Below are 115,343 nucleotides of genomic sequence, written 5' to 3'. Positions count from 1 at the left end.
ATCACAAGCTTCACTGGTTCCCGTCAACCATCCTTTCCTCGACGAGAGCATCCATCACACGACTTAAATTTTAGACGCTGGAAATTGAAAGCTGTTGATTAGAACTTAGTTCTTATGACACTTTCGATTTCCAGCTGCTAGCTTCTAACTTCTTTACAAATGACTGCTCTTGGTATTCTACTGGTCTTGGTGTTACTGCTGGTCGTATTCGGCCTGTTGTTTCGCCTCCAGATTCTGACATCCATTTTCTCGGGTAGCTCTAACCGCGAAATCGGTACAAGCAACCGCGTTAATGCGATTTTATTCTTGGTTTTCCTTATTGTAGGTGGTGCCGCTTTCGCGTGGTCTTTCGCGGATAGCTTCGACGCCATGAACCCACCTATCGCTTCTGTGCATGGCCATGCATTGGAGAAGATGTTCTGGACTACAATGGTTATTCTGGGTATCGCCTTTGTGCTAACTCAGGTACTGTTGTTTGGGTACTCCTACAAATATCAGCATCGTGAAGGCCGTCGTGCTTTCTTCTTTGCGCACAACAATAAGATTGAGATTATCTGGACGCTGATTCCAGCTGTTGTAATGGCTGCATTGGTGTTTGCTGGCTGGAAAGAATGGACGCGTATCACAGGCCCTGCTCCTAAAGATTCAGTAGTTATCGAAGTGATGGGCAAGCAGTTTGGCTGGTTGGCTCGCTATCCTGGTCGTGACCAGAAGCTTGGGGTTGTGAATTATCGCTTGATTGATGCCTCTAATGACTTTGGCCTCGACCTAAGTGACCAAAGCTCACTGGATGATATCACATTCTCCTCAGGTGCTTTGCATATTCCCAAAGGCCACCCTATCATGTTCAAGATTCGTTCGCGCGACGTTCTGCATGCTGTGTATATGCCTCACTTCCGGGTGCAGATGTATGCCGTTCCTGGTATGCCTACTAAGTTTTGGTTCACGCCTACTCTGACAACGGAAGAGATGCGAGCTCAAACGGGTAATCCAAATTTTAAGTATGAGATGGCATGTAATCAGATATGTGGTCGGGGGCATTTTGCTATGAAAATGGAAGTGATTGTAGAGGAACCAGAAGACTACATTGCTTGGTTGTCGCAGCAGAAATCCTTCTCGTCACAGAATCCTGAAATTCTGGCTAACTTGAAGAAAAAAGCACAAGATCAAAAAACAATTGGAGTAACTGCTCCAGTAGGTCCGGCTGCTACAGCCGCTGTACAATCGGCTACTCCAGCTTCGTTGTAATTACATTTTAACGCACGCTTCTCTATGGCTGCTAATATTCCTACTAACGCACAGGCGCAAGGCGGTATTGGTGTGTCGGTTCCGCATACCGAACACGAAGATCATTTGCATAATGATGAGCACCACGAGCAAAGCTTTATTTCGAAGTACGTCTTTAGTACAGACCATAAAGTAATTGCCAAGCAGTTTCTCATCACAGGTATTTTTTGGGCCATTCTGGGCGGCACACTTTCTAGCTTGTTCCGCTTGCAACTTGGATGGCCTGAAGCAACTCTGGAATGGCTGACGCCGGTACTAGGTAAATGGGTGGAAGCTGGTAAACTGAATCCTGAGTTTTATCTGGCGCTGGTGACGATGCACGGTACTATCATGGTATTCTTCGTGCTGACAGCTGGTTTGAGCGGTACTTTCTCAAACTTCCTGATTCCGTTGCAAATAGGCGCTCGTGACATGGCTTCGGGCTTTATGAACATGCTATCGTACTGGTTCTTCTTTATATCCAGTGTGATTATGTTTTCGTCGCTATTTATAGAAACGGGTCCCGCTGCTGCTGGATGGACAATTTATCCTCCTTTGAGCGCCTTACCACAAGCTATTCCAGGATCGGGTGCTGGTATGACGCTATGGCTGGTGTCAATGGCTTTGTTCATTGTATCACAATTGTTAGGTGGTGTTAACTACATCACAACCATCATCAACCTGCGTACCCGCGGTATGTCGATGTCGAAGCTGCCACTCACTATCTGGTCGTTTTTCCTGACGGCTGTGTTGGGTCTGCTGGCATTCCCCGTGCTCTTCTCGGCTGCTTTGCTGTTGATCTTCGACCGTTCGTTTGGTACGAGCTTCTTCCTGTCAGATATCTACATTGCTGGCCAAGCATTGCCAAACACAGGTGGTAGCCCTATTTTGTTCCAGCATTTGTTTTGGTTCCTGGGTCACCCCGAGGTATACATCGTGATTATGCCGGCCATGGGTATGGTATCGGAGATCATGGCTACTAACGCTCGTAAGCCTATTTTCGGCTACCGTGCTATGATTGGTTCGCTTCTCGGTATCTCACTGCTTTCCTTCGTCGTGTGGGCCCACCACATGTTCGTGACAGGCATGAACCCCTTTTTGGGCTCAGTCTTCATGTTCTTGACGCTCATTATCGCGGTGCCTTCAGCTGTGAAAACGTTTAACTGGCTGGCTACTTTGTGGCGGGGTAACATTCGCTTCACGACAGCTATGTTGTTCTCGATTGGCTTCGTGTCGCTGTTCGTATCTGGTGGTCTGACGGGTATTGTATTGGGTAACGCTGCTCTGGATATTCAGATGCACAATACTTACTTCGTGGTGGCTCACTTTCACTTAGTGATGGGTAGCTCTGCTTTCTTCGGCCTATTTGCTGGTGTATACCACTGGTTCCCGAAGATGTTTGGTCGCATGATGGACGAGAAGCTTGGCTACATCCACTTCTGGTTGACTTTCCTCGGTGTGTATTTGGTATTCCTACCCATGCACTATGTAGGTATTGCTGGTTTTCCCCGTCGTTACTACTCTTGGACCGGTTTTGATACATTCAGCCAGTTTGCTGACCTGAATAAATTCATTTCGGTAGCTGCCATCTTGGCCTTCTTCGCGCAGTTTATCTTCATCTTCAACTTCTTCTACAGCATCTTCCGCGGTCGTCGGGCTACAGAGAATCCCTGGCAGTCGAATACGTTGGAGTGGACTACGCCGGTTGTTCCCGGTCACGGTAACTGGCCTGGTGCTATCCCCGCTGTGTATCGTTGGCCATACGACTATAGCAAGCCTGGTGCTGAGACGGACTTCATTCCGCAGAACGTACCTTTCTCGCAAACGCAGTCGTCGAACATGCCTTACGAGCGAGAAATGGCTGACTAAGTTTCGCCTGAGTGTATTTCAAACGGGCCGCTGTATTTACGGCGGCCCGTTTTTATTTAATCAACCGAAAGATATAGCTAGCTCAGATAAATTCGGCATTTAATCAATTTTCTGGAGCAACACGCCAGTGAACTTTGTTTCACTAGTAAGAAGATTTATAACCTATGCACACTCCTGCTTTTGTTCGCCGGTTTCGGTTTTTCGGTGTACTCACTGTTGTATCGGTTTACTTGTTGATCTTGGTAGGAGGCATTGTGCGTAGTACAGGCTCCGGTATGGGTTGCCCCGATTGGCCGAAATGCTTCGGAATGTGGGTGCCACCTACCGACATTAATCAGCTCCCAGCTGATTACAAAGAAGTGTATACAGCTCAACGAGTGGCCAAAAACAAACGACTCGCAGTTACTCTACAGCGTTTCGGCTTTCAGCAGGTAGCAAGCAATATTTTTGCACACCCTACGCAGTACATAGAAACAGATTTCAACCCGGTGAAAACTTGGATTGAATATGTAAACCGCTTAGTAGGCGCCTTAATTGGTGTGTTTGTGTTTCTAACGGCTGTCTTGGCGTGGCCCTACTGGCGCCGCGACCAAATAGTGTTCTGGTTGGCATTTTCAGCTTTTATTCTGACAGGAGTACAGGGCTGGCTGGGTTCATTGGTTGTTTCTACCAATTTGCTACCCATTATGATAACTATTCATATGGGGTTGGCGCTACTTATTGTGGCTATGCTGATTTATGCGGTAGAGCGCTCACAGCGGGAGGCTATAGAGGTAGAAAGGAGCAGTGAAGCATCTGTCGCAACTGGAATGTCGGGCTGGCTATGGTTGATTGTTGTGTTGACGTTTGCACAGATAGTGCTAGGAACCCAGGTACGAGAACAGGTTGACTTAGTATCTACTGCAAATGGCTATATGCAACGACAAACCTGGATTGATCAATTAGGAAGCGTTTTTGCAGTACACCGCACGTTTTCAGCAGTGTTGCTGCTATTGAATGCTTACGTAGTCTATCAGCTGTACCGGCAGCCTAATCGGCGCCTACAACGCTTAGCTACTGTGGTCATTGGCGTAATTGTAGTAGAGATTCTGGCTGGGGTTACACTGGCTTATTTTAGCCTGCCAGCAGCAGTTCAACCAGTGCATCTTTTGTTGGGTACTCTATTGTTCGGGGCGCAGTTTGTCTTGTTGTTGGCCTACCGGTACGCTCGGAAAACAGTAGGGCAGGCCGCGTTTCCAAGGGTTGTTGCGTAACTTTGCGCCCCGCGTTTGGTCGAGTATAACGGCCAATTATCAGTCTAATCTCTCGGATGTCTAAAGCCAGAGCGTTTTTTCAGCTACTCAAGTTTCGTCTGGCCCTCACGGTAGCCTTTTCTAGCGCCATTGGTTACCTACTGGGGGCTCATGAGCTTGATCTGGGTAAAGCACTGTTGGTATTGGTAGGCGGCTTGCTGGTTACAGGCTCGGCCAATACCATTAATCAAATTTTTGAGAAGGACCTCGATAAGCTTATGAAGCGCACCGCCAAGCGCCCTATTCCCACGGGAGTAATAAGCATCGCGGAAGGCTGGGTGTTTGTCCTTGTAACCGGCTTATTAGGATTAGGAATCTTAGCCTACTTCTTCAACCCTCTGACCGCGGCGTTGTCATTGCTTTCGTTGATTCTGTACGGGTTCATCTACACGCCGCTCAAAACAATCTCACCGATATGTGTGGCCGTTGGTGCTATTCCGGGCGGAATGCCGCCTATGATTGGCTGGGTAGCCGCTACCGGCATATTAGGGGTAGAGGCCTGGATTTTATTCGGAATTCAGTTTATGTGGCAATTCCCGCACTTCTGGGCCATTGCCTGGGTATTGGACGATGATTACAAGAAAGCTGGTTTCAAAATGCTGCCTACCCCAGGTGGTAAAGACCTGCGCACGGCCATCCAGATTATGACCTACACGCTGGTGCTGATTCCGCTGAGCCTGTTGCCAACGGTCTTTCACATGACGGGCACTACCTACGGAATAATTGCTGTGGTATGTGGAGTTTTATTCCTAGGGCAAACGTTCTATCTCATGCGTACCTGTTCCAAGAAAGCGGCGATGAGCATCATGTTCGGCTCGTTTCTATACCTGCCTATTGTACAGATTGCGTTGGTATTCGATAAACTGTAACCTACTCAAGTATGCATACCTCTGAAGTTTTAACCGCTAAAGAACCCGGTACTGGTCAGCACCCGTACCGCTTGCAACTGATTCTGCTGATGATCAGCAGCTCTATGATTTTTGCTGCCTACACCAGTGCTTATATTGTGCGGCGCGATGAAGGCAATTGGCTGGAATTTGCCCTACCCATGGCGCTGGCCATCAACAGCGCTATTATCTTAGCAAGTTCTGGTACAATGCAGTGGGCTTTTATGGCAGCCCGGCGCAACAGCATCAAACAAGTTCGGATTGCACTGATTCTGACCTTTATATTAGGTCTAGCCTTCTTGGTAGGACAGTGGAATGTGTGGGGAGAATTAGTAGCCAGCCGAATTTTCTTCGGCGGTACCGACGCCAATCCTTCTGGTTCGTTCGTATACGTGCTCATGGGCGTACACGCCTTCCACCTCGTTACAGGCCTTATTTTTCTGTGGGTTGTGCTCCGCAAAAGCTTGCGCTATGAAGTACATTCCAAGCAGATGCTCTCGATAGGCAATGCGACTATCTACTGGCACTTCCTCGGTGGGCTTTGGTTGTACCTGTATTTGTTCCTACTTTTGAACCACTAGTATTGTCTTACCCCGCATAGTATGTCCACTTCTTCCTCAACGCTGGCCCCCACGACGAATTCGGTCGAACTCGAACAGCCACGTTCCGGCACTTGGGATGGCGGTAACGAACCCTTCAAGGCGAGCTACGGCAAGCTGATGATGTGGTTCTTTCTGCTGTCGGATGCCTTCACGTTCGCCGCGTTCCTGACCACCTACGGCATGATCCGCCACCGCAATCCGGTGTATGTGGGTGATGTCGAAAATTTTGAATTCTCGACTGCCTACTGGCCCATTCCCGAGAAGGTATTTAATGCCTTCCCTGGCTTCCACGGTGTAGATCTACCGTTGGCCTTCGTGGCGTTGATGACCATGATTCTCATCTTCAGCTCTGTGACGATGGTACTGGCTGTGGAAGCTGGCCACCGCATGGACAAGAATGATGTGCAGAAGTGGCTGCTATGGACTATTCTGTTCGGCGCTACGTTCTTAGGTTCTCAAGCCTGGGAGTGGAGCCACTTCATCAGCGGCCACGAAGAAGGTACGCTGATGAGCGACGGAACCATGTTCCATGGTGCTAATTTGACCATGAACCAGTATGGACCGGTACTCTTTGGTGACTTATTCTTCTTTATCACGGGTTTCCACGGTACGCACGTATTCTCGGGTGTCTGCTTGTTGGTATGGGCTTTTATTGCTACTACCAATGGCACCTTTGAGAAGCGTGGCCATTATGAAATGGTAGAGAAAATCGGTCTCTACTGGCACTTTGTAGACTTGGTTTGGGTGTTTGTTTTCACCTTCTTCTACCTCGTTTAATCGTAAACTTAAATGGCTGGTCGTCCAACAGCGCGTTGGGACGACCAGCCATTTACCCATTCAGTAATTCAACCATTTAGTTATAATGGCACATCACGTCGAAGTTCAGCACAACGAGATACGGGAGATTCCGAAGCCCAATACCGGCTGGATCTGGAAAACCTTCTGGGTACTAGTAGGCATCACGGCCGTTGAGTTCGTTATTGCCTTTACGATGCCATCCAGCACCTTACGCAATAGCATCTATATCGTGCTAACTATTTTCAAGGCTTTCTTCATCGTAGCTGAGTTTATGCACTTAAAGCACGAGACGAAAGGCCTTATCTGGAGCATTTTGATTCCAGTTGCGTTACTTATCTGGTTGTTGGTTGCTCTGGTAACGGAAGGTTCTTACGCTGGCGAGTTGCTTCAGCATACATTCAGTAGCTAATCTATGCGGCCCCGGCAAACCCTGTTGTTGGGCCTCATGCTGCTTGTGCCCGTCCTAGCTTTTCTGTTTCTGAAAAGCTTCGGCACCAATCATTACGCGCTGCCAACTTTCTTCCCCGAACGTGTTGATTCAACACAAGTTGGCGGAAAGTGGCAGCGCGATACTGTTTATCACCACCTGAACAGCTTCGGTCTAACCTCGCAATCTGGGCATCCAGAAGCTATAGCGGAAATAGCGGGTCGTGGCCTATATGTAGCAGGATTCTTGTGTGCTAATTGTCCTGGCGCCTCGCCCGAGCCCATTGCGCAGCTGGCCCGCGTGCAGGAGCTGTATCGGCAAGATTCTCAGGTGAAGTTAGTCACGTACTTAACCGCCGGTATCACGCCCGAGAAGGCTGCTGAACAGTATGGTGCTATTGCCGGCAAATGGTGGTTTCTGGCGGGTGACAGCGCAACAATGCGTCGCGTGGCTGATGATTACCATTTACCAACCGCTACAAACAGCACGATTCAGACGTCGAATCTGTTTCTAATAGACCGCGACCAACAGATACGCGGCATTTACGACGGTACCAAGCACAAGGAGATTGAACGGTTGCTGACCGAAATAGGCGTTCTATTGTACATCTATGAGCACGACGACGCAGACCGCTAATCCTAGCGGTACTACCAAATACAAGATTTTAGCTGGCGTACTGGGTGCAGTGATACCGTTGGCCGTTGCCGTACTATACTTCTTTCCGGGTATTCTGAAGGTAGAAGGCGCTAACGTGAAGATGCTGCCGGCTGTGAATGCCGGATTGAACTCTCTGACAGCTGTTTTTTCTAATACTCGGATACTACTTCATCCGGCTAAAGGATGTAGCGCGTCACCGCGCTATGATGAGCATAGCCTTCCTACTTGGGTCGTTGTTCTTGGTGTCGTACGTAGCGTATCACTCGCAGGGCATCGTCACGAAGTTTGGCGGGGTAGGGGCTATTCGAGGGGTATATTACTTCCTGTTGCTAACGCACATTGTGCTGGCAGCCGTAACGGTAGCCCTGGTGCTTTTCACGCTATATTATGCGCTGACGCAGCAATTTGCTAAGCACCGCCGGATAGCCCGCTGGACTTTCCCTATTTGGCTGTATGTGTCCGTTACGGGGGTTATCGTGTACTTCATGATTGCACCCTATTACACGTAATAGCCGTTAGCGTAAAACAATTGTCGGAGTTGAAACTTAACGCCTACTTAGGTGTTCAAATCATATGAAAAAGGCCATCAAATCCAGTGTATTTCTGTTGCTGCTGAGCACGTTGCTTAGTTTACTTCCGTTGGCAACACAGGCCCAGTGCGTGCTGTGTAAGTCACAGGTAGAGTCGTCGCGTACGGAAAAAGACGGCTACGACGTAACAGGTCTAAACAAAGGCATCGTCTACCTCATGACGGTTCCTTACCTGTTAATGGGTACAGTAGGGTATTTCTGGTATCGCAACGTGCAAAAGAAGAAAGCTGCGCAGCAGTAGAAGCTAGATTGCATTCTACGCGCAACTATTGTATTAAGCAGTGAATGCCGCCAAATGGCGGCATTTTTGTTAGCTTCCGGGTAGGTTTGCGCTGTAGTGCTTGGTGTTAGTTAGCCTTCTGCCTTGTTAAAATCGACTCGTTTTTCTCCGTTGTTTCTGCTGCTGGCGGCCGTTCTGTGTTTCGCTGGGGCCTATGTCAGTAATCAGTACGCACAGCGTTCCGGGTCTTTGTTCCGGGCCGATGCACTGCGGCTACAGAACCTGCTGACGGAAGCCGAATTAACGGCGCGCTATGAGGCGGAGGAAGTGGTAGACAACTTGCGTAAATACAAGCCAACTTTTGGGGAGCTGGTAAGCCATACGACCTACCCTTGCTTTGTGTATGAGGGTGAGCAACTGGTAAGCTGGTCCGATCATACCATCGAGCCAGATCAGGCGCTGGTAGATGAGGAGTTTCGGGAGAAGATGGTGGAAATGCGCTTCGGGCACTACTTGGTGCTTCGCCAAGTGCTGGGGCCATACACCATTATCACCTACGTGCCGCTGGAGCAGCACTATGGTATCAGCAACCGCTACCTGCGCAACGGCGCCGGGCAGGCACTATTCCGGGGGATGAATATCCGGCTGGTGCCAAATAGCACCAATCAGCGCCTACCCCGCTTGTATACCGATGCAGGAGAATACCTCTTCTCAGTCGAAAGTCTTCAGCCTAACCCCATCACGGGTAAATACCTACCGTGCTTTTTACTGTTGTTGGGCCTGAGTTGCTACCTATTGTGCTGGTGGCAAATGGCGCGGCGACGCTTTCGGGCAGACAAAGCTCTCAGCGGTGCCATTGTAGTAATTCTGGCGCTAGTGGTGTTGCGGGCGGCATTGCTCTTTGCGGGCCTACCTTTTTCGCTGATTGAGCTACCTCTATTCGACCCGCGAGTGTATGCGGCTTCCTGGCTTTCGCCTTCACTGGGCGATTTGCTAATCAATGCGCTTTTGTTGTTAGTGGGGTCTTACTACGCACTCTTGCTGTTCCGGCGCTACCGGATAGTGCGGCGGGTGCGGCAGGTGCGCAACCAACTAGTGCGGCTGTTGCTGGGCATAATAGCGGTGCTGGGCTATTTTGGGCTGATGGTGCTGCTGTATCAGTTCTTTTCCAATAGCTTCAACAACTCCCAACTAGTGCTCGATATCACGCAGAGCATTCAGGTGAGCGGTTTCAAAGTGCTGTTGTGTTTGGCGCTGGTGCTACACGGGGGAGCCTATATGGTAGGCTTTTTCCTGTTGTCGCAGCTGTTTACGGCGGCGGTGCGACCTACCTCCAAGGTATCGGATGTGGTGCTGCTGAGCTTTTTCATGCTGCTTTTCCTACCAACCGGGCTCATCCTTAATCAGCCCTACCTCACGCTGTTGGGGCTGGCGCTGTTGTTCTTCGCGGTGCTGCGCCTCACTGGGCTGAAGCAACTGGTGAATGTAGTACCGTATCAGATTTACCTATTTATTTTCCTGATGCTGGCCGTGATATCGGCTGTGGGGGCGCTGGCTTTGTACGAGTATGCTGATCAGCAACTGATTCTATCCAAGCAAAAGATAGCAGGCAATTTGCTAATTGATAACGATTTGCAAGGAGAATACCTGTTGGCCGAACGCACGCGCCAAATGGCTGCTGATCCGCGCATCCAAAAGGTATTGGCTAATCCGTTTGCCAACCAGGAGGTAGTCCGGCAGAAAATCGACAAGTACTACTTGCGCGACTATTTCGATAAATACGAGGTGGTGGTCACGCTGTTTGGCCCCTCGGGCACAACCGCTGATAGCAGCGTAGCCCTACCCGCTCTGCGCCGCCGTCTGCTTGCCAATGCCACGCTCACAGACCAAGAAGGCATCTACCTAATTCGGGGTAGCAACTCGTTCAGCACGCGGCGCTACGTGGCCCTGGTGCCTGTGCCGGCCGACAGCAGCCGGGAGAGCACCATTGTACTAGAACTGTCTCTCAAGAAGTTGACCGCCTACAGCGTAGTGCCCGAACTGCTGATCGACCAGAAGTTTTTTCAGCCTGGACTAGGGCCGGAGCTAAGTTACGCTGGCTACGAAAATAATCAGTTAGTATACAGCGAGGGCGATTTTGACTACGTAAACCAGCTGACCAATAGTGTATTGAATGATAGTAGGCTCTACACAACGGGTCTGGCTATCAATGGATTTCACCACCTGGGCGTGCGGGGGCCGCAGCAACGCTTGGTTATCGTGACCACGACCACGTACTCGTTTGCCAATTGGCTGGCCAACTTCTCTTTCCTATTTCTGCTGCACACGTTCTTCTGGCTGGTGTGCATTGGCATTTATACCTTGGCACAAGGCCAATCGCTTGAGGTGTTCCGAACCAATTTCAGCACCAAGATTCAACTGTTTCTGAACTTCGGGATTCTGGTGCCGCTGTTAATTGTGAGCGTGGCGACGGCCAGCCAGGTGACCAGTTCTTATAAGCGCGACCTGCTGCGCGCCTACGAGCGCCGCGGCAAGGCCGTGCAGGAAAGCTTGCTCCGCAACCGCTCCGCCCTCACCGATTCTGCCAACCACAGCGCCATTATCGACCTGGCCGACAACGTAGCCAGCATTACCGATACTGACCTGAACCTATACGATGCCCACGGCATGTTGCAGGTAAGCAGTCAGCCGCTCATTTTTGAGGCGGGTTTGTTGAGCCCCTTGATGAACCCACAGGCCATGGCTGCGTTGGCCGAGCACGGGCAGCCGCGCAAGCTGTTGACCGAGCACGCTGGTACGTTGTCGTTCAACGCGCTCTACCTACCCCTGCGCGCCGGGACGGTGCGCGCTGGCAAACCGGCACCCGTTATCGGCTATGTGGGTATCCCGTTCTTCGACTCCGAGAAAGACCTAGACGGCAAGCTGATCGAGCTGATATCAACCAGTCTGAACATCTTCACGGTGATGTTTATCCTGTTCCTGATTCTGACGTTTGTAGCCTCGCGCATTCTCACGGCCCCTCTCAAGCTCATCACGGCCAAGCTGAAACAAACTACCCTGACGGACCGCAACGAGCTGCTGGAATATAACTCGGCTGATGAGATTGGGCTACTGGTGCGCGAGTACAACGGCATGCTGATGAAACTGGAAGCCAGTAAGCTGGAACTGGCCGCGCAGGAAAAAGAAGCTGCCTGGCGCGAAATGGCCCGACAAGTGGCCCACGAGATCAAGAATCCGCTCACGCCGATGAAGCTTTCGTTGCAGTATTTGCAGAAAGCCATTGCCGAGCATCGGCCCAACGTGCAGGAGCTGATTGGCAAGATTTCGCAGACGCTCATCACGCAGATTGACGTGCTCTCGGATATTGCTACCTCGTTCAGCACCTTCACTAACCTGCCCGCCATGCGTCCCGAGCGCCTGGATATCATCCCGATTCTGCGGCGGTGCGTGAGTCTGCATCAGAGCAATGCCATCGGCGGCCACCTCTACCTGCTGCTGCCGGATGATGCTGATAGCGGCAACTACGAAGTGTTTGCCGACGAAAATCTGCTGGTTCGTACATTCAATAACTTATTGATCAATGCGTTACAGGCGGTGCCGCTGGGGCAGCACCCCGATGTGGGCTTATGGCTGGAATATCAGCCCGATGGGCAGCACCTGTTGATTTGCGTGCAAGACAACGGCGCCGGCATTCCGTTGGAAGTACAGGACAAGATTTTTAAGCCGAATTTCACCACCAAAGAGCAAGGTTCGGGCATCGGCCTAGCCGTGGCCCGACGCGGTATCGAAAGCGCGGGTGGGCGCATCTGGTTTGAAACGGAAGAGGAGGTAGGCACCACGTTCTTCGTAGAGCTGCCCCTGGCCCCCGAGAAATAGTGAAGTTGTGAACTGGTCATTTTGATATTCTGACAGCAGCACTTGCATAAAGTGCGCCTCTCTAATGTCAAATTCACCAGTTCACAACTTCACTATTTCACCACTCGGCACGAATCGTGGGTAGATGTGCGTTAGGTAGCAACTAAGTAAGGGCCGAAACTGAATGGCATGAGGAAAAGCTTTACGCGTCAATTCTTGCGCTGGGGCTGCCTGTTGTTGCTATTCTTGGCGGCGCGGGGGCCGCTGCTGGCCCAAGAGGCCGGGCCGCCCAGTACCCGTCGCTGCCGCTGGGTACAGCTGGCGCCCGCCCGCGATACGGCCACGTTTCGCCTACCCGATTCGCTGACGGTGGTGCCTACCTCCGTAACGGTGTCGGGGCATACGGTGGCCTACGATGTTCGCACCGACACCTACCAGTTCCTGCGCCAGCGCACGCGCTACCCCTCGCCCGAGCCGGGGCAGCCTGATCTAATCCTACCCCGCCAGGAGGCCGACTCGGTGCTGGTGTGCTACCGGGTGCTGCCGCTGGCGCTGACCGCGCCGCGCTACCGACGCCCGCGCAGCTTGTTGGATAGCGTGGCGTTTCGGGAGAAGCCCGTAGGGTACGAGGATTTTGCGGTGAAGGAGCAGATTTTGAGCACGCCGGGCATCAACAAAACCGGAAATTTGTCACGGGGCGTATCGTTTGGCAACACGCAGAACGTGTTCGTGAACTCAGCGCTGAACTTGCAATTGGAAGGCAAGCTGACGGATAAAATCAACCTGACGGCCGCCATTTCTGATCAGAATGTGCCGTTTCAGCCGGAGGGCAACACACAGCAGTTGCAGGAGTTCGACCGGATTTACGTAACGCTCACGCACCCCAATTGGAGCCTGACGGCCGGCGACGTGGTGCTGCGCAACAAGCCCGATTACTTCCTGCGCTACTACAAGAATATTCAGGGCGCGGCAATTGAAGCCAACTTTAAGCAGGGGCCGCGGACGCGTAGCAGCACACTGGTGGCGGCTGGCGTGGCCAAGGGCAAGTTTGCCTCTATCGACGTGCTACCCATCGACAACGTGCAGGGACCCTACCGGATGCGCGGCCCCAATGGCGAGCAGTTCATCATCCTGCTCGCCAACTCCGAGCGCGTGTACCTGGATGGCCGCCTGCTGACGCGGGGTTTCGACTTCGACTACATTGTGGACTACAACCAGGCGGAAATTACGTTTACGCCCAACCATCTCATTACCAGTAATTCGCGCATCAAGGTAGAGTTTGAGTATTCCGATTTCAACTACTCCCGCTCGCTCACTACTCTCAGCCACTACCAGCAGCTGGGCAAGTTGCAGGTGCGGGCCAACTACTACCGCGAGGCCGACAACCCCGACAATTCGCCCAACCTAACGCTGAGCGAAGCCGACCGCGCCCGCCTGCGCAGTATCGGCAACGACGTGAGTCTTGCGACTACCTCCGGCGTTGACTCCGTGACGTATAACCGCAACCAGGTGCAGTACAACCGTAATGTGGTGACTGACGACAACGGCAACCGGCGTGTGGTGTACCAGTTTGCCACGGGGGCCGACACTTTACGCGGCGTGTATAATGTGCGCTTCACCAACCTGGGGCCTAACCGAGGGGATTACATCGTGAGCACGGCTAATGCCAGCGCCAACGGGCAGGTGTACCGCTATATAGAGCCCCTGAACGGCGTGCCGCAGGGCAGCTACGCGCCGGTGCGCCTGCTGCCTACCCCACTGCTCAAGCAAATGGCCACGGCCGGGGCCACGTATCAAGTCGATTCGACGGCCAGCGTTTTTGTGGACGTGGCGTCGTCGCAGCTGGATGTGAACCGATTCTCGCCGGAGGTGGCGCAGGGACAGGCCATGCGCGTGGGCTATGCCGTGCAGAATCGCCGCATCAACCTGCCGGGCCTGCGCGACTACCGCTTGCAGAGTGACCTTACGTTTGAGTATACTAGTCACCGATTTTCGCCCATCGACCGCTACCGCGACATCGAGTTTGACCGCAACTGGAGCAACAACATTAGCGGGACGGTGGCCGCTCAGACCAACACCAATAGCCTGACGCCGCGGGAAGACAACATCCTGAATTTTTCGGTGGGCGCGGTGAAGGATATCAATAACAGCATCAGCTACCGCCTGAGTCGGCGTTACCGCGCCACGGAGGTAGACGGCACCCAACACTGGCTGGAGGCGGCTCACCAGCTAGGCGACGTGCAACTGCGCGGCAACTTGTTTTTGCTGAACGCGCAGGTAGGGCGTCGGGAGTCGCAGTGGGCGCGAGGCGAGGCCACGGCGCGCTACGTAGCCGGCCCCGTGGTACCCGGCTACGCCTACCGCTTCGATAAAAACCGCGTGGCCCTACCCAACGGCGACTCACTATTCACGGCCAACTACTACGACGAGCACCAGGTGTTTGTGCAGAGCCGCGACTCAGCTCGCACCCGCTTCCGCCTCGACTACACCTACCGCCGCGACCAGACGCCCCTCAACAACGAGCTGCAAACCCGCGGCCGCGGCCAAACCTGGCAGGGCTCGTTGGCTAGTCGCATCGGCCGCAACCAGGATATTGCGCTGGTGGCCACCTACCGCGACCTGATAGCCCGCGACAGCGCCCGCCAGCGCACGGTGCTGGGCAAGGTAGACTGGAACGCGACGTTCCTCGATAACGTGTTTCGCTCGGAGCTGAATTACAGCGTGGCTACCGGCCGCGAGTTGCGGCGGGACTACTCCTTCCTACCCGTCACCAATGGGCAGGGCACGCATTACTACGGCGGCGACGCCAACGGCAACGGCCGCCAGGACAAAGACGAGTTCTTCGAGGCGCCTACCTCGGATGCGCAGTACCGCACCTATATCAAAGTGTATCTACCCACCGATCAGTACATCACGGCATACACCAACCGTCTGAGCTACCGCCTGAGTACCACCGCACCCCGCGGCTGGCGCGATGCAGGTAAGCTGCTGAGCTTCGTGGCGCGGTTTTCGGCCATTACCACCGTCACGCTCGACAGCCGTACCACCGATAACAGCCTGGGGGCGCGCCTGAATCCATTTTCTTACCAAGTAGAAGACAACCAACTGCTAGGGATGAACAAGCTGTTGCGCAACACGCTGTACTTCAATCGCTCCAACCCAATTTTTGGGGCAGAATTGACGGCCCAGCAAACGCAACAGAAAGTACTACTTACGCAGGGCTTCGATATTCGGAACCTGGCTTCGCAGAGCTTGTTGTTGCGCCGTACGCTGGCCCAGCAGTTTACGGGGCGCTTCACGGTGTCGCGGAGCGTGCGTGGCAACGAGTCGAGCTACCTGGACACGCGCAACTACCGGCTGCGGCTCTACGAGGTAGCCCCCGAAATCAGCTACCAACCTAGCAGCACCCTGCGCTTCACGGGTACCTACCTGCGCACCGTGAAGCAGAATACCTTCAAGGATGGTACCGATGCCGACGCCCGCGGTGCCTTCGATCAGCTAGGTATTGAAACCCGTGTGAGCCAGGTAAGCAAGCGCACCATCACGGCCGCCACGCGCTACGTGCGGGTAGGGTTCGACGGCGATGTGGCCTCGGTGGTGGGCCTGGAAATCCTGCAAGCCCTGCGCCCCGGCAACAACATCACCTGGAACCTGAACCTGGAACAGCGCCTCAGCAATGGCCTCAACATCACGGTAGCCTACGACGGCCGCAAACCCAACGGCCTGCAAGCCGTGCACACGGGTAGGATGCAGGTATCGGTGTTGTTTTAATTTACGGGGCTTCAGAGTACTGTTTTGTCATCCTGAGCGCAGCGAAGGACCTTATCACGCTGGAACGATAGACGTGCTAACGACTCGTGCTCACGTGAGAAGGTCCTTCGCTCCACTCAGGAGGACAGAAAGGAAGATCTATGGCAATCCGTTCAGCAACCGTTGCAGCGCGGGCAGCACCGCCAACTCTGCCTGCCCAGCCGGCGCTTTAGCAGCTTCTAACTGTTGCTGCGCGCTGGCTTTCCAGGCAGTGGTAGGGGCCTTGCCTTGTTCCAACAATTGCAACCGTTCCAAGGCCAGCGCCGAGAGCGCGCTGAGGCGGGCCGAAAGCGGGCCGTACTCACGCAAACTGGCCGACGTGTTGAAGAGCGGCTGCAATTTCACATCGTTGGCCTGCCACTGAATGAGCGGCGCCCGCACCGCCGCCAGCGCGGGTAGCGCTTCGGCAGGTAGGGGAGAGGCAGACGTGGCGCCTACCTGCGCCAATAGGGCATCTACCGCTACCCCAAACTCTCGCGCCGCGTCCGACTCAGCGGGGGCAGTGTCTACCAGGCGGTTGAGCAGGGTTTGGGTCGTGTATTTCATTCCCTGAAAGTGGCGCTTATACTCCTTCACCGGCTCCAGCACGCTGGCAAACGTACGGAGCGGGGCCACGTTTTGCCCAGCCGCCAGCTCGCGCAGCAATTGCTCTGGAACGCGCCGATGGCGTATACCCAGCCGTTCTAATTGTGTCGATACAATGGCAAGGCGGCGATACATATCCGGCACGTCGGTAACTGTAGCCGGCGACCAGAACCGCTCGGCAATGGCCGCGGTGCGGGGCCAGATGCGGCTATCCACAACAACGCTATCTGCGAATTCAGCCCACATGGTAGCCTCACCACCCAGAACCAGCTTTTTCTGGGCCTCGGTGAGGGGCGCATTGGCAGGCAGCGGGTCCACGGCGTAGTGACTGGCGGCCGAGTAATTTAGGTCGATGTAGTAGCCGTTGGAGAGGATGGCCGGATGGTTGGTCTTTACCGCATCATACAAGCCCTTTTTACCGCGCCAGCTTTGGATGACAGCCGATTCGGGTAGGCCCGGCCCTAGAATTTCGTCCCAGCCTATCATCTTCTTGTTGTACTTGGTGAGCATAGTCAGGATGCGGCGGTTGAAGTAGGTTTGCAGAGCGTGTTTGTCGGGCTGCCCGTTGCTTTTCACCAGCTTCTGGTCCTTCATAAACTGCACAATGCGCGGGTTGCGCAGCCACTGCCGGCCATCGTTTTCATCGCCGCCAATGTGGAAGTAGGGGTCGGAAAACAGTTGCGTCATCTCGCCCAATAATGTGTCTATCAGCGCATAGGTGGTTTCGCGGGTAGGGTCCATGGCGATGTTGAGCACGCCCCAGCGGGTGGCTACGCCGTAGGTGGAGTCGTTGGAAGCCAGCTCGGGGTAGGCAGCCAGCCAAGCCGTGGCGTGGCCCGGCATGTCGAACTCCGGCACCACCCGAATGCCCCGCGCCGCCGCGTAGCGCTGCACCTCCCGCACCTGGGCCTGCGTGTAAAATTGCCCTTCGCCGCCTACCTGCGCCAGGCGAGGCAACCGCTGGCTTTCCACTCGAAAGCCCTGATCATCCGACAAATGCCAGTGCAGCACGTTCAGCTTCACAGCCGCCATGGCATCCAGATTGCGCTTAATGACGGACACGGGCATGAAGTGGCGGGCCGCGTCAATCAGCAGCCCCCGCCACCCAAACCGCGGCTGGTCCTGAATATCGACTTCGGGGAAATACAGCGCGTTTTTCTCCTTCGTCACGAGCTGTTCCAGCGTGGCCAGGCCGCGCAGGGCGCCCAGGCTGGTAGGGGCAGTGAGGGCAATGCCCATCGGTGTTACACGCAGAGCGTAACGCTCCTCATCACCCTTTTCCATACGCCCCGGCTTGCCATAGCGGATGCTGAGGGTAGGGGCCGTTTTGCTGGCTGCTGTTTTGGCGGTTGGTCGCGCCGTGCCGAGCTGTCGGAGCAAGCGGGTTTGTACGCGCCGTGCGGCAGCCGCTACGGTGCTATCCGGTTGGGTTTCGGCGGTGATGCGGTAGGTGAAGGTAGCGCGTAACGGCAGCCGCGCCGCGCCCCAGGTGGCCTGCGCTGCCACTGGCATCAGGTTGTGCGTGGAGGAGGAAGTAGGCACTTGTTGAGCCTGACCGACCACCGCAAGCAGCAGTGAAACGAGCAGTAACAGCCCGCAACGAAGAGAAAAAAGCATACGCAGACAGAGATGGGAGAACTGCAAGGTAGTTCTCCCGATGCAAAATGCCTGCTGGCGTAGTTCCCGGTATTTCTTGCAGACATGCGTTAGAACACTCCGAACCTCTGCGAGGAATCCTTAAATCAGCCCTCGCGCCTTGAATTCCAGGTAGCGGTTGAGCGTATTCACCGTGAGTTGCTCGGGCGCCGTGAGCAGCGCGTGCATCCCGTGGCGCTGCAATTCCAGTACAATTTGTCGTTTCTCCTGGGCGAATTTTTCAGCAATAGTTTGGTTGTAGACTTCCTCCGTCGTTTGGGCAGGCGCGTCTAAGAACTGGTGCAACTCCGTATTCTCGAAGAACACCACCAGCAGCAAATGGTCCTTAGCCAGGCGTCGCAGGTAGGGTAGCTGGCGCTGCATCCCGCTCAGCGTCTCGAAGTTGGTGAATAGAATCAGCAAACTACGCTGCCGAATGTTGGTTTTGACAGCCGTATACAGCGTCTCGAAGCTGGTTTCGAGGTACTTGGTGCGCTGGCGGTACAGCACCTCCAGCAGCTTGCGCAGGTGGCCGCTGCGGCGTTCGGCGGGTACCAAGGCGCTCAACTTGTTGGCAAACGTGACGAGTCCGGCCTTGTCGTGCTTGAGCAGGGCAATGTTGCTGACCACCAGGGTAGCATTGATGGCATAGTCGAGCAGGCTGAGGCCGTGGAACGGCATCCGCATCACCCGGCCTTTGTCAATCAGGCAATACACTTGCTGGGCGCGCTCGTCCTGAAAGTGGTTGACCACCAGGGAGTCGATGCCGGTGCCGGCGCGGCGGGCCGAGGCTTTCCAATTGATGTTGCGCGGGTCGTCGCCGGCCACGTAGGGGCGAATCTGCTCAAACTCCATGCTTTGGCCTACCCGCCGGATGCGCTTCACGCCTACCTCCGTGAGGCGGTTGCTGATGGCCAGCAGCTCGTACTGCCGCATCTGCAAAAACGACGGATACACCGGCACCATCTGCTCTTGCCCGTAGCGGAAGCGTCGCCGCACCAGCCCTAGTGGCGACGCCACAAATACATTCACAGCCCCAAACGAATACTCGCCGCGCTTGGTAGGCCGCAGTTGGTAGTGAATCACCCGCGTTTCGCCCGCCTTCAGGGCCGCCCGAAACAGCACGTCGCGCCGCTGAAACTGGTGCGGAATCTCGTCAATGGTTTTGGTATGAACGGCGAAGCGGTAGCGGTTTTCGAGGTAGATGGCAATGTCGTTGTCGGAACCATTTGCAAGCTTCTCGCCCAGCACCCGCCGCCCAAACACCTGCCCGCCGCCATTAGCGCCGGGAGCGTACAGCAGCAGCAGATCCAGTGCCGCCAGCACCATCAGCAACCCCAGCACTACCTGCATCGGTCCTAACAACGAGGGTAGGAAAAAGGCCACCACGAAGCCGGTTATCAGCGCCGCAAGCAGGATGAAAAAGCGGGTGGTGAGGAAGAGGGATTTCATCGGGTTTCAGAGGCGAGATGTGAGCTGCGTGCGAAAAGCGTCTGTCATCCTGAGCTTGCGAAGGACCTTTTCACGCGAGAACGAGTCGTTGATACGATAGTCGTTCTCGCGTGAAAAGGTCCTTCGCAAGCTCAGGATGACAGATATTTTCTACTCATTGATTCTACCGTGGCACTTCAATCTGCTGCACAATCTGTTTCACAATCTCATCGGCCGTGAGGCCTTCCATCTCGCGCTCGGGCGTGAGCAGGATGCGGTGGCGCAGCACGGCGGGGGCCAGAAACTGCACGTCGTCGGGCGTCACGAAGTCGCGGCCGCGGAGGGCGGCCAGGGCTTTGGCGCCGTTGAGTAGGGCCAGCGAAGCCCGCGGCGAGGCGCCCAGGTAGAGGCCTTTGTGGGCGCGCGTCTGGCCTACCAGGCGGGCAATGTATTCCAGCAGCTTTGGCTCCACGCGCTGCTGGCGCACCTGCCGGCGCAGGGCCGCAATATCTTCCGCCGACAGCACCTGTTGCACCACCTCCAGCGGCGTGCCGCCGAAGCCCGCGTGGTGGCCTTGCAAGATGGCTATTTCATCCTCCAGGGTAGGGTAGCCCACGTGCAGCTTGAACAGGAAACGGTCGAGTTGGGCCTCGGGTAGACGGTAGGTGCCTTCCTGCTCCACTGGGTTTTGGGTCGCCAGCACCACAAAGGGCTCCTGCATGGGGTAGGTGGTGCCGTCTTGCGTGATATGACGTTCCTCCATCACCTCAAAGAGCGCCGACTGCGTTTTAGCAGGCGCGCGGTTGATTTCGTCAATCAGCACCACGCTGGCGAAAATGGGGCCGGGCCGAAACTCGAAATCGGCGGTGTTAGGCCGGAAAACCGAGGTGCCCAGCACGTCGGAGGGCATCAGATCGGGCGTGAACTGGAGGCGACTGAAGGGCACGTCCAGCGTGCGGGCGAGTAGTTTGGCGGTGAGCGTTTTGGCTACCCCCGGCACGCCTTCTAACAGCACGTGCCCATCGGCCAGAATGGCGGTGAGCAGCATTTCCAGCAAATCATGCTGACCCACGATTACCTTCCCCATCTCCTGGCGGATGGCTGCTACTGCCGTCGTCAGGCGGCTGAAGTCGGTGCGGGCTGCGGTGAAGGATTCGGCTACCGGCGGGGTAGGTTGGGTAGGCTCAGATGAGAATTCAGGAGTAGAATTAGATTCCATGAGATAAAGTAGAAGCAGAGAGTTAGAATGGAATAATTAAATTATGCATAAGCTATATTTTTGTTTATTATATGTAATAATGCTTTAGAGGTGTTTATTAAAATAATGCAAAATGAATAAAATTATATTTTAGTGTTTAATACAATTCTATCGAGACGACCTTTTGAACTGCTGCAATTCCTTGCTCAAGCGCAGCAGCTCCTGATCTGATACAGCCGGAGCCGTGCGAATAAAGTTAATTCGGCGCAACAATGCATCCACCTGCGGGCGGGGTACGCCGGCTTTCTGCGCTACTCGCTCCCGGAAAGCTTCGTCGTTGAGGTCAGAAGTAGGCTCCTGAAAGCGGGTGCGCACGTAGTCCAGAAACAGATCGATTTTCTTTTCGGCAATAAGGGCGTGGTTGCTGCCCTGGCGGTAGAGCGACGCCACCGTGCGCGTGAACAGCAGCGTAGTATTGGGCAGCGGCCGCAACACAGGAATAATGCGCTGGCGCCGCCTAGCCTCAAACACCATAAAAAGCAGTACACCCACGCAAAATAAGTAGTAGGCTACCCGCAGCGAATCATGCGCTAGGAGCACGCGCAACAGGCTTTGCTGGCCCTCACGACCTTGCTTCTGATATTCGTCCCACAGGGTAGTGCGGCCGGCCGGCAGGTAGGAAAGAGCAGCGTAGGCGAAGTCGCTGGTTTGCGGGCGCAGTACGAAGTAGTTGGTAAACGCCATTGGCACCGAGCTAAGGTAGAAGTAGCCGTGCCCGTAGGCGCAACGTGCCAGCACAGGGCGGTTGCGGGCGTCCACGGCCAAGGGTTGCAACTGCCCGAGGCTGTCGTTGAGCAGGCGCGTGGAGGCGTTTAGGAGCGGGTAGCGAAACTGCGGGCCCGCCGCCCGCCGCAGGGTAGGGGCCAGCAGGCGCAGCGTGACAGAGTCGGAGGGTAGGGCATTGCCGAGCGTATCCTGGGCCAGAAATGTGCGCGTGCTGAAATGCAGCGTATCGCGCAGGACCCGCGAAAACTCGTTGGCGGCAATGAAGACCGTGTTGCCCCGCGCCACGTAGCGCAACAGCGTGTGCAAGTCGGGGCGGCTAACGTTGAATTCGGAGTGGATGAAGACGTACTGGCTGCGCTCGGCGAGCGGCAGCGCCGTGAGAGGCGCGGCAACTATTGGCGCCGGCAGCGCAGCCGTATCGGCTTTCGGCTCCTCCATTTCCAGCTCCTCCGCTTCCAACTCGTCCGTTTCCAGCTCGTTGGCTTCTGCGGGGTCGGCGTAATCATCTGCCAGCTGGTTGTAGATGGGGAGGCGCACGGGCTGCACGCGCGCGCCCAGCACCTCGGGTAGCGTTTGGTAGAGCACGTAGGTGCCGTACGGGATTTTATCCTGGTTGCGGAAGGTAGGCGTCCAGTCGATGGGCTTGGGGCGGTAATATTCCAGCGCCACGTAGCCCACAAACAGCGCCACAAGTCCCAGCAAATACCAGCGAAATGTTGTCATGAGGAACAGTAGCGTTAAGCGGCGCGTCGGTCGCTGAGTTGGGCTAGCAGGGCTTGCCGGCTGCCGCGGGTGTGGGCGTAGTGCTCGGGCGTAAGGGTCAGCTCGCCGTACCACACGTACTCAAACTGCCGCGACACTTCCGCGAAAGCCGTGCGGAGGGGGCCGGCTGGCAGTTCGTGCTCGTAGGTGAGGTTGGTTTTATCGGGCTGCCATTCCAGGTGGCCGGCATCGGTGAGCTGCTTGAGGGCTTGCAGGTAGCCCAGGCGCACGGCCAAGCGGTAGTTGCCAGCCGTTTCGGCCTCGGCCAGCAGGGTAGGAAAGTCGAGGGCGTGAATGTCTTCTGCCTCGGTGTCGTAGGCCAGCGCGGCGCGGCGTGGGTTGCGGCCGAAAGCGCCCGTGATGTCTACCTGCAATAGCTTTAAAATCACGAAAACCAAGGCGCCCAGAAACAAGGCGTAAAATACGTAGCGCCAGAAACCGTGGTAGCTGCGGCTGCTCAGCCACTCGCCCACGCGCTCCCACACCCGCGCCCAGAACAGGTCCCACGGACTCATTTCGCTACGCACCTCCACGTATTGAAACTCGCGCTGGGCGCGGAAGTCCCGTAGTTGCTCGGGGTCGGGGCGGCGCAGGCGTATGGGGGGTAGAGAGGCTGCTTGCGCTGTCTGAGCAGGCGAAGGGGTAGGGGCCGCGCTAGCCGGCGCGCCGCTCACGAGCAAAAGCATCAGCAGCACCCTACCCCACCGAATCCAGAAAGAAGCCAAAGCAGACGATAATTTATTTTGAAGATTAATTGAGTTGCCAGTTGCGGGTTCTGTGTGCGGCTGCGTAGCGGTGCAAGGGGAGCTTTGCTGATTCTTACACCGCTACGCGGCGCGTGTTTTAAGGTAGCGCTCCTCTACAAACCTTTGGCCGCTACGCGGCCGCCGAACAACTAGCAACCAACGCTCGCAACTCAATACTCGCCTTCCTCATCGGGACGGTAGGCGGCGGAGGAAACCGGTGTAGTGGGCTGCTGCCCGATGCTATCAACCAAGTGGCGCATTCCTACACCATCTTTGATTTCAATCAGATTGAAATATTGAAAGAGAAGAGCCAGCATGGTAGGCGCGTAGAGCAGCACTTGCCCTATCGTAGCAAACGTACGGGTAGCGATGGTCAATATTCCCTCGCCGGGGATGGGAATACTCGCCATTTTCAAGCCCATGAGTAGGTACGTCGGTATCTGAAACACAAGACCTACGAAGCTTTGAATGATCCACATCACGAAGAGCAGCCCAAACGTAGCCCACCAATAGCCGCTTACCAGCTCGAAGCAGCGGCTGAAGTTCTTGCTGAACCCGTTGCGCTCCATAATCATCACGGCGAAAAACGGGGATAGCGCCACGGCCAGGTACACACCGGGGAAGAATAGAAAAACGAAGCCTACGCTGGTCAGCACGGCCAATACAATGCCCGACAGTAGTATCCACCACGCCGAGGTGCGTACGTGGGGCCATACGAGAGCGGGCGTCACTTCTTCTTCGGCAGGCAAGGCCATGCGCAGGCGCACGTACTCGTAAAGGGTAGCCGTGAGCAGCAGATACGTAAGCAGCGCCCCGGCCACACCAATGGCAAAGGCTAAGCCGTTGCTTACAGAGCCAAAAGGCCCGGCGGTCATACTGCGGCTACCTTGCCCTAGCATACTGAAAATACCAGCCTGCCCAATACCCATACCGATGCCGCTGAGCAGTGCCACGGGCAATACTATGTAAAGTAGCACACGACCCAGCGGCCGGCCCTGGGCCTGAAGAAAGGCGAACGTCGCGTTGATTTTCTGTCCGAAATCCCGCTCCTGGCGGTAGTCTAACTCGTGTGTAAACGTATTGCGCATAGAATAAGAAAAACAGTTGTATTACAAAGCGTTAACGCGGCGCTGCATCAGCCGCGGGTAAATCACAAAGTACCCGATAATGAACGCCGCCGACGTGCCGATAATCAGCAAACTCAGCGCTATCGGCATTTCGGTGTGGCGGGTTACGAAGCCCTCCAGAAAGCCAGCTACTATGAAAATAGGTACCAGGCCGATGGCAATCTTCAATCCATCGCGGGCCGACTGGCGGAAGGCGGCGGCGCGGGAAAAGGTACCCGGAAACAGGAAGCCTCGCGCCATGACCAAGCCCGCGCCGCCAGCCAGCACAATGGCCGATATTTCCAGCGTGCCGTGTATCCAGATGGTGAGCACCGAGGGTAGGAGCACGCCTTTTTGGTAGAAAAAATACTGGAAGGAGCCTAGCATCACACCATTTTGAAACAGCAGAAATACGGTGCCCAGGCCCGCCGCAATGCCGGCGGCAAACGTCATGAGCGCAACCCGAATGTTGTTGACCGTGATGAATAGGAACATTGGGGTTTGATCCTGGCTTTTGTAGATGGCCATGGGGTCGCCCTTGGCAATATTGGCTAGGGTTTGGTTCACGTAGCCGTCGCCGAGCACCACACGCACAAAGGTGTCGTCGTAGGCGGCAGAAAGGGCGCCAAGCGATGTGAACAGCAGAAACAGCAGCAGCGTGGCCAGCAGGGTGCCGTGGTGGCGGGCTACCACCAAGGGCAGCTCCTGCGCCCAGAACTGCCGGAACCGCCCCGTGCGCTCGGTTTTGTTCTTATACAGCGCTTGGTGCAGCTTGCTAGTAAGGGCGTTGAGATACTGAGTGGTAGGGGAGTCGGGGTAGAAGGTTTGGGCGAAGGCCAGGTCGTCGGTGAGGGCTACAAAGCGGGCCGCCAGCTCATCGGGACCGGAAGGGGGCTGGCGCTCATACTGCCGCCAGCGTTCCTCGTTTTGTCGCAAAAAAATAGCTTCCCGCATTATATTTCGACTAGTTAACCTTGCGAAACAGTCTCCAGTACAGCGAAACGTGGCAGCAGCCAATTGCATCTGCGTTTCGGCCTATTCAGAGGACCTTTTCCGTTCTAAGGTCCAACCAAAATCTGCGGTACGCAACCCAGCTTCTATAAAAATTTGTCGATCCGACGTTCGACGCAGCTATTCTTCTTCCTGTATATGAGTACCATTCGCATTCATACTACCCAAAACGTAACGCTGGAGTACGAAATAGCCAGCGTGGGCGACCGAATACTGGCGGCTTTCCTGGATTATCTGCTGTATGGAGTATGGGCGTTGCTGTGGGCAGTGCTGGCAGCGCAACTGAATTTCAACCCCGGCCCCATTGGCATTTTTCTGCTCGTACTCCCCACGTTGGTCTATTTTCCGGCCTGTGAGGTATTTTTCAACGGCCAGAGCTTGGGCAAGAAAGCGCGTCACATTCGGGTAGTACGGCTGGATGGTACGCCCGCCGGACTAGGCGACTACCTGCTGCGGTGGCTGTTGCGGCCCATCGAGATTTTGGCTTTCTCGGGGGCGCTGGCGGTGCTTACCATCCTCATCAACGGCCGCGGCCAGCGCCTCGGCGACTTGGCAGCTGGTACTACCGTGGTCAGCCTGCGCCCGCGCGCGCAGCACGCTACCCCAGCCGCCTACCTACCCGATGCCAACTACCAAGTAGTATTCCCGCAAGCCGCCCAGCTCTCCGACCACGACGTGGCCCTGATTCGGCGGTTGCTGCAACAGGGCATGCAGCGCAGTAACTACCTATTGCTACACGAGGTAGCCAACAAAGTGAAAGCCCTGACCACCATCCGCACCGACCTCCCCGACGAAACCTTCCTGCAAACTATCCTGCGCGACCACACGCATTTGGTGAGTGCGGGAGGGTAGGGGGTGGTTAGGGTAGGAGGGTATGGGGGTAGGAGGGTGTGAGGGCGCAAGTGAAAATGTCTGTCATCCTGAGCGGAGCGAAGGACCTTATGCCCGTTGAACGAGTCGTTGGTACTCTTGTCGTGCTGCCGTGATAAGGTCCTTCGCTCCGCTCAGGATGACATTTTTACTTGCGCCCTCACACCTCACCCATAAAGAAAACAGCCGCTCGGAAAGTCCAAGCGGCTGTTTAGCATAGTGCACACAAGTAGAGATACGGAATAATCCGCTAAAACGGTTTTGCTGAGGCTATAAGTAGGCGATGCCTACTCAGCCGTGGTTTTGCGGCGACTGGTTTTAGGCGCACGCTCGGCGCCCATTTCCAGCAGTTCGTCGGCGCGCTCGTTTTTGCCTACCCAGCTCACCGAGTAGAGGTCCCGGCGTCGGTCGCGGAGGTTGCGCACGGCGCCGCTGGTGTTGAGGTCCTTCAGTAGGTCCAGGTCCAGGTCGGCAATCAGGGTCATCTCGGTATTGGGCGTGGCCTCGGCCACAATGGCATCGTGGGGGAAGGCGAAGTCGGAGGGGCTGAACACGGCGCTCTGCGAATACTGAATGTCCATGTTCTCGACGCGCGGCAGGTTGCCCACCGAGCCGGTAATGGCCACGTAGCACTCGTTTTCGATGGCGCGGGCCTGGGCGCAGAGGCGCACGCGCTGGTAGGCGTTCTTAGTATCCGTCCAGAAAGGCACGAACAGAATTTTCATGCCTTCGTCGCTCAGCATACGAGCCAGTTCCGGGAACTCCGCGTCGTAGCAAATCAGGATGCCAATTTTACCAAAGTCGGTATCAAAGCACTTCAGCTTGTCGCCGCCGCGCATGCCCCAGTAGCTGGCTTCGTCGGGCGTTACGTGCAGCTTGTACTGCTCATCCACGGTGCCGTCGCGCCGGCATAAGTAACTGACGTTGTAAAGCTTACCATCTTCGTACAGCGGCATAGAGCCGGCAATGACGTTGATGTTGTAGCTCACAGCCAGCTCCATCATCTTGGTTTTGATGGGCTCGGTGTAGGCCGACATCGAGCGGATAGCCACCGACGGCGACTCCTCGTTGGTGAGGGCCATCATAGGGGCGTTGAAGAACTCTGGGAACAGCACGCAGTCGGCCTTATAGCCCGACACGGTGTCCACGAAGAACTCCATCTGCTGGAAAAAATCTTCCAGGTTTTGCGTGGCCCGCATCTGCCACTGCACAATGCCAATGCGCACGTTCGACTTCTGGTTACCGATCAGTTTATCGGTTTCCTCGTCATAGTACACGTTAATCCACTCCAGCAGGGTAGCGTATGCTTTCGACTCGGAGTCGTAGGGTAAGTAGCCCCGGATGAGCTTGCGCACATAGAAATCGTTGGCCAGCTGGAAGGTGAGGATGGGGTCGGTCAGCTCCTTGTTGCGCACCATCTCCACGTACTTGGCCGGGGTCATTTCGTTGGCGTAGGCTGCGTAGCCGGGAATCCGGCCGCCGGCTACCATGGCGCGCAGGTTCAGGTTTTCGCACAGCTCCTTGCGGGCATCGTAGAGACGACGGCCCAGACGGAGCGAGCGGTACTCGGGGTCCACGAATACGTCCACGCCGTAGAGCGTGTCGCCGTTGGCGTCGTGGGTGTCAAACTTGCCGTTGCCAGTAATTTTGGCGTAGGTATGTTTGTCACCAAACTTGCTGTATTCCACAATGATAGCCAGCGCCGCGGCTACCACCTTGCCATTATCCTCAATGCAGATCTGGCCTTCGGGAAATTTCTTCAGCAGATTGTTGTACTCATCCTGGGCCCAGGCGCCTTCCATATTGGAGTACACCTTGTCCATGATTTCCTTCACAGTCTTAAAGTCGCCGCGCTTTAGGGTGCGCAGTACCAGCCTGTGCGCTGGGGTAGTGTCGGGCGCTAGCAGTTCAGTTGTGGACGGCATGCCGGGTAGGGTTTGTTTTTTGGCGTGGCCGCCGCTGGTTTTGGTATTAGAACTCGTTGCGGGCATATATAGAATGTTGATTTGCAGAAATATAGTGCAGCGTGCATACTGCCTGTTTGGGTACGCCTACGTAGAAACGGGCGCAGTTGATACTAAACTACGGACGTTGTTGGTCAGAAACCAACCGCGCACGGGCTGTCGGCGCGCAGTATTCTATAACCTCCTACCTCCCAGATTCGTTTCGACAAGCATACTCCTTATATCCCTAATCCCTACTTCCAATGTCGACTCCCCGCCTTGCCTTTTTTCTGCTGCTGGCCGCCGCCGCCAGCCTAAGCGCCTGCAACTCCACGCCCTCCGATTCGGCTGCTACCTCCGATGCGACCGTGGTAGTGCGCCAAGATTCCACTCAACGCGATTCCGTGCCAACCATGCCCGCGGCCGTACCCTCCACCGAGTACACGTCGCCCAATACCGTCGTAACCGAATCGGCTGATAGTCTGCACAAAGAGTAAGTAGGCCGACGCGCACGAAAAAGCCGGGGGCGGTTTCTTCAATTGAAGAAACCGCCCCCGGCTTTTTCGTGCGCGTCGGGTAGCGAATGTAACAAGCTGCGTTGCCAGCGAAAATGCGCACCTCAGATAGTTGTCGCCTAGGGCGCTAAGGACTAGGCATCTGCTAATTGTCAGCGTAATTCCCGCTACTCATCCGTCGGTTCTGTAACTTACTGCCTCATCGATATAGAAGGAGTCTATACCTAGCTTCATGGAATTAGAATTACGGAATCTGACCAAATCATTTGGGCCCAAAACAGTGCTGCGCGACTTGAGTTTGCGTGCCGAAACCGGGTATTGTGTGGGCGTTGTGGGGCGCAATGGGGCCGGCAAGAGTACATTGTTCAATTTACTGGTGAACGTGCTGCTACCCTCGTCGGGCAGTATTGTGCTGGACGGAGAGCCGCTAGGCGAGACGTTTTCGGTGGCCGTGAAACGGCGCATGGGCGCGCTCATCAACCAAGGTCATCTGGTGGAGCAGCTCACAGCCGTGGAGTATCTGCGCTTCGTGGCCCGGGTATACGAACTGCCCGACGCCACTAGCCGCATCGAGAGCCTGCTGGGGCACTTGCTGGAAGAGTTTGAGCAGGTGCGCACCAAGCGGCTCAGCTCGTTTTCGACGGGCATGAAGCAGAAGGTGGCCGTGGCCGCCTGCCTGCTGCACCGCCCCGAGCTATTGATTCTGGACGAACCCCTCAACGGCCTCGACGTGTTTTCGGCCGAGCGGGTGCTGGCGTTGCTGGGCAGCTACCGGAGTCAGGCCCTCACGTTCATCTCGTCGCATAACCTGGCGCACATCGAAAAAGTAGCAACTCACCTACTCATCATCGACGAGGCCGAGGTGAAGTTCTGGGGCACGATGCAGGAGTTCACGCAAGACCGCGATGCCTACCTCTCCGATGCGCTGCTGCAACTGCTCCAGCCCACTGTTTCCACCCACGACCTCACATGGCTCACCAACCAGGCCGTTTAGGTCACTTCCTACCCTACCTGCTGGGCCGGCAACTGCTGGCGGTGTTCTGGCCCGCTGGCGAGCGTCGGGTAGCCACACTCTTAATTGGCATCACAGTAGGTTTGTATAGCTTGGGACTGGGCTATTTGCTCAATCACGCTGATACAATACCAGGCGTCTCGCTCCCTAAGCTGCTGGCTGCCATCAACACCACGCTTTTTGCTACGGTATTGATGGCCGATTTCTTACCCACGTACCGCACCGTAGAGCGGCCGCTGCCCGAGCCGCTACCTGTGTCGGCCCGCTTGAATGCGGTGACGGCCTTTGTGCTCGATCTGGTGTCGGTGCGGCGGGCAATGAGCCTACTGTTCTTGCTGGTGGTAGTGGCTGTGGCTCCAACTTTTTGGCAGCCGTTGGGCCTGAGCTTGCTGGTGTGGCTGAGCGCGGCCGCCCTAAGCTTTAATATGCGGCTGCTACTGTCGGTGGGGCGCTGGTGGCACCCTTTGTTTTGGCTGAATTTGCTGTGTCTGCTGGCGGCGGTGTTCTGGCTGGGCGACGGCTTGGGGTGGCAGTTGCCTATCTCTACGAACTGGCTACGGTTGCTGGCGGTGGCTGGGCCATTGCTGCTGTGGGTAGTGGCACTCAGGCTGGTAGGGCCCCGTTTCAGTGCCCGTTATATGGTAGAGCGCATGACCGAGCCTACTGAGAGTCAGTGGCAAAATCGGCTCTCGCCGGAGTGGAAATTGTATTTGCGCAAAACCTGGCCGGCGTTGCTAATGGGTGTCAGCTTCAAGCTTATCATGCTGGTGGCGACAGGAATCCTGCTCCGCAAGGGCGATGCAGGCTTCATGAAATCTTTGTTCTATTTCTCGTTTCTGCCGGTCATCAGCTTCACCTATGTCAATAATAACCTGCTGGGTTACTGCTGGGTAGCTACCACCAACGAGCTGGAGCGCCTGGGCCTGACGCCGCGTTTGCTGACCAGCTACCTGCGGCTGGTGCTGCCAGTGGTGTTTGTTGATTGCTTGCTGTCGGCTGGGGTGCTGCTGGCCTTGTTTCCGCGGGACCAGTGGAAACAGCTACCGCTGCTGCCGTTGGCCTCGCTGCCGCTGCTGGCCTTGGGCTTGTGGGGAAGTCTTTACAAAGCGAAGCCAATCCGCAAAAACATCGATTTCAGCACCATGCGCAACAACGCCTCTACCCTCATGAATCTGCTGAGCATTGGGCTGGCCGCCGTGCTGTACTTAATGCCGTGGTGGTGGGCACGGGTAGCGCTGGCGCTGGTGGTAACGCTCACGGCCGTGGTACCAGTGCGTCGTATCCTCACCAACCACGGCCCCACCCGCCGCCAGCTCTGGCACAAGCTTATGCAGGCGCAGTAAGCCGTCCGAATTGAATATGAACGGTGTAGAGACGCATATTTGCGTCTCGTCGTTGCTGAGGTTGGTTGTTCAACGACGAGACGCAAGTATGGGTCTCTACACCATTTAATTAGCACTTGTGACTGGCTGCTGATAGCCTACCTTCCTCACAACCTCATTTCCGACACCTCGCCCTGCGGCACTACCAAGCGGCCGGCGGTGGCGGCTTGTATTTGCTCTACCGATACGCCCGGCGCCCGCTCGCGCAGCACGAAGCCGTCGGGCGTTATGTCGAGCACAGCCAGCTCCGTCACGATTTTCTTGACGCAGCGCACGCCCGTGAGGGGTAGGGTGCAGGCAGGTAGGAGCTTGCTGCTGCCGTCGCGGGCGGTGTGCTGCATGGCCACGATGATGTTGCGGGCCGAAGCCACCAGATCCATGGCGCCGCCCATGCCCTTCACCATCTTGCCGGGTATCTTCCAGTTGGCAATGTCCCCGGTTTCGGATACCTCCATAGCGCCCAGAATCGTCAGGTCCACGTGCTCGCCGCGTATCATGGCAAACGAATCGGCCGAGCTGAATAAGCTGGAGCCGGGTAGGGTTGTCACGGTTTGTTTGCCGGCGTTGATGAGGTCGGGGTCTACCTCGGCTTCCGTCGGAAACGGCCCCATGCCTAGCAGCCCGTTTTCGGACTGCAACTCTACGTTGATGCCTGCCGGGATATAGTTAGCCACTAGGGTAGGGATGCCAATGCCCAGGTTGACGTAGTACCCGTCGCGCAGCTCCTGGGCAATGCGTTGGGCTATTTGATTCTTGTTCAACATGTTGTTTGGTTGCTGAGGTATGCACAGAGGTCCGTAGTGAACGACCTCCGCGAACCTCAGCGCAGGTCTCCGCGAACCTCTGCGCGAAAAATTAATGCCGCACCGTGCGCTGCTCAATCCGCTTCTCGTAGTTCCTACCTTCAAAAATGCGCTGCACGAAGATGCCAGGCGTATGGATGTGGTTGGGGTCTAGCTCGCCGGCAGGCACCAGTTCCTCAACCTCGGCCACCGTTATTTTGCCTGCCGTAGCCATCATGGGGTTGAAGTTGCGGGCCGTGCCTTTGTAGATGAGGTTACCGGCCATGTCGCCGCGCCAAGCTTTCACCAAAGCAAAATCGGCGTGCAGGGCGGTTTCCAGCAGGTACATCTTGCCGTTGAACTCACGGCTTTCCTTGCCTTCGCCTACCTCCGTGCCGTAGCCAGCCGGCGTATAGAAGGCCGGAATGCCCGCGCCGCCCGCCCGTACGCGTTCGGCCAGCGTGCCCTGCGGTAGCAATTCCACCTCCAACTCACCGCTCAACAATTGACGCTCAAACTCAGCGTTTTCGCCTACATAGCTGGAAATCATCTTGCGCACCTGCTTGGTTTGCAACAGCAGCCCAATGCCAAAGTCATCGACACCGGCGTTGTTGCTGATGCACGTGAGTTCCCGCACACCCAGGCGCAGAATTTCCTGAATGGCGTTTTCGGGAATGCCACACAGGCCGAAGCCGCCTAGCATCAGGGTCATGCCATCGGTGAGGCCAGCCAACGCCGCCTGGGCGTCGGGTACTACTTTATCAATCATACGGGTGGATAGGTGGGTACGCCAGAAAGTTAACGTTTCATACGCAACTCCAGCGCCGGGGGCTGGTAGTCCTGCGGCAGCAACTCGCCTACCCGCTCGAAGCCCCAGTAGCCTTCCGTGACTACCGCGCCAATAGTGCGTACGACGCCCGCGGCGGCCACCTCCGCTTCCGGCGTACGCAGCCGCACAACGGAGCGCTGCGTCTTGCTGTCGGTCTTGGGGCCGGGGAAAAGCCGCTGGTACATCGCGTCTTTTTCTTCGCCTTCATACGTTACGGCCATCAGACCCTGGAACCGCAGCCACGTTTGTGTGGGTGCTCGTCGCCGTAAGCTGTCGATGGGCAACTCCTCGGGGCTGAGGGCAGATGTGATGGGCGGCTCGCGTAGGGCGTGCACCACGGCCATCGGCAAGCCACGGTTTCGGACGCCTAATATGCTGTGCGTCAGCATAAACGTGTCGGACCAAGCGCGCCGTTGATTCACCTCGCGCCGCAAGCGCTGCACCCGAAAGCCAGCCGCGTCCACTTCATCGTGATATACGCTGCGCAGGAAGTGCATAAAAGAGCCGTGGTAGGCGCGCTGCCGATTTTCGGCCCACCGCCGGCGTTGCCGCTCGTTGCGGGGCGTCAGGTCCTGGAAGCTTACCTGACTGTCGGTGTAGGTGGTTTGCTGCCCATAATTCACCTGAAAATCCAAGTCGTAAAACGTTACGCGGTAGCCCAAGGCCTCATTATCGACTTGGAGCTGGTAGGGTGTGTACGCCGTAAGCACATCTTTTTGGGCGTCGTACTCTACCACTACGCCATCCGGGTTGCGGATTTTACACTGCTTCGAGAAAGACGAACTGCCCAGGAAACGTTGCGCAAACCGGGCATAGTCGGCGGGGCGGTTGCGGTGGGGGCGCACCACCACTTCGCTCAACTGATTGATGGTAGGCGCCAGCTGAATGATAAAGGTTTGCGGGGCGTCGGCTACTGTTATGGTCTGCTTGTAGAGCTGGTAGCCCAGGTAGGAAACCACTAGCGTGTAAGAGCCCGGTTTCAGGGTCGGAAACGTAAAGTTTCCCTGTGCATCGGTGGGAGTGCCCACGGTGGTATTGGCAAAAAAGACGTTGGCCATTTCCAAGGGCTTTCTCGTCTGCGCATCAAGCACTTGGCCACTCAGCGTGCTTTGTGCCGATGCCCATTGGGCTAGCAATAGAAGGGATAAAAGTAATCCTGCAAAACGTGTGTAGCGCATCCGTGATAAGGTATAAATAGAGTAATGTAAGCGACTTCGGAGTCTGAATACGAAGCTACAGCAATAGAAAAGCTACGGTCTCGGCGGAATATAGTCATAGGGTAGCATTTCGCCCATTTTCTCGAAGCCCCAGTAGCCATCGTTGTAGATGGCCAACGGATGTGCCAGGCGGCCGTTCGGGAAAATCTGCACGGCGGGCATTTGCAGATACAGCGTCGAAACTTCCTCGGTGGGGGTGGGACCGGGTTGCAGTTGGCCGGGCACTTCCGGTCGGTAGCGTGGGTCGGCCTTTTCGGGGAGGTAGGTGATTTGCAGCAGGTCGTGGAAGCGCAACTGGCAGGTATCAGCCACGAGCTGGCGCAGGCTATCGATAGGTAGAGGGCGGGTATAGAGGTAGCCGTAGCTGCGCGGCTCCTGACGCTGGCGCTGCAACGAGTCGGGCAGTACCAAAGATTGGCCGGGTGTCAAGGTAGCCAGCAGATGCTGCATGAGGCTATCGGCGCGGGCCCGGCGCGGGTTGTCCACAATGCGCAGTTTCTGCACCCGAAAGCCCTGGTCTTCCACCTTATTCTCATACACGCTGCGCAGGAAATGAATCTGCGAGCCGTGGTAGGCGTGCTGGCGGTTCTCGGCCCAGCGCCGCTGCTGGCGGGTGTTGCGGGCGCGCATTTCCTCGAATATCGGCGAGCCGTAGAATTGCACAAACTGCCGCTTGAAATCAACCGAGAAGTGCAGGCCGTAGTACTTCACGCGGTAACCCAGCGCCCGGTTTTCCACCAACACAAATTCGCGACTGGTGGCGGTCAGTTCGTTGGCCTGCGGGTCGTAGTCTACCAGCACGTCGTCGGGGTTGCGGATGCGGCACTGCTGCGAGAAAGTGGTAGAACCCAGGAACAGCTCCTCGAACTTGCGGTAGTCGTCGGGATTATTTTTGTGAGGGCGCACCACTACTTCGGCTAGCTGCTGGGAGGTAGGTAGCAGCCGCAGATTGACGTTCAGATTCTTGTCTTGCACTAAGATAGCCCGGCGGTAGAGCTGGTAGCCTAGGTAGGAAACCAGCAGCTCATACGGCCCCGATGCCACCCCGCGCAGCTCAAACCTACCCTGCGCATCAGTAGTAGCGCCATAGGTAGTGTTGGCCAGAAACACGCTGGCAAATCCCAGCGGCTCATTTGTCAATGAATCGCGGGCTACGCCGCGCACGGTTATCTGGGCGCTGGCTGCTGTGGCCAGGCAGAAGAAAAGCAGGAACAAGAAACCAATGCGTCGCATAGCCAGATAGTATGGTAGGCTATACTACGAAAGTTTCGTAGAAGTTTCGATACGGGATGACAGACGATAAACGAAAAGTACTTTCTACCCCAACTGCTGCCGGGCAGCTTCGGCGTCCAGCGCCAGCTGTGCTTTCAAAGCATCCAACCCATTGAATTTCTGCTCATCGCGCAGGCGGGCTACAAACTCCACGGTGAGTGGCTGGTCATACAGGTCACCGTCGAAATCGAGCAGGTGAGCTTCTACCGTTTCAGCCAGGTCCCCGCCCACGGTGGGGCGCACGCCAATGTTGAGCATGGCGGGGTAAGTGGTGCCGGCGGCCGTGGTGGCGCGTACGGCGTACACGCCACGAGCAGGTACCAATTTCAAAGGCTCCGCGCACCGAATGTTGGCGGTAGGGTAGCCAATGGTGCGGCCCAATTGCTGGCCCTTCACTACAGTGCCGGTGAAGGGGTAAGCGTAGCCCAGGTACCGGTTGGCAGTAGCCACATCGCCGCTTTCCAGGGCGCGGCGGATGCGGGTGCTGCTCACGCCCACGGCGTCTACGTCCTCGCGCGGAATCTCCTCCACGCGCATCCCGTAGCGGTCGGCGTGCTGGTGCAGGTAGTCGAAGCCGCCCTCGCGGTTCTTGCCGAAGCGGTGGTCGTAGCCAATCACGAGCCGCTGCGTGCCTACTGTATCGAGCAGGATTTTCTGGATGAATTCCTCTGATGTCCAGCTCGCAAACTCTTTCGTGAATGGGACAATCAGGAGATAGTCAATGCCAAAATCGCGCAGCTTGGCTTCGCGCTCGGCCAGCGTATTCAGCAGGCGCAGTTCCAGCAGTTCGGGGTGGGAGGGAGGCGGCCCCAGCACCAGGCGCGGGTGCGGCCAGAAGGTAATCACCACTGTAGGGCCGCCGTGCTGCCGGCCCACCGTCAGCAGCCGTTGCAGAATTTTCTGGTGACCCAGGTGTACTCCATCGAACGTACCGCTAGTCACTACGGCATTGCCGAGGTAGGGAAACTGCGCCGGGTCCCGAACGACGTGCATTTTCAATTAAAAATTAAGAAGTAAAAAGTAGGAATGGGTGGTGGGAGAGCCAACAACTATCGAAAGGTTTGTACGCATTTGGAAAGTCTTTCGTCCATCTATCATCCTTAAGCGGAACTTAGGATGATAGATGATTTTCTTTCTGCTACTCTGACTTACTCCCTGCGTTATTTTCGAAAAACTCAATGCCGGCGCGGCGTTCGGGGCGGGGTTTGCGGGGGCGCTCGGGGCGCGGGGTGCTACCCTCGGGCCGGGGCGGACGCAGGGCCTGAATGGCTTCTATCGTAAAGGCATCTTCCAAGCGGTACTCGCCAATGCGCGTGCGCACCAACTTGGTGAGGTGGGCACCGCAGCCCAGGGCCACGCCAAAATCGCGGGCGAGGCTGCGGATGTAGGTGCCCTTGGTGCATACCACCCGGAAGTCTACCTCGGGTAGCTCCACGCGCGTCAACTCAAAGGCTTTGATGGTGATTTCCTTGCTCTTGATTTCGGCCTCGCCACCCCGCCGGGCTACCTCGTAGGCCCGCTCGCCGTTCACCTTAACCGCCGAAAACAGCGGCGGCGTTTGCTGAATGGTGCCCACAAACTGTTGGGCAGCAGCCAGCAGGTCGGCTTCGGTGAGGTGCTGGTAGGGCGCCTCGTGGTCCACGGGAGTTTCCAGGTCGAAGCTGGGGGTGGTCTGGCCCAGGCGGAAAGTGCCGGTGTACTCTTTTTCCTGCGCCTGAATCTGGTCGATTTGCTTGGTGAGCTTGCCCGTGCACAGAATCAACAGGCCAGTAGCCAGCGGGTCCAGTGTGCCGGCGTGCCCGATTTTGCGCGGGCGCAGGGTGCTTTTCACCTTTCGCACCACGTCAAAGGAACTCCAGGTCAGCGGCTTATCTACGAGCAGAACTTCGCCCGCTTCAAAATCAAACTCAGCTAAGGTTCTGGCTGCCATATTTATACGATTTGCAGGTTGATTTTCAGGCCAATTAGCAAGAGCAGAATACCGCCTACAATAATGCGGTAGACACCAAAGGCGCGGAAGCCGTACTTGGCCACAAAATTCACGAACAGCCGGATAGCGAGCAGCGCCACCACAAAGGCTACCACGTTGCCCACCAACAGCTGCATTACTTCATCGTGAGAAAACAAATCGTTCAATTGAACACCCTGCTTAGTCGCCTCCTGGTAGTAATCGAGAAGGTCTTTGGCGGCAGCGGCGGCCATAGTGGGCATGGCCAGGAAGAAGGCAAATTCGGCGGCGGCGCGGCGAGTTAGCTTCTGGGTCAGACCACCGATAATGGTAGCAGCCGACCGGCTCACGCCCGGCACCACGGCAATGCATTGAAACAAGCCAATGATAAAGGCCTCGCGGTAGTTGGGCGTCGTGACGGGGTGGCCGCCTTTTTCCTGCTGCTCTTGCGGAAACCACTTATCCACAAATAGTAGCACCACGCCGCCTACCACGAGCATCAGCGCCACCACCGTTACCGATTCCAGCAGCGCGTCAATGTGCTCTTTCAGCAGCAAACCGACAAATACAATGGGCAAAAAGGCTACAAATAGCTTCAAATAGAAATCAACGCTCTGAAAAAAGCGGCGCCAATACACCACCAGCACCGATAAAATGGCGCCTAGCTGAATGACGACCAGGTAGAGCTTGGTGAACGGGGTAGCCGTGATGCCCAGCAGGGCAGAAGCAATAATCATGTGCCCGGTGCTGGACACGGGCAAAAACTCGGTGAGGCCCTCCACAATTGCGAGGAGGATGGCTTGCCAATACGTCATTGTGCGTAAGCTGATAGCCGATAGCGGTTAGCTACTAGCTTTGGTTCTGACTAGCAGAGGGTTATAAATATGCCGATGCTTTTATGAGCGCGGCTTGTTGTAGGTAGGGCGCGGCGCGGGAGCAGGCGGAGCCACAGGCGTGGTGGGCGGCGTAGCCAGGGGGGTAGGCATGGTGTCTTGAGTAGACTTGGGGATTTCTACCGGCCCGCCGGGTTTGGCCATAATGGCCCAAAACTCAATCAGAAACCCAATGACCAGCAGAATCGGCCCGAGCGTGATGCCCAGGAATCCTTCGCCGTAATCGGTTGAGTCGAGGGTCATGGTGATGAAACCGGCCGCCAGCACTGCCAGCCCGACAAACATCAGGCGGTAGTTGCGAGGACCAAAAGCAAAGCGTTGGTTCATGAGGGTAGAGGTCTTGGGGGCTTAGAGTCTCAGAGATACGGTTGTTCTGATGTATAATCGATGAACAAAAACCAGGATCCTAAATCCTATTTAATACAGATCATCCAGCGACAGGCGCAGGTATTTTTTAACGGCGCGGTAGGAGCTGAAAAAGCCAATACCGGCTCCCAGCGCTACCATCACCACAAACAAAACAAGGAGTAGGCGTTGATCTAAAAACAGTTGAATTTCGGGCACGTTGAGGGCCGCATATTGCAGCAGGCCCCACAGCAGCAGCCCGCTCAGTACGCCGCTGGCCACGCCCTGCCAGGTAGCGCGCCTTAGAAACGGCCACTGAATAAAAGCTGGGGTAGCTCCTACCAGCTGCATACTCCGAATAAGAAAGCGCTGCGAAAACAGCGCCAGCTTAATGGTGTTATTGATGAGAATAACCACTACCACCGTGAGCACCACCGCGAAGCCTAACAGCACCAACGTGAAGCGGCGCAGGTTTTGGTTGATGGAATCGATGAGGCTCTGCACGTATTGCACCTCAAACACGCCATCCTGCTTCTTCAGCTCCTGCACAATGCGGCCTAGCTGCACCGAGTCGGCATACTCGGCGTTGATGCGGAGAATGTAGGCATCGCGCAAGGGGTTGTCGCCCAAGAATTGCTGAAAATCTTCGCCGGTCTGGTCAATTAACTCCTTGGCGCCTTCTTCCTTGGAAAGAAACCGCACCTGCGGCTGGCTGCCTTTGTAAGCAATGTAGGGCTTACTGGCAAAGTCCTGCTGCAAGCGCAGAAGCTGGGTTTCGGGTAGGCCGCGCTCCAAGTACACCTGCATCTCGATGCTCTCCTTCACGAGGTTGGAGATTTTGTAGCCCGAAATCAGCAAGGTGCCAAACAGCCCTACCACCAGCAGCGCCAGCGTGATGCTGAACACCACCATGGTATGCGGATAACTACCGAGAGTCTTTTTGCGAATGGAGCGCGCCTGGGCCATACCGGCAAAAGTAACGTGAAGTTTTTGAAGTGTTGCTTTTTGGGGTGTTAGTTAGGGTCTTGAGTAGGATAGGGCAAGGCAGGGCTGTCATGTTGAGCGGAGCCGAAATATGATGGCCGTATTTCACTCACCACCTCACCGCAGGTAGGGCACTAGCAATTGATAAGCACGCTCGGCTCTCTGGGCGTCGCCTACCCGTTGCGCGGCCAGGTAGAGCTGCTGCGCCGTGCCCATGTGCTGGTTCAACTCTCGTTCCATCAACGGGTTGGCGTGGCTGGTGTAGTAAGCCAGCGCCCGTTGCGTGTGGTCTAGGAGCACATCCATTAGTTGCTGGGCGCGCTTGACTTCGCCTCCGGCCACCAACGCGGGCACCAGTGCCGGCGAGTAGTAATCGTAGGGAATGGCCGCATCGGGTAGCACCGACAGGCACTTGTCGGCTACCTGCTTGGCGGTGGCCGTATCGCCGGCGGCGAGGTAGGCGTTGGCGAGGCGTACGAATTTATCGCGGTAGCTGGCCGGAAACATTAGGTTGGTTTCATCATAATAAATGCTGGGGTTGTTGAGGCCACGATAGGCGAAGCGTTGCATCAGATTGTGGTACAGAATCTCTTTTGCCACGTAGCCATCGTCGTTACCGCGTGGGTTGTAGTCGGGATTGCGCAGCGGAAGCACGCGCCATGCCAACCCTTCCAGCTGGAAATACGGCTCCAGCCCTAGGTGGTCCTGCGACAGCGCCACGCTGGTAGCAAAGTAGATGGGCCGCTTCCAATTGTTGGTGGCAAGAATGTCCAGAATAGCCAGGCTCTTTTTCTCCAACGCCCGTTTGCTCACGTTGAACGTCATTTTACTGACCAAGTGGCCGCGTCGCTCCTTTGGGACAATGCCACTTTGCAGCACGGCTGCCGTGTCTACGGGTAGGTAGAAAGTAGGCGAGGGGAAGGACAGTAGGGTAGGCCCGCCCTCGCCGTAGCTAACCTTCAGCAAGTCGCTGTCTTCCTGCACCAAGCGCAGAAAGTCCTTCAAGTTGACTTCCCCTACGCTTGGGTTCTCGGCGTACGGCAGGTAGTCGTTGGTGCCCTGCGCGTAGCGCGAACTCTCCAGTGAAAAGGCTACTGGCGCCGATTGATAGCTACGCTGCCTCATCTGGTCAATGTGCCAATCGGTGTTCATATAGGGTAGCACCGCTATGCGCACATCGGTACGGACGCCCTCTACCTCCTGGGCGTACCACAGCGGGAAGGTGTCGTTGTCGCCGTTGGTGAACAAAATGGCGTTCGGCGCGCAGCTGTTGAGCAGGTTCCGGGCCGAGTCCACGGAGTTGTAGCGGCCCGAGCGGTCGTGGTCGTCCCAGCCCTGGGCCAGCAAGAGGCCCGGCGCCAGCAGCCCCAGCAGCGTCACCACGCCGGCGCGGGCCGTGTCGGCCTTGATGACTTTGCCCAGCAGGTCGGCCAGCGCGAGCACGCCCAGCCCGATCCAGATGGCAAAGGCATAAGTGGCGCCCGTGAAGGTGTAGTCCCGCTCTCTAGGCTCAATGGGCGGCTGGTTCAGGTACACGACGATGGCCAGGCCCGTGAAGACGAACAGCAGGCCCACGATCAAGGCGTTCTTCGAGTCGCGGCGGGCCTGGTAGAACAGGCCCAGCAACCCTAAGATGAGCGGAATGGCGAAGAACTGGTTGCGCGCTTTGCTCTCGGCCACGCGCTCGGGCAGGCCCTGGCGGGTTTCGGTGGGCCAGAGCGTGCCGGCCTGCTGCACGTCGGATTCACGGCCGGCGTAGTTCCACAGAAAGTAGCGCCAGAACATGTGCCCCATCTGGTAGCGGAACAGAAACGACAAGTTTTGGCCCATCGTCGGCTTCACGCCTTCGCGGATGTCCACCCAATTTTGATAATAAGGCACGCGCTGGGCAGTGCTGGCATCAGCATAAATGCGGGGTAGGAGCATCTTGTCCTCGGCGCGGTACACCAACTCCTGCTTCTGCTCGGCCACCACGTACTTATCGCCCTGACGCACATAGCGCGGTCCAGCATCTATTTGGTCAATCGGCTGCGCAAAGACGTGGGGGCCATAGAACAGCGGCCGAGAGCCGTATTGCTCGCGCTTGAGGTAGCTTACGAAGGAGAGCACATCCTCGGGGTCGTTTTCGTTGATGGTGGGGTGGTAGGAGCTGCGGATCGGCACGATCAGGTAGGAGCTGTAGCCAATCAGAATGAACACGAAGCAGAGCATGAACGTGTTCAGCAGCTGACTGCGGCGCACGAAGCTCTGGCGGAAACCTAGCCAAATCAGCCCGACCAGCAGCAGCATAAACAGCACGATGCCTGAGTTGAAGGGTAGCCCCAGGGTGTTGATGAAGAATACTTCGAAGTTGCCCGCCAGCGTGGGCAGGCCCGGAATGATGCCCACCAGAATGGCGCCCACCAGCACAAAGCTGATAACCAAGGTAGCGATGCCCCCAGCCCAGTTGGGGGTTGGCTGGCGGCGGAAGTAGTAGAGAAAGCCTAGGGCGGGGATGGCCAGCAGGTTCAGCAGGTGCACCCCGATGCTCAGGCCGATGACATAGGCCAGCAGCACCAGCCACTTGTCACTATCGGCCTCGTCGGCGCGGTTTTCCCACTTGAGCATCAGCCACACCACCGTGGCCGTGCCCAGCGCCGACATGGCGTAGACCTCAGCTTCCTCGGCGTTGAACCAGAACGAGTCGGAGAAGGCAAACGAGAGGGCGCCCACGGCCCCGGCGCCCAGGATGAGCAGCGTCTGGCCCAGGGTAGGCTCCAGGCCGCGGTCGTCGTGCAGGCCGGGGCGGCGCAGCACGAGCTTTTTGGCCAGCAGCGTGATGGACCAGAACAGAAACAGGATGGTGAAGGCGCTGCTCAGGGCCGAGAGGCCGTTGACGAGCACGGCCACTTTCGTGACGTCGCCGAAGCTGAGCAGCGAGACGAGGCGGCCCAGCAGCAGGAAGGTAGGGGCGCCGGGGGGGTGGGGCACGAGCAGCTTGTAGGAGCAGGCGATGAACTCGCCGCAGTCCCAGAACGAGGCCGTGGGCTCCAAGGTGAGCAGGTACACCAGCAGCGAGAGGCCAAACACCACCCAGCCGGCTACATTATTCAATCGGGAGTACAAACGCATATATACAGTGGTCGGTAACTAGTAGTCAAACACCACCTGTCATCCTGAGCTTGCGAAGGACCTTCTCACGCTAGAACGACAGGCGTCACAACGACTCGTTCTGACGTGAGAAGGTCCTTCGCTCTGCTCAGGATGACAGGTGGTGTAAAGGACCTGCAAGCGGACGTAAACGACTGTTATTTTGTGTTAAAGAATGTTAACGGCTTGATTCCCTACCCCCTCCGGCCGTACTTGCAGGTACTCGCCCTTCAGCCGTGCCGCCCATGAAAAGTCGCCTACGTGTTATCTTCTGGCTGATCAGCCTGTGTATGCTGGGTATCAATGGGTTCCAGGCATACTGGCTCTACACCACATACCAACTAAACACGGCGCAGTTTGCCCGCACGGCCCACGAGGCGCTGTTGGCGGTGGTACAGCGTCAGCAGCTGGCGGCCGTGCAAACGTTGCTGCAACCGGCCGCTACTAGCAGCCGCTACGGTCACGTAGCCCTACCCATCCGGCAGCTCGACGCAGCCGACCGTAGCCAGCTGCAACAGCTCTGGCAAACGGGCAGCCAACGGCCAGCGGGCGCCCTGGCCGCCCGCCGGCAAGACGACAGCGTGGCCCAGGCGTTTCTGCAATTGCTGCTGCGCCATGCTGGCACGCCTACCCTCAACCTGACCCAGTTAGCCGATGCCTACCAAACCGAGCTGCGCCAGCGCCAGGCCGAAACCGCGTTTCTGTTCGATACCCTGGCTACGGCTACCACCCAGCGCACCCGGCTGACAACTGCGCTGGTGGGCTACCCCGTGCAGACGCCTGCCGTGGCCCTACCCAATCTGCCGGGCGTGGCCGTGCGGGCTTCGTTCCGGCCGCCGGTGCCCTACTTGCTGCGGCAAATGGGAGGCTTGCTGGCGGGTTCGGTAGGCTTGTTGGTGCTCACCACAGCTTGCTTTGGCCTTATGCTGAGCACCATTCTGAGGCAGAAAAAACTGTCGGAGATTCGGGAAGACTTCATCAACAATATGACCCACGAGCTGAAAACGCCCATTGCCACGGTATCAGCGGCGTTGGAGGCGTTGCAGCACTTTGGGGCCTTGCAGAACCCGCAGCGGGCCGAAGCCTACCTTGCCATTTCGCAGCAGGAGCTGGCGCGGCTGTCGGGGTTGGTAGAGCACGTGTTACACATGGCCGTGGCCGAGCGCGAACCGCTCCGGCTGACGCCCGAAACCGTACAACCCGCCGAGCTGGTGGCCGAGCTGGTGCAGCAACACCAGCTCACCAGCGCTAAGCCCGTGCATTTCGATGTTGATGTGGATGCCACCGCCGTGCACTGCGACCGGCTGCACCTGCGCAACGTCATCAGCAACCTCATCGACAACGCCATCAAGTACTCCCGTGAGCAGGTCACCATCCGCATTCAAGGCCAACCTGAGCCCAGCGGCTGGCGCCTCACCGTGGCCGACGACGGCATTGGTATTCCGGCCAGCTACCAGCCCGCCGTGTTCGACCGATTCTTTCGGGTGCCTACTGGCAACTTGCATCCAGTCAAGGGGTTTGGGTTGGGGTTGTATTACGTGCGGCAGGTGGTAGAGCGGCACGGCGGCCACCTGCACCTGCAAAGCGAGCAGGGTAGGGGCAGCACGTTTTCGTTGTGGCTGCCTTCTTTTTAAGCTGTTAGCTGATGGCCATTAGCTGTTCGCTTTTGAGATGAATTACAACCTGTTAACCGTTGGCGAATGAATTCTGAACCAGCTACCAGCCATCAGCTAACAGCCAAAAAATTCTTCTCATCGAAGACGAAGCCTCACTAGCCTTGATTGTCAAGGACAGCTTGGAGGTGCGCGGGTTTGCGGTAGAACACGCCGCCGATGGAGAGGAAGGCTTGCGTCTGTTTCGCCAAACCACACCCGATATCGTAGTGGCTGATGTGATGCTGCCACGCCTGGATGGCTTCTCGCTGGCTGAGCAGCTGCGGCGCGAAAACACAACGGTGCCCATCATTTTCCTTACCGCCCGCTCCCAGCCAGCCGACGTGGTACGCGGCTTCGAGCTGGGCGGCAACGACTACCTACGCAAGCCCTTCAGCATGGACGAGCTGGTGGTACGCATCCGGGCGCTGTTGCAGCGGGCGGTGCCTACCCCGAGTACCACGCCCCAGGAGCCCTTGCAAATAGGCCGCTACATATTCGCGCCTACTCAGCAAAAGCTGCGGCTGGCCGATACCGAAATCGAGCTAACGCACCGCGAATCGGAGCTGCTCCGGCGCCTCTACGACCACCGCAACCACGTACTGGAGCGCTCCACGGTGCTACTTGACCTCTGGGGGCAGGACCATTTTTTTAACGGCCGCAGCCTCGACGTGTTCATCACCCGCCTGCGCCGCTACCTCCGCGCCGATCCGCAGGTACAAATCCTAAACGTGCGCGGCATTGGCTATAAGCTTATATTTTAAGCTGTTAGCTGATGGCTGTTCGCTTATAGCTTTCGTTCATGTAGCTAACAGCTATTTAATCGTGGTGCGTGGGTCGTCGTCGATGTTCAACTCCCTGCGGGCGGCGTCGCGGCGGCGGACGCGCTTGCGGGCAAATAGCTCCCGGAAAGAGTTGAACTGCTCGGTGTGCAGCAAGCTCAGGCCGGCGCGCTGCTGATTTTGCAGGTTGGCATTAGAGGAGCCAGCAGCAAGGGCGGAGAAGTCGCGCGGGGTGGTTTCGTAGCGCAAGCGGGCCCGGAACTTGCCATCGGGGCGCAAGTAGTACTCCAAGCTCAGGTCGCCGAGAAAGGAGGTTTGTACTGGTACCGTGCTGCCAGGCGCAGTGTTGGCCGCGTTGTAGTTGTTTGTGAAGCCCCCCTCGCGTGTGATGCGCAAACGGCCGTTCAGAAAGGAGTAGCTCAGGCGCACCTGCAACGCCTGCAACTGCTCAGCGCTCAGGCCGTTCAGGTTGAAGCTGATTTCCAGGTTGGGGTCGATCTGCGACGTGAGTACGCTGAGCTGGGTGCTCAGCACCTGCCCCACGCTGTTGCCAAACGCATTATCCGACCCCCGAAACGACACCGACGACAGCGTACCCGGCGACGTGAGCTGGCGGAACACAATCAAACTGAACACCTGCCGGTTTAGCTCCTGCTCGTCGTTGCGCAGCGCCGATAGGAACGGCGCCAAATCGCCTTCCAACGACGACGGAATGTCATTGAACTCCAGGTTCAGGTTGATCTGGGGTAGGAGCAGGGGGCCGCTCAGGTTCATCACCGCCGTTACGGGCACCACCGAAGTGTTGCTACCCAGTAGCGGCGCCACCGAGGTGCGTTGGGTGTACGCGGCCGTCAGGTTCATCTGGCCTTGCAGGGGGTCGCCGTTCCAGGCAATGGTGCCGCCCGGCCGTATAACAAACTCTTTGTTTACAAGGCCTTGCAGGGTGAAGTTGTAGGCGCCGCGCACAATCTCAATCTGCCCATACATATTGAAGTCGCCACGGGTGTCGATGTTCAGGCGCAACTGTCCGCTGGCCGTGCCGCGGATGATATCGCCGGTGCTTTCATCCAGCAAAATCTCCACATAGGCGTCGGGCGTCACGTCCAGGTTCATGTTCAGGCGCAGCCCCGAAAGGTCTAGCTTGGCTGTGTCGGTGGCTATCTGGACAGTAGTGGTATCCCGAATATTGTGGTTGACAAATCGAATGTAATTGGCCTGCTGGGCCTTGGCTGCATTATCGAAGGGTAAGGAAAGCCGGGTGCCCGCCTCGCTCCGAGCCGATACATTCACCAGCAAATCATCGGTAGGGCCCGATACGCGGGCTGTACCGGTGGCGTAGGCCGTGCCAAAGTATAGGTCGTTGTCGCGGCGCGTGGTGTTCAGGGCTTGCAGCTTGCGGAAATTGGCCCGCAAATCCAGCCGCATATCCTGGAAGCCGTTGTGGTAGATGTTGCCGTCTATGGTGCCCGAATTGCCAAGCGGGTCCGAAAGCCGAATGTTATTCAGCGCAATCCGGTCGTCGGTGAAGGTGATGCGGTCAGAGAACGTGTAGGTAGTGCCCAGGTAAATGAATGTGAGCTTACCGTTGGCCACATCCAGCGACCCTACCAGGTGGGGCGCGGCCAGCTTCCCCGTGACCTGAAGCCGACCCACCGCCGTGCCGCCCAAATCCTTGAATAACGTATTCAAAATCGGCTCGGCCAGCTTTACGGGAGCCTCATCGAGCACACCTACCAGGTTGAGCTGGTTAGGTACGTCCTGCGGCGTGAAGGTGCCGGTCACGTTCACCACGCGGCGGTTTTCGCGCTCCACGTCTAGGTTCACGGCCATGCGGGCGTTGGGGGCATCCCAGGTGCCCTTGCCTTCTACATTGCCCAGCAGCACGTCGTCGAGGCGCAAAGAATCCACCTTCAAATCGGTGTTGAGGGCCAACTGACCAAACACGTTGCTCACCGTGCCCTGGGCATTCACGCGGCCTTTCAGGCGGTTATCGGTGAAGTCGCCCAGCGTTTGTAGCTCAAAGTTCTGTACGTTCAGGGCCAGCTCCTTGGCAGGGTCGCGCGAAATGGCACCCTGGGCGCTGATGCTCTGCGCGCCGTTGGAAATGATGAAATTCTGGATGTCGATTTCTTTGCCGCCGTTGGAAATCACCACCGAGTTATTGGCCGCAATGGTCCACTGCTTGTCCAGCAGGTTCACGCCCGACTGCCGAAACGTAAGCTGTACGGCATCGGGTAGGAAACCCAACGACCCGTTGATCTGGGCGCGGTTGGTGGTATTGGTTTGCGCCAGGGCCGTCGAGAAGTTGATTTTCTCCTGATCCCACACGCCTTCCACGTAAAAGTTCTCCGTAGCGCCCAGCCCCGGCAAAAAACTGCCGCGCCGAGGTGATGCTGGCCTGGGCTAGCACCTCGGGCTGGTTGGGCAGCTTGGAAGTGGTCAGGCTGAAATCGGTGTCCTGCACCCGCACCGAGTCGTAGCGAATCTCGTCAAAATGCCCGCCCAGCGTGAAAATCGACGTGTTGCCGTTGCGGAACGACCCATCTACCCGCGAGTAGTCCGACACGGTGAGTTGAGGCACGAACAATTGCAGCACGGGGTTGGCCTGCTTGATGTACAGGTCCAAATCAATCTGATACTCGGGGGTAGGGCGCAGGCGCTTGCGGCGGTAGTAATTGGCAATAGCCGCGTCGTTGCTTTCGAAGTTGAGGCGATATTCTTCTATTAGGCGCTGCACGTCATCAATCACGCGGGTGTACTCGAAGTTGCCCTTGGCGCGTAGGTCCAGCACCTCCGAGCGCAGCGTAGTGAGACGCTGGCCGTCCTGACGGGTGCTCACAATATCGAAGGTGTCGATGGGCACGGTGTTGCCTTGGTAGCCGAGGCGGGAGTTGCGCAGTAACACCCTACCCTCCAGCTCGTCGAGGCGCAGGCCCTGGAACTGCACGTCGGCCGTGGTGGCCAGGGTCACGTTTTGGTTGGTGAGGCCGAGGGCGCGCAGGTTGGCGCGGTCCACGTCGGCGCGCAGGTCGAAGGCCTCGGCGCCGGTGCGCAGGTTTACGGTGCCGTTGGCCGCCAGCTTCACGTTGGGGTCATTCACCGACACCTTGCCCTGGAACGCCTGCTGGCGGAAGTTGCCGTTGATGGCAATGTTGTGGTAGCGGTAGCCATTCAGCCAGATGCGTTGCACGGTGGCATTGGCTTGCACCCGCGCTGCCTCCTTGGTGAAGCCCACGCCCTGCACGCGCCCATTCATGGTCACGTCGCGAATTACGCTTTGGTCGCCCAGCAGGCGGCCCAGCTGAAAGTCGGTGGTCTTGATCTGACCTTCGTAGCTGGAGTAGCGCGGGTCGGTCTTGAATTTCAAGTTCACGTCGGACACCACCTTGCCCAACTGGGTGTCAAACGAGCCATTGGCCACAAAGTCGTTGTAGTAGCCCAGGAAGTGCCCGTTCAGCTTCACCGCGCCCAGGCGGTCTACGTAGCCGCGCCCGCTGGGCGGAATGTAGCGCCGCAGGTCGCGCCCGTCTACCACCGAGTTGCGCAAGCGAGCCTCAATGAAGCTCTCCGTAAAGTTGGGTAGGCCATCCACGCTGATGTCGCCGACCACGTGCGTGTTGCGGCCGTACCGAACATCGAGGTTCTTGGTGTTGAAACGCCGCACGTAGCCCTTGGCCTGGCCCGAGATAAGCACGGTTTCGTTCAAGTCTTCTATCTGCGGGGCAAACTTGGCAATGTCGTCGGAGTACAGGCGCGAGGGTTGCAGGCGCGCCGTTACCTGCACCGAGTCGTTGAAATCGGCAAAGTTCAGGAACCGATTGTAGTCGAAGCGCAGGTAGTTGCTGATGCGGCTGTTCTCCACGCGCAGCATCAAATCGGCAAATTCCCAGAACTTGGGCGCATACACCATAGCCGCAGACAGCTCCCGCACGCGGGTATTGGAGTTACTTTCAATGGTGCGCAGCCCCTGAATGCGCGCCGCCACGGTGTCGCCTACCAGCCGAATGTTGCTGAAATCGGCGTAGATGCTGTCGGCGCGCATGTGTGCGTAGTCCACCGCCTGGCCGTAGGTAGGGGCGCGGGGCTCGTCGCGACGGTCCAGGATAAAGCGGCCGTTGCGCAGGCCGATGCTTTCTATCTGAAAGTCGAACGGCTTGCTGACTTTGGTGGTGTCGCTGGGACCAACCAGCCGTTGCACCGCACTCAAAAACTGCGACAGGTTGGTGGAGTCGGGCTCGTTGGCGTAGGTAATCAGGGCGAAGCGCGGCTCCTCCAGCGTGAGCTTGCCCACGTGCAAGTGGCTCGGGTCGAACACCGAAAACAGGCTGATGTCGGCATCGGCCCGGCCAATATTAAACAGCTCATTACCGCGCCGGTCAAGCACCTGCACGCCTTCCAGCAGCACCCTTGAAAACGGCCGGATGTCTACCCGGTCGATGCGAACGGGTTGGCCTAGTTTTTCCGTCAGCACCGTAGCAGCGCGCTGCACCAGCCGCGTTTGCACCGTCGGAATGCGCAGCGCAATCAGCAACCCAATCACCAACAACAGCACCAGCCCAACCAGGCCGAGCAGTGCTTTGAGGATGACGGAGAGAAAACGAGGCACAGAGTAAAGTGAAAAACGCGGAATGAAGAAACGAAGATGCGGATTTTAACGCGGAGGAGTAAAAGATCAGCAGCCTACCCAAGCGGGCACCCAAGCCCTACACGAATTGTTCAGGTAAAAGTTTGACTAGTGCCGCACGTGGGGGTTTAACGTTTTCCGCGACCTTTGCAGTCTGCGACGAGCACCGCGCGTGAAAAGAATACGTCAGTAGCGCAGATTTTTGGGTTTTATTATGATGCATTCTCCTCTTATTCTGGCCATTGAGTCGTCGTGCGATGATACCTCGGCGGCCGTCATGGCCAACGGCGAAATCCTGTCCAACGTGGTGGCTACCCAGCAAGTGCACGAGCAGTACGGCGGGGTAGTGCCCGAGCTAGCCTCGCGTGCCCACCAACAACACCTGATTCCGGTGGTGCAGGAGGCGCTGCGCCGCGCAAAGGTAGCGAAAACCGACCTCGACGCGGTGGCGTTTACGCAGGGGCCGGGCCTGCTGGGCTCGTTGCTGGTAGGCAGTATGTTTGCCAAAACGTTTGCCCTGGCTCTGGACAAACCGCTGCTGGCCGTCAACCACATGCGGGCGCACATTCTGGCGCATTTCATCCGGGATCCGAAGCCTGAGTTTCCGTTTTTGTGCCTCACCGTGAGCGGCGGCCACACCCAGCTGGTGGTAGTGCGCAGCCCCATGGAAATGGAAATCATCGGCCAGACCATCGACGACGCGGCTGGCGAGGCCTTCGACAAAACCGCCAAGCTGCTGGGCTTGCCCTACCCCGGCGGCCCCCACCTCGACAAGCTGGCCCGCCAGGGCAACCCTACCCGCTTCCCGTTTCCAGTGGGCGCCATGCCAGGCTACGATTTTTCGTTCAGTGGCCTGAAAACCTCTGTGCTGTATTTCCTGCGCCAGCAAACCCAGCAGAACGAAAACTTCGTGCAGGAGAACCTGGTGGATCTGTGCGCCAGCATTCAGCACACCATTATTCAAACCTTGCTGCGCCAATTGCGCCGCGCCGCCCACGACCAACAGCTTCGGCAGGTAGCCCTGGCCGGCGGGGTGGCCGCCAACTCTGGTCTGCGCACGGCCTTGCAAGAGCTGGCCGTGGCGGAAGGTTGGGAAGTATTTATTCCTGATTTCGAGTTCTGTACCGACAACGCTGCCATGGTGGCCATGACCGGCCACTTCCAGTACCAGGCCGGCCAGTTCAGCAACCAGCTCATCAGCCCCGACCCACGCTTGAAACTGTGAGCAGAGTAGGAACGACGTGCTGAGAAATGGCGCTTTTGCTGCGTAGTCTGTTTGACGCAACGCCGCCGCCGCTCTGCCGTTGTAGGTAGTCCCCCTATCCCTACCCTACCCACCCCGCGAAGGCCCCAGCGGCCCGCCGCGAAATCCTGAGAATCTGCAAAATCTGCGATGAAGAAAGAAGAGAAACCCAAGCGCATCAATATCCTGAACCGCCGCGCCAGTCACGAATACGCATTCCTGGTGAAGTACGACGCGGGTATGATGCTGCAAGGCACCGAAATAAAAAGCATCCGCGAGGGCAACGTGAACTTGCAGGATGGCTTTTGCACCTTCCACGGCGACGGCAGCCTGTGGGTGCACAACCTGCGCATTGCCCAGTATACCGAAGGCACCTACAACAACCACGAGCCCACCCGCGAGCGGAAGCTGCTACTCAACAAGAAAGAGCTGCGCCAGCTAGCCGGCAAAGCGCAGGAGCAGGGCCTCACCATCATTCCCATCCGAATGTTTGTGAACGACCGAGGCTTTGCCAAGCTGGAAATAGCCCTGGCCAAGGGCAAAAAGCTCTACGACAAGCGCGAAGACCTGAAAGCCAAAGACCAGAAGCGCGAAATGGCGCGGGCAAGGGAATATTAATAGTGAAATAGTGAAAGGTGAAGTTGTGAAAATCGTTTTCATCAGCGCACCTTTCTAGCTTCACAACTTCATCTTTCACAATTTCACCCTTTTGGAACACGGAATCTGTGCGCTGAGCACTATGCCGGTGCGAGCCGAGCCCAGCGACAAAGCGGAGCTGGTAACGGAACTGGTTTTTGGCGAGTGCTACTCCGTCGTGCTGGTGCAGGGCGCCTGGCAGCAAATCCGTAGCGCCGCCGACGACTACGTGGGCTGGATGGACGGCAAGCAGCACACGCCCGTTTCGGCTGACTACCTGGCTGCCTGGAAAGCCCAAGACCACCCCCGCAGCCTGGATCTGGTGCAGATGGTAAGCGACGCTACCACCCGCGTGCCGGTGATTATTGGCTCGCGCCTACCCTTTTTCGATGGCATGACCCTGCGTCTGGGCGAGCAGCAGCTCTTCTATAACGGCGCCGCCACCAACCCCCAAAACGGCCACGGCCCCCACGGCGACTTAGACAAGCGCCTTGCCCTGCTCCTGAAGGTAGGGCAACTGCACCTAAAAGCGCCATACGTGTGGGGCGGCAAAAGCCTGTTTGGTATCGACTGCTCGGGACTGATGCAGCAGCTCTACGGGCTGGTGGGCGTGCAGCTCCCGCGCGATGCGCGCCAGCAGGTAGAGTTGGGCCACACGGTGCATTTCGTAACCCAGGCCCGCCCCGGCGACCTAGCCTTTTTCGATAACGCCGAGGGGCGCATCATTCACGTGGGTATGGTGCTGGAAGACCAGCGCATCCTGCACGCCAGCGGCGAGGTCCGCATCGACCCCCTGGACCACAACGGCATCTTCCGCCGCGACCGGCAAAAATACTCCCACACCCTGCGCCTCATCCGGCGGGTATTGTAGGTGAGTGGTGAGGTTAAGAAGTCGGGAATGAAAAACTGTCTGTCATCCTCTATCTGGCGTGTGCTTGCGAAGGGCCTTATGCCAGTTGAACGAGTCGTTGGTACGTCCATCATTCTACCATAAAAAGACCTTCCGTTGCGCCCAGAAGGATAGGGGCTTTTTCGTGAACCATTTCAGCACTTCGCTGCTTGTTTATACGCTGAGAATCACCTAGCTTTCGTTGGTTAGATTCCTATTATAGCGTATGGATCAGAAAGTGCTTGTCTTGAACGGCGACTACACCGCCATTACCCTGTGTAGCGTGCAAAAAGCATTCGTGCTACTCTACCTCGACAAGGCCGAGATGGTAGCCAACTCCGAGCACGGCGCCCTGCGCACCATCAGCCAGTCCTACCCAAAGCCGAGCATCATCCGGTTGCAGCGCTACGTGCGGGTGCCCTACAAGGGCATCACTCTTAGCCGCCACAACATCATGAAGCGCGACAACTTTGAGTGTCAGTACTGCGGCTCTACCAAAAACCTAACCCTCGACCACGTGATGCCCCGCTCACGCGGCGGCACCTCCAACTGGGACAACCTGCTCACGGCCTGCTCGCGCTGCAACCACAGTAAGGGCCATCGCACCCCACAGGAGGCCGGTCTGGTCATCAGGCAACAGCCCAAAAAGCCTACCCTCTCAGGTTTCCTAAAGCTCAGTGCCGGCACCATAGACCAGAACTGGCATGCGTATCTCAACTAAAGCCGGTAGCGTTGCTACCGGCTTTTTTGTGCTCTTTTTGAAGGGGGAGGTTGAAAAGGCCTGTCATCCTGAGCGCAACGAAGGACCTTCTCACGCGTGAACGATTGACGTAAGAACGACTCGTTCATGCGTGAGAAGGTCCTTCGTCGCCGCTTGATGCGCGGAATGCTCAGGATGACAGTGGCTTTAAAGCCACTTTAACTTAATACTGATCTTGCTCAGCATCGGCGCGGTCGAAGTTGTCGGAGCCACTGACGAAAGTTAGCAGGTCTTGGCTCAGCTTTTCTTTGTCAGTAACGAGCAGGCCGTGGGGCGCACCGTCGTATACGATTTGGGTGGCGTGCGAGAGGTACTGGTCCAGGCGCTTGGCGCTGTTCTTATATGGTACCGTTTTGTCGTCCTCGCCGTGGATGGACAGCACGGGCACTTTGATGGTCTGCAAATCCTGGCGGAAGTCGGTTTCGCTGAAAGCGCGGGCGCACTGCTCGGTGGCGTAGGGTGCGCCTTGCAGGGCCAATGATTGCGACCAATCGAGGGTAGGCTGGCTGACGGGGTTGCTCAGCAGGCCGTCGCCGTAGAACTGTTTGCCGAAGGTGGTCAGGAAATCGGGGCGGTCTTTCTTGAGGCCGTCCACCATGTCGTCGAACGTGGATTTGTCTACGCCGTCGGGGTTGTCATCGGTTTTCAGCAGGTAGGGCGTTACGGACGATACAAAGGCCACGCGGGACACGCGCGCGCCCTGATGGCGGCTCATGTACCGGGCCACTTCGCCACCGCCCATCGAGAAGCCTACCAGCGTTACGTCTTGCAGGTCCAGGCCTTCGAGCACGGCTTTCAGGTCGTCGGCCAGTGTGTCATAGTCGTAGCCGTTCCAGGGTTTATCGGAGTGGCCGAAGCCGCGGCGGGTGTAGGCTACTACGCGCACGCCGTTTTTGGGCAATTCATTCAGCTGATATTCCCAAGACTCGTAGCTTAGCGGCCAGCCGTGGATAAGCACGATGGTCGGGCCTTGGCCCAAATCAACATAGTGTAAATTAACATCCTGGCCTTTGCTATCTTGACCAACTTTGATAAAGCTCATGGTAGGGGGGAGTTTGGTTGTGGAAAACTGAAATTGTAGTGACCTATACGGTTCTGCTTTGCATAGAGAAAACAGATGTCAAGATTTTATACAAGTTTATTTTCTTCGCCATTTCCTATGTTTCCAGCAAAAAACAGTGGCTATTACGCGCTCCTGATCAGTCTGTGTTTAGCAAGCTGTCAGTCTGATACGCCAGCGCAGAACACTGCTGCCAGTACAGCCACCACTACCCCTCCAAAAACTGCTGCTCCTGCAACATCTACTGCGTGGTACCGGCAGTATCGCACCCGCCTACCCGGCGCTACCGACAGCGTAACAGTGCATCTGCAAAACCTGGGTACCGGCAGTGATGCGTCTTCTATTGGGCGAGTGGTTGGCTTCTACGCTGGTCCTAAAGGGCAGCCTTTTGAGCTGGCCAGCAACCCCACCAGCGCCCCCGATAGCCTGCTACTGCGCGAAGCCAGCCATAGCCGCCTAAATGCCGGTGGCTACGGCGCGGTTTGGCGCCTGCGCCGGATGGGCGAAGCATGGGTAGGCACACTAGCAGGACAAACCGTGCGCCTCCAGCCATTACCCGTGAGTCAAGGCGTTGCCTTCGACACGCAGGTGTTCCGCGACTCCGTGCGTGCCCGTCCCCAGCACCCGCAGGATAGCGTATGGGGCCGCATTAGCCTGCACGCACTCCTACCCACCAGCAATCGGCAACCTCTTGCTGGCAACATGCTGCACCTGCTGCACGGCGACACGGTATTCGCGGGCAGTGCGCCTACCCTACCTGCCATTTGGGAGGACATGCGTCGGCCTTTCTTTAATGATTATCAAGAAGATATGAAGGCCATCTTTCAGCAGATGGAGGCGGATACCAGCCGCTCGGGCCACCGCCCGATGGCCATGCTGAACTATACTGATGAGCGCGACACGTACGTGCTCTGGAATGCGGATAATCTGCTCAGCCTCGGCCTTTTCACTTATTCTTACGCTGGCGGCGCGCACGGCAACTACGGTACCCACGTGCTCAGCTTCGATACTCGCAGTGGCCGCCCGCTACCGTACGACGCCATCTTCCGGCCCGATGCCAAGCCGCGGCTGGAGGCCCTGTTGGCGCGCTATGCCCGCCCTAGCTTGGGCTTAAAGCCGAATGAGCCGCTACGCAATGCCCTGTTCGAAGAGACGCTACCCGTAACGCGCAACGTGTACCTGACCAGCGGCGGGGCGGTGTTCGTCTATCAGCCCTACGAAGTGGCAGCCTATGCCTATGGGGAAGTTCGGGTGTTTGTGCCGTTGCGGGAGCTGCGGCCGTTGTTGCAGCCGGGGTTGCCGTTGCAAGAGGGTAGGAGTGTAGCCCAAAAGTAGAGAGCTGCGGGTTGTCTGGTTACCAACAACTCTCCATTACTAACTGATAAGCAATGCGTTTCTTCTCCATCAATTCGCCGCTGCTGAAGCAGTTTGACCGCTGGGCAACGCCTGCGCTGGTGGTAGTGGCCGTGGCCGTGTTTGTGGGCGAAACCGTGTGGCCGTTGCGGCAGCGCACTCGCCCGCGCACCGAGCGGTGGCCGCGCAATGTGGGCGTGTCGGTGCCCTCGCTGGTGGGGTTGCGTCTGGGGCTGTTGCCGGCTATGGTAGGCCTCACGCAGGTGGCCGCACGCCGCCGCTGGGGGCTGCACCGCCTGGGCTGGCCAGAGCCGGTGCGCGTGCTGGCCGAGTTGCTGATTCTGGATTATGTGGCCTACTCCTGGCACCGCCTGCTGCACGCGCCGCTGCTGTGGCGGTTTCACCGGGTGCACCACAACGACCTGGATATGGACCTGAGTACGGGTTGGCGCTTCCACGCGGGCGAAATGCTGGCTAGTATTCCCTACCGGGGCGGCGTGCCCATGCTGCTGGGGGTGCGCCCCGGCGTGTTGCTCGCCTACGAAGCGGTGTTCGAGGCCTGCACGGCGTTTCATCACTCTAACACCCGCCTACCCTTGGCCATAGAGCGCCCCCTGGCTGCCTGGATGATTACGCCGCGGGCGCACGGCATCCACCACTCGGTAGTGCACCGCGAAACGCAGAGCAACTTCGGGGTAGTGCTAAGCCTGTGGGACCGGCTCCACCGCACCTTACGGCTCAACGTGCCGCAGCAAGAAGTGGAAATTGGTGTGCCCGCCTACCCCGATGCCGCCGTGCAAACCGTGCGCCACCTCTTCACTATGCCCATCGAGCCGCTCCAACCTTGGACCCGCTTTGACGGCACCGTGCCTGCGCGCGCCCTACCCCCCGCACCCCTTGATGAGCTGGCAGGGTAGAGAGTACAATCTAAAAGTTTACCTGCGCCTGTAAACGCAGCAGGCCGCCGCGCTGGCGGTTGTCGGGCCGCTGAAAATCCTCGAAACGGCGCGACGAAAGCGTATACATGGTCACTAGCTCGAAGGCGGGGAAGGGCTGCCACTCCACGCCCAGTTCGGCTTCGCGCACGGTATAGCTGCGCGCATCCCGCTCGTGCTTTTTGCCGCCATCGTAGTATTGCGCCCGCAGGAAGGGGTAGAACTGCTGCTGACCGTAGTGTAGGCGGTAGTTGAACATAACGTAGCCCCCGTGCAAGCGACGGGTTTCGATGCTGTCGGTGCGCGGGTTGAACTCGGGGCCGCGGCCTAGGTTGTATTCAGCCTGCACGCCAAACGGCTGGGGGTAGAGCACAAAGGTGGCGGCCACGCGCTGGTCGGGGTAGCGCAGGTTGGGGCGGTGCTTCACGCCGCTGGAAAGCTGGTCTCGGTTGACTACATACTCCCCGGTGTAGGCTTGCAAACCGGGCTCGATGATGTGCTGGCCTACCTCTACTGGGTACGTAACGCGAGCAACCACGTGGCGCTGGTTGTTCAGCTCGGGCCGGTTGGCGGTCTGCCCGTTGAAGGCGCCCACGCCTACCATACCATAGTCGCCGGAGCCCTTCAACCCCTCTTTCACCAGCTTGCTAAACAGTTTGCGTACGCCAATGGGCGCCCAATACACGAAAGCACCCAGGTCTCGCTCGTTGGAAAAGGCGCTGTTTAGGGCATCATTGCGGTCCAGGGGTAGGCGGTTTTGGCTGGACTGCATGTTTTCGAAGCCGAACGGAATCTTGCTTTGTCCCAGCCGAACCCGAAACCGGTTGGCTTTGTCTAAGCCTACATCCAGGTACGCATCGCGCAGCAAGCCGGCATTCAGGGTAGAGCTGCCGCTGAGCGTGCTGGCAAAATCAGGTTGTATGTAGAAATACACCCGCTCGTGTATCTGGCCAAAAAAGACAACGCGGACGCGTCGGAGAGAAAAACCACCGTTGCGGCCCCACGATTTGTCGCACTGCTCGCAGGTCAGGTCGGGGTTGGTTTCCAGCAACCGGTTGTAGCGCGCCTGCACGTAGCCCCGCACCGCTATCGACTGAAACCATTGTTTGGCAGGGGCCTGCTCTGAAGGAACCGGGATGCTGGTTGTCTGACCATACACTGGCCCAACAGCGAGCAGCAAAAGGAGGAGTAACAGTTTCTTCATGATAAGGTAATGCTGACGCAAAGTGCGGCATTACCTATTACTTGATTGTTGCCTTGTTATTAAGGCAATGTTACCAATTGAAAGATTGAGCAATTGAACGGCAACGGCTAATAACGCACAAAGCCGTCCCTATACTGGTAGAGACGGCCTTGCAAGTGGCTGGCGGCGGGTTATTCTTCGGCACTATTTGCCGTTGTATCAGGCTGCGTAGTGGCCTCGTAGGTATCAGCATACTTGAAATCGTCGAGCCAATAGGCTGAGCTGACCACATCAAATACCACCGATGTTTCCTCTTGCTTCGCGGGCGTGAGCTGCCAAATGATGGCCGGCGCTTCGGGGAAGCTGGTGCCATCTAGCTGCTCGTGAAACAGACGCTTTAGGAGCGTGTTGTCGGGCATGCCCTGGGCCAGCAGGCGCAGGAGCGGCGCTTCCGGCGCTTCGTCGAAAATGGTCAGTGCCTCTGCGTCTGGGGCCGTGAGCTTCACCTGAAACTGTACCGCTTCGGCGCGCGGAAACTTGCCGTTGTAGGCAGTGTAGAGCAGTTGCGTGGCCTTGAAGAAACCTTGGTGTTGGTCTAGTTCCGGGTTTTCTTCCCACAGCTTCTCGGTGAGCATCTGGTGGGCCAGGTTTTCAATCTGGCCTTCCGTGAGCTGATCGGCAAACAAGTGCTCCAGCACCAACTGCGCCGATTCGGCCGGTTCCAGGTCGGTGAGACCCATTAGGGCCATATCCTTCAGCTCGTTAGGAGCTATTTCGCTGGGGTTGTCGTAGCCAGTTTTTACGAGGAGGGCTTTGTAGTCCTGGGGCTGCCAGGAGTTGGGTAGCTCAGTGAGGGTATCGAAAGAAAGGCGCTCTACGGTGAACGTGTACATGCGAAGGGTAGGAAAGGTGAAGGTCGTGCCAGGGGGAGTGCGAGGCTTACCAGTGAGCTGTGTACGGCAAGCAGACTAGATTCGCCGTGCGGCTACCTTGCTTGGTGCATAGAAAGTGGCTTAGGGTGTAAAAACAGAACGCCTACCCCGCGGTAGGGGGTAGGCGTTGGCATAAGCCGATGTCAAAGAAAAAGTATTTACTTGTATTGTTACTATTGGTATTGGCCTTACAATCTGTTTGCGTTGAGGATTGAAGGGTGTAGAGACGCATACTTGCGTCTCATCGGCTGCAACGTGCGGGCGAAATCGTTCAACAATGAGACGCAAGTATGCGTCTCTACATCATTCTAGCAACCTTGTTAGCTAGCCTCTTGAGCTGCCGCAGCCGCTCGGGTAAAAGAAGTATTGTAGGTCGTGGAGGAAGTAATAAGCTGTTCTGTAGCGGGCGCCGGCGCTGAGCGCGAGCACATGACTAAGGTGAGTAATAACCTTGCGGGAATGCTCGCGTTGAAGTAATTCCTGTGCCCTACCCCAGGGCGTACACCACCCAACCGTCTTTAGAATTCATGCAACATACCCGCACGCTCGAAGATCTGCTGGACACGCAGCAGAAAAAACTCTCTTTTTTTCAGAATCTACTTTTGATTGCCGCCGCCGATGGTAAGCTGCAAGAGGAAGAAAGTCAGTTTCTGCTTCAGGTAGGCAACCGTATAGGTCTCACGGCCAAGGATGTACAGCCCTTAGCCGACAACTTAGGAGTGCTCAGCTTCGTTGTGCCCGCCGATGGACCCCAGAAAACCCTGGAACTGCAAACGCTGGTGCAAATGATGTTGCAGGACGGCGATATGGACACCCGCGAATACGATTTGTGCCTGGACTATGCCCGGCGTATCGGCTACAGCAAACAGCTGCTCGACGACATGGTAAGCCAGCTGTCGGGCAACGGCCCCGCTCCCAATAACCCGCCCACCGTGAGCTAAGCGCAAGCAGACCAAATTCATCAGACGGCCTAGCCCAATGAATATATAGTGGCTTTGGGCGTAAAAACGGAACGCCTGCTCCATACTATGGGGCAGGCGTTGGCGTAAACCAGTGTTAAAGAAAAGAAGCGTTTACTCACCCAGCAGCTTCTTTTTCTGCTGCTCATATTCGGCTTGGGTGATGATTTTATCGTCGGCTAGCTTCTTGAGCTGCCGTAGCTGCTCAGGTAGGGACGCGTTGTAGGTTGCGGGCGCGGTAGATTGCTCTGCAACGGGTAGGGAAGAAAGCGGCCGCATTTCGTAGCTGTGCACCGGCTTGTACTTCATCGTCCACAAAAACGGGAAAAACAGGAAAATACCGCCAATAATAGCCCCGGCATCCGCTTCTTCATCGCGAGAAAACGACGTGTTTACCGTTTCGTAGCCTTCCTTTTCCAGTCGCACATCGGTGGTAGCCCCTATAATTTTAGTGTCCCGGTGTTGGTAGGGAGTCACACCCACTGGTTCGCCATTCAGGTACACGCGTGCGCCGGGGGGCGTCGACTGTAGCATAGTGCTGCTGGCACAACTCGACAGCAGCGTGGTAACGACCAGCGCACCGGCCATAAAACGAAGATGATTTCTCATAAATAAAACAACTGTGCATAAGTTAGTGATGCGTCAAGGTACTACTTATGCCGAGGTATATGATAAATACTATGTTATTAATCTTTTAGTGAACGGGTGGCAGCACCGTAGGCGCCCGAAAAAACTGATGGACTTTCTGGTTGAACTCGTCGGCGTGCTCTTGCAGGGTGCCGTGGCCGCTGTTAGGTACAATCCAGAGCCAGGCGTGGGGTAGGCTCTGGTAAATAGCCACTGTATGCTCGGCCCGAATCACGTCCCGGTCGCCGGCAATGATGAAGGCAGGCGCTTTGATGCCAGCCAGCGCTGAAAGCGGCACGTGGGGTTCGTTCCAGTCGAGAAGAAATACTTTCCAGTCGTTTTTGCGCTTGGCGTCGGAGAAGGTTTGGCCGTGGCCTTCGCGGTAGCCGCGGCGCATCTGCTGCCACAGTTCCTGGGTTAGGGCCGTGGAGTCGGGCCACATGTTGGCACCCGTGGCGGCCAGGCGTTTCACTTTGCCGGGGTGGCGCAGGGCCAGTACCAGCGCCGTAATGCCGCCGTCGCTCCAGCCCAGCACGTAGGCCGAGTCGAGGCGCAGATGGGTAAGCAGGGCCGCGCAGTCGTCGGCCATCATCTCGAAGCTCAGTGAGTCGCCCGCATCCACGGAGCGGCCGTGGGCGCGACTGTCCAGCGCAATTACGCGGTAGCGCTTGGCGAAGTAGGGAATGTTCTTCTCAAAATCCTTGCTGCTACCCCCATTGCCGTGCACCAACAGCAAGGGCGCGCCCGCGCCATAGGTTTCGTAGTACAGCTTCACGCCGCGCACGGTGGCATAATGACCGGCCGCTGAATTCTGGCCACGCGGCGCAGCTTTCTGCCCAAGTGTCTGCTGACTCAACAGCAACAGGAAGAAGAAAAGGTAGGAGCGCATGGCAGAAGGTGTAGAAGCTTAGCAGCTGTTTGATTTAATCGAATGAGTAATCCGCACGATGTAGTTCAACGACGAGACGCATACTTGCGTCTCGTCGTTGAACGTCTGCCGCCCGAATCGTTCAACGACGAGACGCAAGTATGCGTCTCTACATCGTTCTGCAATAAGTAACTCTAAATCTAGCCCAAGTTCCTAGATGAGCAACTACCTCCGCCGCAGGTACAGCAGCGTTGATTTGCCGGAAGGCCCATACTTATCGTTAATCAAAAAATACCCGCCGCGATACGCCGCCAAACCTTCCCAGTTGTAGGTCATGTATTCCTGCGGCAGTTCAAACAACGGCTTCCAACTGATTTTGTCGCGCTTGTAATGCAGGCTGATGAGGCGGCAATAGTTCTGGTAGTTGCCGCTGCCATCCAGCACCAGGCGGGCGTTGGGGTCGGTGGGGGTAGGGCGGTATACGCTGTCGTCGGCGCCGTTGTAGAAGTAGTTGATGGCCGTGAAGCGGTTATTGCCCTCATACACCAAATCGGTGATGCGGAAGAGTAGGCGCTGCACCGGCACGTACTGCGGAATATCGGGTAGGCGGGTGGCGTTGGGAATGCGCAGCGCGTAGTTGTCGTGCCGGAAATAGTTGTACTCGAACAGCAGCAACAGGCTCTTGTTGTAGCCCGTAGCCGCCTCAAAACCGGCGTTGTGAATGTGGGAGTTATCCGTAAGGGCCGGCTTGGGCAGGGGTACTAGGTAGTCCGTATCCAGCACGATGGTGGCGCTGGCCGCGTGCACCGCGCCTTTGATCAGGTAGCAATAGGTGGAGGGGGTAGTGGTTTCGATGGTGAAATACGCCGTGTCGCCTACCAACGTAATGCCCTCCAGCCCCTCGTATTCCTGACAGGCCGAGTCGAGGCGGGCGCGTATCATGTCCAGGTGCTGGATAGCGTATTTCTGGTACGTCAGCGCCTGCGTGGTATCTGCCAACTGCCGGTCCAGGCTGGGTAGGTTGAGGGCGTATACTTTGGCTTCCGCCCGTTCCTGCAAGCGGCTCTCCGAAAGTAGGAGCAGCTGATTGCCGTAGGTGAATAGCCCGGAAAACTGGTTGTTGCGGTCGGCTATTTCTGCGGGTAGGCGGAGCGTGTGGATGCTGAGCGGCGCTTTCTTTTGTGCGCTGGTCAGCGTGGCGGGTAGGAGAAGCAGCAGGACAAGAGCAATCCGGTAAGAACGCAGCATCGGCAGGAGCAGTTAGGGCAAAGCAACGTGCAAAGATTGCCAAGCGCCCGCCCGGCTCCAACTTCTGCGTGACTAACTCCATCAGCGTACTGCAATTCGGGGCTAATTTTCCAGTGTAGTTCGGTAGCCTCTATGCCTGCGGTGGTACAGGTGGCGTTTGGTAATGCGCTTGCAGTAGATTCGTCAGGTGCGCTTCCAGCAGGCTCTCCAGGCTGCGGCCCGTTGGACTAAGTCGTCGGGTAGGGTGATAGTGAGCTGGGTCATGACGGTAGTGGTTGGGTAAGGAAGACAGCTGCTATTATGTAATTTAGAATCTTGAATCTTCGGCGACACTTACCTACTGCAACATGGGATTATTTGACTTCTTCAAAAAAGAAACTAAACCGGATAAGCAAGAGGAAGATACTGTGGAAAATGTTCCGCAAATGCTTTACGCCAAGCTCTTGTTTGCTGATGAAATACAATTAGATAAAGAGCGAATAGTTGCTGAGTTACGAAAGGAGTTTAAAAATTTTGAAGAAGCAGATAATCTAGAGCGCACCTTACTCTATATCTTTTCTGATTATGTATTTGATTATCAAGATGGTGGTGTTCCAGCACAAGGCGCACTATTTATGGCAGAAGATTCAACGTTTGACCCGCAATCCGTAGCGGTAGCGTTGACCCAGAGCTGGCATTGGCCTGAGGCTGCGGATGTTATTAAAACATGTAAACAGGAATGTTTAGTTACCGATTTTATGTCGCGCGGCTTAGATTATGAAAAGCGCGTGGAGTACTTCCAAAAATTCCTCTCGGCCCTAATCAAAGCTACCAAACCACAGGCGGTTTATTTTACGCAGAGCGATAAGCTGGTAGAGCCATTTGCCTATGTATTCGCTCTGGCAGAGGAAGAACCAGATGTGCTAAATGGATTGGTAAACGTGCGCTTTTTTAATGTCGCTAATAGCACGGAGGAGGAAATGTTTGTGGATACATTAGGACTGCATTCCTTAGGTCTGCCAGATTTTCAGATTCGTTTTCGGGATTTTGAACCGAACGAAGTAGTAGGTAAACTGTGGAGTTATGCTAACTACATTTATCAAAACGGAGCTGTCATCGAACCAGGAAATACAATTCAAGGTCTCTCGGTGAACGACAAGTGGACCTGCTATTACGCTGATGCGGCAGTAGCACCTACGCGCATTGTCATCGATTTGGAAACACAGGCTTCATAATTCTTTTCTACCCCGCCGTATCGGCCACCTCATCCCCATCATCCACCAGCACCCGCGCCAGCTTCTCAATATTGAGGCTCCGCGCTGAGGCATCGAAGATTTCGCGGTAGGTCCCTTTTAGATCGTATAGCTCGTCGTGGGTGCCGCTTTCCACCATGCGGCCCTGCTTCATCACGTAGATGCAGTCCGAATCCACGATTTGGGCGAGGCTGTGGGAGATAATAACCACCGTACGGCCCTGCTTGATGGCGTCGAGCGAGTTCTTGATTTGCTCGGTGGCAATGGCGTCGAGGGAGGCCGTGGGCTCGTCGAGGAAGATGATGGGAGGGTTTTTCAGGAACAGGCGCGCAATGGCAATGCGCTGCTGCTGCCCGCCCGAGAGCTGCTGAGCGTCGCTCTGGTACTGCTGGGGTAGGCCCACAATCTGGTCGTGGAGGTAGGCGCTGCGGGCAGCGGCCTGCACCTGCTCGAAGCTCGCCGCGAAGTTGCCGTAGCGGATATTCTCCTCAATGGTGCCCTTGAAGATGTGGTTTTTCTGTAGCACCAAGCCCAAGCTCTGGCGCAGGGCGTGGGTGTCGTAGTCGCGTAGGGGCTGGCCGTCGAGGGTGAGCGTGCCGCTGTCGGGCGTGTAGAACTTGCAGAGCAGGTTGATGATGGTGCTCTTGCCCGCGCCCGACAGGCCCACCAGCGCCGTGGTCTTGCCGGCCTCAATGCGCATGTTTACCCCGTGCAGGGCGGGCGTGCCGCTGGGGTAGGTAAACGATACATCGTGCAGCTCGAAGGTGCCGTGCAAATGATCGGGCAGCAACTGGCCGGTGGGCTCGGTTTGGTCCTCGGCGTCGAGGATGCTGAAGAAGCCCTCGGAGTAGGTGAGGGCGTCGTTCATCTCGTCGTAGATGCGGTGCAGCTGCCGGATGGGCGCCGATACGTTATTGAATAGCAGAATATGGAACATGATGGCCCCGATGCTGATCTGGCGGTCGAGCACTAGGTAGGCCGTCAGGATGATGATGAGCACCACGCCTACCTGCTCCACAAAGGTCTTGAGGCCGTCGTAGAGGAAGTTGGTTTTGCGCGTTTGGAGCTGGGCCGTTACCAGTTGCTGTTGCAGGCCATTCTGCTTTTCCTCCTCATAATCTTCGCGCACAAAGCTCTTGATGACCACCGCCGAATCAATGAGGTTGACGAGGCCCTGGTTTTTCTCCTCGCGCAAGCGGCGCAGCGTGCGCCGCACCCCATTAAGCTTATCGGCCTGGGCATAGCTGAGCCAGAAGTAGATGGGTAGGATAAGCACCGCCGTGAGCCCCACGTACACGTTGGCGAAAAACATAACCACCAGCGCCACCACGGCATTGGCAAACAGCGGCAGAATGTCGATGAAGAAGTTTTGCACCAGCTTCATCAGGCTCTCCACGCCCCGGTCGATACGCGTTTGCAGCTTGCCGGTTTGGTTGCCGCCGCTGGCGTAAAAGCCTAACTGGTAGCTTAGTATCTTATGAATAGCGGCCTGCGAGAGGGTAGTAGAAATACTAATGCGAATCCGCTCCCCGTAGAACTTCTGCCCAAACTGGATAAATGCATTCACCACCTCCTTCACCAGTAGCACCGCGCTGATACCGGCCAGCAGCGTCGCGCCCTGGGCCAGTTCCTGGTTGCGGTTGAGCATCGTCTGCACCGTATCTACGGTGTATCGCAGCACAAACGGATTCACCTGCGCCGCCAGCGACCCGACAAGTGTAAGTAGTAAGGTGCCCAGCACCAGCCGCCAGTAGGGCCGGACGTAAGGTAGGAGACGTTGGATGATTTGCCAGAGGCTCATGCGAATCGGCTTGGAGGGGAGGTAGCCGATTAGACGCGGGAGCAGGGCTCGGGGTTATTTAGAATATCATGTACACCAGCGAAAACCAGTGAAGTATAGCGCGACACCTTCATAGGCCATAGCGTTGCCCAACGCTTTAATTTCCTATTGTGTCATCAACAGGTTCAGCCTTACCGCATCTTACAAAAAGCATAGTTGATACTAGCAGTTTTCCCATGCAGTAGCAGTCATTAAAGGAAATGCTGATGCTATAGAAAAATCAGGGGTAGGAAATGCTGTTCAGGTAATCAACTACGCTACATTTACAGTACCACCCTACCTGTCTTTCTACCTTTAGCTACGCCTTTCCCTGTCCTATTAGTCTGTCCCTGGGCATGAAGCACCGTCTACTTCTCTTGTGTTGGTGGGCGACACTGCTGACCGGAATAACGCGGGCGCAAAGTCCGCAGACGAAGGCGCTGCACCGGGCGCTGGCCCACGCTACCACCGATACCAGCCGGGTGCTGCTGCTGGCCGACCTCAGCGCCTCCTACCGCTACTCCCATCTCGACTCGGTGCAACACTACGCCCGGCAGGGGCTACGTCTGGCCCGGCAGGTGCACTACCCTAAAGGCGAGGGACGGTGTTTATCACGCATTGGCATGTTGCTGGGCGAATGGGGCAATCTGCCTCAGGCCCTGCGCGTGAACTTGCAGGCCCTGCGCCTCAACGAGGCCAGCCACGACCAAGAAGGCACCGCCCGTACCCTCAACCAAACCGGCCTGCTCTACTACGCCCTCGACGATGGCCGGCCCGCGCTGGACTACTTCTTCCGGGCACAACGCATCTATAAACAAGGCATTGGGGATGATTCGCAGTTGATTAGCGTGCTAACCAACATCGGTACTAGTTACATGCTACTGAACCGGCTGGACTCGGCGGAGTTGTTTCTACGGCGCGCCTACACTCTCACCACACGCTCGCGCACTGTGGAGCAGAGCTGCTGGGGCAAGCCGCTGCCCTATGTGCTGCGCGAAATGGGGCTGCTAGCCAGCATGCGGGGGCAGTCAGAAAAGGCCATTCGCTATTACCACTTGAGCGCCCAGGCAGCCCTACCCGAAAACGACCAGCGTAGCCGGAGTCGCGCCTACCAGTACCTAGCCGAGCTATACCAACTCCGGCAGCAGCCCGACTCCAGCATCTATTACGCCCGCAAAGCCCTGGCGGTAGGGCAGTCGTTGCCGTTTATGGTGGGCGTGATGCGCAACAGCAACCTGTTGGCGTCGACGTTTACCGGCCGTGGGCAAAACGACAGCACCCTGAAGTACATGCGCCTTATGGTAGCGGCGGCCGATAGTTTGCATAACCCGCAACGCATCAAGCAGCTCGATGCCATCGGTTTTGCCGAACAGCAGCGGCTGCGACTTCTGGAGGAAAAACAGGCACAGCTGCAACAGCAGATTCGCGTGGCTGTGCTGATAGCCGTAATGGGTATGCTGGCCCTGGCCACGCTGCTGCTCTGGCGCAACAACCGGGCACAAAAGCTGGCTAACAGCCGCTTGCAACGGCTGAACGAGCAGATACTGTCGCAAACCACCGAGCTTACCCAGCAGCGCGACGAGCTGGGCCGAGCCCTGCAAGACCTGAAGGTAGCGCAGAGCCAGCTGGTGCTGCGCGAACGAATGGCCTCCCTGGGTGACCTCATGAACGGTGTGGCGCAGGAGGTGCGCCGCCCGGTGCAGCGCGTGCGCGAGCTAGCCGGCATCAGCGAGCTATTGTGCCAGGAGTTGCGGGGCGAGTTTACCCGGTGCGCGTCCCATTTGGAAGACGGAGAGTACCTGGACGAGATGCTGCAAAACCTGGCGCACTATCAAACTGGTATTGTGCAGGCCGGACAGCGGGCCGATGTGATTGTGCGCGGTATGCTGGAGTATGCCAGCGCCCAGCCTGGTCCGCGGCAGCCTACGGCTCTCAACGGCTTTGCCGAGGACTACCTTCGCATCACTTACCACGACTTACGCGCCAAACACCGATACCTCATGGTGGCCCTACTCTTCGAGCTAGACCCGGCTGTGGGCAGCGTGCCCGTGGTACGTCACGATTTTGGGCGGGCGCTCATTGGCTTGTTTAGCAATGCATTTTATGCGGTGCAGCAACGGCAGCAGCAAATGCTTGGCGAAGAGTATGTGCCGCAGATAAAGCTCATTACCAGGCGTACGACGGGGCGGGTGGAAATCCGGGTGCGCGACAACGGGCCGGGTATTCCGGCGGCTGATCTGTCCAACATTTTCCAACGCTTTTTCACCACCAAACCAGTCGGTGAAGGTACTGGATTAGGGTTGTCGCTGAGCTACGACATCGTCACGCGGGGGCACGGGGGCACGCTCACGGTGGAAAGCGAGGTAGGGCGGTTCACGGAGTTCTGCATCACGCTGATAGCAGCCGAAAGCAGTCCGGCGCAACCGTAGTACGAGAGCTGTGTCCCTCATCAGCGGCCACCGTGCGCCGCGTTCTGTTCCAAAACCATTCTTTGCATATGAAAAACGTAGTACTACCCCTATTGGGCGTGCTGGCGTGCAGTGCTCCGGCGCTGGCCCAACAAGCGGAAAAGGTAGATCAGGCGATGGTCGCCAAGATCAAAGACGAAGGCTTGAACCGCTCCAAGGTGATGGAAACGGCCTTTTACCTGACCGATGTGAGTGGCCCGCGCTTGGCCAACTCGCCCGGCCTGATGCGAGCCAGCGAATGGGCCAAAAAGCAACTCACCGACTGGGGCCTTGCCAAGGCCAACATCGAGTCGTGGGGTGATTTCGGCCGTGGCTGGGAAATCGAGAAGTCCTACGTGGCCATGACCAAGCCGTACTACAAGGCCATGAGTGGTACGCCCAAAGCCTGGACGCCCTCCACCAACAGCCTCATCAAAAAGCAGGTGGTGCTGGTGAAAGTGGCATCGGAAGCCGATCTGGAGAAGTATAAAGGTCAGCTGCGCGATAAGGTAATTGTGACGGAGGTAACCTCTATGCCCAAGCTAGGACTGGAGCCCGATGCCCGCCGCTACACCGACGAAGAGCTGCAAAAAATGGCCGCGCCCGTAGTTGCCGACGCTACCCCCCGCCGCCCCGCCATGACCGACGAGCAGCGCGACGCCATGCGCGCCCGCGCCGCGTTGCGCAGCAAGTTGGCGCCGTTCTTTATCAGCGAAGGCGCTGCCGCTGTTCTTAGCAACCCTCGTGGTGGCTCGGTGGGCACCTACTTCACCAGCAACGGCGCTCCCTACGCTGCCGATGCCCAGCCGGTGCTGCCCGAGCTGGAAATGGCTACGGAGGACCAGTTGCGCCTGATTCGGTTGGTAGAAGCGGGTATTCCGGTGGAAGTGGAGTTGGAAACCAAAACCAAGTTCCAGACCCAGGACCTGAAAGGCTACAACGTGGTAGCCGAAATCCCCGGCACCGACCGGAAGCTGAAAAACGAAATCGTGATGCTGGGCGGCCACCTCGACTCCTGGCACGCCGGCACCGGCGCCACCGACAACGCCGCCGGCTGCGCCGTGATGATGGAGGCCGTGCGCATTCTGGAAGCCCTGAACGTGAAGCCCCGCCGCACCATTCGCATTGCGTTGTGGAGCGCTGAGGAAGAAGGCCTGCACGGTTCGAAGAACTACGTGAAAAACCACTTCGCTGACCCTGCCACCATGCAGCTCAAGCCCGAGCACGAGAAGCTGGCCGCCTACTTCAACCTCGATAACGGCGCCGGTAAAATCCGTGGCATCTATGCCCAAGGCAACGAGGCTGTGATGCCCATCTTCGCCTCCTGGCTACAGCCCCTCAACGAGTTGGGCGCTACCACCGTCACGGCCCGCACCACCGGCGGCACCGACCATCTGTCGTTCGATGCAGTAGGCCTGCCCGGCTTCCAATTCATCCAAGACCCCCTAGATTACGGCACGCGCACCCACCACACCAACATGGACACCTACGAGCGCCTACCCCCCGAAGACCTCAAGCAGGCCTCAGTGGTAGTAGCCACCTTCGTATACAACGCCGCCATGCGCGACCAGAAACTACCCCGTAAAGCCCTACCCACTGCCAAAGCGGTAGGCCAGCGGTAAGCGAGTACCTCTAAGTGAACAATCAAAAAAGGCGGTCAACTCGACCGCCTTTTTTAATAGCCGTTTGCCATCCTGAGTGGAGCGAAGGACCTTCTCACGTTAGCACGCCTGTTGTAGCAATGACTTGTGCTGACGTGAAAAGGTCCTTCGCTCCACTCAGGATGACAGATAAGTTAGGAAGGAAGACTTTATAGCACCACCAGCTTCTTCGTGATCTTCTCCGTGGCGCTGGACACCTGCACCATATAGACGCCGCTGGGTAGGGAGGCTTTCTTACCCAGATCCAGAGTGCTTTCGGAAGTGGTTTGCTGCCATACCTGTTGGCCGTTTGCGTTGGTAACACGCACCGTGAGGGGAGTGGTAGGGTCGGGGTTTTGCAGATGCAGCAGCAGCGGTGCGCCCGCCGCCCGCGGGTTAGGATACAGCTCTACGCCCAGCGAGGTAGGTAGGGTGGCGGCTGGTTTGCCGGCATCAGCAACAGTAGCTGCGGCAGAGAGAGTAGCCGTTGTCACCTTCGTGATGCGCAGCCAGTTGAAATTCCAGCCGCCGGTTTGGGCAAATACGCCGAAGTTGTAGGTGCCCGCATTCACGTTCACGGTTTGCGAAACGGTGGTCCAGTTCTGCCAGCCGCCCGTGGCCGGAATGCTCACGCTGCCGAGCTGCGTGGAACCCGCGTTCAGGTCCGACGACAGGGTGGCGCCGCTGGGGCTGGCCACGCGGTACTCAATCTTGTAGGAGCCGGAGGTAGGGAAGTTCACATTGTTGTACGCCATCCAATCACCCGCATCAATGTAGGCTACGTTCTGGCCGCCGCCTGTGTCGGTGGTATTTTCCAGCTGCACGCCGTTCATGCTGCCGTAGCTCTCGGCCTGAATGGTGGTGGAGGTAGGCGCCGTTGTACCGCCGGTTTTCTGGTACACCCGCACGTAGTCGACGTACATGGTGGCGGGCAGCTTGCTTTCATCCACGGTCTGGCCGGGCCAGTTGCCGGCCACGGCCAGGTTCAGGAGCAAGAAAAACGGCCGGTGAAATTCTTCGGTGCTGCCCACATTGTTGAGGATGCTCATCTCATGGTACTTCACCCCATCCACAAACCAACGGATGGCGCTGGCGTCCCACTCCACTGAATACACATGGTAGCCCGAGAGGTCGAGGGTGGTGTTGCCGCCATATTCGGCGTGGCCATTGCTGTCCCAGTGCGGCGTGCCGTAGATTTTGTTTTCGGAGTTGATGTGCTCCATGATGTCGATTTCACCGCAACGGGGCCAGCTTACCTGGTCGATGTTGCCGCCCAGCATCCAGAACGCCGGCCACAGGCCCTGCCCCAGCGGCACCTTGATGCGCGCCTCCATCTTGCCGTAGGTGAACTCCTTGAGGCCCTTGGTAATCATGCGAGCCGAGGTGTAGGGCATACCGCCCACCGTCTGCTTCTTAGCCGTGATTTGCAGGATGCCATTGGCCACTGTGGCATTGGCCGCTTGGTAGTACTGCTTCTCGTTGTTGCCCCAGCCGCCGCCGCCGGTTTCAAATTTCCAGCTAGAACTGATGCCGTTGGTAAACTCATCGGCCCACACCTGCTGGTAAGTTTGGGCTTGTACGGCCGTTGCGCCAGCCAGGCACAGAGCAGCGGCGAGAAGTTTGGTAAAGGTGGTTTTCATAGAAGTAAACGTGTGGTGGAAAGGAAAGAAAGAGCGAGGGTAGGAGCCAGCAGGCGTGGCAGAGATAGTGGGGCCGAAGCCTAGGCCGGCACTGGTACCAAGCAGGGTAGCGCAGCGCCGAAAGCAACCAAATATTTCAACTTTCCAGACAAAATACAATAGTCCACGCCGCACAGAACCAAGCTGAAGATGCGTTGAGTGAGCGATACACAACTACGGCTATACACTTGCCGCACACGTGGCGCGGGCCTGCATTTCTAGTTGCGTGGCCAAATACAACTTTGAAGGATTGTGGTAGATACTGGCTACTGAACAAGCCAAACAGGTGTCGAAAACCGGAATTTTTTTCCGAAAAATCTGCGATTTAGTAATCAGGAAAGTACCAAAAAGCACCTTGCCCTACCCCCGGGCGGTGGGTAGGGCAAGGTGAGAGCAGCCAACGCGTAGCTCACGGCTATGCGTTCATGGTGTAGATGCGCTCCATTAAGCGCCACTTCTCAGCGGCGGTGGCCGTGGCGGTGGTCTGCTGGCAGGCGGCTACCACAGCTTCCCACTCGGCCTGCCGGGGCTTGGTGGCCAGCTTCTGCATGGCCGCGTCGTGGTCGAAGTCGGGCACGGTGTCCATAATCATAAAGGCTTGGTTATCGAGCAGGTAGATTTCCATGTGCAGGATGCCTACCTCGCGCATCCCCTGCGCAATTTCGGGCCAAACGCCCTCCGGGGAGTGCAGCTGCCGGTAGGTGGCCAGCAGCGCCGGATCGGGTTGGAGGCTAAGGGTTTTGCAATACCGTTTGTAGGGGGTAGGGTGGGGTTGTTCGGGGTATCCCATGGAGGTAGAAAAGAGGTAAGCAGACAAAGAACGGGCAGGCAAGGCGCTACGATGTGCTCGCACAGCACTATTGTCGCATCAACTTTAGCTCAATTGCTTTTTAAACAGCTCTAGCGTGCGTTGCCAAGCCAACTGCGCGGCAGCGGCGTTGTAGCGGGCCGGCGAGGTGTCGTTATTGAAGGCGTGGTTGACGCCCTCGTACACGTAGAGCTGGTAGGGAATGTTAGCGGCCTTCAGGGCTGCCTCGTAGGCCGGGATGCCGGCATTCACCCGCTCGTCGAGGCCAGCGTAGTGCAGTAGCAGGCGAGCTTTGATGTTGGGCACGTCCTCCGCTTTGGGCTGGGTGCCGTAGTAAGCCACGGCGGCATCCAGCTTGGGGTCGTGGGTAGCCAGCTTGTTGGCCATGGCCCCGCCCCAGCAAAAGCCCACGCAGCCGGTGCGGCCATTGCAGTCGGGGCGCTGGCGCAGGTAGGTGAGAGCGGCCAGGTAGTTTTGCAACGTCTTTTCGGCGTCGAGCTTGCCGATAAGCGTACGACCCTCATCCTCGTTGGCCGGCGTGCCGCCAAACTCCGACAAGGCATCCACCCCCAGCGCCAGGTAGCCGGCCTGGGCCACGCGCCGTGTCACATCCTGAATATGCGGCGTCAGCCCCCGGTTTTCATGAATGACCACCACCGCACCGCGCTTCTTCTTTTTCTTCGGTTGCACCAGGTAGCCCTTCATGGTAGTGCCGGTGGCGCCAGGCCAAGTCACGGTTTCCGTCAGTAGGTCATCGGCGGTGGTGGCCACGGTAGCGGCCTGGGCGTAGCCGGGCTCCAGCGCCGCCAAGGCCGTAGCTGCCAGCGCCGTGCTGCCTACCAGCCTGGTGAGTCGCTCCAGAAACTCCTGTCGCGTAAGCGGAGCGTGTGTATACTCATCGAACAGATTGATAATGCGCTGATCCATAGACAAAAGAACAAAAGGTGATAAGGGGAGGGTAGTAAGGCGCAAAAGGTAGGTATAAACCAGGATAGTGCTACCTGCCACTGCTCTGCCTCAAAGCAGATAAGAGTCTAAGAGCCTATTGACACGCAGACCGCTATATTGCCTCGGCCCTAGCTACTGGCCCGCTTGCATTTGCTGTGCATTCGTGCTATCATCAGCAAAGCGAGGCCACCAGCCACACGTATTTCTTGCTCTTACCTATCCCCATCCTATGAAAGTATTTCTTTTAGCGGCCGTGCTCACGGTGGCGCTACCTCCCGCGACTACCATGGCGCAAACCAAAACGGCGGCTGCCAACAGCCTCGCCAGCAACAGAGTGCAAACGGCAAATGGCCTGTTGGAAGGCACTACGGCAGCCAGCGGCATTCATGAGTTTAAAGGGGTGCCGTTTGCCGCGCCCCCCGTAGGTGAGCTGCGCTGGCGTGAGCCGCAGCCCGTAAAAAACTGGACCAACGTGCGCCCCGCCAAGCAGTTTGGGCCGCGCGCCATGCAGCTGCCGTTGTTCGGCGATATGAATTTCCGCTCCGATGGTGTCAGCGAAGACTGCCTCTACCTGAACGTATGGACGCCCGCCAAAACGGGCCGGGAAAAGCTGCCGGTGCTGGTGTATTTCTACGGCGGCGGTTTTGTGGCCGGCGACGGCTCCGAGCCGCGCTACGATGGCGAGAGCATGGCTCGGCAAGGCATTGTGGCCGTCACGGTCAACTACCGGCTGGGGGTGTTTGGCTTCCTGGCGCATCCGGAGCTGACTAAGGAATCGCCTCACCACGCCTCCGGCAACTACGGCTTTCTGGACCAAAGCGCGGCCCTACGCTGGGTGCAGCAAAACATTGCGGCCTTCGGCGGCGACCCCAAGCAGGTGACCATTGCCGGCGAGTCGGCCGGGTCGATGTCGGTGAGCGCGCAAATGGCTTCGCCAGTGTCGAAGACGTTGTTTGCGCGAGCCATTGGCGAAAGCGGTTCTATGCTGAACACCGGCTTCGGGCCGGTACCGCTGGCCGAGGGTGAGCAAACCGGCGTTGCCTTTGCCACCAGTTTAGGTGCTGGTTCGCTGGCCGCGTTGCGCGCGCTACCGGCGCAGCAGTTGCTGGAAGCTACCGGCAAGCCGGGAGTGGCCCGTTTTGCGCCTACCCTCGATGGCTATTTCTTCACCAAGATGCCCACCGCTACATTTGCCGCAGGCGAGCAAGCGCACGTGCCGCTGCTGGTAGGCTGGAACTCGCAAGAAATGGGCTACCAAGCATTGCTAGGCCAAGAGCAGCCCACAGCCGCTAACTACACCAAAACCTTGCAGAAGCTATACGGCGAGCGGGCTGCCGACGCACAAAAAGCCTACCCTGCCGCCACCGATGCCGAAGTAGAGCAAGCCGCCACCAACCTGGCCAGCGACCGGTTTATTGCCTACAGCACCTGGAAGTGGGCCGAAATGCAGCAAAAAACCGGCGGCCAGCCCGTGTACCGCTACCTCTACGCCCGCCCTCGCCCTGCCATGACCCCCGAAATGGGCAACGCTACCGCCGGCCTGGCCGGCGGTGTAGTGAAGCAAGCCGCCGGCACCCCCAAAGCGCCCCCAGCCAAAGGTGCAGTGCACTCCGCCGAAATCGAGTACGCTTTGGGCAACCTGGGAACTAACAAGGTATACGCCTGGACCCCAGAAGACCACCAAGTGTCCAAGACCATACAAACGTACTTTGCCAATTTCATCAAAACCGGTAACCCCAACAGCACTGGACTGCCTACCTGGCCCCAGGCCAGCAGCGGGCAAGTATTGCACATTGATGTAAAAACGCAGGCTGAAGCAGACAAAACACGTCCGCGCTACCTGTTTATGGAGCAGCAGTTTGGTAAATAGGCGTGCTCCATGGTGTAAATAGGTAGGGATAATTCTCCACGCCGAAGTCCCTGGGAAGCATTGCGTAAGCTACTGATACATTGCGCAGTGCCTCCCAGGGACTTCATGTGTCATCTAGGTGGAACCTACTACACTTCGTTGCTCTCAAGGGAATTTCTGAACAGTCTCAAAAAAGCAGAAAACAAAGTCAGCTGTACATCTGAATAATATGTTGTTTCGTATATAGTCCAGCTCAGCACTATATCGCGCACGATGGTCTTTCCAGATAGTTTAATTCCATCCAATGAGAAGGCGCGGCTGCAGGCATTGGCACCTTTTCGGGTGCTACAGGCGCTACCCGATGTCGTTTTCGATGCGCTTGTTGAATTGGTTGCTCTGCTATTCAACGCTCCCGTAGCCATGTTATCGTTTGTAGATGCTGACGTGGTATGGATGAAGGCGCTGTATGGGCTATCGGAACCCCGGCGGGTGCCTCGCGACCAGAGCCTATGCTCAGTCACTATTTTGCAGGATACAACTACCGTTGTGCAAAATCTGAACGAGGTAGTCTTACCCACGCCTATAGCCGACCTGCTCAACGAAATGCTGCAATTGCATTTTTATGTGGGGCATCCGTTGCAAATGCCGGGGGGCTATAATATTGGCGTGCTAGGCATTGCTGGGCGAAACGCCAGGCTTTTCGACGAAGCCCAGCAGCAACGGTTAAGTAGTTTGGCCTCGGTGGCTATGCAGTTGCTACAGCTACGGCTGGCTTTGCCTCAGTGCAGAGAAAACCCTTCTCCTGTGTGGACTTTTTTCTATGACGAATTGGTGCAGTGCATCGCCCAATTAGAGCCAGATAGCCTCGATACGGCCAGTCGACTACAAGCCATCGATCAAATCATCGCGCTACTGCAACGGGACCTAGACCGCGCAAACGCTACCCTGCCGTAGCTTTCGTGTTTCCTATAAGGTAGGGACAGTCCTGATAATATCTACTCAGCCTCCCGGTTCACGGTATCGGGGTTGAAGGCGGGCACGCAGATAGACCAATACTCGCACTCTTCTGCAAACGGGTTGGAGTAGCGTACCCGGGCACCCGCCTTAATCAGAAGCGATTCTCCTGCGCCTAGCTCTAATACGTCGCCGTCTACTTCAAAGCGTTTGCGGCCCCGCACAATCAGCGTGATTTCGTCGAAGGCGGGCGTTTGGTACGGCTCGCTCCATTGGGGCGGGGCCACCATGTGCGCCACGCTATACTGCGGCGTATGGGTGCTGGCTAAGCCAATATGCTCCTCTATGAGCTTGCCATCGGTGGTAGGCACCCGGAAGGGCGCCTGCTGGCGGAAATAGCGCTTTTCAGACATGGGTAGGGTAGGAGAAGTAGTTAATTGGCCGTGCCCGCGCAGGCACCGGGGGTGTAGCTGGTTACGCCGGCGTTGTCGGCGGCACAGCTGTTAGAGTACGTCTTGCCGTCGCAGCCGCACACGGGGTCGTAGTTCATGGGACACATAGCGTCCTTGCGGATTTTAGCTGGGTCGATGCAGGCAGTGGCCGAGGTAGGCGGGGGTGTACGATGGCAGGCGGCGCTGCTCAGCAGCAAACACGCAAAAAGGAATTTGGAAAGCATAGGCAGAGAGGAAAGTATCGGGGCCGCAAAAGAGCAGCTTCAGCAGAGAGTACGAAATAAGCAGGTAGCCGTTGGAATATCTGTGTATTCCTATTTTTTGTCTTCTCGTGAAAACCCCTGCCCGCGGCCTTCGTATAGAAAGGCAACTTGCCATCACGCTGAAGCGCAGCTTGATGTTATTGCTTCTGCGAGAGGGTGGCAGTCGTTCATTTGATTCTATACACAACTTTTCTCTCCTCACACAATGTCCTATCAAGAAGAAGACAACACGGGTAAAATTCTCCTCGCCGCTCTTGCTGGTGCTGCCGCTGGTATCGTAACCGGCCTGCTCATTGCACCCGATAAAGGCAAGGAAACCCGCGAAAATCTGAAAAGCGCTGCTACGAAATACAGCGGTCAGCTAGGCGACCAGTTGTCGAAATACGGCGAAGAGCTGGACTCGAAATTTAAAGGCTACGTTGAGAAACTGGAAGACCTGGGCATCGGTGAAGCTGGCAGCAGCCTGAACCTGAAAGGCAACTGGGACGAAGCCAAAGGCAAGCTGAAGCAGCAATATGCGCAGCTCACTGACGAAGACCTGGAGTATGCTGACGGCAAAGGCGACGAGCTGGTAGGCCGTTTGCAGCAGAAACTCGGCAAAGGCAAAAAAGAAATTACGAAGATGCTCAACGACCTGTAGGTCTGACCACTTTCTCGTAACAATAAAAAGACCTGACCCACTACGTCAGGTCTTTTTGTTACCTCAGGGTTAACCCTACCTGCCTGGGTTGCGTTATTCGCTGACAGACTGCCTGTTTCACCTTTTTCCCTATTCTCATGAAAGATAACAAAGACAACGCCGGTAAAATTATCCTCTCCCTGCTCGTTGGCGCCACTGCTGGTGCCGTAGCCGGTTTGCTGCTAGCTCCCGAAGCCGGAGGAGAAACCCGCGCCAACCTGAAAAAATCGGCCGCAAAGCTCGGCGATGATGTAAATAAACTGCTGCAGAAAGGCCAGGAAAGCATCGATCAGGCCAAAACCAGCGCTGCTGGTTTGGTAGAGCAGGGCAAAGCTGCCGCCAACGATGCGCTGGCTTCCCTCTCAGCAGAAGCGCAAGGACTAGCCGGTAAGGCTACTGACCTAGCAAACCAAGCCACCGAGCAAGCCAAGAAAGTAGCCGATGATGTAACCAACAAAGCGCAGTCGCTAGCTGGCACCGCCACAGAGAAAGCCCAAGACGTTGCCGATACCGTAAGCGACACAGCCCAAACCGCCGCCGATGCCGTAACGGGCAAAGCACAGGCCGCTGCTGCTGAAGAGAAAGAAGATGCCAAGGAAATTGCTGCTCACACCAAGAGTGTGGCCAACCATACTGGCAGCCCGCAGCCTACCCCGAAGGTAGACCCCATCAAGCACCAGGCCCGCGAAAATGCCAACGATATTTCGTCGCAGAGCTAAAAAAAATACGGCGCCGGCGTAACCTTACCCGTAACCAGCCGTTAAAGAAGATATAACCGGCTTGAATAGATGAACGGATAGTTGTTTGTCGTAAAATTGCCGACAGTAGGAGCTTCTTCCTGAAATGGTCAAACATTCAGGTCGTAAAATCAGACTCGTCCATCGCAAGCTTCTTCAAGCAAACCGTTTTGAATGGTTAGCCGATTATAATTCGAAAGGCCGCCCGCAATTACTGCGAGCGGCCTTTCCTTTTTTGTCTTCTGACACAAAAATGCTTTTTCAGCACTAAGGCCCGTCATTCCGAGTTTGCCAAGGAATGACGGGCCTTAGTACCATTAAGCAAGCTGTTCTACCCTGCTCAACGCGCAGAATATTATTCCGCTTCCGGGTGCGGCGCGTTTTCCGATTTGGTGTATTCCGGCTTCATCTGCGGGAAGAATAACACATCCTGAATAGACGTGGAGTTCGTCATAATCATGCTCAAGCGGTCGATGCCGATACCCAGGCCGGCCGTAGGCGGCATGCCGTACTCCAAGGCCCGTAGGAAATCCTCGTCGAGTACCATCGCTTCGGTGTCGCCGCGCTTACCCAGTTCCAGCTGCTCCTCGAAACGGGCGCGCTGGTCGATGGGGTCGTTCAACTCGGAGAAGGCGTTGCAGATTTCCTTTCCATTGCAAATCGCCTCGAAACGCTCTACCAAGCCCGGCTTGTCGCGGTGCTTTTTCGCCAGCGGCGACATCTCCACGGGGTAGTCGGTGATGAAGGTAGGCTGGATGAGTTTCGGCTCTACGTGCTCCCCAAAAATCTCGTCGATGATTTTGGCCTTGCCCATGCTGGGGTCCAGCCCTACCTTCAGGTCTTTGGCGGCGGCGCGTAGCTCGTCTTCGCTCTTACCATCAATACTGAAGCCGGTGTAGTGCTCAATGGCTTCGGCCATCGTGAAGCGCTTCCAGGGGCGCTGGAAGTTGATGAGGTTTTCGCCTACCTGCACTTCGGTTTTACCGTGCAGAGCCAGGGCCACGCGCTCTACCATTTCTTCCACCAGGTCCATCATCCAGTAGTAGTCCTTGTACGCCACGTACAGCTCCATCTGGGTGAACTCGGGGTTATGGAAGCGCGACATGCCCTCGTTGCGAAAGTCCTTCGAGAATTCATACACGCCATCGAAACCACCCACAATCAGGCGCTTCAGGTACAGCTCGTTGGCAATGCGCAGGTAGAGCGTCATGTCCAGCGTGTTGTGGTGCGTTTTGAAGGGGCGTGCGGCGGCACCACCGTAAAGGGGCTGTAGGATGGGCGTTTCCACCTCCAGGTAGCCTTTGTCGTTGAGGTAGTTGCGCATGGCCTGCACCAACTGTGTGCGCTTCACGAAGGCGTCGCGCACATGCGGGTTCACCACTAGGTCCACGTAGCGCTGGCGGTAGCGCTGCTCAGGGTCGGTGAAGGCGTCGTAAATGGTCTCTTGTCCTGTGGCTTCGTCAACTACTCGGCGCACCACGGGTAGGGGACGCAGTGCTTTGCTCAGCAACTTGAAGTTCTTCACGTGAATAGACGTCTCGCCTACCATCGTCTTGAACACGAAACCTTCTACCCCAATGAAGTCGCCCAGATCGAGCAGCTTCTTGAATACAGTGTTGTACAGCTCCTTGTCTTCGCCAGGGCAAATTTCGTCGCGGTTCACGTAGAGCTGAATGCGCCCGGAAGCGTCCTGCAACTCGGCAAACGAGGCCTTCCCCTTCACCCGAATCGACATTAGGCGGCCCGCCAAGCTTACCTCCTGAAAGTTGTTCAACTCGGGGTGGTAGTTATCGTGAATTTCCTGGGCGTAGAAGTTCACGTCAAACAGCTCGGATGGATATGGCTCAATGCCGAGCTTTTGTAGTTCGTCCAGCTTCTGACGACGAATTAGCTCCTGTTCGCTAAGATGATGCATAGGGTAGGGGTATGGCAGACGGCCGCAGCCGCAAAAGTCAAGTTGCAAAGGTAAACCATGGCGCAACAAAAAACGCTGGTCTAGCAGACCAGCGTTTACGTATATATATAGTAGGACTTTTGTAGAGCAATTGGGTTAGGCAGCAATACCCATTTGGCCTTCGGCCTCTTGGCCCAGCAACTGAGGCTCTACCCGCGTACGCAGGCGGTCCTGCACAAAGCCGTGCTGCAAGTGCTTGGGCAAGTCGGCTACAAGCTGCTGGTAGCGCTCCAGGCCCATGGCCTTGGCCACGTAGGTTTCGTGGATGCCGTTGAGGTAGCTCACCACATTCAGTAGGGACTGATGGAACAGGCTGAAATCGATGTCGGCTTCTACGTAGCGCTCAATCTCGCGGCTGGTCTGCGAGATCTGCAAACGGCCCAACAGGTCGAAAATTGTGGTATAACCTAGGCGCCAAGTAATCTGCTGCCAGTGCGCGGCCGTCCACTTGTCCAGCGGCTTGCCGGTTTTCTGGCTGCGGATAGCTGTGTTGGGGTTGTTCTGCACTTGCTGGCGCGTCCACTGGGCTTTCATCTTGCGCGTGGTGCGCAAAAACTGACCAATCTGTGCCTGCGCTTCAATCTCTTTGCCGGCAATGTGCAGCCCAGCCTTGTAACCCGCTAAGGGTAGGCGATGAATGCTGAAGTCGCCGTAGCTGCCAGCGGCATAGAACGATACCGGCCGCGGGTAGGCGTTGCGCACCACCAGTCGCCCTACCTCCCGCCGGATAAGCGAGGGGTTATTGCCGCGCACGCCTGTGGTATACAAGAACGCCTGCAAGCCGGCTAAGATGGTATGATACGCCTGCGGGAAGGTCCAGTGCAAGGCATTGCGCAGGTAGTCCTCGTCGCCAAGCTCAGCAGTGGCACGCAATGCGTACTCGGTGCTCCAGCACGTGTGCAGCAAGCGCGTAATAGCTTGCACATCCGTATCTGCCAACTCAGCCTCGTGGGCACGGAAGAAGGGAAGATGCTGCAAGCCGCCCAGCGCGTCGTCGCCTTCCTGAATGTGGTAATTCAGGGCGAAGAAGTAGTTGAGGAAAACCTGGGCCGGAATGGATTTGCGCCACGTTTCCTCGGCTTGTTTCTGCTCGTCCGTCACGAGCGGAATGATAGGAGTTTCCATTGTCGTCGTCATGCTAAGTAAACAGGCAATAGCTATTATTTAGTTGCATATTTACTAAAAATATTCGTAATGAAATTAGTATTTTAAGTTATTGATTATCAATTGAGTAAATTTTAATATTCTTCTAAAGATCTTCGATAATTATAAGGTGTGTTTGCTAATGCTATTGGTTATTGTCCGTTGAAACGAAAAAGCCCCGGTACCAAAACGGTACCGGGGCTTCTAATAAGGTAGGACGAAGCGCTATGCCTCGTCCTGAATAACTGATACGGCTTCACGCAGGGTCATGTCCTTACGCAACGGCTTCACGAAGCGAACAGCGCGGTTTACCTTCACCGTGTCGCTACCCTGTGCCTGGATATCAGTAGCCAAGGCACTGATATTGATGGTAGCAGCAGCTTTCTGAGCAGCTTCAAACTTATCCGACTCAATCTTGGCTTTGTCTTGCTCGGCTTTGTACGTCGTCAGTTTCAGCGATACGCTGGTGTCGTTCTTGCGCTGTACCATACGCTGTACCATCTCACTCATTAGCTTGAAGCGTGGGTCGGTGGCTACGCGCTTCTGGCTAGCAGCAGCTAGCTTGGCCACAGCCGGAGCATCAGCCCAGGTTTTGTAACGGGCCGGAGCAATTTCGTCCCATTTCAGCGGATATTCAGCTTCTTTCTCGCCTTGGTCGAGGTAGCTGTATGGATCGGGCAATACAATGTCCGACATCACGCCTTTGAACTGAGTAGAGCCACCATTGATGCGGTAGAACTTCTGCGTAGTCAGCTTCAGCGAACCGAACGGCTTGATGTTGTTGAACTCAGCGGGTAGGGCATCGTCCAGATCGAAGATGCGCTGCACGGTGCCTTTGCCATACGTGCTGGTAGAGCCCATCACGATGCCACGCTTGTAGTCCTGGACAGCCGCAGCCAAAATCTCGGAAGCCGAAGCGCTAAACTTGTTTACCAGCACCACCAACGGACCGGTGTACTGCACACGGGGGTCACGATCATTGAGTACAGTAGCGGCACCCTGACGGCTGCGTACCTGCACCACCGGACCACTATCGATAAACAGACCAGCCATTTCCACGGCATCTGTCAGCGAGCCACCGCCATTGAAGCGCAGGTCGAGCACTAGTCCTTGGATATTTTCTTTCTGAAGTTTTTCCAACTCTTTCTTCACGTCGCCAGCCGAGCTGCGGCCACCGTTGTCGTTGAAGTCGGCATAGAAAGAAGGCAGCTTGATATAGCCATATTTCTTCCCGCCCTCATTGATGGTAGCCGATTGCGCAAAGGTGTCTTCCAGTACTACCACATCCCGAATGATAGGAATGATCTTGGTGCTGCCATCGGCTTTCTTCACCGTGAGGCGTACTTCCGTACCCTTTTTGCCTTTGATCAGCACAATGGCTTTGTCTAGGCGCATGCCTTCTACCGATACCGGTACCTCAGCGCCTTGGGCTACCCGCGTAATGATGTCGCCAGCTTTCAGCTCACCCTGACGGTAGGAGGCACTACCCGGAATGATATCAGCTACCTTGATCTGGCCGTCTTTCTCCTGCAACGAAGCGCCGATGCCCTCAAAACGGCCTGTCATGGCTTGGTCAAAGTTGTCTTTGTCGCGAGGAGCGAAGTACTCGGTGTGTGGGTCGTAGGTGTTCGCTACCACATTGGCATACATCGCCAAACGGTCGTTGGCGTCGGTCTGCATCAAGTCGCGGAACTGGTCGTCATAGTACTTCAGCACGCGTTTGCGAGCTTCGGCCTCCATTTGCTCAGGGGTGCGGTTGGGTTCGTCGGTAACAAGGGTAGCACTCTTAACAGTAGAGGCAGTCAAGTTGCCCTTACTAGTACGCTTGGCCTGTTCGTCCATCATCTCCGACATCTGCACTAGGGCCCGGTATTTCAAAAACTTACGCCAGTCCTCACGCTGGGCCGCCTTGTCAGCCGGGAAAACCATCTTCTCCGGATCAGTCTCCATTTTTTCCTCCACGGTAAAGTCAAATGGCTTGGTCAGGATGTCACGGTAGAGCGCCTGAATGTCCTTCACGCGCTGATCCATCAGCTGCGTGCTCATGTCCAGAAACTCGTGCGACCCACGCTTCACTTCGTCGTCGATGTCTGTTTGAAGCTTGCTGAGTTGCGCTACATCAGACTTCAACAGAAACTTCTTGTTGACGTCGATGCGCTTGAGGTACAGATCGAATACGCGCTTCGAGAAGGCGTCATCAATCTTCTCTGGCTGATAATGGGCAATGTTCAGCCCACTCAGCATCACTCTAATCAGTACATCGTCTTTCTGAGGCGCAGTGGCATCGTTGCGCTGGTACAGCTTGTAGGATGCCAACACGAAGATGGCCATCACCAACGAGGCATACAGGCCTATTTTAAGTCGTGGGGAAGACATGAAGAAAAAATAAAATGGAGGAAAACCAAATATAGGAAAAACACACTCTGTTTGCGTACGTGCGCACAGATTGCGCGGTTTGGTATCAGAACGTCTAAATCAGACAAATAAGTGCCCTGTATTCGCCAGCATTTATATTCCCGAGGGTAGGGGCTGAAATTGTCGCTGTTGCTACGTAATCTACCGGCACTTTCTACGCAATGATGCTGTATCAACACAAAAATTCAGCCTGAAATGCAAAGAAGCCTTCCCTGAAACAGGAAAGGCTTCTTTCTTAAGTCACTGCGTAAGCAGGTAGCTAGTATGCTTAGTACTTGTAGATACGGTCGCCCTGGTGGCGACGGAATTCTTCTTCAAAGTATTTAGCGTCTTCTTCGTTACGGGGTTTTACGCCCATTACGATGCCGCCATCTTTTACATCTTGCTCGTACTCAGCGGCATGCTCTTCGGGAATGCCCGAGCCTACCAGTGCGCCTACTAGACCACCTGTTAGACCACCGGCACCGGCACCAGCCAATGCAGCGGCAATCGGACCGGCAATTACTAAGCCCAAGCCAGGCAGTGCTACCGAAGTACCAATGGCAGCAATAGCACCAATTACGGCACCAGCAGTACCACCAATGGCCGAGCCTACACCAGCACCTTCCATGGCCTTATCGCCCAGATCGGTTTCGGGGGTATTCTCACCGAAATGCGTTTTGCGCGTTTCGTCCGACATCAGCAGGTTTACATCGTCTTTGGTATAGCCACGCGACGACAGTGAGTTGTAAGCACGCTCGGCGCTGTCACGGTCACGGAAGGTAGAGGTCAGCATGCTGCTGCTACCGCTGCTGCCTGAGCGATAAGGTTCGCCCGTTACTGCGTGTGCTGCTTCATCAGCTGTATTTTGTACGCCATCAATCCCACGGCCTACTGCTGCTCCTACCGAGCCGGCCATTGCACCACCTTTAGCAGTAGCGCTATAATCGTCGCCATCAACGCCAGAGTTTGCGCCAGTGCCAGCGTTGTAGCTAGTGCCTTCGTTGCTTGTGCTAGAGCTATTACCTACGCCAGTACCAGTGTTGGTAGTACCATAGTTAGCGCCTGCACCTGTACCTGTGTTCTGTGGGTTGTTACGATCGTTCGTGTTCATCGGGAAAGAGTCTTAAGGTTAAATAGAAAGGTGTATCCCGGACCAGCGCACGTACAATATGCGGAAGTCTCGAAATACACCTACCTTAACGAGAGCTGCACTATAGGGTTACAGCTAGCTGTATAGTTGCCCGTATCTTGTACTCTTACCTCTTTCGGTTGTATCTATTGGAGAAAGACGATTAGAGAAACTGGCTGTAATTTTCGTCGTTTTGCCAGAAGTCGCGGCATTCGCTACGGAGCGATTTTACAAAGTCCTGGTCCTGTTTCAACTGCCTCCATTCGCCCATACCTAACCGCTCGCACATCTTGAAAAAGTTGTCACCTTGCCCCTTGGCTCCTTTTATTTTCACCAAGCAGCTCAGCAGCGGACGATTCGCATGAAATTCGGATTCAGAGATTTCGGCGAGAATTTCAACCAAACGCGACTTTTCGTGGGTGATGTCCAGGTTCAGCCCCAGTTCGGCCTCTTGAATAAGATTCAAAAAGCTGGTAGTGCCAACTTGCTGGCGAGCGAAGCGAATAAGATGCGTACGGACGCGATTAATCATGTGGGAAAAGCAGGGGTGGAACAAATATTCCCGGGGTGTAGGGACAGAATAGCGGGGAAGGGAGCTAAAATTATGCCGTTCCCTGTAGCTACTTAAACAGACATCCGCCGACGAGCTATTTCCTTTTGAATCAATAAGAACTCGCGGCTGCTTTGCCCAGCAATGGCGGTGTTTTCATCAGCACGACGGAGGAGGTAGGGCATCACGGCGGCTACCGGACCGTAGGGCACGTATTTGGCCGTGTTGTAGCCCGCATGTGCTAGGTTATACGTAAGATTATCGCTCATGCCGTAGAGCTGGGCAAACCACACGCGGGTGTCGTTGGGCGCAATGCGGCGAGCCTGCATCAGCTCCGTGAGTAGAAGGGAGCTGGCTTCGTTGTGGGTACCGGCACACAGGCTGATGCGGTCGATGTGGTCGACGCAGTAGCGGAGAGCATCATCGTAGAGCTGGTCGGTGGCCGTTTTGGTAGGGTTGATGGGGTTGGCATAGCCACGCTGGGCAGCCGTACGGCCTTCTTTTTCCATGTAAGCACCCCGTACCAGCTTGCCACCCAGGTAGTAGCCTTCGGCTTTTGCAGTAACGTAGGCTTGTTGTAGTGCTTCCAGCCGGTCGTGGCGGTAGAGCTGGTAGGTATTCCAGACGATAGCCGACTCGCGGTTGTACTTCGCCATCATCTCATACGTCAGCGCATCAATGGTATCCTGAAACCAACTCTCTTCCGCATCAATGAACACGCGCACTCCGTGGCGATGCGCCAGGCTACAAATGGCATCAACGCGGGCGTGGGCACGCTCGTAGCTGGCCTGCTCGGCGGGCGTGAGGGGCTTGCCGGCCTGCTTCTTCTCCAGGATGGCGCTATGGGCTACCCCCGTCACTTTAAAAACCGAAAACGGGATGTGCTTGGAGCGGTGCGCCAACTCAATGGTTGCCAGCAGCTCGTCGCGGGTACGGTCAAAGCTACGGTCGTCGCCTTCGCCCTCCACCGAGTAGTCGAGAATGGTGCCGATGTTGTAGCGACCCAGTTCCTCAATCACCGGCTTGCATTCCTGAATGGTTTCGCCTCCACAAAACTGCGAGAAAATGCTATGCTTCACCAAGAACTTGACGGCGGGGATATGCCACCGCAGGGCCGTTTTCATCAGCGAGCCGCCCGCTTTCACGGTGGCCGGACTATTCATGGCCGCAAATAGGGCGTAAGTCTTGCGCAGGTCCGCATCCGACTTGGCGGCAAAGGCAACAGCAGTGTCCTCGAATGAAACGGGTGGAGCTTGGGTAACAGGCATAAGAAGGCGAATCGGGAGTAAAACAGCGAAAAGGCCATTTTCGCAGGGCGAAGATAACTTTTTTAACACCGTTTCTTCCACCATAGTTGCACCTGCTTAGGGGCATCTTGGCCAGCCGCTGCTAGTGCTATTGGGTAGGGTAGGAAACGGTATTTCCCGCCACAGACGAGACCGGCCGTTTGCGGGCAAACAGGTGCCCCCGGCCCTCCGCGTCTGTATCGCGCAGGTAGAGGCGGTTGCCTACAACCGTATAGAACTGGTGCGCCCGGTAGCCGTGGTACACAATTAGTTGCTTGCGGTGGCTGCGGCGGCGCAGGGTAAACTGCGCGGCGCCAGTCATAGAGTTGTCTTGGTAGAAACGGGCCCGGCCACGCCGGTCAAATTCTACGGCGCTGGTATGGCCTACCAGGGCAGGTGTCAGCTTCAGAGAGTCTGTAGGCAGGGTAGTTTCCACCCATTCCCAGCGGCCTACCAATTGGTCTTCCACACCCGCCACCGAATCTCGGCTACAACCTGTTGTGAATAAGCTGCCCACACAAAGAAGCACAGCGCCACCTTTTTGGTATAGAACATTCATAGATAGATACTTAAATAACGTAGTAAAAGCCCCGCACTAGTATGATTCGATAAAGCCGCGAAAGGTTGCAGCAAATCACGCTATTTTTACCGAAGTCCTTGCGGATTCTGTGCAAAAAATCTACCAGAAAATTCAATAGCCGTGGCTGCTTCTCTTTCCATTGGACCTAATTCGTTGCCCGAGCTGGCTACCCTGCTGGCTCGCCCTGCCGTGGGGCAGGTAGTTGTAGTGACGGACGACAATACGCAACGCCTATGCTATCCCATTCTGCGCCCCTACCTGCCCGAAGAACACAGCGTGGTGATGCTGCCGACAGGAGAGGAATTCAAGACGCTTAGTAGCTGCGAGTTGGTGTGGAACGAACTTACGACGCAGCGCGCCGACCGGTTTGCTGTGGTCGTGAACCTGGGTGGCGGCGTGGTCACGGATTTGGGTGGCTTCAGCGCGGCACTCTACAAGCGTGGGGTTCGGTTTGTGCAGGTGCCTACTACCCTGCTGGCGCAGGTAGATGCCAGCGTAGGGGGCAAGACGGGCGTTGACTATCAGGGATTTAAAAACCACATTGGCGTATTTCAGGAGCCGGCGGGTGTGTTCATCGATCCGCAGTTCCTGCAAACACTCGACCCGCGGCAGCTGAAATCGGGTTACGCGGAGATTGTGAAGCACTGGCTAATTGCCGACGCTGAGGCCTTTGCCGCTGGGCGCTACACGGGCCTATTCGTGGAGGACTGGACGCCGGTTATCCGAGCTTCGGTGGCTACCAAGGAAGCCATTGTGGCGCAAGACCCGCTGGAAAGCGGGCTGCGCAAGATCCTGAACTTTGGCCATACGGTAGGCCACGCCCTGGAAAGCTACCTGCTCACGCAGCCCGGCCGCGAGATTCTGCACGGCGAGGCCGTGGCCGCGGGTATGGTCTGCGAAAGCTGGCTATCAGTTCAGAAAGGTCTTCTCAGCCCCGAGGAACTGGATAAGATTGAAACGTTCTTGTTCTCGATTTACGAGAAGGTGCCGTTCGTGACATTAGAGACGGAGGCCATTGCTGACTATGCCCGTCAGGACAAGAAAAACGCCGGGACCACCATCAATTGCACATTGCTAGAAGCCATTGGCCGCGCTGTATACGACCAGCCCATTACGATGCAGGATGTAACGGATTCGCTCCGTTATTATCAGAAAATAGCCCAATAGCTACAAGGTTTGCTTCCTGTGCTGAAGCGTTAACACAAAGCACAAAAGTGTAACTGCCAACCCTATTCGACCTTTCACACCTAATCTGCACATCCTTTGTCTACTACCCTCACCTGGTCGGGCCAGCCCCTGAGTGGCACGGCGCAGCTGCCGGCTTCTAAAAGCGAAAGTAATCGTGCCCTTATCATTCGAGCGCTGGCAGGCGGCGGCCAGCTCGACAACCTATCCGATGCCAACGATACGCAGCTGATGCAGCGCCTACTGGCCAACCCCGCGGCCACTGAGTTTGACGCGGAAGATGCCGGTACGGTGATGCGCTTCCTGACCGCCTACCTCGCCGCGACCGATAGCCACGGCCTGCTCACGGGCACCGCCCGGATGCAGGAACGGCCCATTAAGGTGCTGGTAGACGCACTGCGCGAATTAGGAGCCACCATCAGCTACGAAAACCAGGAGGGCTACCCACCGCTTCGCCTAGAAGGCTGGCAAACGACTACCACTAACGAAGAAGAAATACCGGAGCTAGCCGTACGCGGCGACATTAGCAGCCAGTATATCTCGGCTTTGCTGATGATTGCGCCCACGCTCCCGCACGGTTTGCTCTTGCGCATGACCGGCAAGGTCGGCTCGCGTCCCTACATCCGGATGACCCAGGCGCTGATGCAGCACTTCGGGGCCGACTGCCGCGACTTGGGCAGCGTGCTGCAAGTGCGCCCACAGGCGTACCAACCTGCCGACTACACCATTGAAAGCGACTGGTCGGCGGCGAGCTACTGGTATGCCATGGTAGCCTTGGGGCCGCAGGGCTCGGAAGTTACATTGCCGGGCTTGCGGGAATATTCCTTGCAGGGCGATCAGGCCATTGTGGGCATTATGGCGCAGTTGGGCGTTGCTACCGAGTACGTAGCCGATGGTGTACGCCTCACCCAGATTCCGCCGGCAACGGCGGCCGCACAGGACTTCACCGACTGCCCCGACTTGGCTCAAACTGTGGCCGTAGTAGCCGCCGCCCTAGACGTACCGTTCGACATGACGGGTCTGGAAAGCCTACGCATCAAAGAAACCGACCGCATTGCCGCGCTGCAAACCGAGCTAGCGAAGTTTGGCGGGGCGCTGACGGATGTAGGCGACGGCCGGTTCCGGGTGTCCTCCACCGATTTTAAGGTAGGGGGCCAGTCGGTGGCTACCTACCACGACCACCGTATGGCCATGGCATTTGCCCCGCTAGCCATGCGCGGAGCCCTTACAGTAGAAGCGCCGCAAGTGGTGCGCAAGTCTTACCCCCAGTTCTGGGTCGAGTTGCAAAAAGCGGGTTTCGAGGTGCAATAGAGACGCATATTTGCGTCTTGTCGTTGAACAATCGGGTGGCAAATGTTTAACGATGAGACGCAAACATGCGTTCCTACTGTTTAGGCAACCCTGATGTCGTGTTAACCTTACCTCAACCTCAGCAACGACGAGACACAAGATGTTGTGTCTCTACCCCAGGGTGAGTTACTTGTACAGCACCTGCGAGGAGGCCTCGTTGCCATTTCGCATCACCGTGCGGATGGCGCTTTGTACTTGTTCGGGGTCGGCGTTTTTGAGTAGGTAGCCGTGGGCGCCCTCAGCGCGTAAGCTCTCAATCAGGTCCGGCTCGTCGTGCATTGAGATGATGATAACGCGCACGTGCGGGTATTGGGCGCGTAGCAGGCGGGTGGTCTGGAGGCCATCGAGGTTGGGCATTTGCAAGTCCATCAGGACCACATCGGGCACCAGGCCCTGATCGAAATGCTCTAGTAACTCCTCCCCGTCACCAGCTTCAAACAGCACCTCCATCCCCGCAAAACCGCTGAGCAGCGCGTGTAGACCTTTCCGAAATAATATATGATCATCGACCACCGCCAGGCGAATAGGGGTGTTGCTCATAGGTGGTGACAGGAATAACAGGATCGGAAGCAAGATACTCAAGGGGTAGGGAAATCCAAACCCTGCTGCCCATGCCCGGTGACGATTCATGTTGCAACATACCTCGCAATACGGCTACCCTGCTGCGTAGGTTGGTGAAACCCAGTCCTATACGCGCCCCCACGGCCGGCTGAGCCTCTACCAGCGCCGGATCGAAGCCCACGCCGTTATCAATATATTGGATGGAAAGCGAGTCGGGGCCGAAGTTGACGGTGATGTCGATGTTGGCGGCCTGAGCGTGGCGCAGGCCGTTGCCGAGCAGTTCCTGCACCACGCGGTAGATAATCAGCTCCTGTTGGGCCGAGAGTCGGCGCGGCTGCCCGTGCTGGGTAATCACCACCCGGGTAGGGCCGTCGGCAGGTACGGTGCGGGCCAGGGCTTCGAGGGCAAAGGGTAGGCCGAACTTTTGCAGGGTAGCGGGCAGCAGGTTGCGCGAAATGCGGCGTACTTCGCCAATCACCTGGTCCAGCAAATCGGTGGCGTCGCGCGTGAGGTCGGGGCGGGACAGGGCGTTCAGGTGCATCTTCACGATGGCCAGGGTAGTGCCTACCCCATCGTGCAGCTCGCCCGCAATGCGGCGACGCTCTTCTTCCTGGGCCAGCAAGGCTGCTTCCAGGGCCTGCTGTTGGGCAGTGTCTTCCACGGCACGCATCTGCTCCTGCTGCCGAAACAGCCGCCGCTGGTAACGAATTACAAAGACGATGATGCCACCCGAAAGTAGCATCAGCAACGGCGTAATCAGAACCAGAGGGAGTAACGATTCGGGCATAGCAACACTGAAAGGCGGCTATAGGCCCGACGGGCTGTGCCTGCTACGAAGATATGTATTTTCCCGGCGCGCTGGTACTATGGTGCGGCTGCGTTACTTGGCCGGAATGCTGCGCGGCCGCCAGCGCCACCGCAACCACTCGGGCAGCGCCTGCCGGGGCGACCGATCCAACGGAAACCGGGCAAACATTAGCGCTTGAAACATAGCCGCTACCCCTGCCGAGAGGATAAACGGTATTTGGATGACAAAATCAAACTGATCAATATTATAACGTTGCACATACAACACAATAATGGCCATCACTAATGGAGCAGAGTAGAAAATAAGCACACTAATAGATAGCAGAAACTCGGGCCGTTTTTCTATATCTGGCACGGCCTCTTCCGTTAATAATAAAATATAATATAAAGAGTATGTGATAACCAGTAAGTTTCCGAAAGTGCGGGCATAAATGTTTGTTTCCTTCATCAAGCCATGCCAAAACATAGCATCAGCAAAGGCAATACAAAGAAAAATGATATAACCTATTTGTACTATTCGGCGGAAAGCAGGCTGGGGAATGAGTCGATAAAATGCTTGCGACAGGAAGCCAATTTCCAGAATAGAAGTAAGGTGAAAGCAGAAGATGTTGTTGTGTAGATATACACGACCATAACGGCCCAAATACCACACGGACAGTAAACCAATGATATAGTAGAGGCTTGGGCGGAAAGCATACGGTATATTCCGTAGCCGAGGTAGGGCTACGGCTAGAGGCACTAAAGCAAATGCTTCAGCCTCCGAGACTATTCCGTATAAGAAAGAATCCCACCATGGCATGGCAGTAAATTATTGAATCAATGGACTATCGTTGGAACAGTGTTTGGGGCAGGTTAATCCATTATCCAGCACCGGATCAGCCACGGAGCCATCTTCACATTTGCTTACATCCAGCAGGTCGTTGCCGTGCTTATCGACGGCTACTAGCACCACGCGGCGGCGGTTGGTGGTGGTGGTAGAGTCGGTATCGTCGATGCCCTGGTAGATGCGGATGCCCACGCAACGCTTGCCCCAGCGCTTCATGAGCTTTTTGAGGGCTTTGCGGCCGAAAAAGGTAGCGTAAGTAGGCTCCTGGGCTACGCCGTCTTCGTCAAACTCGGGGTGTTCTTGTTGATACTTCTTGGTCCATTTGGCGGCCGTATCCAACGGGATAGGGCTACCTACTGAAGGACTATAGGGAGAGGTAGCATTGGACATGGTGAAGCGGCAAATTAAGTGTGGTAGACAGAACGTTCTTCAAATATACACGTCTTCCTATGTCTGCCAAGCAAGTGCACAGGTAGCTGCTCTGCTTGCTCGCGCTGCTAGTCCTCGTCTACTTCATCGTCCTCTTCGTCCAGGTTCTCGAACACCTGATCAATGGTTGACTCGATGCCGCGTAGCTTCTGCTTGCACAAGCGAATCAGTTCGGCGGAGCGTTGTACCTGGGCCGTGAGGTCGTCCACGTCTACGCTGTCGGTTTCGAGCGTGCGCAGGATGGTTTCCAGTTCCTCAATAGCTTGGCGATAGGTCTGGTCAGACACGGTTGAATAATTAAGAATTAGGAATTAAAAATTGGGGAAGGAATAGTGTGGGCGGTCATTCCTTCGGGTGGTGAGTGGCGCGCGGGGCCGTAAGACGGGCATACCACTCGGCGGAGGGTAGGCGCAGCAGTACAGCTGTGCCCGCGCTCAGCTCCTCGGGCAACAAGGGCGCGCCCGAAGGCCGCAGCAACTCCACCGCATTGGGTAGGGTAGAGGGGGCTACCTCTTCCGCGCCGGCAGCGGCCACGCGGTAGGCCGTGGCCTGAGCTAGGCGTAGCTCGGCGCGGTGTAGCAGCCGCTCGGAGGCTAGTTGCACGTGGTAGCGGTGGTGCACCAGTTGCTCCGAGCGCCGACGGTGTAGGCGCCGGAAGCGTCGGGCGAGGCGGTAGCCCAGCATCCGGAGCCGTAGCTGCTGCCCCGCCAGGGCGCGGGCTGTGGCACGAGGTAGGCGCTGGCGCACCCGGGCCAGCGCACGGTGTTGCTGGCGCAGCTCGGTGCGAGCAATGGTAGCGGCTTGGCGAGTGCGCTGCTGCAAGTTGGTGCGGTGCTGGCGAAGCTGCTGCTGCGCCGTGTCGCGAATGGTGAAGGCGTGGCGGCGCAAGTGGCGCTCCTGGTCGCGTACCTGCTCCTGGGCTAGCTCCCGGATGCGGCCAGCGTAGCCGCTCAACACTGCATCGAGGCGAGCCAGGCGCTCAATCAGGAAGACGGCCGTGGCGGTAGGGGTTTTCAGGCTGAGGTGGGCCGTGAGGTCCAGCACAGCTTCGTCGCGCTCGTGCCCGATGCCGGTGAGCACGGGTAGAGGAAAGCTGCCCACGGCCGCCGCCAGCCCGAAATCATCGAAGGCTAGCAAATCGGTTTTGGAGCCGCCGCCGCGGATAATCACCACCACATCGAACTGCCGGCGCTGTGGCCGCACGGCATCTAGCGCCGCCCGAATGCTGGCGGGCGCCTCCTGGCCCTGCATCGAAGCAGCAAACAGCGTTACCTCAAACGCATACGGCGCCTCGCGCAGCTGTTGCATAAAGTCCTGCAAGCCCGCCGCCGTGGGCGACGAAATAACGGCCAGCCGTTGCGGCGCCAGGGGTAGGGTTAATCGTTGCTGACGCTCCAGCAAATCCTGTGCAGCTAGTTTTTGGATGGTTTCGCGGCGCTGGCGGGCCAAGTCGCCTACCGTGTAGCTAGGGTCAAGGGCTACCACATCCAGCGAAAGGCCGTACTGCTCGTGAAACTTCACCTGCACGCGCAGCATCACCTTGAGCCCTACCTGCAACTCCTGGCCGGTGTGCTCGGCAAAAAACCGGCGCCAACTGCTGGTAGCGCTGGCTCCAGATGGTGGCGCGGGCCTGAGCCTTTAGCTCGGCGCCGCGGCCAGTGGTGTGCTGGTCGGTGAGCACGAGGTAGCAGTGGGCGCCGTCGTAGCGAGGGAGGGTAAGGTCGGCAATTTCGGCCACCACCCAGTACGATTCCGCAAACCGCTCGCTCAGGGCTTGGCGCACCCGCGTGAGCAACTCCCCCAAGGGAAGGGCTACCAGCGGCCGGCCAGCAGAAGCGGGCAAACCAGAGTCAGAACGACGGTTGTAGAGCGGTGGCATTCGTGCAAGATACGCAATTTGGACGGCGTCAGATAGCATGCAACGCTGGCTGTAGGGTAGTGTCTTATGGAGAATAACTTGTATTTTGGGCGATGCACTACATTGTTCTTACTCGAACGATGGTAGGCCTAGACATCTTTCTGCTACTACCAAACCTGTTCTCTTGCGCATGAAAAATTATAATACCCTGACGCTGGCGACCCTGGCGGCAGCGGGCTTGCTTTCCGCCGGTTGTAATTCTTCCAAAACCACCACGGCCACTACTGCTACCGCTGACACGACCACGGCCAGTACCGCCACGGCCATGACCGCCGCCGCCGACGCACCCAAAGGCATAGGCATCGACGTGAATAACCTCGATAAATCGGCTAACCCCTGCGACGATTTCTATGAGTTTGCCTCTGGCAACTGGGTAAAGAACAACCCGATTCCGGATGCGGAGTCGCGCTGGGGCTCCTTCAACGAGCTGGCTAACAAGAACAACGCCACCACTCGCCAGATTTTGCAGGAGGCCGCCGCCAATACCACGGCCGCCAAGGGTAGCAACGCCCAGAAGGTAGGCGACTTCTACGCTTCGGGTATGGACTCGGTGGCCATCGACAAAGCCGGGCTGAAATATTTGCAGCCCGAGCTGAACAAGATTGCTGCCGTGAAGGACCAGAAAAGCCTGCAACTGGAAATTGCCCGCCAGCAGACGCTGGGTACCGGACCCTTGTTTCGGGCTGGGGTAGGGCAGGACCGCAAGAACAGTTCAGTGTACGCCGTGAACCTGAACCAGGGCGGCCTCACCATGCCCGACCGCGACTACTACCTTAAGGACGATGGCCGTTCCAAAACCGTGCGTAACGCCTACGTAAACTACCTCACCAACACCTTCAAGCTGCTGGGCGACAGCGAGGCTACGGCCGCCAAAAACGCCCAAACGGTGCTGGCGCTGGAAACCAAGCTCGCCAAGGCCAGCAAGAGCCGCGTGGAGCTGCGCGACCCCTACGCCAACTACAATAAGATGCCGCTGGCGGAGTTTAACCAAAAATACCCTAACATCGCCCTACCCACCCTGCTCAAGCAAAACGGCCTGGGCGCGGCTCAAGAGGTGATTGTGGGTCAGCCGGCTTTCTTTCAGGAGGTGAATGGGCTGATGAAATCGACTCCGCTGGCCGATATGAAAACCTACCTGCGTTGGCAGTTGGTATCGTCGCTGACCTCGGCTTTGCCGAAAGCGTACGGCGACGAAGCCTTCCGCTACACGCAGGTGCTGAGTGGCGCCAAGCAGCAGCAGCCCCGCTGGAAGCGCATGGGTGCCGCCACTGATGGCACGCTGGGCGAAGCCTTTGGCCAGCTGTATGTCGACAAGGCTTTCTCGCCCGAAGCCAAGGCCAAGGCCCTGGAAATGGTGAACAACCTGAAAGCGTCGTTTGCCGAGCACATTCAGCAGAACACCTGGATGAGCGCGCCTACCAAGGCCGAGGCCCTGAAAAAGCTGAACGCCTTCACCGTGAAAATCGGCTACCCCGATAAGTGGAAAGATTATTCTACCCTGAATATCTCGCGCGACTCCTACCTGAACAACGTGCTGGCCGCGCGCAAATGGAACTACGCCCGCAACGTGGAGAAATACGGCAAGTCGATTGACCGCACCGAATGGGGCATGACGCCGCCCACGGTGAATGCCTATTATAGCCCGTCGATGAACGAAATCGTGTTCCCGGCCGGCATCATGCAGCCTCCCTTCTTCGACCCCAAAGCCGATGACGCGGTGAATTACGGCGGCATGGGCGCCGTGATTGGGCACGAAATGACCCACGGCTTCGACGACCAAGGCCGCCAATTCGACGCCGCCGGTAACTTGCGCGACTGGTGGACCAAGGAGGACGCTGAGAAGTTCACTCAGCGCGCTACGCTGGTGGGCAACCAGTATTCGGCCTTCTCGCCGCTGGATTCGGTGTACGTGAACGGCAAGCTCACCATGGGCGAAAACCTGGCCGACCTGGGCGGGCTGAACCTGGCCTACACGGCCCTGCAAAAGCAGCTCGATAAGAAATATGGTAACAGCCCGCGCCCGCAATACGACGGCTTCTCGCCCGAGCAGCGCTTCTTCCTGGCCTGGGCGCAAATCTGGCGTTCCAACTCGCGCCCCGAGGCGCTGCGCCAGCAGGTACTCACCGATCCGCATTCGCCGGGTATGTTCCGCACGGTAGGGCCGCTGCAAAACATGCCGGAGTTCTACGAGGCGTTCGGGTGCAAGCAAGGTTCTAAAATGATGCGCGCCGAGAACGTGCGGGCTAAAATCTGGTAGGCGGAACGGTGACTAGTGTTTCGTGAAACCGTCCTGCTGAGCCTGTCGAAGCATCTCTACTGGGAGTACTTTCTAACGATTACAACGAAACGGTAGAAATGCCCCGACAAGCTCAGCAGGACGTGCTTTAAAAATGGAGAAGGCAGCCCACAGGCTGCCTTTTTTGCGTTGCGGGCACCAGATAGTACAAAACACCTGTTGGGTAGGAGCACAGGATTTCCTCCGTATCTTGCTTCTCCAATTCCCATTTTTTCTCCTTTTTCTACTACCTATGAAGAACCGAAATAGCCTGACGCTGGCCGTAGTGGCCGCCGCCGGGCTGACGCTGGCGGGCTGTAGCTCGTCGAAATCGACTACTACGGCCACTGATACGGCTGCCGCAACCACTACCCCTACCGCTACGGCTACCACCCAAGCCGATGCGCCCAAAGGAGTTGGCCTGAACGTGGCCAACATTGACCAATCAGCCAATCCTTGCGACAACTTCTTTCAGTTTGCCTCGGGTAGCTGGCTGAAGAACAACCCCATTCCGGATGCGGAGTCACGCTGGGGCTCGTTCAACGAGTTGGCCGATAAGAACAACGCCGTGATGCGGCAGATTTTGGACGAAGCCGCAGCCAACACCACGGCCGCCAAGGGTAGCAATGCCCAGAAGGTAGGCGACTACTACGCCTCGGCCATGGACTCGGTGGCGATTGACAAGGCAGGCCTGAAATACTTGCAGCCCGAGCTGAATAAGATTGCCGCCGTGAAGGACATGAAGAGTTTGCAGGCTGAAATTGCCCGCGAGCAGACCATCGGCACCGGCGCATTCTATTACAGCGGGGTAGGGCAGGACGATAAAATTAGCTCGCAGTATGCCGTGAGCCTGTACCAAGGCGGCCTTTCCCTACCCGACCGCGACTACTACCTCAAGGACGATGCACGCTCCAAGAGCATCCGCACGGCCTACGTAAACTACCTCACCAACACCTTTAAGCTGTTGGGCGACTCGCCGGCTGTAGCCGCGAAGAATGCCCAAACGGTGCTTGCGTTCGAAACCAAGTTGGCCCAGGCCAGCCGCACCCGCGTGGCCCTGCGCGACCCCTACGCCAACTACAACAAGATGACGCTGGCACAGGTGCAGAAGCAGTACCCCAACCTGAATGTGGCCGGCGCCCTCAAGCAAAACGGCCTGAGTGCGGCCCAGGAGGTGATTGTAGGTCAGCCTGATTTCTTCAAGGCCGAAAACGCCCTGCTGAAGTCGACCCCACTGGCCGACCTGAAAACCTACATGCGCTGGCACCTGACCACCTCGCTGACCTCGGCCCTACCCAAGTCGTTTGGGGATGAGTCGTTTGCCTTCTCGAAGGTGCTGAGCGGCGCCAAGCAGCAGCAGCCCCGCTGGAAGCGCATGCTCCGCGCCACCGACGGTGCCCTAGGCGAAGCCTTCGGCCAGCTGTATGTAGATAAGGCCTTTTCGCCCGAAGCCAAAGCCAAGGCCAAGCAGATGGTGGAAAACCTGCGCGCCGCCTTCGCCGAGCACATCCAGAACCTGGATTGGATGAGCGCTGCTACCAAAGAGCAGGCCCTCAAGAAGCTGAATGCTTTCAGCGTAAAAATCGGCTACCCCGACAAGTGGAAGGACTACTCGGCCCTGACCATCTCACGCGAGTCGTACCTGAACAATGTGCTGGCCGCCCGCCAGTGGGCCTATAAGGACAACGTGGGTCACTACGGCAAGCCAATTGACCGCACGGAGTGGGGCATGACGCCGCCTACGGTGAATGCCTACTATAACCCACCGATGAACGAAATCGTGTTCCCGGCCGGTATCATGCAGCCTCCCTTCTTCGACCCGAAGGCTGACGACGCGGTGAACTACGGCGGCATGGGCGCCGTGATTGGACACGAAATGACCCACGGCTTCGACGACCAGGGCCGCCAATACGATTCCGAGGGCAACCTCAAAGACTGGTGGACCAAGGAAGACGCCGAGAAATTCACCCAGCGCGCTGACTTGGTAGACAAACAGTACTCGGCCTTCTCGCCGCTGGACTCAGTGTTTGTAAACGGTAAGCTGACGATGGGCGAAAACCTGGCCGACATCGGCGGCCTGAACATCGCCTACACGGCCCTGCAAAAAGCCATTGCCGGCAAGAACGTGCCCAACTACGACGGCTACACGCCTCAGCAGCGCTTCTTCTTGGCGTGGGCGCAGATCTGGCGTACCAACGCCCGCCCTGAGTACCTGCGCCAGCAGGTGATGACCGACCCGCACTCCCCGGCCCAGTTCCGTACCGAAGGACCGTTGCAGAACATGCCGCAGTTCTACGAGGCGTTCGGCTGCAAGCAGGACGCCAAGATGGTTCGCGCCGAAAACGTGCGTGCCCGTATTTGGTAGTCGCACTCGTGCTGACACAAAAAGCCCTGACGCGGAAGCATCAGGGCTTTTTTTATGGATGAAGTATGCGGTTCTGTGTTGGCAAAATACTCCTGTCATCCTGAGCTTGCGAAGGACCTTATGCCAGTTGAACGAGTCGTTATTCCGCGTTTCGTTCTTACGTGATAAGGTCCTTCGCAAGCTCAGGATGACAAGAAAAAAGCAAAAGGATACAACCTCAGCCTCCTACCACTTCCATCTTCATATTCACATCCTTCTTCGGCCATTTGTACGCGTCAATCGGCTCGTCGGCAATTTTATCCAGCACGTCCAGACCTTCCACTACCTCCCCAAATACCGTATACTTACCGTCTAGCGAGGGTAGGCCGCCTTCGGTGGCGTAGGTCTGAATTTGGGCCGGGGTAAGCTTACGCCCCGCCAACGCTTTCGACTGGTTCGGGGCCCACTTCTTGCCCTGCACGATGTAAAAATCAATGCCCGACGACAGTTGACCGGGGTTCTGCTCATCGTCGTAGCGGGCCATGGCTAGGGCGCCTTTTTTGTGGAAATGCTCGGGCCGCATTTCGGGGGGTAGGCGGTAGCGGTTGATGGCAATGGTGCGATTAGTAGAACGCCCGCCCTGAATGACCAGTCCTTTCTCTACCCGCTGAAACAGTGTTTCGTTGAACACGCCCTTGCGAATCAGCAGCAGAAAATTGGCTTTGTGAATGGGCGTGTCGTCGTAGAGGCGTAGGCGCATGGTGCCCAGGCGCGTGTGCAGCAATATCTCCGAGCCGGGATGCTCCTGAAGGTAGGGCGTGAGCAGCGCTACCACGTTGCTATCGGCCAGGGCCGTGAGGCTGGGGCCTGGCACGGGGGGCGGCGTAGCAGGCTGCTGGGCGATGGTGGCGGTTTCTGGTTGGTTTTGGTTGCAGGCCGGCAGCAGCCCCAGAAGCAGCGCAGCCAGCAGAAGCGGACGGGTCATAGGAAGGGGAAGTTGTGAAAGGCGAAGTTGTGAAAATAAAAATTGCTGTTCTCACTACGCGGCCAATGGCCTTTCGCGCAGCAAGAACAGCAATTCACAAGTTCACAATTTTACAACTTCACCATTCTTACCAACCGCCGGTGCCCCAGTCGTCGCTGGCTTTCTTGGCTTTAACTTTGGTTTTGGTGGCGGGAGCGGCGGCAGGCTTCACTTTCACCTTCACTTTGTCGGGGGTAGGGGCCGCAGTCTTGGCGGGCGCAGCAGTGGCGGCTGGGGCAGTTTGGGGCTTCTCTTCCAGGTCGGCGGCGGCGGGTGTGCTCATCTCGGTGGCAGCGCCAATCTGATCGGGGCGGGCTACGGCTTTGGGTTTCTCCAGGGCCAGCAGGCGCTGCTGAGGCACTAGCTGGTTGTCTTTCCAAAGTTTCAAATCAGAAGCCAGCCGATCCTTTTCTTCCTTAGTCGGCTCGTGGGCCAACAGCTTATCCAGGTTGGGGCTGCCGGCATCTTTCCAAGCGGTATACCACATAGAGGCCACTAGGGTAGGCGCCTGCTTGAGGCGGTAGGCCACCTGTCCGCCCACAATGTCGTGGTAAGAGTCGGCGAAGGCGTCGGAGTAAGAGCGGCGGGTGGTGCCGTACTTGTGCGAGTAATTGTACTTGGTTTCGGGGGTGTACTTAAGGCTCACCTTTTCCTCCTCGTCGAAGGTAGCACCCAGGAAGCCGTACGACTGCTGCACGGTCAGCCAAATAGCCGCCAGTGGGTCTTTCACGTACTTGGCCTCTTCGCTATTGAGCTTGTACTTGGCAATGTGGCGCTCCGGCAGCTTCGACTCCCACAGGCTATGCAGGCCGGTTTGGTTGGTCATCTGACCATCGTAGTTCTGCGTGGTGTGCAGTGGCACAAAAGCGTCGCCAATGTAGTGACCCAAATCCGACGACAGCTTCAGGATGTTGGTAGTATCACCGTCGCGGAACGCTTGGGTGAGCTGGTCCTTCAGGTCGATAACCGTCCACGGCACGGTGCCGTATTTGCGCAGGGTATCGGCCGAGTACTTGGCCACGGCTTTCTCCCAGGCTTTGGGCATGGCCCCAAACGGGTCGGTGCCGTAGTGGTCCATGTCGATGTAGTGCTTGGGAGCCTCAGTAGGGTCAATGTCGCGGCGCTCATCGGGAGCGGTGGAGAGCGTTACCAGGCGCGGCAGAAAGTGGTAGTAAAACGGCTGCATGGCTTTGGGCAGCGCGTATACCGAAATCTGAGCAATGGTGCGGTGACCCATAAAGCCCCAGCCCGGCGACAGGGTAGGCAGCAGCACCAACGCGGCAAGCAGCAGTGGAGTCAGGAGTTTTTTCATCTTTGAGAACAGAACAACACGTGGTGGAAGTACCGCGAAGTTCGAAATTAAATACCTGAGCCTGACCACCGGAGCCCTAGTTTTTCCGCCGATTCCTGCCCTAGTCCTATTTTTTTCGCTTACCCATCCTCATCCCGTGGAAATTTCTAAAAAGAAAAAGAGCTACCCGCTCGGTTCGGCCCTGCGCCACTACCTGCGCCAGTACGACCGCGCCACGGACCTGCCCATTTCCTACCTCGACCTGTTGCGCGTGAGCAACGCCTACCCCCTGCTTGACCGCCAGGGCCGCGACACGCTCTGGGAAACCGTGTACTACGAGCCCAGCGAGCTACAGGAGCTAACCCGCGGCCTGACGGAAATATACGCCCTGCTCAAAACCGACGGCGACCTGTCGTTTACTGAGCACCTGCTGGCCGACCGCATCGACTACTGCCGTTTCGGTAACAGCAACCCGTTTCGGGTGCGCGTGGTCAACCAGCTCAACGACAACTACGACTATTTCTACGTGAAGCGCGCCGACGCCTCCCGCGTGTACGGCCTGGAACTGGAGCATCTGCTCTCACCCAATAGCATGAACTATCTGGTACAAGGTGAAACGCTGATTGAGGAGCACATTGTGGGCATTCCCGGCGACGACTTCATTCGCACGCGGCTACGCACGCCCCAACTCAACCAAGTGCGGATTGCCAAAGAATTCGTGAAGTTCAACGAACGGTGCTTTGCTCGCCTGCTGGGCGATATGCGCGCCTACAACTACGTGATTGACGTGACGCCTGACTTCGAAGACGAGCAATACCGCGTGCGCGCCATCGACTTCGATCAGCAAAGCTATGAGGGTAGGAAAACCATGTACCTGCCGCAATTTTTCAAAGACAACCGCCCCGTGGTGGAGCTGTGCAGCCGCTGGCTGGAGCCCGATACCGTGCGCCAATACCAGGCTGAGGAACGCACCCTCATGGCCCGGCGCGTGCGCTCGGAGCGCTACCGCCTCCGCGACCTGATGGACTGCATGCGCCGCGCCGAGCTATCGACCCCCGACAAAATCGCGCAGCTAAAACAGGACCTCAACGCCCACCACGATACCACGCAGTTCAGCCGCTGCCGCACCATGGGCGACGTGGTGCGGCTGAACCTGAAAATTATGCTGGTGCGCCCGCAACGGTAGGCGTATCGGCCGGGCTACCTACCCAGGCCGATAACCAGTGCGAGTGAAATCTCAATACCCCCTGGGCCAAAGCTGTTGGCCCAGTTACGCAGCATGGGCGATGGGGTAGGGTAGCTGGTGCTATAGACTATTGGGTCATTGCTCAGGCGGGCACCGTAGCCTAGTGTGCCCATAAGGCCTACGTGGCCCGGCTGCCAGCGCAGCCCAGAGCGTAGGTGCAGTAGGGCATTCGGACGAATGCTGTATTCGGTGTGCTCCCCATTCACGTCCAGCTCAATATTGTCGATGCGGCCCGAGCGGACCAGATTGGCACCGAAGAAGGGAGAGAACTTGCGCTCGGGGGAGAGGTAGTAGCGAGTGCCAACTCCAATTTTGCCCCCGCTGATGCCCACTCCTAGGCCCACATTCACATCCCAGTTCGGCTGGAGTAGGTGGCTGTATTCCAGGCCCCAGCCGTAAGGCGTGCCCCAGCCCAACACCACGCTCAGAGAGGATGTCCGATACGTGCTTTCCAAAGCGTACTCCTGTGGCTTGGCTGGTAATTGCGCTTCCGGAGCAATAGGTAGTTGTTGGGTTTGGCCGTAGGATGCTACGGAGCAAAGAGATACCAAGCCACCGATAGCGGCGATAGTAACTAATTTCATAAAAAGTGCTAATAAAAAACCTAGCGGTAGATTGTAAAACACTTCAATACTATGGAAAATACAGATAGATAAATAGCTGTCTGTGAATGGATAGAAAAAATAAGCTGATTAACCTATTTTAATATAAGAGGTTCGCTAAAATGTGCAAAAAACAGGCTGCCACTACATCGAGCAACAGCCTGTAAGCAATAATGCAGTGTATAGGAAGCGCTACTTAGCCAAAGCCGTCTGTTTGGATGGATCGGCCTGGTAGAGCTTGAGAAGCTCCAGTAACTTTTCGTAGACTAGCGTGGCGGCTTGCTGGCGCAGCTGCTCGCCGTCGGTACCAGGAAATTCCTCCCGGTACTCGTGCGCGCGTCCCTCCAGCAGAATCGTCACGAAAACGGTACCGACGGGCTTGTCGGGGCTTTCGGAGGCGCCGGGGCCACACAGACCTGTTACGGCTACGCATACCTCGGCTGGTAGCTTGCGGTGCAGGCCCTGAGCCATTTCGTTGGTGGTCTGCTGGCTTTCAGCCGAGTATGTCGTTAGCGTGCTTTTCTTGACTCCCAGCAGCTTCTGCTTGGCTTCTGCATGATACGTGACGACAGATCCTAGTAGTACTTCGCTCACACCTTGCACAGGTGCCAGCTGAGCGGCCACTAAACCGCACGTACAGCTTTCAGCCAGCGCTAGTGTCAGTTTGTGTTGCAGACACAGTTTAACCAGTGTTTCCAGATCTGGTTCCTTTGATTTTTTCATAACGTAAGCGATTGGCAGGACTAAATGGGCCTTTAGTTGATACGACCTGCCTCGTTGCTGGTTATGGAGGAGCTACGGCTCACTGCTTGATAAAAAGCAGGCCCAGCATTCCTAGCACATACAACACGAGCACCGCCCACGAGTCGAGCCCCAGACGCCCTACCTGCCGCCGCGAGCGAAACACCAGCCCCACGGCGTACACGCTGCTTAGCAAAATGCCTAGCCCGGTGAGGTACAGATCGGAGGCCTTCGCCTGCGGCAGCACCGCTTTGCCGGATACCAGCGCGGCCAGCAAAAATAACACGGGCAAAAAGGCATTGCCCCCAAAGATGTCGCTCACCACCAGCTCCGGCTTGCCCAGTTGCAGCGCCGCCAGCCCGGTCGATACTTCGGGTAGGGAAGTGGCCGCGGCCAGCACTGTAGCGCCAAAAAGCAAACCCGTCATGCCCAGCTGGTCGGCCAGCTGCTCGCCGCTGACTTCCAGCACCCAGCCGGCCAGCAACGTAGCCAGAGCCGCCGCGCTAAATACCAGCGCTACGCGCTTGGTGCTACTATTAGTGAAGGGCTTCTGCTTTTGTTGCGTAGTGTCCGGAGTTTTGGGGTGGCCAGTGGCAGCGGCTGGGGCGTGAGCCAGCCAGGGTAGGCCGTGCTCAGCCTTGCCAACAAGAAAAACACCGCCCATCCACAGCAGCACCAGCACCACCTCGGCCGGCGACACGCGCCCGCCTAGCAAGCCTGCCGGTAGCTGCGTCCCCAGCACTACCGTCGTGAGTACTGCCACCACCAGCAACGCTTCCAATACGGGTTTCAGGGTGTGCACGCGGTACGTAAGCGGCTTGTCGTGGCCCTGGCCGAAGGCATCTAGTGCCACCAGTACCAGCGTTTGCACGGCTATGCCACCTAGTAGATTGCCTACGGCCAGGGCTAATTGCCCACGCAGGGCTGCACTCACGGTAATCACAAGCTCCGGAAGGTTGGTCACAATGGCTAGTAGCAGCAGGCCGCCTAGCGCGTCGCCCAGCTTCAGGCGCTGCGACAGTACATCGGTGGTATCGGAAAGGTAGGTGCCGGCCTGCCATACCACTATGGCAGCAACGGCAAAAAGCGCTACCAGTAGCGCGGGCGAGAGGTGGGACATGAGATAAGCAGCATTTTAACGATGATGGCGATAGTACGTAGTCTAGCTCAACCGGTATACTACCCACGCAGAAAGGCGGGAAAGAATGCTGCATGCAGCATTCTTTCCCGCCTTTCTGTAACTTGCCCGCATTGTCTACTTCTTTATCAAATCAGTTTCTATGACCACGCAGGAAGAATTTGAAGCCGCTGCCCAACGCGCCCAGCAACTCCCCAGCAAGCCCTCCAACACGGTGCTGCTCCAGCTCTATGCACTCTACAAACAAGCCACCGAAGGCGACGTAACAGGCACCCGCCCCGGTGGCTTCGATTTCAAAGCCATTGCCAAATACGACGCCTGGGCCGGCCTCAGCGGCAAAAGCAAAGAGTCGGCCCGCCAGGAATACGTGACGCTGGTCGACTCTTTGATGGCGAGTTAGGAAGTGGTAAGTGGTGAATAGAAAAATACGTTTGTCATCCTGAGCGCAGCGAAGGACCTTCTCACGCGTGAACGATATTCGTAACAACGACTTGTTCTCATGTGAAAAGGTCCTTCGCTGCGCTCAGGATGACAAACGTATTTTTCTATTCACCACTCACCATCTCACTAGTTCACTGGTTTAGGAGCGGGAAGGTCGAAGGCTTTAGCGTCGTGCTCGAAGTGACCTTTGTGGGAGCCGTCGCAGAAGGGTTTCTGGGCCGACAGGCCGCAACGGCAGATGCTGATTCGCTCGCGGCCGCCTAGGCCGTAGGGGTTGCCTTGCGCGTCTACCAGCTCGAAATCGTTGCCCTCTACGCGCAACGAGCCATTGTTGAGAACCGTAAGTTTGGTTGCCATCTTTGAAAACAGGTTTGGTGAACCGTAAAGGTAGGCAGCAATTTTGGTGACGGGCATAGTCAACTTTGTTGATACGCTATATAAAAAACGGCCGCCCACTAATTGGGTAGCCGTTTTTTAACAGACAGTAAAGTAAGTCAGATTAATATCCAGGGTTCTGCGTCATGTTGGGGTTGTTTTGAAGCTCGCGTAGCGGAATCGGAAACAACAGCTTATTCGCATCCGTGATACCTAGCGTACTTTGTGCCGTGCCGGTACGAATCAAATCAAACCAACGGTGTCCTTCCAGCGCTAACTCTACGCGCCGTTCCTGGGCAACGGCCGTTAGTAATGCCGTAGAGGTGGCAGCCGTGCTGGCTGGTAAACCAGCACGTGTCCGAACCTGATTTAAGTGTCCAAGTGAAGCTGCTAGTGCCGCCGGTGTGCCGATGCGTGCTTTGGCCTCGGCTGCAATTAGTAATACCTCAGCGTAGCGGATGTAGCGAAAATTATCGTCGCCGGATACTTGGTAATATTTGAACTGATTGCCAGCTGGAATAGCCACGCCAGTAGCGGTAGTAGCCGTTCCGTTGGAAATAGTAGCGTTGCGGCGGGTATCACCCGTTTCGAAAGCAGCAGCTAGGGTGGAGCCCAGCGTAATGGCTTCGCCACGACCCCCACCTACGGGCAGCAGATAAAAGGCTAGGAAACTACGCTGCCCAACGGCTTCCATTTGAACTTCCCAAATGGATTCAGCCGAATTTTCAGTCGTCCAGACGTTGCGATAGTTGGTCAGCAGTTGGAAGCGGCCACTAGCTATTACTTCGTCAGCCAGGGAGGCAGCGCTAGCCCAATCTTGGCTGTACAATGCCAAACGAGCTTTAAGGGCTTTGGCAGCCCACTTGGTGCCACGGCCCACACTAACGTCGGGTAGGGCAGCCTCCGCTGCGTCCAGATCTTGTTTGATCTGATCGTACACCGCCGTCTTAGGCGAACGGGCTATATTCAGTACCTCACCAGTGGTAGTAGTCGGTGTCAAGATAATGGCCACATCACCCCAGTAACGGGTCAGATCGAAGTAGCAGGCCGCCCGCACAAAACGGGCTTGTGCTACGATAATTGCCTTATTAGCATCAGAAATAGACGCAATGCCAGGCGTGTAGGCAATAACGTTGTTGGCCCGATTGATAGCCACGTAGATAGCGGCGTACATGTTCGTATTGTCTACATTCGACGGAATGATAGAGCGATTCTTAATTTCCGACCAAGTCGGAAATGAGCCGTTCCAGAGCAAATTATCCGCCGCCATATCAGAGAAGACTGGATAGCTGTTGCCCAGATAATTAGTGCTAGTAAGGGCGCCAAACGTACCAACTAGGGCAGCATTGGCACCAGCTTCATCTGTAAACACCTGTTCGGCTGTGAGAGAGTTTTGAGGCTCAGGGTACAAGAAATCTGAGCAGCTGCTGCTGCCTATACTCAGTAGACCGAGTAGGACCAGGGTAAAAGCTTTAGAGCGAATATTCATTGGTAGGGAAGACAAAAGAAGGAAGAATTACAGGCCAATGTTGAGACCCACTTGATATACCCGCGCCTGCGGGAAAGTCAGGAAATCGGTGCCCGGCGACGTGTTTGAGGTCGTGAACGTGCTTACCTCGGGGTCCAAGCCTTTGTATTTAGTGAAGGTGAGCAGGTTTTGCCCAGCCACATAAATGCGAATATTTTGCACGTGTGCAGCCGTCACCAACGATTTGGGCAGGTTGTAGCCCAACGTAGCTGTTTTCAGGCGCAGGTATGATCCATCTTCCAACCACCGGTCGGATACTCGGCGGTTGATATTGGGGTCACCGAAAGCAGCCCGCGGAATGTCCGTATCTGTATTGGTCGGCGTCCAGCGGTCGAGCACTGCCGATGACTGCCCAAACACGCTGTTCATGCCCTCTGTGAAGGCGCGGGTGTTATTATAGATGTCGTTGCCGTAGGAATACTGAAAGAAGATGCCCAGATCAATGCCTTTGTACGAGAGCTGGTTACTGAAGCCCCCGAAGAACTTCGGCTGGGCACGTCCGATAATCTTCTGATCAGCGGCTGTAATGACGTTATCGCCGCTTAGATCCTTAAAGCGAATATCACCAGCGGCCGTATTCTGTTGTTGGAAGTAGCTCGATTGACCATTTGTGGCTGCTCTAGCTGCTTCGTTATCGGCTGCTACTTCGGCTGCTGTCTGGTAGATACGATCTACTTCATAGCCGTAGAACGAGCCCAAAGATTCGCCTACCCGCAAGAGGCTGGCGAAACCGGCTGCCTGATCCGCATTGTTATTGGGCAGCTTGGTAATCCGATTCCGGATAAAGGAAATATTGAAATTTGAGTTCCAGGAGAAGTCCTGCGTTTGCACATTTTGACTCGTGATGTCCAACTCAATCCCTTTATTCCACATCGAGCCGATGTTAGTCGTTACGGTGCTGAAGCCCGATGTGAGAGGTAATGGGCTATCTAATAGCAAGGCGTCAGAGTTACGCTTAAAAACATTGGCCGAAAGAAGGATGCGGTTTTTCAGCACGCCCACATCCAAGCCAATATTCGTCTCAGACGACTTCTCCCAGGTCAAACTCTGGTCGCCTATCTGAATAGGAGCTAAACCAGCCACATTATTGTAGTTGGCCAAGTTGCCGGTGCCTACACCAAAAAGGGTAAGGGAGGAATAGTTGCCAATGTTAAAGTTGCCTGTTTTGCCCCAACCACCGCGCAACTTCAGCTCGCTGATAACCGGATTATCTACTAGGAAAGCTTCTTGGCTAATGCGCCAGCTGCCCGATACGGCCGGGAAAACACCGTATTTGTTATTGCGGCCGAAGCGCGAAGAACCATCCGTGCGAATAGTACCCGTCAGGATGTACTTGTTCTGAAAGTCATAATTGAGACGGCCAAAATAAGAAAGTAGCGTCCACTCAGACGCATCCGAGTTGGTTGTGACCTTGGTGGCACCCGCTGTGAGCTGTTGTAGCTTGTTGGTGGCGAATCCGGTAGCCGTTTCGGCTAGGCCCTGTTGCGATGATTTTTGCGCACTTTGTCCTAGAAGAGCCGTTAGGTGATGATCCTCAAAGTTGTGGCTATAGGTAACGGTGTTTTCATTCAGCCACGTGATGTCGTAGCGAGAATTGATCTGAGCTTGGCCACTGGTAGAGGCACCCGCCAGTAACGTGCTCGGGATGAAGCGGCGCTCAAGTAGGTTGAGGTAGTCGCCCCCTACAGAGCTGCGGATGATCAGGTTGCGTACAGGCTCTACCTCCGCGTACACGTTGCCGATACCGCGGGTCTGGTTGGAAATGAAGGTAGGCACCAAGGCCGACGCCACCGGATTCTCTACCGTTGAGTTGAATGGATCGCGGGCATACGTGCCATCTGCGTTTCTTATCGGTGTTTGCGACCCCAGCAGCAATGACCCGCTCAGCACTCCGTAAATATTATTGTCATTGTTGATTCGGTTGCTGTTCGAGCGACTAACAGTCAAGTTGGCCCCGATTTTCACATGATCCGAAAGGCGATGATCGAGGTTAATGCGCCCACTGCCGCGTTTGTACGCTGAACCAATGATAATACCCTTCTGATCAAAATAGGTACCCGATACCAAGAATGTAGTTTTGGCATCGCCACCCGAAGCAGTTAGCGTATAGCTTTGAATGGCAGCCTTACGGAAAATCTCATCCTGCCAATCCGTGTTAGCTGTCGAAAACAAACCTTGTGCTGCGGTAGGATTGGCCGCTACGTAACGCGGCGCCAAGCCCACATTAGTACGGGCTTCGTTAATCAATTCCTGCGACTCTTGTCCCGTGAGCACCCCCAGCTTTTTGCGGGTTTCCTGTACGCCACCATATACATCGAGCGTAACGCGAGTGCGTCCAGACTTGCCATGCTTAGTCGTAATTAAGACTACTCCGTTGGCTGCCCGCGACCCATAAATAGCCGCAGCCGAAGCATCTTTCAGAATCTCCATCGACGCAATGTCGTTGGGGTTAATATCAGCCAGGGCATTCGTTACCTGGTTGCCTACCCCGATGTCTGAGTAGCTGCCCGTATTAATAGGTACCCCGTCTACTACATACAATGGGGTAGCACTGGCCGAAATAGAGTTAGTGCCACGAATACGTACGGATACCGCCCCGCCCGGCGTACCGGAGCTGGAGGTTACCTGTACGCCTGAGGCACGGCCTTGCAAGGCTTGATCTAAGCCGGCTACAGGCTGATTTTCAAATTCTTTCGCCGATACGGTGGCTACGGCGCCAGTGAGCAATTCTTTGCTTTGGCTACCATAACCTACTACCACTACTTCTTCCAGCGCTTTAGTGTCGGGGGCTAGCGTGAAGGTAAATGAGGTAGAGGTGCCAATAACCTGATCAGCTGGCAAATAGCCGACGGAGCTAACGCGTAAGGTCCCGCTGGTATTAGATACCGTTAGGGTAAAGCCGCCTTCAGCGTCGGTGGAGACGCCATTGGTAGTACCAACTACTAATACAGTAGCTCCTGGAATGCCTTGTCGAGTCGCTTGGTCAAGCACGCGGCCCGTAAGTGAACGTGTTTGCGCTACTACCTGCTGTAATAGGCTAACAGTGAGCAATAGGCTCACGAGTAGAGTTTTTCTCACAATGAAAAGGTGTGATATAATGAGTGCATGCTGCAAACCACATTGTTTGCGAAACGCAATAAAAGATTGGAATTTTTATGATGCAACTATTTTAAGTTTTAGGCAATTAAATTGTTAGTGTTGTAAATATTTTGCGTTTATTGAAACATTTTCATGTAGTCAACTTGGAAATATTGTCTACACTTCATTTAGTAAGATCATTGCTCATACTGTGTAAAAAAGAAAAAGGCCTTCACTTGAAGTGGAGGCCTGATAGAGAAACTTTCAGAAAATACAGCGTAATTATGCCAGTTCCTTCCGCAGGATAAAATCATTCATCCAGTACGGCCCAATCGGAATATCGTCCTCGCGGTGGCGCTGGTAGCCCAAGCGCTCATAGAACGACACCGCTGGGTTGTAGCGGTTCACGTTCAGTTCCAGAGTGTGCCCGCCAGCAGCGCGCACAGCATTTTCCACTTCTTCTACCAGCCGCTGCCCCAGGCCCTGCCCCTGATGCGAGGGCAGCACATAGATTTTGTGGAGCTTATACAGGTCCTCGCCCGTAAGCAAAGGCGAAAACGACGCGTAGCCGGCCGGGTGTCCTTCTACCAGCAGCAGCAAAAAGCTGTGTTGGTCGTCGGTCATTTGGCGGTGCAGGGAGGCGGGCGTGTAAATTACCCGGTACATGTAGTCGATCTGTTCCTTAGAAAGGATAAATCGGTAGGTAGGTTCCCAGGTAGCTTCGGCCAGCGTGATGATGGTAGGAATATCCGCCAGGGTGGCAGGCTGAATGGCAACGGCAACAGGTGAAGAGGCGGACATAGACTGCAAAAACGGCATTTTTCGCGGAAAAAGCGAACTTTGCCTGAGCTCCATTACATCTTTGGGCCGGAAATTGTCGTTGGGAGGGTAGGGCCGGCTGGGGCTGGCCCGTCTGTACCAGCGGCTTCGGCCCGTTTTCTTACGAAAATGAAAAAAACACGCTTTCTCCTTTTTACTGGCTGCGGCTAGCGCTTTGCTACCGCTTGCTCCTGCCACCGCGCAAACCACCACGTCCAACCACACGCAGTCGAAAGCCGAAACGGAATTGCGCAATTTCTCGGCCTGGGTGAACCAGCAAGTAGACAAAGCCGACGCTAGCGCCCGCCGCAACTGGCCTTCGTTGAAATCTAATTTCGACCGCCAGAGCCAGCGCCTCGACCGCGCCACCGACAGCCTCTCCACGCAGTCGAAGCGCGAGTATGCGCAACAGAAGACGCGCTACCAAGAGTGGGCCGCCGAGCAGCAGCGTCTGGAGGCACAAGCTACACAGCCCACCACCGCGCAGCAAGCCCAGCGCCGCTTGCTGAACGAAGACGTGCAAATCAGCAAAGCCCGTGGCTCGGAAATGGTAGATTTGTACTCGCGCTTTATTGACGCCACCCGCGCCCAGCGCCGCCAATGGACCGACACCGAATGGGCCGAAGCCAACACTGTGCTGAGCGCCCTTAACGCCCGCTACAGCCAGGTGCGCAGCGAGATTGCCATGGAGGACCGCCTGCGCATCCGCTCTTGGCAGGGCGAGTTCCGGACCTTCGAAAAGGCCCGCAGCATGAAAGACATCGTGACGGACGATAAGTAGTCGGGTAGCCGAGTACAAGCGGCCCTGGCATGGTGCCGGATTTATTGGGTCCGGAGCCAAGTCAGGGCCATTTCTTCGTCGTAGTCGTAGAAAAGCTGAATGGGTAGGTGCAAGCGCACCCGGTCGGCGAACCGCCGGCTGATGAGCTGGTTGGAAACATCCGGCGACAAGACGTAGGCAATGGCACACAGGCCGTTGAGGATGGCTTTGGGCAGCCACTCAAACTCCAGCCAGGGTAGGGCTTCGGCCCAGTCGCCGGTGGTAGCTGTCTTGTCGTTATAAAGGCGCCGGATGATCCGGATGTTTTGAAGCTGCAAAAAGGCTTCGGCTACCTGTATCACCTCCACGTTGGTAATATGGCCCGTCCAGACCACGTACAGCAGCTCATCCTGGACATGATAGTGAGCAGTGGCAATGAGCTGGCCGAGTACGTCATGCACGGGGTAGCAGTCGGTGGAGAGTGGGTAAGCCATAGCCATAGCCATAACCAGCTAAAGGGTGGATAGAAAAGGAATAGGCAGTAACAGGTAAGTGTGATAAATCCTGAAGGCAGTGCGTGCAGGGTATAGGATGTGGCTCCTTATCAGCAGCAAAAAGAGAAAGCGGAGTAGTAGAACAATATACGGCTTTTGTTGCAGTATAAATAGTAGCCAACTACTGTGTACTGCTAGCAAAAGGCAGCCACATGGTTGCTGGCTTTCCGTTACTTTTGTGGTTCTCTTTTTTCTTCTGCTACCTGCTTTTTTACACTCATGCACATCGCCATCGTTGGCAATATCGGGGCCGGCAAAACCACGCTGGCCAACAAGTTGGCCCACCACTTCAACTGGGAAGTGTTTCTGGAGGATGTCGACGACAATCCCTACCTCAAGGATTTCTATGACGACATGCCACGCTGGGCTTTTCACCTCCAGGTCTACTTCCTGAACAGTCGCTTCCGGCAGGTGCAGCGCATCAAGAAGCTGCAACAGGCCGGCAAAGGCGTGATTCAGGACCGGACCATCTATGAAGATGCGCACATCTTCGCGGCCAACCTACACGAGTCGCGCCTGATGACGGAGCGCGACTACCAGAACTACTGCAATCTGTTCGAATCGATGATTAGCATGGTAGACGCGCCTGATCTGCTGCTGTACCTCAAAGCCGACCTACCCAAGCTCATCCAACAGATCGAGAAGCGCAACCGCGACTACGAGAACAACATCAAAATCGAATACCTCAAAAACCTCAACGAGCACTACGAAAAGTGGATCAGCGGCTATAAAAACGGCAAGCTGCTGGTCGTTGATGTCAACAACCTCGACTACGTGAACAACCCCGAGGACCTGGGCATCGTCATCGAGCGGATTAACAGCACGTTGTTTGGGCTGTTTTAGGAATGGTGAAGTGGTGAAATAAAAAGCCGGCTGTCATCCTGAACTTGCGGAGGACCTTATGCCCGTTGAACGAGTTGTTGTTACGTCAGTCGTTCAGTGTGATAAGGTCCTCCGCAAGCTCAGGATGACAGCCGGCTTTTTATTTCCCTACCTCACTATTGCATTGCTCTGCGCTTCACCGCTCCGTTACTCCTCTCCAATCGCCTGATTAAGGAACTGCACCAGGGGCTGCGCTACGTGCAGGCTTTCTACAGCACGAGCCACAAAATCGGGTTGGAGTAGTTCGGCGTCGGAGATGGGGCGACTCACTAAGTAGCTTTTCATCTTGAGCCATTCAATGTCAGGGTCGTTTTTGTCGTAGCCTTTGGGCGGACGCTGGAGCCGGTCGCCCTCCAGGCCGTCGGGGAAGTGGCGCACGAACTCGGGGTGCTGGCGCAGGGCGTGGAAGGTATCGGGGGAGTAATGAATTTCCTGGCGGATGCGTTGCAGGCTGGCCGTGTCGGGCAGCCACTTGCCGGCACCCAGCCAGGAGTTGCCAGGCTCCAGTGTCAGGAAATAGCCTGCCCAGCGCGAGTGCCTACCCTCTGCCTTGAGGCCCGCACCCATGTGGCGCTTGTAGGGGTCCTGGCCCTGTTGAAATCGGTCGTTTTTGTTGATGCGGTACATCGTTTCGCCGGCTGTGAGGGTTTGCAGCGCCGGCTCGAAGCCCTGTACTCCCTGGAGTACTTCCGCTACCAACTCCTTGAACACGGCCCGGGCCTGGTGGTATTCGGCGCGGTGCTCGTCCATCCAGGGCTTATTGTTGTTAGCGGCTAGGCCGCGTAGAAAATCCAGTATTGAAGCACGATTCATGGCTGGGCATACGGGCCAGGGTAGGCGGGAGTTGGGTAGGGTAGGGGGCAGGAGGTGAGTAAGCCGTTCTTTATTAGGGCATCCTGCGCCATTCTGTTAGGGTATTCTGGCCATCTGTCAGCCTGAGCGGAGCGAAGGACCTTCTCACATTAGAACGACAAGCGTAACAACGACTCGTTCAGACGTGAGAAGGTCCTTCGCTCCGCTCAGGCTGACAGATGACGTCGAGCTTTCGACATCGTTCAACGACGTTTACCACCCTGCCCTGCGGGCACCCTCCTTAAAAAAGGAGGGGTTCTAGCTTAGTTTGGATCTAGTTCTGTTCTTTATACCCCAGCACTGTGAGCGGGTCGCCTACCCGGATGGTGCCCTGGCCGCTGGCGGTGACGTTCTGGCCGAACATCACCTTGCGGCCTACTGTGCGGTAGGAAGCCAGAGTGCTCAGGGTTTCGGGGTTTTTCTGGGCAGTTTGTTGGTCGATGGTAGTGACGACGCAGCGCCCGCAGGCCCGTACGGCCCGGAAGGCTATGTCGCCTACCCGGAAATCGGCCCAGGTATCCTCATCGAAGGGTGCGCCGCCAGTGAAGACTAGGTTGGGCCGGAAGCGGTCCATCAGGACCGGCGTGGTGAGGCGTTCGTTCAGATCATCCAGCGCAGCCTGCCCGATGAGGAGGTAGGGGTAGCCGTCAGCAAAGCTGACGAGCGTGCCCGCCGGGTTCAACTCGGGCTTGTCGGGCTCTACCTCGCGCCGCACCATTTCCGACATATACACCAGCCGGCACTCCTGACCCAGGGCTTCGGTCAACCATTCGTCGGCGGCCGGGGTGCCGCGCCAGGCAAAGACCATATCGTCCCAGATGGTCACGAACAGGGTCTTTTCCCGATCTGCCTCGAAGGGAATGTAGAGCGGCAGGAGGTCGGGGTGCTGGCGGTGCGTGAGCAGAAAGCCGTTGAAGGCAGGAGCTACGTCCAGAAGGGCCATGGTAGCAATCTGCCGCTGGGTCATAAACTGGTTGCGCGCATCCACAATCAGCCAGCGCCGGTCGTATTGCAAGCCGCGCATGCCCACAGCTGCCTCGGTGAGTCGGATGCCGCCCAGCGACTTCACGGGGTAGATGTAGATATCAGAAAGGGTGAGGGGGGTAGCCATTGGGCAAAGGTAAGGAGGCAACGGGTAGAGGCGATCTGTAAAAGAAGGTCATTTCGACCAGCGGGAGAAATCTCGCGTGCTCTTGCAGGCTGTCCCGCGTACGCGTTCAGCATGACGTCCTAAAACAAACCAGACAAACACAAAAAAACCGGCGCGGGAGATAAGTCCCGCGCCGGTTTGGCTTTGAGCAACTATCTGCGAAGACTATTGCTTCACGAACTTGCTTTTCTTGCCCTGTACCTGCACCACGTATAA

100 protein-coding genes (2 of these 100 cut by a window edge) are annotated in these 115,343 nt (G+C 56.6%); 41 read left to right on the top strand and 59 right to left on the bottom strand.

All coding sequences use genetic code 11. The features are described 5' to 3' along the window. The 13 genes from F1C16_RS12690 to F1C16_RS12630 all read left to right on the top strand — a co-directional run. On the top strand, positions 1–67 hold the final stretch of the coding sequence (locus tag F1C16_RS12690; protein WP_258048898.1) for a quinol:cytochrome C oxidoreductase. Its footprint begins 1,238 nt before the window's first position; the window shows 67 of its 1,305 coding nt (coding positions 1,239–1,305); its start codon lies off the left edge, out of view; it ends in the stop codon at positions 65–67. Positions 68–159: 92 nt separating this feature from the next. Then, complete coding sequence (locus F1C16_RS12685; RefSeq protein WP_185281015.1) at positions 160–1,248, top strand: cytochrome c oxidase subunit II; 1,089 nt, start codon at positions 160–162, stop codon at positions 1,246–1,248. Positions 1,249–1,272: 24 nt separating this feature from the next. Next, positions 1,273–3,135, top strand: a complete 1,863-nt coding sequence (locus F1C16_RS12680) for a cbb3-type cytochrome c oxidase subunit I (protein ID WP_258048897.1) — start codon at positions 1,273–1,275, stop codon at positions 3,133–3,135. Between the two features lie 164 nt (positions 3,136–3,299). Next, positions 3,300–4,388 carry a heme A synthase gene (locus F1C16_RS12675; protein WP_185281014.1) on the top strand — a complete coding sequence of 363 codons (1,089 nt, stop codon included), beginning with the start codon at positions 3,300–3,302 and terminating at the stop codon, positions 4,386–4,388. A 56-nt stretch (positions 4,389–4,444) separates the two neighbouring features. Continuing rightward, entirely contained in the window at positions 4,445–5,296 is an 852-nt protein-coding gene (cyoE, locus tag F1C16_RS12670) for a heme o synthase (RefSeq protein WP_185281013.1), read from the top strand. An 11-nt stretch (positions 5,297–5,307) separates the two neighbouring features. Then, the gene (locus F1C16_RS12665; protein WP_185281012.1) at positions 5,308–5,895 is read left to right on the top strand and encodes a cytochrome c oxidase subunit 3; all 588 of its coding nucleotides are present in this window, start codon (positions 5,308–5,310) and stop codon (positions 5,893–5,895) included. Between the two features lie 21 nt (positions 5,896–5,916). Then, the gene (locus tag F1C16_RS12660) at positions 5,917–6,693 is read left to right on the top strand and encodes a cytochrome c oxidase subunit 3 (RefSeq protein WP_185281011.1); all 777 of its coding nucleotides are present in this window, start codon (positions 5,917–5,919) and stop codon (positions 6,691–6,693) included. Positions 6,694–6,778: 85 nt separating this feature from the next. Beyond that, the gene (locus F1C16_RS12655; RefSeq protein ID WP_185281010.1) at positions 6,779–7,123 is read left to right on the top strand and encodes a cytochrome C oxidase subunit IV family protein; all 345 of its coding nucleotides are present in this window, start codon (positions 6,779–6,781) and stop codon (positions 7,121–7,123) included. A 36-nt stretch (positions 7,124–7,159) separates the two neighbouring features. Then, positions 7,160–7,777 carry an SCO family protein gene (locus F1C16_RS12650; protein ID WP_185281009.1) on the top strand — a complete coding sequence of 206 codons (618 nt, stop codon included), beginning with the start codon at positions 7,160–7,162 and terminating at the stop codon, positions 7,775–7,777. A gap of 224 nt (positions 7,778–8,001) precedes the next feature. Then, positions 8,002–8,307, top strand: coding sequence for a DUF420 domain-containing protein (locus F1C16_RS23025; protein ID WP_258048896.1), 306 nt, complete (start codon positions 8,002–8,004; stop codon positions 8,305–8,307). A gap of 64 nt (positions 8,308–8,371) precedes the next feature. Then, positions 8,372–8,629 carry a hypothetical protein gene (locus F1C16_RS12640; RefSeq protein WP_185281008.1) on the top strand — a complete coding sequence of 86 codons (258 nt, stop codon included), beginning with the start codon at positions 8,372–8,374 and terminating at the stop codon, positions 8,627–8,629. Between the two features lie 123 nt (positions 8,630–8,752). After that, positions 8,753–12,484, top strand: a complete 3,732-nt coding sequence (locus F1C16_RS12635) for a HAMP domain-containing sensor histidine kinase (RefSeq protein ID WP_185281007.1) — start codon at positions 8,753–8,755, stop codon at positions 12,482–12,484. Between the two features lie 168 nt (positions 12,485–12,652). Then, complete coding sequence (locus F1C16_RS12630) at positions 12,653–16,234, top strand: hypothetical protein (RefSeq protein WP_185281006.1); 3,582 nt, start codon at positions 12,653–12,655, stop codon at positions 16,232–16,234. Positions 16,235–16,372: 138 nt separating this feature from the next. On the opposite strand, the gene F1C16_RS12625 is transcribed toward F1C16_RS12630, so the two are convergent. The 7 genes from F1C16_RS12625 to F1C16_RS12595 form a co-directional block, all read right to left on the bottom strand. Continuing rightward, entirely contained in the window at positions 16,373–18,475 is a 2,103-nt protein-coding gene (locus F1C16_RS12625) for a beta-N-acetylhexosaminidase (RefSeq protein WP_185281005.1), read from the bottom strand. 120 nt (positions 18,476–18,595) lie between these two features. Next, positions 18,596–19,945: a DUF58 domain-containing protein gene (locus F1C16_RS12620; protein ID WP_185281004.1), complete on the bottom strand. Its 1,350-nt coding sequence runs from the start codon at positions 19,943–19,945 to the stop codon at positions 18,596–18,598. Positions 19,946–20,108: 163 nt separating this feature from the next. Beyond that, positions 20,109–21,143, bottom strand: a complete 1,035-nt coding sequence (locus F1C16_RS12615; RefSeq protein ID WP_185281003.1) for a MoxR family ATPase — start codon at positions 21,141–21,143, stop codon at positions 20,109–20,111. A gap of 147 nt (positions 21,144–21,290) precedes the next feature. Beyond that, positions 21,291–22,631 (bottom strand): DUF4350 domain-containing protein, encoded by a 1,341-nt coding sequence (locus F1C16_RS12610; RefSeq protein WP_185281002.1) that lies wholly within the window; start codon positions 22,629–22,631, stop codon positions 21,291–21,293. A 14-nt stretch (positions 22,632–22,645) separates the two neighbouring features. Then, complete coding sequence (locus F1C16_RS12605; RefSeq protein WP_185281001.1) at positions 22,646–23,395, bottom strand: DUF4129 domain-containing protein; 750 nt, start codon at positions 23,393–23,395, stop codon at positions 22,646–22,648. A gap of 191 nt (positions 23,396–23,586) precedes the next feature. Then, entirely contained in the window at positions 23,587–24,504 is a 918-nt protein-coding gene (locus F1C16_RS12600; RefSeq protein ID WP_185281000.1) for a hypothetical protein, read from the bottom strand. Between the two features lie 21 nt (positions 24,505–24,525). Further along, the gene (locus F1C16_RS12595) at positions 24,526–25,476 is read right to left on the bottom strand and encodes a stage II sporulation protein M (RefSeq protein WP_185280999.1); all 951 of its coding nucleotides are present in this window, start codon (positions 25,474–25,476) and stop codon (positions 24,526–24,528) included. Positions 25,477–25,671: 195 nt separating this feature from the next. Between F1C16_RS12595 and F1C16_RS12590 the strand changes: the two genes are divergently transcribed. Beyond that, positions 25,672–26,385: an RDD family protein gene (locus F1C16_RS12590; protein WP_185280998.1), complete on the top strand. Its 714-nt coding sequence runs from the start codon at positions 25,672–25,674 to the stop codon at positions 26,383–26,385. Between the two features lie 305 nt (positions 26,386–26,690). On the opposite strand, the gene F1C16_RS12585 is transcribed toward F1C16_RS12590, so the two are convergent. Next, positions 26,691–28,328, bottom strand: a complete 1,638-nt coding sequence (locus F1C16_RS12585; protein WP_258049127.1) for a bifunctional GNAT family N-acetyltransferase/carbon-nitrogen hydrolase family protein — start codon at positions 28,326–28,328, stop codon at positions 26,691–26,693. A 281-nt stretch (positions 28,329–28,609) separates the two neighbouring features. On the opposite strand from F1C16_RS12585, the gene F1C16_RS12580 reads away from it, so the two are divergent. From F1C16_RS12580 to F1C16_RS12570, 3 genes are all read left to right on the top strand, one after another. Continuing rightward, positions 28,610–28,843 carry a hypothetical protein gene (locus F1C16_RS12580; protein WP_185280996.1) on the top strand — a complete coding sequence of 78 codons (234 nt, stop codon included), beginning with the start codon at positions 28,610–28,612 and terminating at the stop codon, positions 28,841–28,843. Positions 28,844–29,093: 250 nt separating this feature from the next. Then, on the top strand, positions 29,094–29,855 hold the full coding sequence (locus tag F1C16_RS12575) for an ABC transporter ATP-binding protein (RefSeq protein WP_185280995.1): 762 nt from the start codon (positions 29,094–29,096) through the stop codon (positions 29,853–29,855). Then, a complete protein-coding gene (locus F1C16_RS12570) occupies positions 29,831–31,216 on the top strand; it encodes a hypothetical protein (RefSeq protein WP_185280994.1) in 1,386 nt (461 codons plus the stop codon). The genes F1C16_RS12575 and F1C16_RS12570 overlap by 25 nt, the downstream gene beginning before the upstream one ends. 146 nt (positions 31,217–31,362) lie before the next feature. On the opposite strand, the gene F1C16_RS12565 is transcribed toward F1C16_RS12570, so the two are convergent. From F1C16_RS12565 to F1C16_RS12520, 10 genes are all read right to left on the bottom strand, one after another. Continuing rightward, positions 31,363–32,019 carry a CoA transferase subunit B gene (locus F1C16_RS12565; RefSeq protein WP_185280993.1) on the bottom strand — a complete coding sequence of 219 codons (657 nt, stop codon included), beginning with the start codon at positions 32,017–32,019 and terminating at the stop codon, positions 31,363–31,365. A 91-nt stretch (positions 32,020–32,110) separates the two neighbouring features. Further along, the gene (locus tag F1C16_RS12560) at positions 32,111–32,806 is read right to left on the bottom strand and encodes a CoA transferase subunit A (RefSeq protein ID WP_185280992.1); all 696 of its coding nucleotides are present in this window, start codon (positions 32,804–32,806) and stop codon (positions 32,111–32,113) included. A 29-nt stretch (positions 32,807–32,835) separates the two neighbouring features. Next, positions 32,836–34,044 (bottom strand): carboxypeptidase-like regulatory domain-containing protein, encoded by a 1,209-nt coding sequence (locus tag F1C16_RS12555; protein WP_185280991.1) that lies wholly within the window; start codon positions 34,042–34,044, stop codon positions 32,836–32,838. A gap of 72 nt (positions 34,045–34,116) precedes the next feature. Next, positions 34,117–35,316, bottom strand: coding sequence for a carboxypeptidase-like regulatory domain-containing protein (locus F1C16_RS12550; RefSeq protein WP_185280990.1), 1,200 nt, complete (start codon positions 35,314–35,316; stop codon positions 34,117–34,119). Between the two features lie 84 nt (positions 35,317–35,400). Next, positions 35,401–36,348, bottom strand: coding sequence for a bifunctional riboflavin kinase/FAD synthetase (locus F1C16_RS12545; RefSeq protein ID WP_185280989.1), 948 nt, complete (start codon positions 36,346–36,348; stop codon positions 35,401–35,403). Positions 36,349–36,493: 145 nt separating this feature from the next. Then, positions 36,494–37,285: a tRNA pseudouridine(55) synthase TruB gene (gene truB / locus F1C16_RS12540; protein ID WP_185280988.1), complete on the bottom strand. Its 792-nt coding sequence runs from the start codon at positions 37,283–37,285 to the stop codon at positions 36,494–36,496. A 2-nt stretch (positions 37,286–37,287) separates the two neighbouring features. Continuing rightward, positions 37,288–38,118, bottom strand: a complete 831-nt coding sequence (locus F1C16_RS12535; RefSeq protein ID WP_185280987.1) for an undecaprenyl-diphosphate phosphatase — start codon at positions 38,116–38,118, stop codon at positions 37,288–37,290. Between the two features lie 81 nt (positions 38,119–38,199). Further along, positions 38,200–38,523 (bottom strand): DUF3098 domain-containing protein, encoded by a 324-nt coding sequence (locus F1C16_RS23225; protein ID WP_185280986.1) that lies wholly within the window; start codon positions 38,521–38,523, stop codon positions 38,200–38,202. A 90-nt stretch (positions 38,524–38,613) separates the two neighbouring features. After that, complete coding sequence (locus F1C16_RS12525) at positions 38,614–39,507, bottom strand: ABC transporter permease (RefSeq protein WP_185280985.1); 894 nt, start codon at positions 39,505–39,507, stop codon at positions 38,614–38,616. 135 nt (positions 39,508–39,642) lie between these two features. Continuing rightward, positions 39,643–42,636 (bottom strand): DUF2723 domain-containing protein, encoded by a 2,994-nt coding sequence (locus F1C16_RS12520; protein ID WP_185280984.1) that lies wholly within the window; start codon positions 42,634–42,636, stop codon positions 39,643–39,645. Positions 42,637–42,899: 263 nt separating this feature from the next. On the opposite strand from F1C16_RS12520, the gene F1C16_RS12515 reads away from it, so the two are divergent. Both F1C16_RS12515 and F1C16_RS12510 read left to right on the top strand, forming a co-directional pair. Further along, positions 42,900–44,288 carry a cell wall metabolism sensor histidine kinase WalK gene (locus tag F1C16_RS12515; protein WP_185280983.1) on the top strand — a complete coding sequence of 463 codons (1,389 nt, stop codon included), beginning with the start codon at positions 42,900–42,902 and terminating at the stop codon, positions 44,286–44,288. Between the two features lie 110 nt (positions 44,289–44,398). Further along, the gene (locus F1C16_RS12510) at positions 44,399–45,070 is read left to right on the top strand and encodes a response regulator transcription factor (protein WP_185284323.1); all 672 of its coding nucleotides are present in this window, start codon (positions 44,399–44,401) and stop codon (positions 45,068–45,070) included. 51 nt (positions 45,071–45,121) lie between these two features. Here the strand turns inward: F1C16_RS12510 and F1C16_RS12505 are convergent, their stop codons facing one another. Both F1C16_RS12505 and F1C16_RS23015 read right to left on the bottom strand, forming a co-directional pair. Beyond that, positions 45,122–46,918 carry a translocation/assembly module TamB domain-containing protein gene (locus tag F1C16_RS12505; protein WP_258049126.1) on the bottom strand — a complete coding sequence of 599 codons (1,797 nt, stop codon included), beginning with the start codon at positions 46,916–46,918 and terminating at the stop codon, positions 45,122–45,124. A 328-nt stretch (positions 46,919–47,246) separates the two neighbouring features. Then, positions 47,247–49,694 carry a hypothetical protein gene (locus F1C16_RS23015; protein ID WP_258048895.1) on the bottom strand — a complete coding sequence of 816 codons (2,448 nt, stop codon included), beginning with the start codon at positions 49,692–49,694 and terminating at the stop codon, positions 47,247–47,249. Positions 49,695–49,929: 235 nt separating this feature from the next. On the opposite strand from F1C16_RS23015, the gene tsaD reads away from it, so the two are divergent. The 4 genes from tsaD (at position 49,930) to F1C16_RS12485 (ending at position 53,201) form a co-directional block, all read left to right on the top strand. Next, positions 49,930–50,937: a tRNA (adenosine(37)-N6)-threonylcarbamoyltransferase complex transferase subunit TsaD gene (tsaD, locus tag F1C16_RS12500; RefSeq protein WP_185284322.1), complete on the top strand. Its 1,008-nt coding sequence runs from the start codon at positions 49,930–49,932 to the stop codon at positions 50,935–50,937. A gap of 168 nt (positions 50,938–51,105) precedes the next feature. Then, positions 51,106–51,573 carry an SsrA-binding protein SmpB gene (smpB, locus tag F1C16_RS12495; RefSeq protein ID WP_185280981.1) on the top strand — a complete coding sequence of 156 codons (468 nt, stop codon included), beginning with the start codon at positions 51,106–51,108 and terminating at the stop codon, positions 51,571–51,573. A 91-nt stretch (positions 51,574–51,664) separates the two neighbouring features. Continuing rightward, complete coding sequence (locus F1C16_RS12490) at positions 51,665–52,462, top strand: C40 family peptidase (protein ID WP_258048894.1); 798 nt, start codon at positions 51,665–51,667, stop codon at positions 52,460–52,462. A 244-nt stretch (positions 52,463–52,706) separates the two neighbouring features. Next, on the top strand, positions 52,707–53,201 hold the full coding sequence (locus F1C16_RS12485; protein WP_185280980.1) for an HNH endonuclease: 495 nt from the start codon (positions 52,707–52,709) through the stop codon (positions 53,199–53,201). Between the two features lie 202 nt (positions 53,202–53,403). Here the strand turns inward: F1C16_RS12485 and F1C16_RS12480 are convergent, their stop codons facing one another. Then, complete coding sequence (locus tag F1C16_RS12480; RefSeq protein WP_185280979.1) at positions 53,404–54,282, bottom strand: alpha/beta fold hydrolase; 879 nt, start codon at positions 54,280–54,282, stop codon at positions 53,404–53,406. A gap of 117 nt (positions 54,283–54,399) precedes the next feature. On the opposite strand from F1C16_RS12480, the gene F1C16_RS12475 reads away from it, so the two are divergent. Beyond that, complete coding sequence (locus F1C16_RS12475) at positions 54,400–55,635, top strand: DUF3298 and DUF4163 domain-containing protein (protein ID WP_185280978.1); 1,236 nt, start codon at positions 54,400–54,402, stop codon at positions 55,633–55,635. Positions 55,636–55,688: 53 nt separating this feature from the next. After that, entirely contained in the window at positions 55,689–56,570 is an 882-nt protein-coding gene (locus F1C16_RS12470) for a sterol desaturase family protein (RefSeq protein ID WP_185280977.1), read from the top strand. 10 nt (positions 56,571–56,580) lie between these two features. Here the strand turns inward: F1C16_RS12470 and F1C16_RS12465 are convergent, their stop codons facing one another. Then, positions 56,581–57,792, bottom strand: coding sequence for a porin (locus F1C16_RS12465; RefSeq protein ID WP_185280976.1), 1,212 nt, complete (start codon positions 57,790–57,792; stop codon positions 56,581–56,583). A 170-nt stretch (positions 57,793–57,962) separates the two neighbouring features. Further along, complete coding sequence (locus F1C16_RS12460; protein ID WP_185280975.1) at positions 57,963–58,664, bottom strand: hypothetical protein; 702 nt, start codon at positions 58,662–58,664, stop codon at positions 57,963–57,965. A 521-nt stretch (positions 58,665–59,185) separates the two neighbouring features. Here F1C16_RS12460 and F1C16_RS12455 point away from each other — a divergent pair. After that, positions 59,186–59,644: a TerB family tellurite resistance protein gene (locus F1C16_RS12455; protein WP_258048893.1), complete on the top strand. Its 459-nt coding sequence runs from the start codon at positions 59,186–59,188 to the stop codon at positions 59,642–59,644. 132 nt (positions 59,645–59,776) lie between these two features. Here the strand turns inward: F1C16_RS12455 and F1C16_RS12450 are convergent, their stop codons facing one another. The 3 genes from F1C16_RS12450 to F1C16_RS12440 form a co-directional block, all read right to left on the bottom strand. Continuing rightward, the gene (locus F1C16_RS12450; protein ID WP_185280973.1) at positions 59,777–60,271 is read right to left on the bottom strand and encodes a PEGA domain-containing protein; all 495 of its coding nucleotides are present in this window, start codon (positions 60,269–60,271) and stop codon (positions 59,777–59,779) included. An 85-nt stretch (positions 60,272–60,356) separates the two neighbouring features. Then, positions 60,357–61,178, bottom strand: a complete 822-nt coding sequence (locus F1C16_RS12445) for an alpha/beta fold hydrolase (protein WP_185280972.1) — start codon at positions 61,176–61,178, stop codon at positions 60,357–60,359. 204 nt (positions 61,179–61,382) lie between these two features. Then, positions 61,383–62,405: a hypothetical protein gene (locus F1C16_RS12440; protein ID WP_185280971.1), complete on the bottom strand. Its 1,023-nt coding sequence runs from the start codon at positions 62,403–62,405 to the stop codon at positions 61,383–61,385. Between the two features lie 347 nt (positions 62,406–62,752). Here F1C16_RS12440 and F1C16_RS12435 point away from each other — a divergent pair, with 347 nt between their 5' ends. Next, positions 62,753–63,619, top strand: a complete 867-nt coding sequence (locus F1C16_RS12435) for a DUF4261 domain-containing protein (RefSeq protein WP_185280970.1) — start codon at positions 62,753–62,755, stop codon at positions 63,617–63,619. 7 nt (positions 63,620–63,626) lie between these two features. Here the strand turns inward: F1C16_RS12435 and F1C16_RS12430 are convergent, their stop codons facing one another. Beyond that, complete coding sequence (locus F1C16_RS12430) at positions 63,627–65,438, bottom strand: ABC transporter ATP-binding protein (RefSeq protein WP_185280969.1); 1,812 nt, start codon at positions 65,436–65,438, stop codon at positions 63,627–63,629. Positions 65,439–65,812: 374 nt separating this feature from the next. On the opposite strand from F1C16_RS12430, the gene F1C16_RS12425 reads away from it, so the two are divergent. Together F1C16_RS12425 and F1C16_RS12420 are read left to right on the top strand one after the other, a co-directional pair. Beyond that, entirely contained in the window at positions 65,813–67,885 is a 2,073-nt protein-coding gene (locus F1C16_RS12425) for an ATP-binding protein (RefSeq protein WP_185280968.1), read from the top strand. A 68-nt stretch (positions 67,886–67,953) separates the two neighbouring features. Next, positions 67,954–69,525, top strand: a complete 1,572-nt coding sequence (locus F1C16_RS12420) for a M20/M25/M40 family metallo-hydrolase (RefSeq protein WP_185280967.1) — start codon at positions 67,954–67,956, stop codon at positions 69,523–69,525. A gap of 188 nt (positions 69,526–69,713) precedes the next feature. Here F1C16_RS12420 and F1C16_RS12415 read toward each other — a convergent pair whose 3' ends face one another. The 3 genes from F1C16_RS12415 to F1C16_RS12405 all read right to left on the bottom strand — a co-directional run bounded on the left by F1C16_RS12415 (position 69,714) and on the right by F1C16_RS12405 (position 72,957). Further along, a complete protein-coding gene (locus tag F1C16_RS12415) occupies positions 69,714–71,183 on the bottom strand; it encodes a carbohydrate-binding protein (protein WP_185280966.1) in 1,470 nt (489 codons plus the stop codon). Between the two features lie 454 nt (positions 71,184–71,637). Further along, positions 71,638–72,012: an L-rhamnose mutarotase gene (locus F1C16_RS12410; protein WP_185280965.1), complete on the bottom strand. Its 375-nt coding sequence runs from the start codon at positions 72,010–72,012 to the stop codon at positions 71,638–71,640. An 84-nt stretch (positions 72,013–72,096) separates the two neighbouring features. After that, positions 72,097–72,957 carry a dienelactone hydrolase family protein gene (locus F1C16_RS12405; protein ID WP_185280964.1) on the bottom strand — a complete coding sequence of 287 codons (861 nt, stop codon included), beginning with the start codon at positions 72,955–72,957 and terminating at the stop codon, positions 72,097–72,099. 250 nt (positions 72,958–73,207) lie between these two features. Between F1C16_RS12405 and F1C16_RS12400 the strand changes: the two genes are divergently transcribed. Together F1C16_RS12400 and F1C16_RS12395 are read left to right on the top strand one after the other, a co-directional pair. Further along, positions 73,208–74,848 carry a carboxylesterase/lipase family protein gene (locus tag F1C16_RS12400; RefSeq protein WP_185280963.1) on the top strand — a complete coding sequence of 547 codons (1,641 nt, stop codon included), beginning with the start codon at positions 73,208–73,210 and terminating at the stop codon, positions 74,846–74,848. A gap of 252 nt (positions 74,849–75,100) precedes the next feature. After that, positions 75,101–75,781 carry a GAF domain-containing protein gene (locus tag F1C16_RS12395; RefSeq protein WP_185280962.1) on the top strand — a complete coding sequence of 227 codons (681 nt, stop codon included), beginning with the start codon at positions 75,101–75,103 and terminating at the stop codon, positions 75,779–75,781. Between the two features lie 41 nt (positions 75,782–75,822). Here the strand turns inward: F1C16_RS12395 and F1C16_RS12390 are convergent, their stop codons facing one another. Both F1C16_RS12390 and F1C16_RS12385 read right to left on the bottom strand, forming a co-directional pair. After that, positions 75,823–76,194, bottom strand: coding sequence for a cupin domain-containing protein (locus tag F1C16_RS12390; RefSeq protein ID WP_185280961.1), 372 nt, complete (start codon positions 76,192–76,194; stop codon positions 75,823–75,825). 20 nt (positions 76,195–76,214) lie between these two features. Beyond that, positions 76,215–76,457 carry a Kazal-type serine protease inhibitor domain-containing protein gene (locus F1C16_RS12385; RefSeq protein WP_185280960.1) on the bottom strand — a complete coding sequence of 81 codons (243 nt, stop codon included), beginning with the start codon at positions 76,455–76,457 and terminating at the stop codon, positions 76,215–76,217. 244 nt (positions 76,458–76,701) lie between these two features. On the opposite strand from F1C16_RS12385, the gene F1C16_RS23220 reads away from it, so the two are divergent. Then, positions 76,702–77,136, top strand: a complete 435-nt coding sequence (locus F1C16_RS23220) for a YtxH domain-containing protein (protein WP_185280959.1) — start codon at positions 76,702–76,704, stop codon at positions 77,134–77,136. A 137-nt stretch (positions 77,137–77,273) separates the two neighbouring features. Further along, a complete protein-coding gene (locus tag F1C16_RS12375) occupies positions 77,274–77,894 on the top strand; it encodes a YtxH domain-containing protein (RefSeq protein WP_185280958.1) in 621 nt (206 codons plus the stop codon). A gap of 373 nt (positions 77,895–78,267) precedes the next feature. Here F1C16_RS12375 and lysS read toward each other — a convergent pair whose 3' ends face one another. From lysS to F1C16_RS12340, 7 genes are all read right to left on the bottom strand, one after another. Beyond that, positions 78,268–79,827, bottom strand: coding sequence for a lysine--tRNA ligase (lysS, locus tag F1C16_RS12370; protein ID WP_185280957.1), 1,560 nt, complete (start codon positions 79,825–79,827; stop codon positions 78,268–78,270). Between the two features lie 135 nt (positions 79,828–79,962). After that, positions 79,963–80,991 (bottom strand): hypothetical protein, encoded by a 1,029-nt coding sequence (locus F1C16_RS12365; protein ID WP_185280956.1) that lies wholly within the window; start codon positions 80,989–80,991, stop codon positions 79,963–79,965. Positions 80,992–81,234: 243 nt separating this feature from the next. After that, the gene (locus F1C16_RS12360) at positions 81,235–83,385 is read right to left on the bottom strand and encodes a carboxy terminal-processing peptidase (protein ID WP_185280955.1); all 2,151 of its coding nucleotides are present in this window, start codon (positions 83,383–83,385) and stop codon (positions 81,235–81,237) included. A gap of 307 nt (positions 83,386–83,692) precedes the next feature. Next, the gene (locus F1C16_RS23215) at positions 83,693–84,517 is read right to left on the bottom strand and encodes a hypothetical protein (RefSeq protein ID WP_308461633.1); all 825 of its coding nucleotides are present in this window, start codon (positions 84,515–84,517) and stop codon (positions 83,693–83,695) included. A gap of 181 nt (positions 84,518–84,698) precedes the next feature. Continuing rightward, on the bottom strand, positions 84,699–85,067 hold the full coding sequence (locus F1C16_RS12350; protein WP_185280954.1) for a hypothetical protein: 369 nt from the start codon (positions 85,065–85,067) through the stop codon (positions 84,699–84,701). 92 nt (positions 85,068–85,159) lie between these two features. Next, the gene (locus tag F1C16_RS12345; protein WP_185280953.1) at positions 85,160–86,353 is read right to left on the bottom strand and encodes a proline dehydrogenase family protein; all 1,194 of its coding nucleotides are present in this window, start codon (positions 86,351–86,353) and stop codon (positions 85,160–85,162) included. Positions 86,354–86,480: 127 nt separating this feature from the next. After that, complete coding sequence (locus F1C16_RS12340) at positions 86,481–86,930, bottom strand: hypothetical protein (protein WP_185280952.1); 450 nt, start codon at positions 86,928–86,930, stop codon at positions 86,481–86,483. Between the two features lie 141 nt (positions 86,931–87,071). On the opposite strand from F1C16_RS12340, the gene aroB reads away from it, so the two are divergent. Continuing rightward, the gene (gene aroB, locus F1C16_RS12335) at positions 87,072–88,118 is read left to right on the top strand and encodes a 3-dehydroquinate synthase (RefSeq protein ID WP_185280951.1); all 1,047 of its coding nucleotides are present in this window, start codon (positions 87,072–87,074) and stop codon (positions 88,116–88,118) included. A gap of 96 nt (positions 88,119–88,214) precedes the next feature. Next, positions 88,215–89,447 carry a 3-phosphoshikimate 1-carboxyvinyltransferase gene (locus tag F1C16_RS12330; RefSeq protein ID WP_258048892.1) on the top strand — a complete coding sequence of 411 codons (1,233 nt, stop codon included), beginning with the start codon at positions 88,215–88,217 and terminating at the stop codon, positions 89,445–89,447. Positions 89,448–89,612: 165 nt separating this feature from the next. On the opposite strand, the gene F1C16_RS12325 is transcribed toward F1C16_RS12330, so the two are convergent. From F1C16_RS12325 to F1C16_RS12295, 7 genes are all read right to left on the bottom strand, one after another. After that, positions 89,613–90,026, bottom strand: a complete 414-nt coding sequence (locus F1C16_RS12325) for a response regulator transcription factor (protein WP_185280950.1) — start codon at positions 90,024–90,026, stop codon at positions 89,613–89,615. Then, complete coding sequence (locus tag F1C16_RS12320; protein WP_185280949.1) at positions 89,989–90,834, bottom strand: sensor histidine kinase; 846 nt, start codon at positions 90,832–90,834, stop codon at positions 89,989–89,991. Before F1C16_RS12320 ends, F1C16_RS12325 begins: the two co-directional genes overlap by 38 nt. Before the next feature lie 93 nt (positions 90,835–90,927). Next, positions 90,928–91,653 carry a hypothetical protein gene (locus tag F1C16_RS12315; protein WP_185280948.1) on the bottom strand — a complete coding sequence of 242 codons (726 nt, stop codon included), beginning with the start codon at positions 91,651–91,653 and terminating at the stop codon, positions 90,928–90,930. 9 nt (positions 91,654–91,662) lie between these two features. Further along, on the bottom strand, positions 91,663–92,070 hold the full coding sequence (locus tag F1C16_RS12310; protein WP_185280947.1) for a hypothetical protein: 408 nt from the start codon (positions 92,068–92,070) through the stop codon (positions 91,663–91,665). Positions 92,071–92,177: 107 nt separating this feature from the next. Next, positions 92,178–92,396, bottom strand: a complete 219-nt coding sequence (gene xseB / locus F1C16_RS12305) for an exodeoxyribonuclease VII small subunit (protein WP_258048891.1) — start codon at positions 92,394–92,396, stop codon at positions 92,178–92,180. A 55-nt stretch (positions 92,397–92,451) separates the two neighbouring features. Beyond that, positions 92,452–93,666, bottom strand: a complete 1,215-nt coding sequence (gene xseA, locus F1C16_RS12300) for an exodeoxyribonuclease VII large subunit (RefSeq protein ID WP_185280946.1) — start codon at positions 93,664–93,666, stop codon at positions 92,452–92,454. Continuing rightward, positions 93,581–93,988 carry an exodeoxyribonuclease VII large subunit gene (locus tag F1C16_RS12295; protein WP_185280945.1) on the bottom strand — a complete coding sequence of 136 codons (408 nt, stop codon included), beginning with the start codon at positions 93,986–93,988 and terminating at the stop codon, positions 93,581–93,583. The genes xseA and F1C16_RS12295 overlap by 86 nt, the downstream gene beginning before the upstream one ends. A gap of 169 nt (positions 93,989–94,157) precedes the next feature. On the opposite strand from F1C16_RS12295, the gene F1C16_RS12290 reads away from it, so the two are divergent. Together F1C16_RS12290 and F1C16_RS12285 are read left to right on the top strand one after the other, a co-directional pair. After that, positions 94,158–96,284: a M13 family metallopeptidase gene (locus tag F1C16_RS12290; protein WP_185280944.1), complete on the top strand. Its 2,127-nt coding sequence runs from the start codon at positions 94,158–94,160 to the stop codon at positions 96,282–96,284. A gap of 271 nt (positions 96,285–96,555) precedes the next feature. After that, on the top strand, positions 96,556–98,667 hold the full coding sequence (locus F1C16_RS12285; protein WP_185280943.1) for a M13 family metallopeptidase: 2,112 nt from the start codon (positions 96,556–96,558) through the stop codon (positions 98,665–98,667). A 217-nt stretch (positions 98,668–98,884) separates the two neighbouring features. Here the strand turns inward: F1C16_RS12285 and F1C16_RS12280 are convergent, their stop codons facing one another. Together F1C16_RS12280 and F1C16_RS12275 are read right to left on the bottom strand one after the other, a co-directional pair. Then, the gene (locus tag F1C16_RS12280; protein ID WP_185280942.1) at positions 98,885–99,631 is read right to left on the bottom strand and encodes a peptidylprolyl isomerase; all 747 of its coding nucleotides are present in this window, start codon (positions 99,629–99,631) and stop codon (positions 98,885–98,887) included. A gap of 127 nt (positions 99,632–99,758) precedes the next feature. Continuing rightward, on the bottom strand, positions 99,759–100,982 hold the full coding sequence (locus F1C16_RS12275) for a zinc dependent phospholipase C family protein (RefSeq protein WP_185280941.1): 1,224 nt from the start codon (positions 100,980–100,982) through the stop codon (positions 99,759–99,761). 136 nt (positions 100,983–101,118) lie between these two features. On the opposite strand from F1C16_RS12275, the gene F1C16_RS12270 reads away from it, so the two are divergent. Continuing rightward, a complete protein-coding gene (locus F1C16_RS12270) occupies positions 101,119–102,147 on the top strand; it encodes a hypothetical protein (protein ID WP_185280940.1) in 1,029 nt (342 codons plus the stop codon). A gap of 14 nt (positions 102,148–102,161) precedes the next feature. On the opposite strand, the gene F1C16_RS12265 is transcribed toward F1C16_RS12270, so the two are convergent. The 3 genes from F1C16_RS12265 to F1C16_RS12255 form a co-directional block, all read right to left on the bottom strand. Next, complete coding sequence (locus tag F1C16_RS12265; RefSeq protein ID WP_185280939.1) at positions 102,162–102,791, bottom strand: hypothetical protein; 630 nt, start codon at positions 102,789–102,791, stop codon at positions 102,162–102,164. 210 nt (positions 102,792–103,001) lie between these two features. Further along, positions 103,002–103,532 carry a CinA family protein gene (locus F1C16_RS12260; RefSeq protein WP_185280938.1) on the bottom strand — a complete coding sequence of 177 codons (531 nt, stop codon included), beginning with the start codon at positions 103,530–103,532 and terminating at the stop codon, positions 103,002–103,004. A 79-nt stretch (positions 103,533–103,611) separates the two neighbouring features. Then, positions 103,612–104,670 (bottom strand): sodium:calcium antiporter, encoded by a 1,059-nt coding sequence (locus F1C16_RS12255; RefSeq protein WP_185280937.1) that lies wholly within the window; start codon positions 104,668–104,670, stop codon positions 103,612–103,614. 160 nt (positions 104,671–104,830) lie between these two features. On the opposite strand from F1C16_RS12255, the gene F1C16_RS12250 reads away from it, so the two are divergent. Beyond that, positions 104,831–105,088, top strand: coding sequence for an acyl-CoA-binding protein (locus F1C16_RS12250; RefSeq protein ID WP_185280936.1), 258 nt, complete (start codon positions 104,831–104,833; stop codon positions 105,086–105,088). A 167-nt stretch (positions 105,089–105,255) separates the two neighbouring features. On the opposite strand, the gene F1C16_RS12245 is transcribed toward F1C16_RS12250, so the two are convergent. The 4 genes from F1C16_RS12245 to F1C16_RS12230 all read right to left on the bottom strand — a co-directional run bounded on the left by F1C16_RS12245 (position 105,256) and on the right by F1C16_RS12230 (position 110,911). Next, positions 105,256–105,486: a CDGSH iron-sulfur domain-containing protein gene (locus tag F1C16_RS12245; RefSeq protein ID WP_185280935.1), complete on the bottom strand. Its 231-nt coding sequence runs from the start codon at positions 105,484–105,486 to the stop codon at positions 105,256–105,258. Between the two features lie 142 nt (positions 105,487–105,628). Further along, complete coding sequence (locus tag F1C16_RS12240) at positions 105,629–106,915, bottom strand: RagB/SusD family nutrient uptake outer membrane protein (RefSeq protein ID WP_185280934.1); 1,287 nt, start codon at positions 106,913–106,915, stop codon at positions 105,629–105,631. Between the two features lie 105 nt (positions 106,916–107,020). After that, positions 107,021–110,110, bottom strand: coding sequence for a TonB-dependent receptor (locus tag F1C16_RS12235; RefSeq protein WP_185280933.1), 3,090 nt, complete (start codon positions 110,108–110,110; stop codon positions 107,021–107,023). Between the two features lie 282 nt (positions 110,111–110,392). Beyond that, positions 110,393–110,911, bottom strand: coding sequence for a GNAT family N-acetyltransferase (locus F1C16_RS12230; protein ID WP_185280932.1), 519 nt, complete (start codon positions 110,909–110,911; stop codon positions 110,393–110,395). Positions 110,912–111,104: 193 nt separating this feature from the next. On the opposite strand from F1C16_RS12230, the gene F1C16_RS12225 reads away from it, so the two are divergent. Then, complete coding sequence (locus tag F1C16_RS12225) at positions 111,105–111,710, top strand: hypothetical protein (RefSeq protein ID WP_185280931.1); 606 nt, start codon at positions 111,105–111,107, stop codon at positions 111,708–111,710. 41 nt (positions 111,711–111,751) lie between these two features. Here F1C16_RS12225 and F1C16_RS12220 read toward each other — a convergent pair whose 3' ends face one another. Then, positions 111,752–112,183: a hypothetical protein gene (locus F1C16_RS12220; protein ID WP_185280930.1), complete on the bottom strand. Its 432-nt coding sequence runs from the start codon at positions 112,181–112,183 to the stop codon at positions 111,752–111,754. Between the two features lie 279 nt (positions 112,184–112,462). On the opposite strand from F1C16_RS12220, the gene F1C16_RS12215 reads away from it, so the two are divergent. Further along, the gene (locus F1C16_RS12215) at positions 112,463–113,086 is read left to right on the top strand and encodes a deoxynucleoside kinase (protein WP_185280929.1); all 624 of its coding nucleotides are present in this window, start codon (positions 112,463–112,465) and stop codon (positions 113,084–113,086) included. 186 nt (positions 113,087–113,272) lie between these two features. Here the strand turns inward: F1C16_RS12215 and F1C16_RS12210 are convergent, their stop codons facing one another. From F1C16_RS12210 to F1C16_RS12200, 3 genes are all read right to left on the bottom strand, one after another. Further along, positions 113,273–113,938, bottom strand: coding sequence for a DUF2461 domain-containing protein (locus F1C16_RS12210; protein ID WP_185280928.1), 666 nt, complete (start codon positions 113,936–113,938; stop codon positions 113,273–113,275). Positions 113,939–114,251: 313 nt separating this feature from the next. Continuing rightward, the gene (locus F1C16_RS12205; protein ID WP_185280927.1) at positions 114,252–115,088 is read right to left on the bottom strand and encodes an MOSC domain-containing protein; all 837 of its coding nucleotides are present in this window, start codon (positions 115,086–115,088) and stop codon (positions 114,252–114,254) included. 204 nt (positions 115,089–115,292) lie between these two features. Next, positions 115,293–115,343, bottom strand: the end of a protein-coding gene (locus F1C16_RS12200) for a T9SS type A sorting domain-containing protein (protein ID WP_185280926.1). It continues 438 nt past the right edge of the window; only the last 51 of its 489 coding nucleotides appear in the window; its start codon lies off the right edge, out of view; the stop codon is at positions 115,293–115,295.

It is taken from the genome of Hymenobacter sp. NBH84 (assembly GCF_014217645.1).
GTDB lineage: Bacteria > Bacteroidota > Bacteroidia > Cytophagales > Hymenobacteraceae > Hymenobacter > Hymenobacter profundi.
The sequence above is the reverse complement of the archived record's forward strand: the minus strand, read 5'-3'. Positions and strand labels throughout refer to the sequence as shown.

Coding starts and splice junctions, on each gene's coding strand:
- cyoE (WP_185281013.1), top strand. CDS start 4,445: ATGTCTAAAGCCAGAGCGTTTTTTCAGCTACTCAAGTTTCGTCTGGCC.
- F1C16_RS12345 (WP_185280953.1), bottom strand. CDS start 86,353: ATGCCTGTTACCCAAGCTCCACCCGTTTCATTCGAGGACACTGCTGTT.
- F1C16_RS12425 (WP_185280968.1), top strand. CDS start 65,813: ATGAAGCACCGTCTACTTCTCTTGTGTTGGTGGGCGACACTGCTGACC.
- F1C16_RS12615 (WP_185281003.1), bottom strand. CDS start 21,143: ATGGAATCTAATTCTACTCCTGAATTCTCATCTGAGCCTACCCAACCT.
- F1C16_RS12590 (WP_185280998.1), top strand. CDS start 25,672: ATGAGTACCATTCGCATTCATACTACCCAAAACGTAACGCTGGAGTAC.
- F1C16_RS12210 (WP_185280928.1), bottom strand. CDS start 113,938: ATGAATCGTGCTTCAATACTGGATTTTCTACGCGGCCTAGCCGCTAAC.
- F1C16_RS12395 (WP_185280962.1), top strand. CDS start 75,101: ATGGTCTTTCCAGATAGTTTAATTCCATCCAATGAGAAGGCGCGGCTG.
- F1C16_RS12575 (WP_185280995.1), top strand. CDS start 29,094: ATGGAATTAGAATTACGGAATCTGACCAAATCATTTGGGCCCAAAACA.
- F1C16_RS12410 (WP_185280965.1), bottom strand. CDS start 72,012: ATGGGATACCCCGAACAACCCCACCCTACCCCCTACAAACGGTATTGC.
- F1C16_RS12260 (WP_185280938.1), bottom strand. CDS start 103,532: ATGAAAAAATCAAAGGAACCAGATCTGGAAACACTGGTTAAACTGTGT.
- F1C16_RS12245 (WP_185280935.1), bottom strand. CDS start 105,486: ATGGCAACCAAACTTACGGTTCTCAACAATGGCTCGTTGCGCGTAGAG.
- F1C16_RS12570 (WP_185280994.1), top strand. CDS start 29,831: ATGGCTCACCAACCAGGCCGTTTAGGTCACTTCCTACCCTACCTGCTG.
- F1C16_RS12415 (WP_185280966.1), bottom strand. CDS start 71,183: ATGAAAACCACCTTTACCAAACTTCTCGCCGCTGCTCTGTGCCTGGCT.
- F1C16_RS12325 (WP_185280950.1), bottom strand. CDS start 90,026: ATGAGCAACACCCCTATTCGCCTGGCGGTGGTCGATGATCATATATTA.
- F1C16_RS12280 (WP_185280942.1), bottom strand. CDS start 99,631: ATGACCCGTCCGCTTCTGCTGGCTGCGCTGCTTCTGGGGCTGCTGCCG.
- F1C16_RS12375 (WP_185280958.1), top strand. CDS start 77,274: ATGAAAGATAACAAAGACAACGCCGGTAAAATTATCCTCTCCCTGCTC.
- F1C16_RS12230 (WP_185280932.1), bottom strand. CDS start 110,911: ATGTCCGCCTCTTCACCTGTTGCCGTTGCCATTCAGCCTGCCACCCTG.
- F1C16_RS12600 (WP_185281000.1), bottom strand. CDS start 24,504: ATGCGCAATACGTTTACACACGAGTTAGACTACCGCCAGGAGCGGGAT.
- F1C16_RS12360 (WP_185280955.1), bottom strand. CDS start 83,385: ATGTCTTCCCCACGACTTAAAATAGGCCTGTATGCCTCGTTGGTGATG.
- F1C16_RS12595 (WP_185280999.1), bottom strand. CDS start 25,476: ATGCGGGAAGCTATTTTTTTGCGACAAAACGAGGAACGCTGGCGGCAG.
- F1C16_RS12665 (WP_185281012.1), top strand. CDS start 5,308: ATGCATACCTCTGAAGTTTTAACCGCTAAAGAACCCGGTACTGGTCAG.
- F1C16_RS12475 (WP_185280978.1), top strand. CDS start 54,400: ATGTTTCCAGCAAAAAACAGTGGCTATTACGCGCTCCTGATCAGTCTG.
- F1C16_RS12680 (WP_258048897.1), top strand. CDS start 1,273: ATGGCTGCTAATATTCCTACTAACGCACAGGCGCAAGGCGGTATTGGT.
- F1C16_RS12625 (WP_185281005.1), bottom strand. CDS start 18,475: ATGCTTTTTTCTCTTCGTTGCGGGCTGTTACTGCTCGTTTCACTGCTG.
- F1C16_RS12365 (WP_185280956.1), bottom strand. CDS start 80,991: ATGGAAACTCCTATCATTCCGCTCGTGACGGACGAGCAGAAACAAGCC.
- F1C16_RS12470 (WP_185280977.1), top strand. CDS start 55,689: ATGCGTTTCTTCTCCATCAATTCGCCGCTGCTGAAGCAGTTTGACCGC.
- F1C16_RS12660 (WP_185281011.1), top strand. CDS start 5,917: ATGTCCACTTCTTCCTCAACGCTGGCCCCCACGACGAATTCGGTCGAA.
- F1C16_RS12400 (WP_185280963.1), top strand. CDS start 73,208: ATGAAAGTATTTCTTTTAGCGGCCGTGCTCACGGTGGCGCTACCTCCC.
- truB (WP_185280988.1), bottom strand. CDS start 37,285: ATGGCAGCCAGAACCTTAGCTGAGTTTGATTTTGAAGCGGGCGAAGTT.
- F1C16_RS12520 (WP_185280984.1), bottom strand. CDS start 42,636: ATGCGTTTGTACTCCCGATTGAATAATGTAGCCGGCTGGGTGGTGTTT.
- F1C16_RS12620 (WP_185281004.1), bottom strand. CDS start 19,945: ATGAAATCCCTCTTCCTCACCACCCGCTTTTTCATCCTGCTTGCGGCG.
- F1C16_RS12385 (WP_185280960.1), bottom strand. CDS start 76,457: ATGCTTTCCAAATTCCTTTTTGCGTGTTTGCTGCTGAGCAGCGCCGCC.
- F1C16_RS12275 (WP_185280941.1), bottom strand. CDS start 100,982: ATGAAAAAACTCCTGACTCCACTGCTGCTTGCCGCGTTGGTGCTGCTG.
- F1C16_RS12265 (WP_185280939.1), bottom strand. CDS start 102,791: ATGAAATTAGTTACTATCGCCGCTATCGGTGGCTTGGTATCTCTTTGC.
- F1C16_RS12320 (WP_185280949.1), bottom strand. CDS start 90,834: ATGCCCGAATCGTTACTCCCTCTGGTTCTGATTACGCCGTTGCTGATG.
- F1C16_RS12650 (WP_185281009.1), top strand. CDS start 7,160: ATGCTGCTTGTGCCCGTCCTAGCTTTTCTGTTTCTGAAAAGCTTCGGC.
- F1C16_RS12555 (WP_185280991.1), bottom strand. CDS start 34,044: ATGCGCTACACACGTTTTGCAGGATTACTTTTATCCCTTCTATTGCTA.
- F1C16_RS12480 (WP_185280979.1), bottom strand. CDS start 54,282: ATGAGCTTTATCAAAGTTGGTCAAGATAGCAAAGGCCAGGATGTTAAT.
- F1C16_RS12560 (WP_185280992.1), bottom strand. CDS start 32,806: ATGATTGATAAAGTAGTACCCGACGCCCAGGCGGCGTTGGCTGGCCTC.
- F1C16_RS12295 (WP_185280945.1), bottom strand. CDS start 93,988: ATGCCACCGCTCTACAACCGTCGTTCTGACTCTGGTTTGCCCGCTTCT.
- lysS (WP_185280957.1), bottom strand. CDS start 79,827: ATGCATCATCTTAGCGAACAGGAGCTAATTCGTCGTCAGAAGCTGGAC.
- F1C16_RS12640 (WP_185281008.1), top strand. CDS start 8,372: ATGAAAAAGGCCATCAAATCCAGTGTATTTCTGTTGCTGCTGAGCACG.
- F1C16_RS12435 (WP_185280970.1), top strand. CDS start 62,753: ATGGGATTATTTGACTTCTTCAAAAAAGAAACTAAACCGGATAAGCAA.
- F1C16_RS12255 (WP_185280937.1), bottom strand. CDS start 104,670: ATGTCCCACCTCTCGCCCGCGCTACTGGTAGCGCTTTTTGCCGTTGCT.
- F1C16_RS12545 (WP_185280989.1), bottom strand. CDS start 36,348: ATGCACGTCGTTCGGGACCCGGCGCAGTTTCCCTACCTCGGCAATGCC.
- F1C16_RS12535 (WP_185280987.1), bottom strand. CDS start 38,118: ATGACGTATTGGCAAGCCATCCTCCTCGCAATTGTGGAGGGCCTCACC.
- F1C16_RS12450 (WP_185280973.1), bottom strand. CDS start 60,271: ATGAGAAATCATCTTCGTTTTATGGCCGGTGCGCTGGTCGTTACCACG.
- tsaD (WP_185284322.1), top strand. CDS start 49,930: ATGCATTCTCCTCTTATTCTGGCCATTGAGTCGTCGTGCGATGATACC.
- F1C16_RS23215 (WP_308461633.1), bottom strand. CDS start 84,517: ATGAACACGAACGATCGTAACAACCCACAGAACACAGGTACAGGTGCA.
- F1C16_RS12405 (WP_185280964.1), bottom strand. CDS start 72,957: ATGGATCAGCGCATTATCAATCTGTTCGATGAGTATACACACGCTCCG.
- F1C16_RS23025 (WP_258048896.1), top strand. CDS start 8,002: ATGATGAGCATAGCCTTCCTACTTGGGTCGTTGTTCTTGGTGTCGTAC.
- F1C16_RS12350 (WP_185280954.1), bottom strand. CDS start 85,067: ATGATTAATCGCGTCCGTACGCATCTTATTCGCTTCGCTCGCCAGCAA.
- F1C16_RS12685 (WP_185281015.1), top strand. CDS start 160: ATGACTGCTCTTGGTATTCTACTGGTCTTGGTGTTACTGCTGGTCGTA.
- F1C16_RS12515 (WP_185280983.1), top strand. CDS start 42,900: ATGAAAAGTCGCCTACGTGTTATCTTCTGGCTGATCAGCCTGTGTATG.
- F1C16_RS12430 (WP_185280969.1), bottom strand. CDS start 65,438: ATGAGCCTCTGGCAAATCATCCAACGTCTCCTACCTTACGTCCGGCCC.
- F1C16_RS12340 (WP_185280952.1), bottom strand. CDS start 86,930: ATGAATGTTCTATACCAAAAAGGTGGCGCTGTGCTTCTTTGTGTGGGC.
- F1C16_RS12460 (WP_185280975.1), bottom strand. CDS start 58,664: ATGTACACGTTCACCGTAGAGCGCCTTTCTTTCGATACCCTCACTGAG.
- F1C16_RS12215 (WP_185280929.1), top strand. CDS start 112,463: ATGCACATCGCCATCGTTGGCAATATCGGGGCCGGCAAAACCACGCTG.
- F1C16_RS12315 (WP_185280948.1), bottom strand. CDS start 91,653: ATGCCATGGTGGGATTCTTTCTTATACGGAATAGTCTCGGAGGCTGAA.
- smpB (WP_185280981.1), top strand. CDS start 51,106: ATGAAGAAAGAAGAGAAACCCAAGCGCATCAATATCCTGAACCGCCGC.
- F1C16_RS23225 (WP_185280986.1), bottom strand. CDS start 38,523: ATGAACCAACGCTTTGCTTTTGGTCCTCGCAACTACCGCCTGATGTTT.
- F1C16_RS12440 (WP_185280971.1), bottom strand. CDS start 62,405: ATGCTGCGTTCTTACCGGATTGCTCTTGTCCTGCTGCTTCTCCTACCC.
- F1C16_RS12310 (WP_185280947.1), bottom strand. CDS start 92,070: ATGTCCAATGCTACCTCTCCCTATAGTCCTTCAGTAGGTAGCCCTATC.
- F1C16_RS12205 (WP_185280927.1), bottom strand. CDS start 115,088: ATGGCTACCCCCCTCACCCTTTCTGATATCTACATCTACCCCGTGAAG.
- F1C16_RS12505 (WP_258049126.1), bottom strand. CDS start 46,918: ATGGCCGTGAACCTAGACGTGGAGCGCGAAAACCGCCGCGTGGTGAAC.
- F1C16_RS12420 (WP_185280967.1), top strand. CDS start 67,954: ATGAAAAACGTAGTACTACCCCTATTGGGCGTGCTGGCGTGCAGTGCT.
- F1C16_RS12220 (WP_185280930.1), bottom strand. CDS start 112,183: ATGGCTTACCCACTCTCCACCGACTGCTACCCCGTGCATGACGTACTC.
- F1C16_RS12610 (WP_185281002.1), bottom strand. CDS start 22,631: ATGACAACATTTCGCTGGTATTTGCTGGGACTTGTGGCGCTGTTTGTG.
- F1C16_RS12580 (WP_185280996.1), top strand. CDS start 28,610: ATGTCGACTCCCCGCCTTGCCTTTTTTCTGCTGCTGGCCGCCGCCGCC.
- F1C16_RS12630 (WP_185281006.1), top strand. CDS start 12,653: ATGAGGAAAAGCTTTACGCGTCAATTCTTGCGCTGGGGCTGCCTGTTG.
- F1C16_RS12585 (WP_258049127.1), bottom strand. CDS start 28,328: ATGCCGTCCACAACTGAACTGCTAGCGCCCGACACTACCCCAGCGCAC.
- F1C16_RS12290 (WP_185280944.1), top strand. CDS start 94,158: ATGAAAAATTATAATACCCTGACGCTGGCGACCCTGGCGGCAGCGGGC.
- F1C16_RS23220 (WP_185280959.1), top strand. CDS start 76,702: ATGTCCTATCAAGAAGAAGACAACACGGGTAAAATTCTCCTCGCCGCT.
- F1C16_RS12285 (WP_185280943.1), top strand. CDS start 96,556: ATGAAGAACCGAAATAGCCTGACGCTGGCCGTAGTGGCCGCCGCCGGG.
- F1C16_RS12445 (WP_185280972.1), bottom strand. CDS start 61,178: ATGCGCTCCTACCTTTTCTTCTTCCTGTTGCTGTTGAGTCAGCAGACA.
- F1C16_RS12675 (WP_185281014.1), top strand. CDS start 3,300: ATGCACACTCCTGCTTTTGTTCGCCGGTTTCGGTTTTTCGGTGTACTC.
- F1C16_RS12390 (WP_185280961.1), bottom strand. CDS start 76,194: ATGTCTGAAAAGCGCTATTTCCGCCAGCAGGCGCCCTTCCGGGTGCCT.
- F1C16_RS12525 (WP_185280985.1), bottom strand. CDS start 39,507: ATGGCCCAGGCGCGCTCCATTCGCAAAAAGACTCTCGGTAGTTATCCG.
- F1C16_RS12485 (WP_185280980.1), top strand. CDS start 52,707: ATGGATCAGAAAGTGCTTGTCTTGAACGGCGACTACACCGCCATTACC.
- F1C16_RS12465 (WP_185280976.1), bottom strand. CDS start 57,792: ATGAAGAAACTGTTACTCCTCCTTTTGCTGCTCGCTGTTGGGCCAGTG.
- F1C16_RS12250 (WP_185280936.1), top strand. CDS start 104,831: ATGACCACGCAGGAAGAATTTGAAGCCGCTGCCCAACGCGCCCAGCAA.
- F1C16_RS12565 (WP_185280993.1), bottom strand. CDS start 32,019: ATGTTGAACAAGAATCAAATAGCCCAACGCATTGCCCAGGAGCTGCGC.
- F1C16_RS12550 (WP_185280990.1), bottom strand. CDS start 35,316: ATGCGACGCATTGGTTTCTTGTTCCTGCTTTTCTTCTGCCTGGCCACA.
- F1C16_RS12655 (WP_185281010.1), top strand. CDS start 6,779: ATGGCACATCACGTCGAAGTTCAGCACAACGAGATACGGGAGATTCCG.